Annotated in this window: 91 protein-coding genes, 1 tRNA gene and 1 riboswitch (1 of these 93 running past the window's edge); of the genes, 43 read left to right on the forward strand and 49 right to left on the reverse strand. The window is 33.1% G+C overall.

What is annotated here, in order from left to right; genetic code table 11:
• Nucleotides 1-753: 753 nt before the first annotated feature.
• Nucleotides 754-1986 (reverse strand): ABC transporter permease, encoded by a 1233-nt coding sequence (locus T1L09_RS09810; protein ID WP_322550786.1) that lies wholly within the window; start codon nt 1984-1986, stop codon nt 754-756.
• A 5-nt stretch (nt 1987-1991) separates the two neighbouring features.
• Between T1L09_RS09810 and T1L09_RS09815 the strand changes: the two genes are divergently transcribed.
• Nucleotides 1992-3287 (forward strand): exo-beta-N-acetylmuramidase NamZ family protein, encoded by a 1296-nt coding sequence (locus T1L09_RS09815; RefSeq protein WP_322550787.1) that lies wholly within the window; start codon nt 1992-1994, stop codon nt 3285-3287.
• Between the two features lie 52 nt (nt 3288-3339).
• Here the strand turns inward: T1L09_RS09815 and T1L09_RS09820 are convergent, their stop codons facing one another.
• The gene (locus tag T1L09_RS09820) at nt 3340-3837 is read right to left on the reverse strand and encodes a YkgJ family cysteine cluster protein (RefSeq protein ID WP_322550788.1); all 498 of its coding nucleotides are present in this window, start codon (nt 3835-3837) and stop codon (nt 3340-3342) included.
• 68 nt (nt 3838-3905) lie between these two features.
• Here T1L09_RS09820 and T1L09_RS09825 point away from each other — a divergent pair, with 68 nt between their 5' ends.
• Nucleotides 3906-4613: a class I SAM-dependent methyltransferase gene (locus T1L09_RS09825; RefSeq protein WP_322550789.1), complete on the forward strand. Its 708-nt coding sequence runs from the start codon at nt 3906-3908 to the stop codon at nt 4611-4613.
• Between the two features lie 32 nt (nt 4614-4645).
• Here T1L09_RS09825 and T1L09_RS09830 read toward each other — a convergent pair whose 3' ends face one another.
• Entirely contained in the window at nt 4646-5278 is a 633-nt protein-coding gene (locus T1L09_RS09830) for a 7-carboxy-7-deazaguanine synthase QueE (RefSeq protein WP_322550790.1), read from the reverse strand.
• Between the two features lie 225 nt (nt 5279-5503).
• Here T1L09_RS09830 and T1L09_RS09835 point away from each other — a divergent pair, with 225 nt between their 5' ends.
• The 3 genes from T1L09_RS09835 to T1L09_RS09845 are packed head-to-tail and all read left to right on the forward strand — an operon-like array spanning nt 5504 to nt 7790.
• Nucleotides 5504-7021 (forward strand): helicase HerA-like domain-containing protein, encoded by a 1518-nt coding sequence (locus T1L09_RS09835; protein ID WP_322551553.1) that lies wholly within the window; start codon nt 5504-5506, stop codon nt 7019-7021.
• Nucleotides 7021-7428, forward strand: coding sequence for a hypothetical protein (locus T1L09_RS09840; protein WP_322550791.1), 408 nt, complete (start codon nt 7021-7023; stop codon nt 7426-7428). Before T1L09_RS09835 ends, T1L09_RS09840 begins: the two co-directional genes overlap by 1 nt.
• On the forward strand, nt 7428-7790 hold the full coding sequence (locus T1L09_RS09845; RefSeq protein ID WP_322550792.1) for a cupin domain-containing protein: 363 nt from the start codon (nt 7428-7430) through the stop codon (nt 7788-7790). The genes T1L09_RS09840 and T1L09_RS09845 overlap by 1 nt, the downstream gene beginning before the upstream one ends.
• Before the next feature lie 49 nt (nt 7791-7839).
• Here T1L09_RS09845 and T1L09_RS09850 read toward each other — a convergent pair whose 3' ends face one another.
• The gene (locus tag T1L09_RS09850) at nt 7840-9183 is read right to left on the reverse strand and encodes an FAD-dependent oxidoreductase (RefSeq protein WP_322550793.1); all 1344 of its coding nucleotides are present in this window, start codon (nt 9181-9183) and stop codon (nt 7840-7842) included.
• Nucleotides 9184-9332: 149 nt separating this feature from the next.
• Here T1L09_RS09850 and T1L09_RS09855 point away from each other — a divergent pair, with 149 nt between their 5' ends.
• The 4 genes from T1L09_RS09855 to T1L09_RS09870 are packed head-to-tail and all read left to right on the forward strand — an operon-like array spanning nt 9333 to nt 12937.
• Nucleotides 9333-9968: a flavin reductase family protein gene (locus T1L09_RS09855; protein WP_322550794.1), complete on the forward strand. Its 636-nt coding sequence runs from the start codon at nt 9333-9335 to the stop codon at nt 9966-9968.
• The gene (locus T1L09_RS09860; protein WP_322550795.1) at nt 9969-10109 is read left to right on the forward strand and encodes a DUF2256 domain-containing protein; all 141 of its coding nucleotides are present in this window, start codon (nt 9969-9971) and stop codon (nt 10107-10109) included.
• A gap of 1 nt (nt 10110) precedes the next feature.
• Nucleotides 10111-11403 (forward strand): DASH family cryptochrome, encoded by a 1293-nt coding sequence (locus tag T1L09_RS09865; protein ID WP_322550796.1) that lies wholly within the window; start codon nt 10111-10113, stop codon nt 11401-11403.
• 1 nt (nt 11404) lies between these two features.
• On the forward strand, nt 11405-12937 hold the full coding sequence (locus T1L09_RS09870; RefSeq protein ID WP_322550797.1) for a cryptochrome/photolyase family protein: 1533 nt from the start codon (nt 11405-11407) through the stop codon (nt 12935-12937).
• A 57-nt stretch (nt 12938-12994) separates the two neighbouring features.
• Here the strand turns inward: T1L09_RS09870 and T1L09_RS09875 are convergent, their stop codons facing one another.
• The 8 genes from T1L09_RS09875 to T1L09_RS09910 form a co-directional block, all read right to left on the reverse strand.
• On the reverse strand, nt 12995-13387 hold the full coding sequence (locus tag T1L09_RS09875; RefSeq protein WP_322550798.1) for a YMGG-like glycine zipper-containing protein: 393 nt from the start codon (nt 13385-13387) through the stop codon (nt 12995-12997).
• A gap of 132 nt (nt 13388-13519) precedes the next feature.
• The gene (locus tag T1L09_RS09880; protein WP_322550799.1) at nt 13520-14095 is read right to left on the reverse strand and encodes an NUMOD4 domain-containing protein; all 576 of its coding nucleotides are present in this window, start codon (nt 14093-14095) and stop codon (nt 13520-13522) included.
• A gap of 75 nt (nt 14096-14170) precedes the next feature.
• Nucleotides 14171-15253: an agmatinase family protein gene (locus T1L09_RS09885; protein ID WP_322550800.1), complete on the reverse strand. Its 1083-nt coding sequence runs from the start codon at nt 15251-15253 to the stop codon at nt 14171-14173.
• 101 nt (nt 15254-15354) lie between these two features.
• Entirely contained in the window at nt 15355-16644 is a 1290-nt protein-coding gene (gene kynU / locus T1L09_RS09890) for a kynureninase (RefSeq protein ID WP_322550801.1), read from the reverse strand.
• A 117-nt stretch (nt 16645-16761) separates the two neighbouring features.
• Nucleotides 16762-17811, reverse strand: coding sequence for a tRNA preQ1(34) S-adenosylmethionine ribosyltransferase-isomerase QueA (gene queA / locus T1L09_RS09895; RefSeq protein WP_322550802.1), 1050 nt, complete (start codon nt 17809-17811; stop codon nt 16762-16764).
• 193 nt (nt 17812-18004) lie between these two features.
• Nucleotides 18005-18331 carry a hypothetical protein gene (locus T1L09_RS09900; protein WP_322550803.1) on the reverse strand — a complete coding sequence of 109 codons (327 nt, stop codon included), beginning with the start codon at nt 18329-18331 and terminating at the stop codon, nt 18005-18007.
• Nucleotides 18332-18340: 9 nt separating this feature from the next.
• Nucleotides 18341-19468, reverse strand: a complete 1128-nt coding sequence (locus T1L09_RS09905; protein ID WP_322550804.1) for a T9SS type A sorting domain-containing protein — start codon at nt 19466-19468, stop codon at nt 18341-18343.
• Between the two features lie 344 nt (nt 19469-19812).
• Nucleotides 19813-21462 carry a T9SS type A sorting domain-containing protein gene (locus tag T1L09_RS09910; RefSeq protein ID WP_322550805.1) on the reverse strand — a complete coding sequence of 550 codons (1650 nt, stop codon included), beginning with the start codon at nt 21460-21462 and terminating at the stop codon, nt 19813-19815.
• A gap of 181 nt (nt 21463-21643) precedes the next feature.
• Here T1L09_RS09910 and T1L09_RS09915 point away from each other — a divergent pair, with 181 nt between their 5' ends.
• Together T1L09_RS09915 and T1L09_RS09920 are read left to right on the forward strand one after the other, a co-directional pair.
• Nucleotides 21644-24520, forward strand: coding sequence for a sensor histidine kinase (locus T1L09_RS09915; RefSeq protein ID WP_322550806.1), 2877 nt, complete (start codon nt 21644-21646; stop codon nt 24518-24520).
• 4 nt (nt 24521-24524) lie between these two features.
• Nucleotides 24525-25265: a LytR/AlgR family response regulator transcription factor gene (locus T1L09_RS09920; protein WP_322550807.1), complete on the forward strand. Its 741-nt coding sequence runs from the start codon at nt 24525-24527 to the stop codon at nt 25263-25265.
• Here T1L09_RS09920 and T1L09_RS09925 read toward each other — a convergent pair.
• From T1L09_RS09925 to T1L09_RS09955, 7 genes are all read right to left on the reverse strand, one after another.
• Nucleotides 25262-26506: a 3-phosphoshikimate 1-carboxyvinyltransferase gene (locus tag T1L09_RS09925; protein WP_322550808.1), complete on the reverse strand. Its 1245-nt coding sequence runs from the start codon at nt 26504-26506 to the stop codon at nt 25262-25264. The two genes, T1L09_RS09920 and T1L09_RS09925, sit on opposite strands and share 4 nt — an antisense overlap.
• Entirely contained in the window at nt 26507-26833 is a 327-nt protein-coding gene (locus tag T1L09_RS09930; RefSeq protein ID WP_322550809.1) for a DMT family transporter, read from the reverse strand.
• A gap of 86 nt (nt 26834-26919) precedes the next feature.
• Nucleotides 26920-27246, reverse strand: coding sequence for a nucleotide pyrophosphohydrolase (locus T1L09_RS09935; protein WP_322550810.1), 327 nt, complete (start codon nt 27244-27246; stop codon nt 26920-26922).
• A 1-nt stretch (nt 27247) separates the two neighbouring features.
• Nucleotides 27248-27700 (reverse strand): D-aminoacyl-tRNA deacylase, encoded by a 453-nt coding sequence (dtd, locus tag T1L09_RS09940; RefSeq protein WP_322550811.1) that lies wholly within the window; start codon nt 27698-27700, stop codon nt 27248-27250.
• An 81-nt stretch (nt 27701-27781) separates the two neighbouring features.
• A complete protein-coding gene (gene rsgA, locus T1L09_RS09945) occupies nt 27782-28762 on the reverse strand; it encodes a ribosome small subunit-dependent GTPase A (protein WP_322550812.1) in 981 nt (326 codons plus the stop codon).
• A 126-nt stretch (nt 28763-28888) separates the two neighbouring features.
• On the reverse strand, nt 28889-29410 hold the full coding sequence (locus T1L09_RS09950) for a hypothetical protein (RefSeq protein ID WP_322550813.1): 522 nt from the start codon (nt 29408-29410) through the stop codon (nt 28889-28891).
• A gap of 77 nt (nt 29411-29487) precedes the next feature.
• Nucleotides 29488-30570, reverse strand: a complete 1083-nt coding sequence (locus T1L09_RS09955; protein WP_322550814.1) for a bifunctional 3-deoxy-7-phosphoheptulonate synthase/chorismate mutase type II — start codon at nt 30568-30570, stop codon at nt 29488-29490.
• Between the two features lie 244 nt (nt 30571-30814).
• On the opposite strand from T1L09_RS09955, the gene gldA reads away from it, so the two are divergent.
• A complete protein-coding gene (gene gldA / locus T1L09_RS09960) occupies nt 30815-31717 on the forward strand; it encodes a gliding motility-associated ABC transporter ATP-binding subunit GldA (RefSeq protein ID WP_322550815.1) in 903 nt (300 codons plus the stop codon).
• Between the two features lie 68 nt (nt 31718-31785).
• On the opposite strand, the gene T1L09_RS09965 is transcribed toward gldA, so the two are convergent.
• From T1L09_RS09965 to T1L09_RS10000, 8 genes are all read right to left on the reverse strand, one after another.
• On the reverse strand, nt 31786-32175 hold the full coding sequence (locus tag T1L09_RS09965) for a tetratricopeptide repeat protein (protein ID WP_322550816.1): 390 nt from the start codon (nt 32173-32175) through the stop codon (nt 31786-31788).
• 327 nt (nt 32176-32502) lie between these two features.
• Nucleotides 32503-33459 (reverse strand): methylenetetrahydrofolate reductase [NAD(P)H], encoded by a 957-nt coding sequence (metF, locus tag T1L09_RS09970; RefSeq protein ID WP_322550817.1) that lies wholly within the window; start codon nt 33457-33459, stop codon nt 32503-32505.
• 85 nt (nt 33460-33544) lie between these two features.
• Nucleotides 33545-36613, reverse strand: coding sequence for a vitamin B12 dependent-methionine synthase activation domain-containing protein (locus T1L09_RS09975; RefSeq protein WP_322550818.1), 3069 nt, complete (start codon nt 36611-36613; stop codon nt 33545-33547).
• 120 nt (nt 36614-36733) lie between these two features.
• Nucleotides 36734-37723: a homocysteine S-methyltransferase family protein gene (locus tag T1L09_RS09980; RefSeq protein ID WP_322550819.1), complete on the reverse strand. Its 990-nt coding sequence runs from the start codon at nt 37721-37723 to the stop codon at nt 36734-36736.
• Nucleotides 37724-37772: 49 nt separating this feature from the next.
• Nucleotides 37773-37901: riboswitch (SAM riboswitch) on the reverse strand.
• A gap of 158 nt (nt 37902-38059) precedes the next feature.
• A complete protein-coding gene (locus tag T1L09_RS09985) occupies nt 38060-39160 on the reverse strand; it encodes a homoserine dehydrogenase family protein (protein WP_322550820.1) in 1101 nt (366 codons plus the stop codon).
• Between the two features lie 11 nt (nt 39161-39171).
• On the reverse strand, nt 39172-40140 hold the full coding sequence (locus T1L09_RS09990) for an alpha/beta fold hydrolase (RefSeq protein WP_322550821.1): 969 nt from the start codon (nt 40138-40140) through the stop codon (nt 39172-39174).
• A 65-nt stretch (nt 40141-40205) separates the two neighbouring features.
• On the reverse strand, nt 40206-41498 hold the full coding sequence (locus T1L09_RS09995) for an O-acetylhomoserine aminocarboxypropyltransferase/cysteine synthase family protein (RefSeq protein ID WP_322550822.1): 1293 nt from the start codon (nt 41496-41498) through the stop codon (nt 40206-40208).
• 470 nt (nt 41499-41968) lie between these two features.
• On the reverse strand, nt 41969-42925 hold the full coding sequence (locus T1L09_RS10000; protein ID WP_322550823.1) for a T9SS-dependent choice-of-anchor J family protein: 957 nt from the start codon (nt 42923-42925) through the stop codon (nt 41969-41971).
• 275 nt (nt 42926-43200) lie between these two features.
• On the opposite strand from T1L09_RS10000, the gene metK reads away from it, so the two are divergent.
• Entirely contained in the window at nt 43201-44451 is a 1251-nt protein-coding gene (gene metK, locus T1L09_RS10005) for a methionine adenosyltransferase (RefSeq protein ID WP_322550824.1), read from the forward strand.
• Nucleotides 44452-44502: 51 nt separating this feature from the next.
• Here the strand turns inward: metK and T1L09_RS10010 are convergent, their stop codons facing one another.
• Entirely contained in the window at nt 44503-47235 is a 2733-nt protein-coding gene (locus T1L09_RS10010; protein WP_322551554.1) for a carboxypeptidase regulatory-like domain-containing protein, read from the reverse strand.
• Nucleotides 47236-47249: 14 nt separating this feature from the next.
• Entirely contained in the window at nt 47250-48146 is an 897-nt protein-coding gene (locus T1L09_RS10015) for a GLPGLI family protein (protein WP_322550825.1), read from the reverse strand.
• Between the two features lie 122 nt (nt 48147-48268).
• Between T1L09_RS10015 and T1L09_RS10020 the strand changes: the two genes are divergently transcribed.
• A complete protein-coding gene (locus tag T1L09_RS10020) occupies nt 48269-49066 on the forward strand; it encodes a hypothetical protein (protein WP_322550826.1) in 798 nt (265 codons plus the stop codon).
• The gene (locus tag T1L09_RS10025; protein ID WP_322550827.1) at nt 49066-49680 is read left to right on the forward strand and encodes a deoxynucleoside kinase; all 615 of its coding nucleotides are present in this window, start codon (nt 49066-49068) and stop codon (nt 49678-49680) included. The genes T1L09_RS10020 and T1L09_RS10025 overlap by 1 nt, the downstream gene beginning before the upstream one ends.
• Before the next feature lie 87 nt (nt 49681-49767).
• Here T1L09_RS10025 and T1L09_RS10030 read toward each other — a convergent pair whose 3' ends face one another.
• From T1L09_RS10030 to T1L09_RS10065, 8 genes are all read right to left on the reverse strand, one after another.
• Complete coding sequence (locus tag T1L09_RS10030; RefSeq protein WP_322550828.1) at nt 49768-52230, reverse strand: beta-mannosidase; 2463 nt, start codon at nt 52228-52230, stop codon at nt 49768-49770.
• Nucleotides 52231-52239: 9 nt separating this feature from the next.
• The gene (locus T1L09_RS10035) at nt 52240-52914 is read right to left on the reverse strand and encodes a copper homeostasis protein CutC (RefSeq protein ID WP_322550829.1); all 675 of its coding nucleotides are present in this window, start codon (nt 52912-52914) and stop codon (nt 52240-52242) included.
• Complete coding sequence (locus tag T1L09_RS10040) at nt 52914-53912, reverse strand: isoaspartyl peptidase/L-asparaginase family protein (protein WP_322550830.1); 999 nt, start codon at nt 53910-53912, stop codon at nt 52914-52916. The genes T1L09_RS10035 and T1L09_RS10040 overlap by 1 nt, the downstream gene beginning before the upstream one ends.
• Nucleotides 53912-56176: a glycoside hydrolase family 20 protein gene (locus T1L09_RS10045; protein WP_322550831.1), complete on the reverse strand. Its 2265-nt coding sequence runs from the start codon at nt 56174-56176 to the stop codon at nt 53912-53914. The genes T1L09_RS10040 and T1L09_RS10045 overlap by 1 nt, the downstream gene beginning before the upstream one ends.
• 82 nt (nt 56177-56258) lie before the next feature.
• Nucleotides 56259-58841, reverse strand: a complete 2583-nt coding sequence (locus T1L09_RS10050; protein ID WP_322550832.1) for a sodium-translocating pyrophosphatase — start codon at nt 58839-58841, stop codon at nt 56259-56261.
• A gap of 110 nt (nt 58842-58951) precedes the next feature.
• Nucleotides 58952-59482, reverse strand: coding sequence for an inorganic diphosphatase (locus T1L09_RS10055; protein ID WP_322550833.1), 531 nt, complete (start codon nt 59480-59482; stop codon nt 58952-58954).
• A gap of 85 nt (nt 59483-59567) precedes the next feature.
• Entirely contained in the window at nt 59568-62051 is a 2484-nt protein-coding gene (locus T1L09_RS10060; RefSeq protein ID WP_322550834.1) for a DUF5686 and carboxypeptidase-like regulatory domain-containing protein, read from the reverse strand.
• Between the two features lie 62 nt (nt 62052-62113).
• Nucleotides 62114-63091, reverse strand: coding sequence for a pyruvate dehydrogenase complex E1 component subunit beta (locus T1L09_RS10065; protein ID WP_322550835.1), 978 nt, complete (start codon nt 63089-63091; stop codon nt 62114-62116).
• 271 nt (nt 63092-63362) lie between these two features.
• On the opposite strand from T1L09_RS10065, the gene T1L09_RS10070 reads away from it, so the two are divergent.
• The 8 genes from T1L09_RS10070 (at nt 63363) to porT (ending at nt 70563) form a co-directional block, all read left to right on the forward strand.
• Nucleotides 63363-64109 (forward strand): electron transfer flavoprotein subunit beta/FixA family protein, encoded by a 747-nt coding sequence (locus T1L09_RS10070; RefSeq protein ID WP_322550836.1) that lies wholly within the window; start codon nt 63363-63365, stop codon nt 64107-64109.
• Between the two features lie 90 nt (nt 64110-64199).
• On the forward strand, nt 64200-65168 hold the full coding sequence (locus T1L09_RS10075) for an electron transfer flavoprotein subunit alpha/FixB family protein (protein ID WP_322550837.1): 969 nt from the start codon (nt 64200-64202) through the stop codon (nt 65166-65168).
• Between the two features lie 245 nt (nt 65169-65413).
• Complete coding sequence (locus T1L09_RS10080; RefSeq protein WP_322550838.1) at nt 65414-66049, forward strand: bifunctional nuclease family protein; 636 nt, start codon at nt 65414-65416, stop codon at nt 66047-66049.
• A 20-nt stretch (nt 66050-66069) separates the two neighbouring features.
• Nucleotides 66070-67725 carry a NupC/NupG family nucleoside CNT transporter gene (locus T1L09_RS10085; RefSeq protein ID WP_322550839.1) on the forward strand — a complete coding sequence of 552 codons (1656 nt, stop codon included), beginning with the start codon at nt 66070-66072 and terminating at the stop codon, nt 67723-67725.
• 37 nt (nt 67726-67762) lie between these two features.
• On the forward strand, nt 67763-68587 hold the full coding sequence (locus tag T1L09_RS10090) for a thymidylate synthase (protein WP_322550840.1): 825 nt from the start codon (nt 67763-67765) through the stop codon (nt 68585-68587).
• 11 nt (nt 68588-68598) lie between these two features.
• Nucleotides 68599-69084, forward strand: a complete 486-nt coding sequence (locus tag T1L09_RS10095) for a dihydrofolate reductase (RefSeq protein ID WP_322550841.1) — start codon at nt 68599-68601, stop codon at nt 69082-69084.
• A 53-nt stretch (nt 69085-69137) separates the two neighbouring features.
• Complete coding sequence (ubiE, locus tag T1L09_RS10100; RefSeq protein WP_322550842.1) at nt 69138-69869, forward strand: bifunctional demethylmenaquinone methyltransferase/2-methoxy-6-polyprenyl-1,4-benzoquinol methylase UbiE; 732 nt, start codon at nt 69138-69140, stop codon at nt 69867-69869.
• A 1-nt stretch (nt 69870) separates the two neighbouring features.
• Complete coding sequence (porT, locus tag T1L09_RS10105; protein ID WP_322550843.1) at nt 69871-70563, forward strand: type IX secretion/gliding motility protein PorT/SprT; 693 nt, start codon at nt 69871-69873, stop codon at nt 70561-70563.
• Here porT and T1L09_RS10110 read toward each other — a convergent pair.
• Complete coding sequence (locus tag T1L09_RS10110; protein WP_322550844.1) at nt 70560-71288, reverse strand: TrmH family RNA methyltransferase; 729 nt, start codon at nt 71286-71288, stop codon at nt 70560-70562. The two genes, porT and T1L09_RS10110, sit on opposite strands and share 4 nt — an antisense overlap.
• 37 nt (nt 71289-71325) lie before the next feature.
• Between T1L09_RS10110 and tamL the strand changes: the two genes are divergently transcribed.
• The 3 genes from tamL (at nt 71326) to accD (ending at nt 75957) form a co-directional block, all read left to right on the forward strand.
• A complete protein-coding gene (gene tamL / locus T1L09_RS10115) occupies nt 71326-73887 on the forward strand; it encodes a translocation and assembly module lipoprotein TamL (protein ID WP_322550845.1) in 2562 nt (853 codons plus the stop codon).
• A 47-nt stretch (nt 73888-73934) separates the two neighbouring features.
• On the forward strand, nt 73935-75002 hold the full coding sequence (fbaA, locus tag T1L09_RS10120) for a class II fructose-bisphosphate aldolase (protein WP_322550846.1): 1068 nt from the start codon (nt 73935-73937) through the stop codon (nt 75000-75002).
• A gap of 100 nt (nt 75003-75102) precedes the next feature.
• Nucleotides 75103-75957: an acetyl-CoA carboxylase, carboxyltransferase subunit beta gene (gene accD / locus T1L09_RS10125; protein ID WP_322550847.1), complete on the forward strand. Its 855-nt coding sequence runs from the start codon at nt 75103-75105 to the stop codon at nt 75955-75957.
• A 41-nt stretch (nt 75958-75998) separates the two neighbouring features.
• On the opposite strand, the gene T1L09_RS10130 is transcribed toward accD, so the two are convergent.
• The 3 genes from T1L09_RS10130 to T1L09_RS10140 all read right to left on the reverse strand — a co-directional run bounded on the left by T1L09_RS10130 (nt 75999) and on the right by T1L09_RS10140 (nt 80934).
• A complete protein-coding gene (locus T1L09_RS10130) occupies nt 75999-78197 on the reverse strand; it encodes a TonB-dependent receptor plug domain-containing protein (RefSeq protein ID WP_322550848.1) in 2199 nt (732 codons plus the stop codon).
• 57 nt (nt 78198-78254) lie between these two features.
• Complete coding sequence (locus tag T1L09_RS10135; protein ID WP_322550849.1) at nt 78255-79505, reverse strand: ABC transporter permease; 1251 nt, start codon at nt 79503-79505, stop codon at nt 78255-78257.
• 70 nt (nt 79506-79575) lie between these two features.
• Complete coding sequence (locus tag T1L09_RS10140; protein ID WP_322550850.1) at nt 79576-80934, reverse strand: aldehyde dehydrogenase; 1359 nt, start codon at nt 80932-80934, stop codon at nt 79576-79578.
• Nucleotides 80935-81152: 218 nt separating this feature from the next.
• Here T1L09_RS10140 and purH point away from each other — a divergent pair, with 218 nt between their 5' ends.
• The 6 genes from purH (at nt 81153) to rodA (ending at nt 88384) form a co-directional block, all read left to right on the forward strand.
• A complete protein-coding gene (gene purH, locus T1L09_RS10145; protein WP_322550851.1) occupies nt 81153-82685 on the forward strand; it encodes a bifunctional phosphoribosylaminoimidazolecarboxamide formyltransferase/IMP cyclohydrolase in 1533 nt (510 codons plus the stop codon).
• Nucleotides 82686-82826: 141 nt separating this feature from the next.
• The gene (locus T1L09_RS10150) at nt 82827-83855 is read left to right on the forward strand and encodes a rod shape-determining protein (protein ID WP_322550852.1); all 1029 of its coding nucleotides are present in this window, start codon (nt 82827-82829) and stop codon (nt 83853-83855) included.
• Nucleotides 83856-83865: 10 nt separating this feature from the next.
• Nucleotides 83866-84696, forward strand: a complete 831-nt coding sequence (mreC, locus tag T1L09_RS10155; protein WP_322550853.1) for a rod shape-determining protein MreC — start codon at nt 83866-83868, stop codon at nt 84694-84696.
• On the forward strand, nt 84697-85200 hold the full coding sequence (locus T1L09_RS10160; RefSeq protein ID WP_322550854.1) for a rod shape-determining protein MreD: 504 nt from the start codon (nt 84697-84699) through the stop codon (nt 85198-85200). It begins immediately after the preceding gene.
• The gene (gene mrdA, locus T1L09_RS10165) at nt 85197-87122 is read left to right on the forward strand and encodes a penicillin-binding protein 2 (RefSeq protein WP_322550855.1); all 1926 of its coding nucleotides are present in this window, start codon (nt 85197-85199) and stop codon (nt 87120-87122) included. Before T1L09_RS10160 ends, mrdA begins: the two co-directional genes overlap by 4 nt.
• Before the next feature lie 5 nt (nt 87123-87127).
• Nucleotides 87128-88384, forward strand: a complete 1257-nt coding sequence (gene rodA, locus T1L09_RS10170; protein ID WP_322550856.1) for a rod shape-determining protein RodA — start codon at nt 87128-87130, stop codon at nt 88382-88384.
• A gap of 1 nt (nt 88385) precedes the next feature.
• Here rodA and T1L09_RS10175 read toward each other — a convergent pair whose 3' ends face one another.
• Nucleotides 88386-89177 carry a DNA/RNA non-specific endonuclease gene (locus T1L09_RS10175; protein ID WP_322550857.1) on the reverse strand — a complete coding sequence of 264 codons (792 nt, stop codon included), beginning with the start codon at nt 89175-89177 and terminating at the stop codon, nt 88386-88388.
• Nucleotides 89178-89229: 52 nt separating this feature from the next.
• Here T1L09_RS10175 and T1L09_RS10180 point away from each other — a divergent pair, with 52 nt between their 5' ends.
• Complete coding sequence (locus T1L09_RS10180; RefSeq protein ID WP_322550858.1) at nt 89230-89799, forward strand: hypothetical protein; 570 nt, start codon at nt 89230-89232, stop codon at nt 89797-89799.
• 38 nt (nt 89800-89837) lie between these two features.
• Here T1L09_RS10180 and T1L09_RS10185 read toward each other — a convergent pair whose 3' ends face one another.
• Nucleotides 89838-92009 carry a carboxy terminal-processing peptidase gene (locus tag T1L09_RS10185; protein ID WP_322550859.1) on the reverse strand — a complete coding sequence of 724 codons (2172 nt, stop codon included), beginning with the start codon at nt 92007-92009 and terminating at the stop codon, nt 89838-89840.
• 138 nt (nt 92010-92147) lie between these two features.
• Here T1L09_RS10185 and surE point away from each other — a divergent pair, with 138 nt between their 5' ends.
• The 3 genes from surE to T1L09_RS10200 are packed head-to-tail and all read left to right on the forward strand — an operon-like array spanning nt 92148 to nt 96084.
• Nucleotides 92148-92915 carry a 5'/3'-nucleotidase SurE gene (gene surE, locus T1L09_RS10190; protein WP_322550860.1) on the forward strand — a complete coding sequence of 256 codons (768 nt, stop codon included), beginning with the start codon at nt 92148-92150 and terminating at the stop codon, nt 92913-92915.
• A gap of 34 nt (nt 92916-92949) precedes the next feature.
• Nucleotides 92950-94065, forward strand: a complete 1116-nt coding sequence (gene lpxB / locus T1L09_RS10195; protein ID WP_322550861.1) for a lipid-A-disaccharide synthase — start codon at nt 92950-92952, stop codon at nt 94063-94065.
• 6 nt (nt 94066-94071) lie between these two features.
• A complete protein-coding gene (locus tag T1L09_RS10200; RefSeq protein ID WP_322550862.1) occupies nt 94072-96084 on the forward strand; it encodes a ComEC/Rec2 family competence protein in 2013 nt (670 codons plus the stop codon).
• A gap of 4 nt (nt 96085-96088) precedes the next feature.
• On the opposite strand, the gene T1L09_RS10205 is transcribed toward T1L09_RS10200, so the two are convergent.
• The 4 genes from T1L09_RS10205 to T1L09_RS10220 form a co-directional block, all read right to left on the reverse strand.
• Nucleotides 96089-96553, reverse strand: coding sequence for a thioredoxin family protein (locus T1L09_RS10205; protein WP_322550863.1), 465 nt, complete (start codon nt 96551-96553; stop codon nt 96089-96091).
• A gap of 45 nt (nt 96554-96598) precedes the next feature.
• A complete protein-coding gene (locus tag T1L09_RS10210; protein WP_322550864.1) occupies nt 96599-98344 on the reverse strand; it encodes a peptide MFS transporter in 1746 nt (581 codons plus the stop codon).
• A gap of 15 nt (nt 98345-98359) precedes the next feature.
• Entirely contained in the window at nt 98360-99877 is a 1518-nt protein-coding gene (locus tag T1L09_RS10215; RefSeq protein ID WP_322551555.1) for a peptide MFS transporter, read from the reverse strand.
• 80 nt (nt 99878-99957) lie between these two features.
• On the reverse strand, nt 99958-102129 hold the full coding sequence (locus tag T1L09_RS10220; protein ID WP_322550865.1) for a S9 family peptidase: 2172 nt from the start codon (nt 102127-102129) through the stop codon (nt 99958-99960).
• A gap of 667 nt (nt 102130-102796) precedes the next feature.
• On the opposite strand from T1L09_RS10220, the gene T1L09_RS10225 reads away from it, so the two are divergent.
• The 3 genes from T1L09_RS10225 to T1L09_RS10235 all read left to right on the forward strand — a co-directional run bounded on the left by T1L09_RS10225 (nt 102797) and on the right by T1L09_RS10235 (nt 108989).
• Complete coding sequence (locus tag T1L09_RS10225) at nt 102797-106603, forward strand: PAS domain S-box protein (RefSeq protein ID WP_322550866.1); 3807 nt, start codon at nt 102797-102799, stop codon at nt 106601-106603.
• 43 nt (nt 106604-106646) lie between these two features.
• On the forward strand, nt 106647-107963 hold the full coding sequence (locus T1L09_RS10230; RefSeq protein ID WP_322550867.1) for a hydroxymethylglutaryl-CoA reductase, degradative: 1317 nt from the start codon (nt 106647-106649) through the stop codon (nt 107961-107963).
• 111 nt (nt 107964-108074) lie between these two features.
• Nucleotides 108075-108989 (forward strand): GYDIA family GHMP kinase, encoded by a 915-nt coding sequence (locus T1L09_RS10235; RefSeq protein ID WP_322550868.1) that lies wholly within the window; start codon nt 108075-108077, stop codon nt 108987-108989.
• 21 nt (nt 108990-109010) lie between these two features.
• On the opposite strand, the gene T1L09_RS10240 is transcribed toward T1L09_RS10235, so the two are convergent.
• Both T1L09_RS10240 and T1L09_RS10245 read right to left on the reverse strand, forming a co-directional pair.
• On the reverse strand, nt 109011-111113 hold the full coding sequence (locus T1L09_RS10240) for an outer membrane beta-barrel family protein (RefSeq protein ID WP_322550869.1): 2103 nt from the start codon (nt 111111-111113) through the stop codon (nt 109011-109013).
• Nucleotides 111114-111233: 120 nt separating this feature from the next.
• Nucleotides 111234-111306 (reverse strand) — tRNA-Phe (locus T1L09_RS10245).
• Between the two features lie 120 nt (nt 111307-111426).
• Between T1L09_RS10245 and T1L09_RS10250 the strand changes: the two genes are divergently transcribed.
• The 4 genes in view from T1L09_RS10250 to lptC are tightly spaced (at most 19 nt apart) and all read left to right on the forward strand, a layout consistent with a single transcriptional unit that may run on beyond the window.
• The gene (locus T1L09_RS10250) at nt 111427-112161 is read left to right on the forward strand and encodes a type III pantothenate kinase (RefSeq protein WP_322550870.1); all 735 of its coding nucleotides are present in this window, start codon (nt 111427-111429) and stop codon (nt 112159-112161) included.
• The gene (gene bamG, locus T1L09_RS10255; protein WP_322550871.1) at nt 112148-113407 is read left to right on the forward strand and encodes a BamG family beta-barrel-assembly machinery protein; all 1260 of its coding nucleotides are present in this window, start codon (nt 112148-112150) and stop codon (nt 113405-113407) included. Before T1L09_RS10250 ends, bamG begins: the two co-directional genes overlap by 14 nt.
• 19 nt (nt 113408-113426) lie before the next feature.
• Nucleotides 113427-114794, forward strand: a complete 1368-nt coding sequence (locus T1L09_RS10260; protein ID WP_322550872.1) for a tetratricopeptide repeat protein — start codon at nt 113427-113429, stop codon at nt 114792-114794.
• A protein-coding gene (gene lptC / locus T1L09_RS10265) for an LPS export ABC transporter periplasmic protein LptC (protein WP_322550873.1) crosses the window boundary here: on the forward strand, nt 114794-115343 show its 5' portion. The gene runs 8 nt beyond the window's last position; the window shows 550 of its 558 coding nt (coding positions 1-550); the start codon lies at nt 114794-114796; its stop codon lies beyond the right edge, outside the window. The genes T1L09_RS10260 and lptC overlap by 1 nt, the downstream gene beginning before the upstream one ends.

Raw genomic sequence — 115343 nt, forward strand, 5'->3', positions numbered from 1 at the left:
TCTTTGTGATCTATTGCTCGTAGCACATAAGCCCACTCCTATTCAAATTAGTTGTGTCAATTTAAAAATAAAAGCAATTTTGTTGAAAATCGTCGTTTTTGGTTGCTTTTACACAATTCTAGCCGTGCAGCTTTTTAGCATTTTTATTTTAATGCAGATTTAAATTATGGAATTACACTTGAATTTTGGTTGTTTCGAAAAATCAATCCTTATATATAGGTGTGAATTTTACTATTATATTTAAAACACGCTTTTATTGTTTCTTAAATGGGAAGTAATTTAATTCCCAAGATAGGATTTGAAAGAAGCGCTCCTTATATATAGGTGTATATTTTATTATAATATTTAAAGTACGGTTGTATTGTTTCTTAAATGGAAAGTACTTTAGTTCCTAAGATAGGATTTGAAAGAAGCTCTCCTTACATATAGGTGTTGAAATAATGAGATACTGAAACGATTCCCGAAGGATCGGGATTGCAGGATAAGGATTGGCGAAATGGTTGGGGAAATTTATTCCTTATATATTAGGACTAGCAATTGAGACGCTGAAACGAGTCCCGAAATATCGGGATAGCAGGACAAAGTTTGGAAGGAAAGTGAATTGAAAAAATACTAGTGTATTATAGCCCCGATGGAAGTGGCATCCTTTTTAGAAAAACAGCAGGTTCAAAAACCTGGTGGGTTTGTAAAAAGATAGAACGCACAGCGGGACCAAAAGTCTTATGAAATCCTAAATGTGTGCTGCTGGGAAAATTAATCGAAACGTATTGCTTTAACGGGCGAAATTTTTGTAATGATATAAGAAGGAATCATTAAGACAAATACACAAACGAAAATTGTTCCCCCGTTTAATATCAGTATGTGAAACAGGTTTATACTAACTGGCGCTTGGTTGACGTAATAACTTTCGGGATTAAGTTGAATGACTCCAAAAGTTTTTTGAATGAGCAATAAGGTAATAGCAATTAGGTTGCCGTAAAGTAAACCACGAGCTATCAAATAAAAAGCATTGTAAAGAAATATTTTGCGAATATTCCAGTTGTTTGCACCCATTGCCTTGAGAATTCCGATCATTTGTGTACGCTCTAAAATTAAAACTAACAATGCTACAACCATATTTATGGTAGAAACAACAATCATTACAATTAAGATGACAACGATATTAAAATCAAAAAGCTTTAGCCATTCGAAAATACTGTAATATTTTTCTTCAATGGTTATACTGTTATAAGTGGGCGGAATTTCTTTATAAACTTGCTCGCCTTTCTCCTTAATTTTTGAAAAGTCATCGAGAAAAACTTCGAAAGAACCTACTTCACTAGGTTTCCATTTGTTAATTAATTGCACGTGACGGATGTCTCCAATTACATAAGTAGCATCAAATTCTTGAAAACCTGAATTAAAGATTCCGGTGATTAAGAAGTTTCTCTTATTTGGTAATTTTCCTTTTTCTTTCATGAAAAATGTCAGAAACTTATCGCCTACTTTTAAGTGTAAGCGTTTTGCTAAGTATTCTGATATTAAAACTTCAGTATTGAGCTCGGATTTTAAATTGGGAATTTTACCAGAAACTAAATATTCTTGCATATTGGTGAAATCATAGTCTGTTCCAACACCTTTATATATTATACCTTCAAAGGCACTTTCAGTACGAATTATCCCTGCTTTACTTGCTACTGCTTGAATGTGACTAATACCATCTATATTTTTAAACTTCGGATAGAAATTTTGCTCGATGGAAATAGGTTCGGTAGTCACCTCCGATTGATTATCGTCGAAATTAGAGATGATTATGTGTCCATTAAAAGCAGCTACTTTTTCTCTGATTTTATCTTGCAAACCAACTCCTGTCGCAACCGCCATAATCATCATAACTATTCCAATTGAAATAGCAGTAATCGCAATTTTTATAATTGGCGAAGAAATACTACTTTTATAACTTTTAGCAGTAATTAATCTTTTAGCTATGAAAAATTCTAAATCCAAGTTTTATGACGTCTAAATTATTTATCAAAAGTACATTTTTATTTTTTTCTTTACTAATAGTTTGTTGCGGAAGTAGCAAAAAGGAAAATACGGAACCAAAGGCTGAGAAAAAGACGATTGCCCTAAAAACTAATGTTGAATTTCAGGCGTTTAAAACGGGTGCAGAAAATTATGAAATATATTTACCTTTATTGAAGGATAAAAAAGTTGGAGTAGTGACCAATCAGACGGGAATTATAACGGTTCAAGAGTTTTTCGCAATAAAAAACAACACCAGCACAGGAAGTGATAAAGGCGTTAGAGTAGTTCAAAAATCGATTGTTGACTTTTTTATAGAAAAAAATATTAATGTTCAGAAAATTTATGCTCCAGAACACGGTTTTAGAGGAACAGCTGATGCGGGCGAATTAATCGTTGATGGAAAAGACACGAAAACAGGCTTGCCAATTATTTCGCTTTATGGCAACAACAAAAAACCAAAATCGGAACAATTGAAAGGCATTGATGTTATGGTTTTTGACTTGCAAGATGTGGGCGCTCGTTTCTACACCTATATTTCTTCGTTGCATTATGTGATGGAAGCTTGTGCTGAGAACAATATTCAATTGATAGTGCTAGATCGTCCAAATCCAAATGGTGGACTTGTTGATGGTCCGATTTTAGAGGCAGCACATAAAAGTTTTGTAGGAATGCACGAAATTCCAGTGTTGCACGGAATGACCATTGGTGAATATGCAAAAATGATTAATGGTGAAAAATGGTTGAATAATGGAATACAATGCGATTTAACAGTGATTCCTTGCGTGAATTACACTCACGAAATGAAATACAACTTACCCGTCAAGCCTTCGCCAAACTTACCTAACGATCAATCAATTAATTTATACGCGAGTTTGTGCTTTTTTGAAGGGACTAATGTGAGCTTAGGAAGAGGAACAGAAAAGCAGTTTCAAATTTATGGTTCGCCGTTTTTATCGAAGACGGTATTTAATTTTAGTTTTACACCTAAACCTAATTTTGGAGCGAAAGATCCAGTGCATAACGGCAAATTATGTTTTGGTGAAGATTTGATTCAAGCTAAAAAAGTAAACCGTTTGGAATTGAAATGGTTGTTGAAAGCGTATCAAAATACTTCAGATAAAACGGTTTTCTTCAATGATTTCTTTACGAAATTAGCGGGAACAAAAAAATTACGTCAACAAGTTGAAGCAGGATTAACCGAGAATGCAATCAGAAAAACGTGGGAAAATGGTTTAACAAAATTTAAAAGTGTTCGAGCGAAGTATTTGATTTATGAATAAGTGGATAGATTCTGAAACAAGCTCAGAATGCCAAACTAATATTCAACACTTTTTACAAAGGTAACTTCTCCTTCATTTTCTCCACAATATTATAAGCAGCCGGACAAATGGCAACATTTTGCAACGTTAAATCAGTAATTTGATTGAACTTTTTTCTATCGGTATGTGGGAATTCTCTGCAAGCTTTTGGACGCACATCGTAAATAAAACATTTATTGTCGCTGTCTAAAAACGTACACGGAACACTTTTTAAAACGTAATCGTTGTCTTCATCAATACGCAAATATTGCTCAATGAATTGTTGTGGTTTCTGGCGAAAGCTTTTGGAAATTCGTTCAATATCGGCTGATGTAAATAACGGTCCGGTTGTTTTACAGCAATTGGCACAATCTAAACAATCGGTCTTTTTAAATTCGGCATTGTGCAAATCTTGCATTACATAATCCAAATTTTTAGGCGTCTTCTTTTTTAGCTTATCGAAATACTTTTTGGTTTCGATATGCGTATCTTTGGCAAGTTTCCCGAGTTCGTTTAAATTTGGCTTTAGCATTTTATTTAATTTCTGATGCAAAGTTAAACAACTTGAAACTTCAAATCTTACAATTTAAACAAAAAGTAATGAAAGACCTTTTCGGAAAAGCCATTTTAGATTATCAAACCAATAATTCACCTGAAGATTTGCTTACTGAAACTTCAATTTCGGAAGCAGATGAAATGAGTGTTGCCTATTTGTTTCGGGATTTTAATGAAATGCCAAAATTGGAACAAAAAGCATTACAACTTTCGAAAGGAAAAATTTTAGATGTTGGTTGTGGTGCCGGAAGCCACGCATTGTATTTGCAAGAAAAAGGATTTGATGTAACGGCAATTGATATTTCAGAAAATGCAATTAAAGCTTGTGAATTAAGAGGTTTAAAAAATTGCAAAGTAGTTGACATTTTAGAAATGGATCCTTCTGAAAATTTCGACACGATTCTATTGTTGATGAATGGAACGGGAATCTTTGGAAAACTGGATAAAATCTCCACTTATCTTCAAAAACTGAAATCACTTTTAAATGAAGGCGGACAAATTCTAATTGATTCTTCCGACTTAATTTATATGTATGACCAAGACGAAGATGGTGCTTATGAAGTTCCTGCCGATGGTTATTATGGCGAATTAACCTTTACAGTTCAATACAAAAACGAAACTGAAGATACTTTTGATTGGTTGTATTTAGATTACAACACTTTGCAAAACGCCAGCAATCACAATGGTTTAAACTGTGAATTGATTAAAGAAGGAGCACATTTTGATTATTTGGCAAGAATAACCATTATTTAATCTTGCCGTTCTAATTCAGATTGAATTTTCTCTTACGGAATATTCAAATATTTATGCGTTTGCAACGAAACCCTCCATTTTGGATTATTCATTACATAATCAACAATTAAAGGTGTCATTTCTTCTTTTTTACTCCATTCAGGTTGTAAGAAAAGGATTGCGTTTGGGTTTACTTGTGCTGCTTGTTCTTCCGCAAAAATAAAATCGTGTTTGTTATAAATGATAACTTTTAATTCATTTGCGATGTCATAAGCGCTTTGAACCGGTAATTTATTTTTCTTTGGCGACAAACAAAACCAATCCCAAGAACCTGTAACTTCATAAGCTCCCGAAGTTTCGATATGCACTTTTAGATTTTGATTTTTCAATTTTGAAGTCAAAGCTTGCATATCCCACATTAAGGGTTCGCCACCAGTAACTACAACTGTGTCTGCATATTTTTTGGCGTTGGCAACAATTACATCCGTTTCGGTTGGAGGATGCAACGCTGCATTCCAACTTTCCTTGACATCACACCAGTGGCAACCCACATCACAACCACCAATTCGTATAAAATAAGCAGCAGTTCCGGTATGAAAACCTTCTCCTTGAATGGTGTAAAACTCCTCCATTAAAGGCAACATTTCACCTTTTTCAACCGCTAATTGTGTTTCTTTCTTTAACATTTTTCCTCTAAATAGTTTGCAAAGATACGACTTGGATATTAGAATTCAGAAAATAGCTGTCAGAAATTGGACCTTCAAAGAAAAAAGCTTTTCAAATAACTATCTCGAAAAGCACTAAAGTTTATGAAATTTAATAAATCTATGTTGCTTTTTATTATTGCTTTAGGCTTGCACTTGTCATTAATCTTGAAATTCCATACTTTTGAAATTCATAATCCAAAAAAAATGAGCAAAACAGAAGAATTTAGCAAACATATAAATGAAGGATATTCTTGTAAAGGTGATTATATCACGCTTGGTGGCGGAATATTTGAAGGGGAAGCTGTTCCAAATACACACGTAAAGATTCCGTTGAAAACGTTGAATCGTCACGGATTAATTGCTGGCGCTACAGGAACGGGGAAAACGAAAACGATTCAGGTATTATCTGAACAACTTTCACAAAAAGGAATTCCTGTTTTAATGATGGATATTAAAGGTGATTTTTCTGGAATAGCAATGCCTGGTGAAGAAAAATCTTTTATTTCAGAAAGACATCAGAAGATTTCAATTCCGTATGAAGCCAAAGCTTTTCCAGTAGAATTAATGACAATTTCAGAACAAAACGGTGTGCGATTAAGAGCAACTGTTTCTGAATTTGGACCTGTTTTATTCTCTCGAATTTTAGATTTAAATGATACACAAACGGGTATAGTTTCTGTAATTTTCAAATATTGTGATGACAAAAGTTATCCTTTGTTGGATTTGAAAGATTTTAAAAAAATATTACAATACGCTACGGAAGAAGGAAAGGTCGAATTTGAATCGGAATACGGAAGAATTTCAACTAGTTCTACCGGTTCAATTTTAAGAAAAATTATCGAGTTAGAACAGCAAGGAGCTACCGTTTTCTTTGGTGAAAAATCATTTGAGATTAGCGACCTAATGCGAATTGACGAAAATGGAAATGGCTTTGTCAACATCATTCGTTTAACTGACATACAAGATCGCCCAAAACTATTCTCCACTTTTATGTTGAGCTTACTAGCAGAAATTTATAATACTATGCCCGAACAAGGCGATTCAGGTCAGCCAGAATTAGTGATTTTTATTGACGAGGCACACTTAATTTTTCAAGAAGCGAGTAAAACATTACTAAATCAGATTGAAACCATTGTGAAATTAATTCGTTCGAAAGGAATTGGTGTTTATTTCATCACTCAAAATCCGATGGATGTTCCCACAGGAATTTTGGCACAATTGGGATTAAAAATTCAGCACGCTTTACGAGCTTTTACGGCCAATGACAGAAAAGCAATTAAAATAACCGCAGAAAATTATCCGGAAACTACTTTTTACAAAACAGATGAAGTCTTAACTTCTTTAGGAATTGGTGAAGCTTTTGTTACTGCTTTGAGCGAAAAAGGAACACCTATGCCGCTAGTAGCAACAATGCTTCGTGCGCCAATGAGCCGAATGGATATTTTGTCTGAAAGTGAAATTGACTCGGCTATTTCTAAATCGAAATTGGCTAAAAAATATAACGAAGTTATAGACCGAGAAAGTGCTTACGAATTATTAAATAAAAAAATTGCTCAAGCACAAGAAATAGCTGTTGAACGCAAAGAAGTTAAACCAACGCGAAGAGTAAAAGAAGAACCAAGTACTACCGAAGTTTTAGGAAAATCTATTACTAAAGTGGTTACGAGTGCGAGTTTTATTCGTGGAGCTTTTGGCTTACTGACGAAAATGTTTAAGCGATAATGAAAAGAATACATTTTACAGAATTAGGTTTTAAAAAGAATTTCGACACATTTATAATGATTTTAGGTGTCATTTGCTTAATAATTGGTCTTGTTGCAGTATTTGGTTTCCTAAATAGTAGACTTGCTGGATTAGCCGGTTTTTCTGCGGTGTTAACTACATTTCCGCAAATGAGAACTTATTTTTACAAAAATTATTTCCTTTGGAATAAAAGAGGCGGACAAATTAAAGTCAATTCAAAAAGTAAAAGATTAATTTTCAAAGAAATTGCGTCTTTTCAACTGGAAAACAATAATTTAATACTATTGAAGAAAAACAATTCGCATCTTGACTTTCAGTTAAACGATATCAATCAGGACGATATCAAAAAATTAGAACAGATTTTAGAAACGCTAATTAAGAACTAATGAAAAAATATTTTATACAAAACACACCGTTTATCGTTCCTACAACTGATGGAAAAACAATTGAAGAACATCACGGTTTGGCGACAACTAACAATAAAGACATTTCAATTGCCCACATGATTGCACCTCCGGGTTGGAGTGAACCTTTTCAAACGCCAGAATTTGATGAATATACTTATATCATTAAAGGTAAAAAGAAATTTATTATTGAAGAGGATACCGTAATTTTAGAAACAGGTCAATCCATAAAAATTGAGAAAAACACACGAGTTCAATATTCAAATCCCTTTGACGAACCCTGCGAATATCTTGCGATTTGCACTCCCGCATTTAGTATGGATTTAGTTAACCGAGAAGAATAATTACTATTCATAAAAAAAGCTGAAAAATAAATTCAGCTTTTTTTATGTTTTAGTTTTGTAATAATTCTAAGATCTTATTTTCAACTTCTTTGGAATCCCAAATCTGTTCTATATTCTCCATTTGCAATACTTCTTGCATAATTTCATTTTGGAAATCACCAATAGCCAAGGCTTCCGAATAAGGTTGTAAGCTAAAAGTTACTCTACTATATAAAGGCATCCATTTTTCGGGATGTTTGTCGGAGAACCATTTTTCGATTTTCTTTTGTAATATGAAATTTGCATCGGCTGTTAAATCGCTCATTTCGATGAAATTTCTCAGCGATAATTCGGCAATAGCATCTGCGTTTGGTTTTCTTGAAATTTCGTATTCTTTGAAAATCGTCTTCCAATCGTCGCCATATTTTTGCATCATCTCACTTAAAATCGTGATGTCTTCAAATCCAGCGTTCATTCCTTGTCCATAAAACGGAACAATTGCGTGCGAAGAATCGCCAATCAAAGCAACTTTATCCTCATAAGTCCACGGAAAACATTTCATTATTGCCAAGTAACTCGTAGGATTTTTAAAGAAATCTCGAACTAAATCTGGAATAACTTCTTTCGTATCTGGAAAATATTTATCGAAGAAATTGACTAGAGAATTTACATCTTTTATTTTTGCAAAAGAATTCTCGCCTTCAATTGGCATAAACAAAGTGCACGTAAATGAATTATCTAAATTCGCTAATCCCATCAACATAAAATTACCTCTTGGCCAAATGTGTAAGGAATTGCTATCGATTTTAGCCGAACCATCAGCATTAGCAGGAATATACAATTCCTTATAACCGATTTTCATAAATTCTTGCGAATAATCAAACATTGATTGGCGTTGCATTCTGTGTCTAATTCTTGAAAAAGCACCGTCAGCGCCAAAAACCTTATCGTATTTTAACTCGGTCCAAGCTCCTTGTTCGGTTTCGCCTTCAAACAAAGTTGCCGTGACTAAATTTACATCCCAAATTTTATGTTCAAAAAAGAAGTTTACACCTTCTTTTTCGGCCAAATCAACCATTTTACGATTCAAAATTCCTCTAGACAAGGAAAAAATAGCTTCGCCTTCTCTTCCGTATGCTTGATAATTTAGCTTTCCATCTTGTAAATGAATCGCTCTTTTATCTACTGGAATTCCAATTTTTCTGATTTCATCGGCTAAACCTACATCTTCTAAAGCCTTCCAACCTCTATTTGACATCACCAAATTAATAGAACGACCCGAAAATTCGACCGTTCTAATATCGGGACTTCTGTCGTACACATCAACGGTATGTCCAGCTCTTTTTAAATAGATTGCTAATAATGTTCCAACTAATCCGGAACCTACAACAGCAATTTTTTGTGGCGTTTGCATCAAGTTTGTTTAAAAATTTGAAAGGCAAAAGTACTGAAAATATACGCTGTAACGACTTGTTTTAAAGATATTTTCAATTGTAAATGCATTTTTGTTTAATTTATATAGATTTTAGTTAAACAAAATGTATCTTTGAAATAAAAAAATCGATGCGTAAATTTTCAAAAGACGAATTGTCTTCTATGTCAAAAGTGCCTCGCTTAAATTTGTTAAATTGTATTACTGGTTACAAATCGGCAAATTTAATAGGCACATTATCTGAAAATGGTACTTTAAATGTGGCCATCTTTAGTAGTGTTACACATTTAGGTAGCGAACCACCGTTAATTGGTTTTATTCTTAGGCCCACAACTGTTCCTAGAGATACTTATAAAAACATCAAAGAAACAGGCTATTTCACTGTGAATCACATTACAAGTGATATGATTTCCGACGCACACCATTCTTCTGCTAGTTATGAAGAGCCAATTTCTGAATTTGATAAAACCAATTTAGAGCCTGAATATATCGCCAATCATCAGACACCTTTCGTCAAAGGAAGTCCGGTAAAATTATATTGTAAATTTTTAAACGAATATATAATTAAAGAAAATGGATGCCTTCACATTATAGCTTCAGTGGAAGAATTATATGTAGATGAGAATTTATTACACGATGACAATTGGATTCAATTAGATCGGGGAAATGTTGTAACAATTAATGGTTTAGATGGTTATGCTCTTCCGAAAATCAAAGATCGTTTTCATTACGCAAGACCTGATCAACCCACGAAATCGATGTTATAAATGGCTCATAAAAAAGTAAACCTTCCCGAGAAAATTTGCAAAACTTGCAATCGTCCTTTTGCTTGGCGTAAGAAATGGGAGAAAAACTGGGACGAAGTTTTGTATTGCAGTGATAAATGTAGAATGAATAAAACGAAATAAAATGAACGGATTAGTATGGTTTAGAAACGATTTACGCATAACAGACAACCACTCTTTGTATAATGCTTGTGCCGAGAATGAACGTGTAATTGGTGTTTATTGCCTTGATCCAAGACAGTTTGAAAACACCATTTATGGATTTAAGAAGACGGAAAAATACAGAGCCAAATTTTTGTTAGAAACCTTAACGGAATTGCAAGAGAATCTGGGTAAAAAAAACATTACATTTTTAGTATATTACGGTTATCCTGAAAAAATAATTCCGTCGGTTTGTGCGGAATATCAAATAAGTACGATTTATTCCCAAAAAGAATGGACGAGTGAAGAATTAGCGGTTGCAACCGAAATCCGGCAGTTGATTCCCGTTTTAAATTGGAAAACTTATTACGATCAATTTCTATTTCATCCGGATGATGTTCCGTTTGAAAGTTGGGACAAACTTCCGGAAGTTTTTACAGAATTTAGAAAGCTATTGGAAAAGAAAGTTCGTGTGCGACCAACAGTTTTCATCCATCCGAAACCGACAACTAATACGATTGAAGAATTTACGTCTATTCCCACTTTATACGATTTAGGGTTTGAAGCATTTGAACAGCATTCCAAAACTGCGTTCCCGTTTAAAGGTGGCGAAAATCAAGCTAAAGAAAGAATTGACGACTATTTTTGGAAAACTAAGAAACTTTCGGTGTATAAAAAAACAAGAAATGGTTTACTTGGAAAAAATTACAGTTCAAAATTGTCGGCCTGGTTAGCTAACGGAAGTATTTCTGCTAAAACGATTTATTGGGAAGTGCAACAATATGAGAAAAAAGTGATCAAAAACGAAGATACGTATTGGTTAATTTTCGAATTATTATGGCGTGATTATTTCAAATATATTTCCTTAAAACATGATAGTAAACTCTTTCAATTAGGTGGGATTTTACAAAAAGAATACCATTGGAATCAAACTCCAAAAGCATTTCAGCAATGGAAAAACGGGACTACGCCCGAACATTTTGTAAATGCGAATATGATTGAATTGCAAAAAACAGGTTGGATGAGCAATCGCGGTCGTCAAAATGTGGCGAGTTATTGGGCAAAAGAATGGGAACAAGATTGGCGAATTGGTGCTTCGTACTTTGAAAGTATGCTACTTGATTATGATGTGCATAGTAATTATGGCAATTGGATTTACAATGCCGGCGTTGGAAACGATCCTCGCGATAGAAAATTCAACATCAAACGCCAAGCAGATATGTATGATGCAGATAAAAAATTTCAAAAAACATGGTTAATCCCTGAATTATTTTAAGATGAAAACGTTACGATTAATTCTTGGTGATCAATTAAACAGTCAACATTCTTGGTTTGAAAAAGTGGATGAAAATGTAATTTACTTGATGGCCGAAATGCGTCAGGAAACGGATTATGTGAAACATCATATTCAGAAAGTCGCGGCTTTTTTCTTGGCGATGCGAAATTTTTCTAATGCACTTTCAAAGAACGGACATCATATTGTTTATTTTAAAATTTCAGACCAAGACAATCCGCAAGCACTTCAGCAACTTATTCATCAAACTATTGAAAAATATCAAATAGAATGTTTTGAATATCAATTTCCCGATGAGTATCGGTTAGATGAACAGTTGAAAAATATTTGTTCTATCTTAAATATTCCTTCAAAGGTTTATGAATCGGAACATTTTTATACTTCGCGTTATGAATTGAAAGATTTTTTCGAAGGCAAAAAGCAATTGCTGATGGAAAGTTTTTATCGCATGATGCGTAAAAAACACGATGTATTGATGGTTGGATCGCAACCTTTAGACGGAAAATGGAACTTTGATCAAAATAACCGGAGTAAATATAAAAACGAAGTTCCGATTCCGTTTCCATTAGAATTTCATAAAAATGTGGAGGATTTAGTTTCCGAAATTGAAAATCACGGGATTAAAACTATGGGTTCGATTGCTGCTTCGAATTTTAATTGGCCAACTACCAGAAGTGAAAGTTTGCAATTGATTTCTTACTTCTGCGAAAATTTATTGCCTTATTTTGGTACTTATCAAGATTCATTATTCACCGGACATAAATTTCTATTTCATTCCCGTTTGTCTTTTGCGATGAACTCAAAAATGATTAGTCCGAAAGAAGTAATTGATGCGGTAATTGCATATTATTTCGAGAATAATGACGAGATAGAATTGGCACAAGTGGAAGGTTTTGTGAGACAAATTATAGGTTGGCGTGAATATGTGCGCGGAATTTATTGGAAAGAAATGCCAAATTATGCTAAGATGAACGTTCTAGAAAACTACAACAAACTTCCCGACTTTTATTGGACCGGAAAAACGAAGATGAAGTGTATGCAACATTCAATTACACAAAGTTTAACAGAAGCTTATGCGCATCACATTCAACGTTTAATGGTAATTGGTAATTTTTCTTTGTTGGCCCAATTGCATCCTGACGCAGTTGACGAATGGTATTTAGGAGTTTATATTGATGCGATTGAATGGGTAGAATTACCAAATACTCGCGGAATGAGTCAGTATGCAGACGGCGGAATTGTCGCAACAAAACCTTATGTTTCTTCTGGAAGTTACATCAATAAAATGAGTGATTATTGTGGGAATTGCCACTATAATGTAAAAGAAAAACTGGGCGAAAAAGCTTGTCCGTTTAATAGTTTATATTGGCATTTTTTAGATGAGAAAAAACAACATTTTGCAAAAAATCAAAGAATGAGTATGATGCTTGCTTTACTTAACAAAATGAGATCCGAAGAATTAGTTACAATTAAAGAAAAGGCACAGCATATAATAGACAATTTAAATAGTTATTAAAAAAAAGGAGTTGAATATAATATTCAACTCCTTTTCTACTAAATATAATTAATCCTATTATTTATTTTTTTTATCGTCAATTATTGCTCCAGTTCCAGCGCCTACAGCAGCTCCAGCTAATCCACCGATAATTGCACCCGTTCCTTTTTTCTTACTTACTACTGCACCTGTTGCTGCGCCAACACCAGCACCTATTAAAGCTCCTTTAGCGGTATTACTCATTCCTTTACGTTTTTGCACTACAGGTTGAGCATTGTTATTATTTACATAAACAACTTCTTTTTCTACTTTTGTAACTGTAAGAGCTTGCATAGAATCAATTACTCGTTGCTTTTCTTGAACCACTTGAATCGAATCTATAGTGTTTTGTTTAGCTAATTCCATTTCAGCTGCTTGATCTCTACACGATGCCAACGAGACTAATGTTGCAAAAATTAATACCCTTTTCATAATCAAAATATTTAAAAATTTATAGTGCAAATATACGCTAGTACTTAATAGAATGTCTTATATAATTATATGATTTCATTATATAACTACACGTTTTGGTATTTAAACTTCTAATTATCTCAGAATTATTCACTAGACAACGATATGCCCCCAGTTTTCACCCCATTTAATACGATAAATTTGCATGTCGGTTACATTAAATTCTTTGGCAGTTTTACGCACACTGAATTTATCTCCTTGACGCTTCATTTTTAATTTAATACGTATTACTTGGGTTGATGTGAGTTTTAGACCATCGCGTTTGATATTAAACTCTTGTAATTTTTTGAAAGCTTCTTTCACAGCTGGACTTTTATGTCCGTGCGCGCGCATTTCTGTATATGTTGCCCATTTTAAATTATAAAGTTGATTGTTCAATTTATCATAATCTAAATGCAATACATATTCTTGATCTTCTGCATCTTTTGGGATAAAGAGTTCGGCAATCATTTTATGAACAGAAGCGTGATAATTTTTTGCTACGCCATTTGTAAAGCGTTTGTATCGCAAAAACAAAAAACCTTCGGTTAACGCACCCTTTAAGATGCGGCCTGTTTTGATATCTTCATCAAAACTTTTTAAACGTCCGTGATTTGAAACGGCATAGCGAACTTTACCGGGTATTTCAAGCGGATATTCTCTCCATTCTTCTACACTGAAATGAGTCATTCTTATTTGTCTTAAATTGATATTGGGGTTTATGTCAATAGACTACGGGAACTATTAAAGTATAAAGTTACAAAATTATTTTGGAAATACAATTTTTTTTCCCACTTCTAGTTGTTGTGATTTTGCGTAAATTCCGCACATTTGAAATAACATTCTTGCTCCGACGTTTCCGTCCCAATCATCTTCACCTGGCGCAACTTCTACTAAATCAAATCCAATGATTTCTTTGCCAAATTCTGATAATCGGTTTAATAAATACACGGCTTGCTCATAAGTAAATCCACCAGGTACCGGAGTTCCAGTATTTGGACAATACAACGCGTTCATTCCGTCAATATCAAAAGAAATAGCTACTTTTTTAGGCAATGCCATTACGATGTTGTCGCAGATGTGTTGCCAAGTATTTCCTTCAAATAATTGCTTTTTTAAATCTAAATCGGTATGCACCAAAACACGTCCTTTTTGGGCATTCACAACGTCTACTTCTTGCTCACAAAAATCACGAATTCCAACTTGAACAATTTTAGAAATTTGTGGTAATTGCAAGGCATTATACATAATAGAAGCGTGTGAATACGTGAAGCCTTCATAGGCAATTCGTAAATCCATATGCGCATCTAAATGTAAAATCCCAAAGTCTTCGTACTTGGTTGCTAATGCTTGATAATAACCTAACGGTGTAGAATGATCACCACCAAGAAGTGCTACTAATTTGCCTTTATTCATCCAATCCAACACTCTGTTTTTTACTTCTTCGTTTAGATCTTTACAAGCTTTATTAATTTTATCTAAATCAGATTGCAAAGCTGGAAACGTTGAAACATCTTCACCTGCTTCAAGCGCCTCGATAATTGGCTGTGCTAGACCTTTATATTTTTCTGAATTTTTTGCCCAATGTGCTGGAGCTTCGTCCATATAAATACCTCTTTTCCATAACTCTGGAAATTCCTGATGATGCAGATCAACCTGAAACGATGCGTCTAAAATTGCATCTGGCCCTTCAGAAGCACCTGCGCCATAACTTACCGTAACTTCCCACGGCACAGGAACGATAATAATATCACTTTGTTCTGCTGAAAAAGGCAATCCAAAAATTGTTGCATCTGCCAAACCAGGTTGTGATGGATCGAAATTTTCTATGATTTGTTCTTTAGTCATTGTTTAATGGATTTTCGAATGTTCTTAATTAGATTCTCGGATTTTCTGATTTTTAGATTTTCGGACAGTCTGAAAATCCAAAATCTACAAATCTGAATATCTTATTTCGTTATTCCTTGTTTTAAAATTTGTCCAAAATCATACATATCTTCAAAAGAACAGTAGAATGGCGCGGGTGCCAAACGAATTACATTTGGCTCACGCCAATCTGTAATTACTCCGTTTTGCATTAGATAATCGAATAATTCCCTTCCTTGACCGTGTAAATAAACCGATAATTGACAAGCTCTTTCTTCTGGAACAGAAGGTGTGATAATTTCAAATTCGGTTCCGTCAATTGCTTCATCAATATCGTGTAAAATGAATTCTAAATAAGACGTGATCAAGTCTCTTTTAGCAATTAACTTGTCCATTCCTACTTCGGAAAACATTTCTACTGACGCTAAATACGGTGCTAATGATAAAATAGGTAAGTTACTAATTTGCCATCCAACTGCTCCTCTAACAGGATCAAATTTAGGTTCCATTTTAAAACGACGTTCTTTATTGTGTCCCCACCAACCTGCAAATCTTGGCAATTCGGTATCATTGTGGTGCATTTCATGTACGAAACATCCAGATGCATTTCCGGGTCCAGAATTCATATATTTATAACTACACCATGCGGCGAAATCGACTTTCCATTCGTTTAATTGCAATTTAATATTTCCGGCTGCGTGCGCCAAATCCCATCCTACATAAGCACCTTGTTTGTGTCCTGCTTCAGTGATGGTTTTCATATCAAAAACTTGTCCGGTATAATAATTTACGCCACCAATTAACACCAAAGCTAATTCTTCACCTACTTCTTCAATTTTAGCCAAGACATCTTCTAAACGAATATTGTGTTCCCCTTCTCGGCGTTTGATTTCGACTAAAGCTTCTTTTGGGTCAAATCCAACGGTTTTTGAATGGAAGTCCACTTGCGATTGGAACATATATTGATCACTTGGAAAAGCTTTCTCTTCACAGATGATTTTATATTTTTTTGCTGATGGACGATAAAACGAAACCATTAGCAAATGAAGATTTACTGTAAGTGTATTCATGACCGTAACTTCCGCAGGCTTTGCCCCTACAAGGTCACTCAATGGAACTGCAAAACGTTCGTGATAATCCCACCAAGGTTTGTCGGCATAAAAATGTCCTTCTACTGCTAAGTTCGCCCAGTCGTTCATCACTTCATCTACATAAGACTTAGCTCTTTTAGGCTGTAATCCTAGTGAATTTCCTGTGAAATAAATGACTTGTTTGCCGTTTACTTTCGGGAAAATAAATTCATCTCTATATTTGCTCAGTATATCTTGAGCGTCTAAACTTTGTGCGAATTCGCGCGTATTTTCAAATATCATTCGTGTGCTAATTGTTTGAATTGTAAAAGTAAGGAAAAGTTACTGAGTTGCAAAGTGACAAATAAATAAAAAAATCTCACCATTTCTGATGAGACTTAGTATTTATAACTGCTTTTCTTAAATAATTAACATCGCATCACCGTAAGAATAGAAACGGTATTTTTCTTCAATTGCTATTTTATAAGCTTTCATCATTAAATCGTGACCACAAAATGCAGCTCCCATCATTAATAAAGTTGATTTTGGCATGTGGAAATTAGTTACCATAGCATCGGCTAAACTAAAATCATAAGGAGGGAAAATAAATTTATTTGTCCAACCTTCAAATGGATTTAAAGTTCTTTGAGAAGAAACCGAACTTTCCATTGCACGCATCGATGTTGTACCAATACAACACACTTTTTTCTTGTTCGCTCTGGCGTTGTTGATAATATCACATGTTTCTTGCGTAATTTTCATTTCTTCCGAATCCATTTTATGTTTCGATAAATCTTCTACTTCAACCGGATTAAAAGTTCCTAAACCTACGTGCAAAGTTACTTCTGCAAAATCAATTCCTTTAATTTCTAAACGTTTTAATAAATGTTTCGAAAAGTGTAAACCAGCAGTTGGCGCCGCAACAGCACCTTCTTCTTTTGCATAAATTGTTTGATAACGATCAGCATCCTCTGGAGTTACTTCACGGTTTATGAATTTTGGAATTGGTGTTTCTCCTAATTCTAATAATTTTTCTCTAAATTCTTCATACGATCCATCATATAAAAAGCGTAATGTTCTTCCGCGAGAAGTTGTATTATCAATAACCTCAGCCACTAACGAATCGTCATCGCCAAAGTAAAGTTTATTTCCGATACGGATTTTACGAGCCGGATCTACTAAAACATCCCACAAACGTTGTTCTGCATTTAGTTCTCTTAATAAGAAAACTTCAATACGTGCGCCCGTTTTTTCTTTGTTACCATATAAACGAGCAGGAAATACTTTTGTGTTATTCAACACCATTACATCTCCATCATCGAAATAGTCAATAATATCTTTAAACAATTTGTGCTCGATTGTTCCTGTTTTTCTATTTACGACCATCAAACGAGATTCGTCGCGGTTTTCTGTAGGAAACTCAGCCAATAATTCCTCTGGAAGAGTGAATTGAAAATGAGATAATTTCATTTAAAAATGTTTAAGTGATTAAGAATTTTACTAGCTACACATTGTAGTGTGTAACCCACTGAAATTCCGAGTGCAAATATACGACTATGAAATAGGCGTTGTCAAGTAAAAAGCAGTTTATTTTAAATAATACTACTTTTTATTTAACAACGCCATCTAAAAAAACTAAAAAAACTAAAAAAATTTAACTTATCTACAACTTACTCAATAATTGTACTTTTCCATCCATTTCTTTTAAAGCAGTTAATAGTAATGCTCCTTTTTTCCCTTTTTCATAATAGTGAAGTTTGTCACCTTCTTCCATTTTGATAGTTGTTGTTGCGCCTTTCGATAAAGAATAACTACCGCCACTTCCTGTGTTGATAACTTTTACTTCATTGTCTGTGTCATTTTTGATTTTGATGTCGAATTTATCAGAAACCACTTCTTCTCTAATAATAACATTTATTTTCATTGGAGACACTACGTTCATAGAAAGTAATCCCAAAGACAAAACTGCAATAATGCTAATTTTTTTCATATAACTATATTATTTAATTACTACTTTTTTAGTGGCAATGTTATTATCTGTATCTTGAATACGAACCATGTACATTCCAGCAGCTAAATCAGAAACATTGATTTGTTTTTGATTTGAAGACAATACTTTTTGACCTTGAATATTATAAATTTCTACCGATTGTAACTCTAAAGCAGTTTCAATGTTTAATATATCATGAACAGGGTTTGGATACAATGCAACTTCTAGATTGTTTTGAGAGAAATTAGAAGAAGATAGAGTATTGTTAGTATATAAACTAGTAACATCTGCATCAGTTAAAGCATAGTTATATATTTTTAAATCGTCTATTGCTCCATCAAAATAATCTGAAGTAAAAGCATTAAGTAAGCCTAACTTAAAAATGTCAGAATTATTAGAAGTAGGAATGATTGCAACGTTTAAGGTTGACAACAGAACTCCATCTTTATAAATTTTAGAAGTCGTGCCGTCATAAGAGACTACATAATGATTCCAAACATTTAACGCATTTGTTATGCTCAATGGGGTCAAGTCCACATTGTGACGTTGAGCTAAGCTTGAATAAGGGTTCAAATTAAATGAAGTTTCATATATGGCAAGCTCATAAGTATTTGAAGTTGTGCCATAGGAAAATGGACAAGCTGACGCAACAAACCAGTTATAAGTGTAATTCTTAACCCAAATTGAAATTGTTCTTGGACTTAAATCATAAGGCAAATTAGGTATAGTTGCTGTAGTTCCTATTGAAACTAAATTTAAAGCTGCATTAGCATTTCCGTTTCTATCCGTGGTAAAAGAAGTCCCAGAACTTGAAGCAAAAGGGTAGTTGCCTAATATATTATTGTATGAATTGTTAAAATCATAATCAGCTATTAAACTTGAACTATAAAAAGTTGCAGTAGATGATATTATTTCACCTGAGTTACAAGCATCGCCCACTAAAGCAAAAGCTCTAAAATAATAGGTAGTATTTGGTAAAAGACCGGTTAAAGTATGAGTCTTTACCCCGTTAGTATTACCTGTTAAATATATATTATCTACTGCTCCAGGGAAAAAAGATGGGGTAGTTGCATATTGAATATGATATTGTGAACCTGGACAAAGATCGGCATTCCCAAGAGTAACACTTACTGTCACACTATTATGGCTTGCATTTACTAATAATAAATTAGAAAATTGAATTTGTGAAAATGAAAATACACTTAATAAAAGTGAGTTTAGTAAAAGTAATCTTGTTTTCATATTATTATAGTTTTAAAAGTTTGAAACAAAAATACTTTTACCTAATCACCTTACAAGTGATGAGTTTACCAAACCCTATTTTCAGTTTACGAAAGCTATAAAATAAAAAAAGCACTCCTAAGAGTGCTTCCTTATTATTAAAAAAACAAATTAAAAACGAGTGTAAATAGAGAAGTATATAAAACAAACAATAACAACTCTAATTTGTATTCTTCTAATTTTGATTGCTTCATAATTTATTATTTAATTACTATTTTCTTAGTTGCAATGTTATTGTCTGTATCCTGAATACGAACCATGTACATTCCAGCAGCTAAATCAGAAACATTGATTTGTTTTTGATTAGACGATAGTACTTTTTGACCTTGAATATTATAAATTTCTACAGATTGTAACTCTAAAGCGGTTTCAATGTTTAAAAGATCGTTTACAGGATTAGGATATAAAGCAACTTCTAGATTGTTTTGAGAGAAATCTGATGATGATAAAGTGTTGTTAGTATATAAACTTGTAACCTCTGCTTGAGATAAAGCATAGTTATAAATCTGTAAATCATCAACATATCCAATATATGTAGAACCAGTCTCACCAAAAAGAGAGCCTAAATATAGTATACCATTATTTGCAGTATTCATAGAAAAATAAGGTATAGAAGCGACTGAAATACCATTTATGTAAATACTTACAGTACTTGTTGTTTGTTCGTAAGTACAAACAATGTGCTTCCAAACATTTAAAACAGGAGTCTGTGTAAAAAACACATTGGATTCCCAGTTAAAGTTATAAATCTTATTTGCATCAAATGAAATTCCGTAAGCTAAGTTTGTTGTTGGCATACCATACGAGAGAATCCTATTAGCACCATTAAATTGTGTCGGTTTAATCCATAATGAAAAAGTTCTAGAGCTGTTACCAACAGGAAGATTTGCAAGTGATACTGTAGTTCCTGTACCATTAATGAATAATGCTTTATTTGCGATGTTTAATCTATCGGTACCGTATGTCATTCCTGGTTGTGACGCAAAAGCATTGGTACCATTTACATCGTTTAATGTATTGTCAAACGTATAATTTGCTATAAGCTGTGGAGCAGCTAAAGTTTGAAAACTTCCACTGCCAAAGGTAGTACCTTCAGAATTTGTCGCTTCAATACTAAAAAAATATTGCGTATTTGGTAATAAGCCAGTAATTGGAGTACTTCCTGAAACATTTGTACCTCCTGTAGCAGAATGACCTGTTACTTGTAAATTTAAAGCACTTGCATCAATTCCGTATCTTATTATTGAAGTTGTTGCTGCATTATTAGCATTTAAAGTATAATTAAAAATTGCAGAAGATGTAGTTATCGAACTTACAAAAGGTGTGGAAATAGTTGGCACGGCAGCTGCGAGAGCAGCCTGAGTAATAACTACATTATCAACAAGCATACTCGCCGAACCACTCATTACATAAACTCTTATCGTAACATCAACAAGATTGCCTGCAGGAATTGTACCTACAGGAATTGTATAGGTATTGTTTTGCGGCACCGCTGAGGATGCCCGTGTTTGAAAACCTACGGTAACTGGAGTAGAATTATTAATTTTATAAAGTACCTCATAAGTTACAAATGCAGCACCTTCTTCATTAGAGAAAAAGGAAATGTTTATAGCATTACCTGTTGAAGTATAATCTGCTGTCAATAAATCTTTAACTCCAGTGCCACTGCCAGACGCAGCAAAACGAACTGAATGTGTACCTGATATTGGTGTAGTTGAACTTACAACACCACCCCCAAAAGAAAACCATCCTGAAGGTAAAGCTCCAGATTCAAAGCCCTCGTTAACATTAATTTGTGCATTTCCAAAAGAGAAAATCAGCATCATAAATAGAAGTAATATTGTTTTCATAATAAATAAATTTAAAATTTGAGTCAAAAATACTTTGTGCGCTAACTTATATTTTCATTGAGTTTACCAAACCCCTTTTTCAGTTTACGAAATAAAATTTCGTTAATCCATAACTAGGTTTGGTAAACTCATTTGTAATATTAAAAGTGTATTTCATACATTTGTTTAAAATCATTTCCATTTGCGAATTTTATTACTTTCACTATTTTTGTTATTGTCGAATTTAGGCTTTTGCCAAAATCCGTATCACATAACTATTGACAAAACTTCTGGATTGCCTTCAAATAGCGTGTATGATATTTTTCAAGACAGCAAAGGCTTTATGTGGTTTGCTACAGGAAAAGGATTGTGCAGATATGACGGTAATGATTTCAAATTATTTACAGCAGATTTTCAAACTTCTAAATCGGGTTCTTGTATCGCAGAAGATAAATATGGAAGAATATGGTATGCAAATTTTGATGGTTTTTTGTATTATGTAGAAAAAGGTTGTTTAAAAGCATTACCGCAAGAAACTTCTCTTGGTTACTTTAGATTTGGAATTATAAATAATGAACTTTTTTTAATTCAACCTGGAGCTGTTCTAGTATATGATTTAAAATCTTTAAAAGTAAAAGCAAAACATTTAATTAGAGACAAAGAAATTCGTTTTTGTTATGCAACTAAAGATAAATTCTATGTTTTAGGTAATAACTTATATGAATTAGACCATAAAAATGGAATTAAAAAACATAAATTACCTGAAGATTTTTACGCAGAAATCATCACTCCAATTATTAACACTTGGGAAGAAAAAATAATTATTAATTCAAAATCATCCGCTAACTATTACAGTTTTGAAAAAGGAAGATTTCATAAACACAAACTAAGCAATCCAGCTGAATTTACTCAAAACACATCCATAACAGATGATGCTATATGGATTTGCACACCTAACGGGGTTTATAAAAACGATTTGAAATTAAACCACAATAAAACCTATTTTACTGATCAAAACATATCCTTTGTATTCAAAGACAAACATAAAAACTATTGGGTTTCCACGCTAAATAAAGGGGTTTTATATATTCAAGATTTTTCAAACAATTATATCGATTTATATCCCAGACCCAACTCTTTTGCAATGGGTAAAAACAAAATCTTTATCGGTGCAGAAAAAGATTTGGTATACAAACTCGATTGCAACTCTTTAGCAGTTGAAAAAATATTTGAAACAGAAAGCAATCATTCTATAAGTCAAATATTTGCCGATACTATTAACGAAAATATTTTTTTTAATTCATTTAAATTTCACATTTTAAACAAAAACAACAACCTAACAAATGAATTTTCTATTGCAATAAAAGACATAAAAAAATTAGACGACAAATATTTTTCTTTTGCAGCAAGTGGACTTTTAGGAATTTTTTATATTGACAAAAACTTAAAAAGTAGCTGGGATGTAGTCTTCGAAAAAAACAAAGAGAAAGGTTTTTATGGGTTTAATCAAGCTTTGTTGTTAACAAATACAAACGGAAAATCTACGGAATATAATTCTAAAAACAACACCCTATATTATGCTACCAATAATGGCTTAATTGCAATTACTAACGACGGAAAAAACAAAGAAATAAAATACAAAAACGAAACTTTATTTTTAATTCGAATTCAAAAATATAAAGATGATATTATTGGATTATCGACTGCAGAAAAATTATATTCAATAAATTCAAAAAATGAAGTTTCTCTTTTTAAACTTCCAAATTTTCTTGCAAAAGAAAAGTTTAACCGTTTTTTTATAAGAAGTCATTACATCTATTTATTTACGGCAAATAGTATTTATGAATATGATTTGGAGACTAAAAACACACAAAAAGTAATGTCGTTAAGTAATGACATTGAAGTTACAGATGTTGTTTTAAAAAATAATCAGCTTTTATTTGCTACCTCAAAAGGAATTGTAATTAAAAAAAGACAAGAAATTGGGCGTTTTCCAAAACCTAAACTAATTATTAATGAGATTTTAGTTAACGGAAAACGAAAAGAGCTGAACCAATTAAACGAACTAAATCCGGATGAAAATGACGTAGCAATTCATTTTTCTACTTTATCTTTTGTTCCTAATGAAAACTACAGCGTTTCTTATAAAATAAATGATTCCAAATGGAAAACCTTAGATTATACAGACAAAAACTTAAAGCTTTCTTCTTTATCTTCAGGAAATTACAAAATTCAGTTAATTATAAATTACAATAATGCTAAAATTGATTTACAAACGATTCAATTTGAAATCAAAAAACCATTTTGGCTAAAACCCTTATTTTTAATTGGATTTGGGTTACTGTTTCTAGGCTTAATTTACATGTATTACAAATGGCAAATTCGTAAAATAGAATACAAAAACAAGTTGCAATTAGAAAAAATAAATCTGGAAAAAAACCTAAATCAGTCAAAATTAAAAGCCATAAAATCACAAATGAATCCGCATTTTTTCTACAATGCATTAAATACAATTCAGTCTTTTATTTTATCAAACGACAAAAAACAAGCCGTAAATTATTTATCTAAATTTTCAAATTTAACGCGTACCATTTTAGAAATGACGGAAAAAGAATTTATCTCTGTTGCAGACGAAATAACAACTATGAGTTTGTATTTAGATATTGAAAAAGCGCGTTTTGATAAAGATTTTGAATACGAAATTATAACAGTAAATAGTGCTGATTTAGAGCATGAAAAAATTCCAGCAATGCTCTTGCAACCTTATGTAGAAAATGCTGTTAAACATGGTTTGTTGCATAAATCTGGTTTTAAAAAAGTGACCATATTATTCGAAAAAGTGACTGATAAAATAAAAATTGAAATTGAAGATAACGGTATAGGTCGCACAAAAAGTGTCGAATTAAACGATATTAAAAACAAAAAACATAATTCGTTTGCTACAAAAGCAATGCAAAACCGAATTGATTTATTGAACGAAAATAAAACCCATAAAATAACTATTAATTTCATTGACAAAGAAAACCAAAGCAAGCAAGCAATGGGAACAACTGTCATTATTGAAATTCCTATACAATAAAAACATGAAAGCTATTATAATTGATGACGAAAAAAGAGCTCGCATTGCACTTTCACTTCTCTTGCAAGAATATTGTTCTAATGTAGAAATTGTGGCAGATTGCGAAAATTTGCCCGAAGGAGTAAAAGCTATTAGAAAACATAATCCAGATTTGGTGTTGCTAGACATTGAAATGCCCGGCCATAGCGGCTTGGAATTAGTTGATTTTTTTGATGAAAAGGAAATTACATTTTCAATAATTTTTACAACTGCTTATAATGAATATGCCATTCAAGCCTTTAAATTATCAGCATTAGATTATTTATTAAAACCAATTATTCCCGAAGAATTAATCAATGCCGTTTCCAGATTAGAACGTCAAAAAAGCATTCAGTTCAAAGCATTGGCAGAGAACATTCAGAATGAAACTTTTGAAAAAATAGCGGTACCAAGTGGCAATAGCTTAATTTTAATTCAGCTGTCTGATATCATTTATATAAAAGGTGAAGGCGCCTATTCTGAAATTCAAATGCGAGACAAAACCAAGCATCTGGTCAGTCGCAACTTAAAGAATTTTGAAGAAATCTTACTGAAAGACAGACGATTTATTAGAACTCATAAATCTTACTTCGTAAACTTTGATGAAGTTATGTCTTTCAATAAATCTGATGGTGGTTCGTTACAGATGAAAAACGGAAGTTCTATACCCGTTTCTTCTGAAAAAAGTCATTTAATTATGGAACGAATTCAAATTGTAAAACGTTAACTAAAATAATCCATCATAAACCCAACCGATTTCAAATCTTCCCAAAAGGTAGGATAGGATTTAGAAACCACCTCAGCATTTTCAATTGTGAGCGACGTTTTTAAAGCAAGCGGAGCAAAAGCCATTGCCATTCGGTGGTCTTGATAAGTTGCGATGCTAACATTTTCAATAATCTCAGAAGTCGGTTCTAAATGTAATGCGTCATTTGTAACTGAAATTTTTGCTCCTAACTTAGAAAGTTCTGTTTTCAAAGCTTCTAATCGATCGGTTTCTTTAATTTTTAAGGTATGTAAACCTGATAATTCACAGGCAATTCCTAACCCGAAACAAGTAACTGCAATAGTTTGAGCAATGTCTGGACAGTTATTAAGTTTCAGGTTTAACGTTTCAGGTTTAACGTTTTCAACTTTGTGTAGAAATAGCTGGTAATCCTTAAAAATTGTTTCCACTCCAAAATCCTTGTAAATTTCTACTAAAGCTGAATCGCCTTGTAAACTATTTTGTTTGTAGGATGAAAGTATAATTTGTGTTCCAATTTCTGACAAGGCAATGATCGAATACCAATACGAAGCCGAACTCCAATCGGATTCAATAAGCCCCCTAACCCCCGAGGGGGGAATTTGACTTAAGTATTCTATTTTTATACTATTATCAATAAAAGAAGTTTTAACTCCTATTTCATTCAATAAAGCTAGGGTCATTTTTATATACGGAACAGAAGTAACTTCACCTTCCAATGTCAATTCTAAACCATTTTCAAGTTTTGGTGCTATTAACAACAAAGCAGAAATATATTGACTACTAACATTTGCCGGAAGCGCGACTTTATTATTTGTTAACTTTTTACCTTGAATTCTAATCGGTGGAAAACCTTCTTTTTCTTCGTAAGAAATTTCGGCTCCAAGGCAATTCAAAGCATCGACTAAGATTTTGATTGGACGTTCTTTCATTCGATTTGAACCCGTTAAAACAACTTCTTTTCCTTCTTGAATAGCAAAATAAGCTGTTAAAAATCGCATTGCGGTTCCTGCATGATGAACATCGACAAGATTAGTATGCCCTAATTTTGAAAGTGCTTTTTGCATCACATCAGAATCGTCAGAATTTGAAGCGTTTTCTATTTTAATTTGTGGAAACAAGGCTTGCAACAATAACAATCTGTTGGTTTCCGATTTGGAACCCGTGATTTTGATTGACGATTGACGATTTTTGATTTTTGATTTTTGAAGTTTTATATTCATTTAATTGGCAACAAATTTTAATCCTACGATTGATAAAATTAAGGTGGTTAAGAAAAATACACGCCAAAAAGTAGCAGGCTCTTTGAAGATTAGAATCCCGACAATTACACTTCCTACAGCGCCAATTCCGGTCCACACCGCATAAGCTGTTCCTATTGGTAGTTCTTTGGTGACTTTCACTAACAAAACCATACTAATTGTTAAGCAAATTAAAAATCCGGCATACCACCAAAGGACTGCATTGCCCGTAGCTTCTTTAGCTTTTCCTAAACACGTTGCAAAACCTACTTCAAACAATCCTGCGATAATTAATAAAATCCAATTCATTTTTTTGTTGTAAAATGTATCACTATAAAATGTATACCGATCGCATTTTGTAATTCAATATACAGATTACAATATACAATATACTGTTACTTCAGTTTCTCGTTATTTTGATGACGGTCGTGATCGCGATTGGTTTTTAAATCCAATTTTTTATCAAAAGCTTCTTGCAAATTGATTCCGGTTTGATTTGCTAAACACAAAACCACAAAAACTACGTCTGCCAGTTCTTCGCCTAAGTCTTTATTTTTGTCGCTTTCTTTTTCCGATTGTTCGCCATAACGACGGGCAATGATTCGGGCAACTTCACCTACTTCTTCCGTAAGTTGTGCCATATTTGTTAATTCATTGAAATAACGAACGCCGTGTTCTTTTATCCAAGTATCAACTTCTTGTTGTGCGTTTTTTATGTTCATTTTACTCTTTATTTTTTGTGTCAATTACTAGCGTTACCGGACCATCATTAATCAAAGCTACTTTCATATCGGCACCGAATTGACCCGTTTGTACTTTTTTACCTAATTCTACTTCCATTTGTTTCACGAAACTTTCATATAACGGTATAGCGGTTTCGGGCTTTGATGCTTTTATGTAAGAAGGACGATTGCCCTTTTTTGTGGAGGCATGAAGGGTGAATTGACTAACCACGATTATTTCGCCATCAATGTCTTTTATAGATAAATTCATCACCTCATTTGCGTCTGAAAAAATACGAAGATTACCAATTTTTGATGTTAACCAATTGACATCTTCTTGATTATCAGCATCTTCAATACCAATTAAAATAAGTAGACCTGATTGAATTTGAGCTACAATCTCATTTTCGATCGTAACGGAGGCTTGAGAAACTCTTTGAATAACTGCTTTCATAAACTAATTTAATTGGACGCTTTTTTATGAGATTCCTGCGAAATGACAAACTGTGTGCGACTGAATACTGACAACTAAACACTAATTTTTCCTTGTTTCGTCGCTGGCTTTTCTTTCGGCATCATAAATATCCGCGCGATATTGCTCCTCATCTCCTTCAATCATTTGCGTATAACTTTTATATCTTGACCACGCAATTTCATCATTTTCCAATGCCTCTTTAATGGCACACTTAGGCTCATCAATATGCAAACAATTGTTGAATTTACATTGGTCTTTCAAAGCAAAAAATTCAGGAAAATAATCGCCCATTTCTTGTTTTTCCATATCGACAATTCCGAAACCTCTAATTCCGGGTGTATCGATAATTTGGGCACCAAAAGCTAAATCAAACATTTCGGCAAAAGTTGTTGTATGTTTTCCTTGCGAATGTGACGCCGATATTTGCTTTGTTTTTAAGTTTAAGGAAGGTTCTAAAGTGTTCACTAAAGTTGATTTACCAACACCAGAGTGGCCAGAAAACATAGACACACGATCTTTCATCAAGGCTTTTAGCTCTTCCACTCCAGTTCCGTCTTGCGCAGAGACGCGCAAACATTTATAACCAATAGTCTCATAAATGTGTTGCATGTATAATTGTTCGTCTAAAGTAGCTTCGTCAAACGTGTCAATCTTATTAAAAACAATGACTGCTTCAATGCCATAGGCTTCGGCTGTAACTAAAAATCGGTCAATGAAACTTGTGGTTGTTGGTGGATTATTGATTGTCACTAAGAGAAAAACCACATCAATATTCGATGCAATAATATGCATGTGATGCGATAAATTTACGGATTTTCTAACAATATAATTCTTGCGTTCGTGAATATCTGTAATCACACCTGTTGTTACATCGGTAGTATTTTCAAGATTATAAGTAACCAAATCTCCCACTGCAATTGGATTGGTACTTTTAATACCTTGCATTCTAAATTTACCTTTTATACGGCATTCCAAAAACTCACCATCTTCTGTTTTGATGGTGTACCAACTTCCGGTAGATTTATAAACAATTCCTATCATTCAAAAATAGCATTTAGAAGTTTTTCACTTCAATTAGTAATAAAGCAAAGATAGTCTTTCTTGTTAAAAATTGTAAATAAAAAAGGCTGCTTAAAAAGCAGCCTTTGAAACATATTTATACAAATATTAATATTTGTAAGCTATACCTTTTTTAATTGCTTGAGATCCACCTAAACCATTAGAAGATGCACCAACAGTAGACTTATCCGCAGTTTGCAAAATAAAAGGACATCCCATTGCTGCAGCTGCCATTTTAAGTTTTTTCTCTGCTTTTTTATCTCCTGTATTTCCTGTATGGTAATTGATTAATCCGGTTTTTCCTCTTACTTCACCATCTTTTTTTAATCCAGCGATATAAGCTTTGTCTTCTAAAATTACTACTTTTTCCCAATCAGCTTCACCTGTAACAACGATTTTTTCAGTTACTTCTTCCACACGTTTTGTTTTTCCGTATACAATTTTTTCAATTGCATATTTACCAAATGTGTTTTCAGCATCCTCACCATCATATTTAAATACAACAGTATATTCGTCTAATCTGATTACTTTTCCTTCCACAACTTCTCCGTTGTGTTTGTAAATCATATCAACTTGTGCGTTTGCTGCAAAACCTAAAAAAGCTACAGCTAAAAGTAAAAATTTTTTCATTTTATTGTTTATTTGTTAATTAACGATTGCAAAACTATAATTTTTTTTGACTTATTTTAAAAATATTATAAAATTTTTTACTTATTTATCACTTTTTCTTGATGCGTAATACTCTCTTGATGAATCGCTTTAAACAAATGCATTACAAATTCATTGCTTAATCCCTTTTCTTCGCCTTCTAAAATCATTTTTCCTAAAATTTCATTCCAACGTTGGTTTTGTAATATGGCTACATTTTTTTCTTTCTTTAATACACCTATTTTATCGGCTACTTTCATTCGGTTACCCAAAATCTCTAACAGTTTCCCATCAAATTCATCAATTTGTAAACGGAGTTTTGCCATTTTTTGGTTGTACTCACTTTCGTCATCTGATACTTTTCTAACGCGTAAATTAACAAACATTTGTTTCAATGCTGCGGGTGTTACTTGTTGCGCCGCATCACTCCAAGCGTTGTCTGGATCAATGTGAGTTTCTATAATTAATCCGTCATAATTCAAATCTAAAGCTTGTTGCGACACTTCCTGAATCATAGCGCGCTTCCCTGTGATATGAGAAGGATCGCAAATTAGAGGTAAATCTGGAAAACGATTTTGTAAATCAATCGCAATTTGCCATTCCGGATTATTTCTATATTTTGTTTTTTCGTAAGTTGAAAATCCTCTGTGAATAACACCTAATTTTTTAATATCGGCATTGTATAAACGTTCTAAACCACCAATCCACAAAGATAAATCTGGATTTACTGGATTTTTCAACAAAACTATTTTATCAGTTCCTTGCAAAGCATCAGCAATTTCTTGGACTGCAAATGGGTTGGCCGTAGTTCTGGCACCAATCCACAACACATCAATATCGTGCGCTAATGCTAATTTCACGTGAGCGGCTGTGGCTACTTCCGTGGCAATTAATAATCCGGTTTCCGCTTTTGCTTTTTGCAGCCATTTTAATCCAATTTCACCTACTCCTTCAAATCCACCAGGACGCGTTCTTGGTTTCCAAATACCCGCACGAAAAATCGTTGCATCAGAATCCTTTAATTCGTGTGCGATTTTCAAAACTTGCTCTTCCGTTTCAGCACTACAAGGTCCGGCAATAACTAAAGGATGATTTAATTGAAATTCATCTAACCAAGTACGTAATGTTTTATTGTTTTCCATAACTATTCTACTTTATTACTACAAAAAAAGTCCCGAAAAAATTCGGGACTTGATTATAGGTGTGACTATTATAAACAAAGAATTCCCAACATTAGCTCTGTTGAGTATGCCAGCAATTCGTTGTGCTATTTATTTGAATGTTTTTCATTTTAATGATACAAAATTAGTATATTTTGTCGTTAGTAAAAAAGAAAATGAAGTTAAGTTTATTTTTTTTCTACATTTGTTACTTAAATTTATAGATATGTCTATTGAAGTTCAAAATATTTCTAAAAGTTATGGTGATCAAAAAGCACTGGATAGTATCAGTTTTTCTATTAAAAGAGGAGAAATTGTAGGTTTTTTAGGTCCAAATGGTGCTGGAAAATCGACTTTAATGAAAATATTGACGACTTATCTAGCAGCAGATTCTGGAAATGCAATCGTAAACGAACACAATGTCGTTTCCAACCAAAAAGCAGTGCAACAATCTGTTGGCTATTTACCGGAACACAATCCGTTATATTTGGATTTATATGTTCGTGAATATTTAGCTTTTAATGCTGATTTACACAAAGCACCAAAATCTAGAATTGAAGAAGTGATTGTTTTGACAGGTTTAACTCCAGAAAGTCATAAGAAAATTGGTGCACTTTCTAAAGGATATCGCCAACGTGTAGGATTGGCAACAGCTTTATTACACAACCCCGATGTTTTGATTTTGGATGAACCCACTACAGGATTAGATCCAAATCAGTTGGTTGAAATTCGTGATTTGATTAAAAACATCGGAAAAGACAAAACGGTTTTTCTTTCTACTCACATTATGCAAGAAGTTGAAGCTATTTGTGATCGCATCATTATTATCAACAAAGGGAAAATTGTAACCGATAAGAAATTAAACAATTTAGTTGCAGAAGAAACGGAACAAATTATTGAAGTAGAATTTGATAAAAAAGTAACTGAAGCTGATTTTATCACTTTAGTCGATTTGAAAGCTGCGAAAAATACGCACGATTTTGTTTGGGAACTTACTTTCAACACGGCAACTGATATGCGTCCCGTTTTGTTTGATTTTGCACACGATAACGGATTGAAAACCTTACAAATTGCATTAAAAAGTAAAAATTTAGAACAAATTTTCAGAGAGAAAACAGCTAAAAAGTAACGAAATAAAACATAAAAAATCTCCTTACAAACAAAATTATAAGGAGATTTTTATTTTATGATACGCTATTAGTTTAAAGTCGCTAAATATTGTTTTCTTAATGTGAAATATTCATCATAAACCACTGAAAGTGCGTATTTAGACAATCCTTCGTTTAAAGTTGAACTATATATAAATTCATCCTCATTAAATCCATACTTAGTGATAGCTGTTTTAATATGATTTACAGCTTCCGCTTTATTTCCTTGCAAGAAACAAGCATTTGCCAATTCTACATAAACTTCCTTTAAATCTTCACTACCTGAAATTTTAATATAAGTTTCGTATGATTTTATTGCTTCAGTGTAATTTTTTGCTTTTTGATATGCTCTAGCTTTATCAAGTAAATTTCCTGAATCATTTGCGAAATTCAACTGTGTAATGAATAAAATAACGAATGTGTAAATAATTCTTTTCATCTGTTTTTGTTTTTAAATCGGATTAAACGTACAACTTTTTTTTAAATAAAAAATATTGAAAAGGTTGACATACTGTTATATAGCCACATTAAAAACTTCAAATAAAACATTTTTTTAAACTATTCATAATTACGAGTGTAAATACTGTTACGAAATAAAATTATAATTATAAAAAACAATTAAATGCGTAAATATTCGAAAAAAAGCACTTTTTAAAAAATAATTCGTTTTTAATCGCCTTTATCTGTCATTCACCGATTACTTTGGATAAAAAAACAAAAGTCTCTTAAAAAATTAATTCACACCACTTTAAGATTGCAATACGAACTAAAAAATACTTCGAGCGATAGCTTTTACATTTTCTGCTTTTCCCATCGAATAATAATGCAATAATGGAATTCCTGCTTTTACTAATTCTTTACTTTGTTGGGTACACCATTCGATACCGATTTGCTTGACTGAATCATTGTCCTTTGCTTTTACAACTTCCATAATTAAATCATCGGGTAAATCTACTTTGAAACGGTGTGGAATTAAATTCAACTGTTTTTTCGTTGCAATAGGTTTTAATCCTGGAATAATCGGAACTGTAATTCCCGAAGCTCTGCATTTAGCTACGAAATCAAAGTATTTTTGATTATCAAAAAACATTTGCGTAATAATGTAATCGGCTCCATTTTTAATTTTTTGCTTCAAGAAATGAATATCGCTGTCCATACTTGGTGCTTCCATATGTTTTTCAGGATAACCTGCTACGCCAATACAAAAATTAGTTTTATTCGTGTTTTGTAAATCTTCATCTAAATAAATTCCTTTGTTTAAATTACTGATTTGTGTCACCAATTCGGAAGCATAATTGTGACCTTCTTTTTCGGCCTTAAAATAGGTTTCGCTTTTGACTGCATCACCTCGAAGTGCCACAAGATTATCAATTCCTAAAAAATCCAAATCAATTAGTAAATTCTCAGTATCTTCTTTTGAAAATCCACCACATAAAACGTGCGGAATGGCATCGACTTGGTATTTATTTTGAATTCCAGCACAAATACCAACCGTTCCTGGTCGTTTTTTGACGACTTTCTTCTGAAGTAATCCGTTGGCCAATTCTTTATATTCGTATTCTTCACGATGATAAGTAACATCAATAAATGGTGGATTGAATTCCATTAACGGATCGATTCCATCAAAAATAGATTGAATATTTTGTCCTTTTAACGGTGGTAAAATTTCGAAAGAAAACAAAGGCTTTCCATTTGCTTTTTCGATATGTTGGGTTACTTTCATTTATAAAAATTGTATATTGTATTGTTGTATATTGTATAATCTGATTTTATATTGAATTATCTTTAATATTCAGGATACAAAAAAATTATTCTGATATGTTTGGTGCAAGCCATTTTGTAGCTTCTTCCGTGGTGACATTTCTTCTTTTGGCGTAATCGGCCACTTGGTCTGCTTTTATTTTTCCCAATCCGAAATATTTACTTTCAGGATTTGCAAAATAATAACCCGAAACGGATGAAGCGGGCCACATTGCCATACTTTCAGTTAGTTTTACTCCGATTTTTTCCTCTACTTCTAATAATTTCCAAATGGTCGGTTTTTCTAAATGGTCGGGACAAGCCGGATATCCGGGAGCTGGACGAATTCCTTTGTAACTTTCTTGAATTAAATCGGCATTTGAAAGATCTTCATTTGCATCATAACCCCAAATTTCTTTTCTCACTTTTAAGTGCAAATACTCCGCAAAAGCTTCTGCAAAACGATCGACTAATGCTTTTACTAAAATAGAATTATAATCGTCCAATTGCTGAGCATATTCGTTTGCTTTTTCTTCCACTCCAAAACCTGTCGAAACGCAAAAGCATCCCATATAATCTTGAATATTGGCTTCTTTTGGTGCAATAAAATCTGATAAAGCAATATTTGGAGCTCCAGCTGTTTTAGCACTCTGTTGTCTTAAACTCAAGAACTTCTCGACTCCGCTCGAAGTGACAACTTCAATATCATCATCATTTATGGTGTTTGCTGGAAAAATTCCTAGAATTCCTTTTGCTGTGAACCAATTTTCAGCAATAATTTTTTCCAACATTACTTGTGCATCTTTGAACAAATCTGTTGCTTGTTCGCCTACAACCTCATCTGTTAAAATTGCAGGATATTTTCCAAACAACTGCCAAGATTGAAAAAACGGTGTCCAATCGATAAAAGGCACTAATTCTGAAAATGAGACATCAATCGTTTTCGTTCCAATAAAATTTGGTTTAATTGGTGAATAATTTTCCCAATTGATCTTAAATTTATTTTTACGAGCATCGGCAATTGACAGATATTTTTTCTCTCTACTTCTGCTTAAATATTGTTCACGAAGTGCGGTATATTCTTCTTTAATATTTTTCGAATAACTTTCTTTTGTTTCCTCTTTAAGCAAACTACTCGCCACCGTCACAGCTCGTGAAGCATCATTTACGTGTACAATTGTTGCTTCATATTCTGGTGCAATTTTCACAGCGGTGTGAGCTCTCGAAGTTGTAGCACCACCAATCATTAATGGAATTTTGATGTTTAACTTGTCCATTTCCTTCGCTAAATAAACCATTTCATCTAACGACGGGGTAATTAAACCGCTTAATCCGATTATATCTACATTCTCTTTAATAGCAATTTCAATGATTTTTTCAGGCGGAACCATTACTCCTAAATCAATGATTTCGAAATTATTACAAGCCAAAACAACGGCTACAATATTTTTACCAATATCGTGCACATCACCTTTAACTGTTGCCATTAATACTTTTCCAGCCCCCCCCGCCCCCGAAGGGGGAGCTACCAAGTTTGCGGTTATTGTTTTGATGACACTTTCTAGTTCAAACAAAACTTGTTGATTTGTAAACCGAATAACCCTGTAACCTTCCGCTAAAAGCCATTTTGTTCTTTCTGCATCACTTATTTTGTTTTCTGGCAATTGATGAATTGCACCATCGACTTCAATAATTAAATTTTGTTTCAAACAGATAAAATCTGCGATAAAATCTCCTATAATATGTTGTCTTCTGAATTTATGTCCCTCAATTCCCTTATTACTTAAAACATTCCACAGCATTTTTTCAGCATCTGTTGGTTTGTTTCTCATTTCAAAAGCAAATTTTTTCAACAATCCATAATTATATGGATTTGCAGTTTCCCAATGTTTACTGTCCTTAACTCCCCCTTTGGGGGCTGGGGGGCTTATATAAGGTAAAAGATAAGCAACAGCTTTTTTCATTACACGAGCTGATTTTACTACTTGAGGTAAAAACATCTTTCCGCTTCCGAATAAATCACCCACAACATTCATTCCGGCCATCAGATTAATTTCGATGACTTCTATTGGTTTTTCGGCTAATTGACGAGCTTCTTCTACATCAATTTCAATAAATTCATCAATTCCTTTTACTAATGAATGTGTAATTCGTTCTTGAACAGAACCATTTCGCCATTCTTGAATTCGTTTTTCATTGACTTTGACATCACCTTTAAAACTTTCGGCTAAGTCCAAAAGGCGTTCGGTTGCATCATCACGTCGGTTTAACAAAACATCTTCAACGTGTTCTAGTAAATTTTTATCAATTTCATCGTAAATCTCTAGCATTTCTGGATTTACAATTCCCATTGTCATTCCGTTTTGAATCGCGTGATATAAAAAGGCCGAATGCATTGCTTCTCGCACTTTATCGTTTCCACGAAAAGAAAAAGACACATTACTTACTCCGCCCGAAACCCCAGCATAAGGTAAGTTTTCACGAATCCATTTTGTAGCGCTAAAGAAATCCAAAGCATTCAATTTGTGTTCGTCCATTCCCGTTGCTACTGGAAAAATATTGGGATCGAAAATGATATCTTCGGCTGGAAAACCGACTTCATCCACTAAAATATCATAACTTCTTTTACAAATTTCTATTCGTCGTTCGAAAGAATCGGCCTGACCTTTTTCATCAAAAGCCATTACAATTACAGCACAACCATAGCGTTTTATTAATTTTGCGTGATGCTTAAAAGTAGTTTCGCCTTCTTTCAAAGAAATTGAATTTACGATTCCTTTTCCTTGAATTACTTTTAAACCCGCTTCGATAATTTCCCATTTAGAACTATCAATCATTACAGGAACTCTAGCAATATCGGGCTCTGATGCAATTAGATTTAGGAATTTTGTCATTGCGTAAACGCCGTCTAACATCCCTTCGTCCATATTGATGTCGATGATTTGAGCTCCGCCTTCTACTTGTTCTCTGGCTACAGCAAGTGCTTCGCTGTATTTTTCGTCTTTAATGAGTCGAAGAAATTTACGCGAACCGGTTACATTAGTGCGTTCTCCAACATTAATAAAGTTAGATTCTGGGTTTATGATTAAAGGTTCTAGACCTGATAACTTTAGGTACTTACTGGTTGTATAACTCATCGTTTATTCGCTTATAATGCTTGTTGACTTCATTGCAAAACAGTTTAAAATCTGTTTTTAGATTTAGCCATTTATTTTGTACTCCTATTTTTCTATTTTCGATTATATTTTTCATTGCAATCAGACTTCGAGGACGCTACCTATTGGTTTAAATTCGCGTGCTACTTCGGCTATTAATTTGATGTGTTCTGGCGTTGTACCACAACAACCACCTATAATATTTATGAGATTGTCTTGCAAATATTCTCTAATTAAATCTCGCATTTCTTCTGGCGTTTGATCATATTGCCCGAAAGCATTTGGTAAACCCGCATTTGGATGTGCCGAAATATTTAATTGCGTATTGTGTGCCAAACGCTTTAAATATGGCTTCAATTGATCTGCTCCTAAAGCACAATTAAAACCAACGCTCAACAAGGGAATGTGCGTAATTGAAATCAGAAATGCTTCAACGGTTTGACCAGAAAGTGTTCGTCCAGAAGCATCCGTGATTGTTCCGGAAACCATTACAGGAATATCGATATTGCGTTCTTCTTTTACTTCTTCTATAGCGAACAAAGCTGATTTTGCATTTAGTGTATCGAAAATCGTTTCGACTAAAAGTAAATCGCAACCGCCGTCAATTAATGCTTCAATTTGTTGTTTGTAAGCTGTTTTTAAATCGTCAAAAGTTACGGCACGAAAACCAGGATCATTTACATCTGGACTCATTGATGCTGTTCTGTTCGTTGGACCAATGGAACCTGCAACAAAACGAGGTTTATCACTAAATTCATCCGCAACTTCCCTAGCAATTTTGGCTGATTGAAAATTTAATTCGTAAACCAAATTTTCTAAATGATAATCTGCCATTCCGATGGTTGTACTCGAAAACGTATTGGTTTCAATGATATCTGCACCGGCTTCAAAATACGCACGGTGTACCGCTTTTACGGCTTCGGGTTGTGTTAGGGATAATAAATCGTTGTTTCCTTTTAAAGGATGAGCGAAATCTTTGAAACGTTCTCCTCTGAAATCTTGTTCTTCAAATTTATAGCGTTGCAACATCGTTCCCATAGCACCATCAAGGACAAGAATTCTTTCTTTTATAACTTCTTCAATTTTATACATATATACTTACTTATAAAATTGTCATCAAGAAACTGGAAAGAATTTCATTGAGTTATCTTTTTCTAAATACTGATACAATTTCAGCATTAAGAATAGAATGTAGCACCTTTCTTATTAAAGGAATAAGAGGTTGCCAAGCTTTCATTGAGTCTAATCTCTCCAGCTTTCGTGATAACAATCATTATTTTTATGAACAGGTCAAAATTACTATTAATTCCGTAAAAAAGAAATATTTTCTAAATAAACGTTTATTTTTGAATTAATTAGATTTAAAATCTATAATTTGTAGTTTTTACAGAATTATTAAAACGTATTCTTTGGTTTTAAAATTTTATTTTAAGCCAAAATAAGTTCCTTACTTTTTATTTTATCAGCAATTTTCAAAAGATCACTCAAAATACCTCTTGCAGTAACTTCTATTCCTGCGCCTGCGCCTTGAATTACAATAGGAATTTCTCCATATGATTTTGTGTAAATCTCAATTAAATTATCTGCCCCTTTTAACTGTCCTAAAGCAGTATTTTTTGAAACAGAAACCAATTTAACTTCTAATTTTTTAGACTTCACATCAAATTCACCAACATATCGGAGCACATTATCTTCTGCTTGGGCAATTTTCGCGACTTCAAAAGGCTTGTCAAAAAGTAATTTGTTTATTGAATATTCTTGTCTTGAATGCGTTTCGTTTAAATCTGGCAATAACAAAGAAGAAACTTGAACATCTGAAAACTCAAACTCTTGTTCAATTTCTCGTGCTAATATCAATAATTTTCTTGCCACATCATTTCCTGATAAATCCTCACGAGAATCGGGCTCAGTAAAACCATTTTTTTCTGCATCTATTAAAATAGTTGAAAAAGCAGAATTTTCACTTGAAAATCTATTAAAAATATAACTCAGCGACCCTGAAAAAACACCTCTTATTTTGGTTATTTCTTCGCCTGAAAAATGCAAATCTCTAACCGTTTGAACAACCGGTAATCCGGCTCCAACATTAGTTTCATACAAAAACGTTTTATCAAAAATTTCTAAATTATCTCTTAATTCTGTATAAAAACTGTACTCTAACGTGTTCGCTTTTTTATTGGCAGCAACAATATTAAATCCATTTTGAATTAACGGAATATAATGGGAAATAATTTCAGAGCTTGCAGTAGCATCAATTGCAATTAAATTTTCCAATTCATTATTATGAACATACTCAATAATGTCTTCAATTTTAAACGGAATTGCCAATTGCTCAAAGTTTGTTTCCCATTCATTTCTTACTCCTTCCTTTTCGAAAAAAGCTACTGTGGAATTCGTAATAATTGGAAATCGCACCTCAATATTTCTTTTTTCAAGAAAAAATTTCTGACTTTCTAAAACTTGATTAATTAAAGTGCTCCCGACATTTCCAATCCCGAAGAGCACAATATTTATTTTAATTGTTGCCATATTTTTTGTTTTTATTTGTTAAAAATGGGCTTTAAAAAAGCGTTTAACTGTTCATATTCTATCAGAAAAGCATCGTGTCCGTGAATGGATTTAATTTCGTGATACAACACATTATTCTTCTGTTTTTTGATTTCCTGAAAGGCCGTTTTTATTTCGTTAGCCGTAAAAAAATAATCGCTATCAACACTAACGAGATAAATGTTTGAAGCGATACTTTGTAAAACTTCAGACGGATTTGATGGGTTGAAACAATTCGTAGTTTTCAATAAATGATTCATCAATTTGTAGGCTGAAAGTTGAAAGCGATTTTGCAATTTTTCGCCGTGATGCAACAACCAACTTTCGACTTGAAACATTCCGTTTTCATTTTGTAATTTCGAATTGAATTTTTCTTGAAAAGATTCGGGCGTTCGGTATAAAAGCATTGCGTGAATTCGGGCATCGTGAATTGGGTTTTTGGAATTATTAAGTATTAAATCTTGGATTAAAACATTTCCAATCAACCAATCGGAAGCTTTCCAACTTGTAGTAACCGGAATTAAATTCGCAATTGCTTTTGGTCGAATGAATGCCATTTCCCAAGCGATTGCTCCGCCTAAACTTCCGCCAATAACTGCAAAAACGGCATCAATTTTTAACGAATCGATTCCTTTCCAAAATAAATTTGCGATATCATACGTCGTGAAATCTCCATAATTTTCAATTTGATTTTCTTCGTCTTGATACCCGTTTCCCGGAATATTAAAAGCTAAAATGGTGTATTTATTCGTGTCGATCGTTTTATTTTCTCCGATTAATGATTTCCACCAACCGTTTTCACCTGTTACTTGAGAGTTCCCCGTTAAAGCGTGATTTACCACAACCAAAGGAGCAGTTCCAATCGGTTGACCAAACAACTGATAAGACAACACAATTTTGGATTGAATTACTCCATTTCTTAATGGAAAATCTTCGAGTATTATTTTTTGAATCGCGCTCATACTACTTTTTTAAAAAAGAATGCCTTTAGAAAAATCCAACGACAGTCTTCACAACAAACTAAAATTTAAACTTTATTAGGAACTGAAATTTTCTCAAAAACTGCTTTTAAATCGGCTTTTAAATCTTCAACATCCTCCAAACCAACTGATAAACGAATTAAATCTTTAGAAACACCAGTTGAAATTTGTTGGGCTTCCGATAATTGTTGGTGCGTTGTGCTAGCCGGGTGAATTATTAAAGATTTGGTATCACCAATATTTGCTACAAGAGCGAATAATTTTGTTCCATCGGCTACTTTTTTAGCACCTTCAAAACCACTTTTTAAACCAAATGTTACTACACCACTTTGTCCTTCTGGTAAATAGTGTTGAGCTAAATCATAATATTTCGAAGAAGTTAACCCTGGATAATTTACCCAAGCGACTTCACTTTGCTTCTGCAACCATTTTGCTAATTCCAACGCATTTTCACTGTGTTTTTTAATTCGAATGGCTAAAGTTTCTAACCCTTGGATAATTTGGAAGGCATTAAAAGGACTTAATGACGCACCTAAATCGCGTAAACCTTCGATTCTAACTTTTGCAATAAAGGAAGAAGCTCCTAAAACTTCGTAATATTTTAAACCGTGATATCCTGCTGATGGCTCTGTAAATTCAGGAAATTTTCCGTTACTCCAATCGAAATTTCCAGCATCGATAATGGCACCACCTAATGAAGTTCCATTTCCGCTAATATATTTCGTTAAGGAATGAATCACGATATCTGCTCCGTGTTCAATTGGGTTTAATAAATAAGGCGTTGCGACCGTATTATCTACGATAAAAGGAACTTTGTAGGATTTTGCTATTTTTGAAATTGCTTTTAAATCCAACACATCTAATTTTGGATTTCCTAAACTTTCAGCAAAGAAGACTCTGGTGTTTTCCTGCGATGCTTTTAGGAAATTTTCTGCATCTGACGGATCTACAAATGTTGTTGTAATTCCTAATCTTGGTAAAGTAACGTTTAGTAAATTGTAGGTTCCGCCGTATAAACTATTCGAAGCGACAATGTGATCTCCTGCTTTTAAAAGAGTCAATAAAGTTGTTGCAATTGCTGAAGCTCCTGATGCGGTTACTACTGCTCCGATTCCTCCTTCTAACTTGGCTAATCGTTGTTCAAGAACATCATTTGTTGGGTTATTTAATCGGGTATAAATGTAACCAGCTTCTGCAAGGCTAAAAAGATTTGAAGCGTGATCTGAATTATTAAAAACATACGATGACGTTTGATAGATTGGAACGGCTCTTGTTCCACCATTATTAGTAACATCGTGTCCTGCGTGTAATGCGTTTGTTGCAAATTTATTTGTGCTCATTTTATTTAAATTTTAAGGTTTTTTTTGTTTTTTGTTTTTTTCGAATGTATTCTTACTGGCTACACATTCGACAACATCGTCTTGGATAATAAATTACTGTTTTCATATTTTACATTTTTAGAAATAAAAAACCCCTGCTTTTGGCAGAGGTTAAAGTGTATGTTTATAATTAGAAATTACACAATAGTTTTCCTCTGCGGTTGCTTCCACATCATCATACACATATTGCACATTGTAAATTTCATAATCTCTTTGTTTTTATTTGATGGGACAAAATTAGATTTATTTTCTGCAATAAAAAAATTAATAGATTTATTTTCCGAATTTTGTTATTAAAAATACGATAATAAGATTTAAAAACTATCACATCGTAATTCACATTTAAAATAAACAAGCATTTACGAAAATAGTAGGCAAAAAAAATAAGGACCTGAAGTCCTTATCTTTTTAATCTTAATAAAAGGTATTATTTATTTTTTGATAAACTTAGAAGTTCCTGTTCCTTCATTCGTTTCGATAGTAACAAAATAAACACCTGAAGTTAAATCAGACACATTAACAGCAGTATTGTTCATACCGGCATCGTTAGTGTTTTTAACTGTTCTACCATTCATATCTACAATGTTAATCGCATTAATTGTATTGTTATTTTTCGCAACAATATTTAATTCGTTAGCCACCGGATTTGGATACATTGAAAAATTGTTAGAGAAGAACGAATCTGCACTTGCAACAGCAGTGGTTGTTACTTTAAAATCATCAACCATAAACATGTAATGATCTACAGAATTACACAAAATTCCTACACGTATTGATTGATTTGCATAGGCATCTAAACTGAATGTTTTTTCTTGCCAAGTATTATATGGAGCTATTAAATCTGATGCTCCTGAGATTATCGTAAAGTCACTAGCTCCCGTTGGAACACCAGCACCAACATAGATACCAACTTTATACGTTTCTAATCCATAACTCGATGAAAGAGATTTTACCCAAAACTTAACTTCGTTTTGAGAAGCTCCTAAAGCCACAACCGGACTAACTAGCCAATCATTATTAGGACCCGCTCCTCCTGCTCCAGCACCCGGCATAACTGCCGCCCAACTTGCCATATATTTTTGACCTCCAGGACGAGCATCAAAATTTCTTAATTCTGTTCCAGAATCAGCGTTTGTGGCACCCGCAGCTGTTGGATTAAAAACAATATAGGCCTGTGGTAAAAATGAATTAGTCCATGGATCTGCACCATCTGGAAGCCCTCCAGCATATGTTGTAGAACCATCTATATCAATTGTTAACCAGTTTCCCACACCACTAATTGCAAAATCAGCATACGTTTCAAAAGAATCTTGAAACAATACAGTTTGTGCATAATTGTTTGCAGTAACACTGAAAAAAGCAACAGCTAAAAGTAAAATTTTTCTCATATTATGTAATTAATAAGTTAATAAAGTATGAATTTATGAAATATCAAACAATAAACCAAAAATATTGTGTTAAAAAAGTCTTTTTATAAATAAAAGTTAACAACCAATTGAAATTCAAATTCATTTCATACATTTGCAAAGAATTTAGAGGAAAAATTTGAACTGATTGCAACCTCGTTAAAAAAATGCTAAAGCAGGAACACTTCCTTTTAGTACTTTTTCGCGACTTTTTCTTTTTTTATTTTTCCATATATATAATATTTTAATTTTATACTATGGCATATTTATTTACGTCTGAATCTGTAAGTGAAGGACATCCAGACAAAATAGCGGATCAAATTAGTGACGCTTTAATTGATAACTTTTTAGCATTCGACCCTGAATCAAAAGTAGCTTGTGAAACATTAGTTACAACAGGACAAGTGATTTTAGCAGGAGAAGTAAAATCAAAAACCTATTTAGATGTACAAACCATTGCTCGTGATGTAATCAAGAAAATTGGTTATACTAAGAGTGAATATATGTTTGAAGCGAATTCGTGTGGTGTTTTATCGGCAATTCACGAACAATCTGCAGACATTAACCAAGGTGTTGACAAAGTAAACAAAGAAGATCAAGGAGCGGGTGACCAAGGAATGATGTTTGGTTACGCTACGAATGAAACGGCAGAATTTATGCCGTTGGCTTTGAAACTTTCGCACCAATTATTACAAGATTTAGCAGATTTAAGAAGAGAAAATAAGGAAATCACTTATTTACGTCCGGATGCTAAATCACAAGTTACTTTAGAATACTCTGATGATAACAAACCGGTTCGTATTGATGCTATTGTAGTTTCAACTCAACACGATGATTTCGCTGACGAACCAACGATGTTAGCAAAAATTAAAAAGGATATAATTGAGATTTTAATTCCAAGAGTAATAGCTAAGAATCCTCAATATGCTCATTTATTTAATGATTCTATTAAATATCACATCAATCCAACAGGGAAATTTGTAATTGGAGGACCTCACGGAGATACTGGTTTAACAGGAAGAAAAATTATCGTAGATACTTATGGTGGAAAAGGAGCTCACGGTGGTGGCGCTTTTTCAGGAAAAGACCCATCAAAAGTGGATCGTTCCGCTGCTTATGCAACACGCCATATTGCTAAAAATCTTGTAGCTGCTGGTGTAGCTGAAGAAATTTTAGTACAAGTTTCGTATGCAATTGGAGTTGCTGAACCAACATCAATCAACGTAAACACTTATGGAACTTCAAAAGTAATTATGACCGATGGTGAAATCAGTAAAATTGTACAAAGCATTTTTGATATGCGTCCTTACTTTATTGAACAACGTTTAAAATTAAGAAATCCAATTTATAGCGAAACGGCTGCTTACGGACATATGGGAAGAACTCCTGAAACCGTAACTAAAACGTTTACGGCTCCAGGTGGTTTAACAAAAACTGTTTCTGTTGAATTATTTACTTGGGAAAAATTAGATTTCGTAGATCAAGTAAAAGCTGCTTTTAAAATCTAAATTAATAAAATAAAAAAGGCCTGATTAGTATTTTAATCAGGCCTTTTTTATTTATAAGCTATATTTCAAACCTAGAATTAAATATCGTGGCTGCACTCTATAACTTGAAAAATTACTAGTTCCTCCTAATTGACTGAAACTATTGGTGTCTAAAGATTTGGTGTCTAATAAATTTGTTCCTGATAATTTCCATTCCCATTTACTTCCTTTCTTTTGATACATTAAGTTTGCCGTTAAGAAATCATATTCACTATCAATCGTTTTTGATTTGTTGTAATTGTGAAAAAAATTATATTCCGAAGTAAATGAAAATGCTTCTAGGAAATAATATTCCAAAGTCAACGATGGACTATCGGTATAAATTGTGTCTGAAAAATTATCACTTATCGAATATGTATAAGATAAACCTAAATTTGGTATTGTTTTGTAATTGGTAGAAAATCCAATGGTATAACTTTGGTTAAAAGATTCCGTAGTTTGTATTTGTGTCGGATTATTATTTGGATCTGAATCTCCGTCAGGATAAACACGAATATTGTTGAATTTACTCCAGTTGAAACTTGCTCTTGCATTCGCTTTGTAATATTTTGCAAAAGAACGACCATAATTTCCACTTGCAGAAAACGTTTCATCTGCAAAATTAGAATTCATATTAACGGCTGTCGAAACTTGATTTACACCTGTTAACAAAGATTTATTTTTAATTCCATCCACTTGTTTCGAATACGATATATTTGCGAAAATATTTTCGAAATTAAACATATTATATTTGAAAAAACGCAAGGAATGTACTTGTGAAGTTGAATTTTCTAAATATCGATTTCCACTAAATAAACTATTGTAATTTGAAAACACATAACCTTCCGCTAATTTATTAATATCTGTAAAATTATTAGTAAATGAATAATTATAGGTCAACGTTTGTGATTTTTTAATTTGCCATAACGCATAAACATCGGGCAAAATTCTTGTGAACGATTCTTTGTTTGAACTTCCTAATTGGTTGTCAATCATATTATACTGATGCACACTAAAACCTGGATTGAAGGTGAATTTTCCTTTCAAAAACTTATAATGAACACCAAGAAAAACATCATTAAAAGCGTAATCTACGTTGTTTGAATTTTCAACTGCAGTTAAATCATTTTGTGTTCCGTTATCTAAAATTTGAAAAATAGAAGAATCAAAATTTTGGTACGAATAGGTGTTTCCTAAAGTCAAATTGATGTTGCTTTTTGGAGTTACCATATAATAGTAATCTATTTTTGCGTCTAATTTATTCGTTTTCACGAAACGTTTTTGATTGACATCATCACGCAATTGAGCACCATTATATCCCGACAAAACAAATGGTTGTGTTTCTAAATTAGCATTATAAAACGGATCTTCTTCTTGAAATACGTGTTGAAATTCTGCTGCAAAAACATGCTTATCACTTAAAGTGTAATAGTAATTTAAGTTTTGATTTATCGCAAATGGATTTTGTTTTTTATTTGTATAAATATCAGCCAACAACGTAGAAAAAATGCTTGAGTTTTCTTTTTGATCTGACAACTTTACTAAAGCATCGTAATCAAAATGCATCTTTGCAGAAGGAACATAACTTGAACTCAATTTTAGCAACGCCAATTTGCTGTCTTGTCTAGTGAAATCTTCTCTTTTTTCTGTAATAGTTTGAGAGGTTCCGTCTGGTAAATTATCGGTACGATTGGAGATATTAGTTGTTTCAATCTCGGTTTTATTTCCTAAAACAATTCCAAAACCACTCAAGGTCCAAGCTTTTGACGGATTGAAACTGAAATTTGCCGCTCCAAAATCAGATTCAATATTTGCGGCTTGATTGTTACGAAGACCTAAAATCCCTAAATCATTGGAAGCTACATTAAAAGAGGAACCTCCTTTTTTCATCATATTTTTAAAACCGCCTGTAAATTTGAAATAATCTTGAGCCGTTAAAGGCAATTCGCCAATATTATTTTTATTTGCTATGATATTCAAACTGTATTTCGGACTATAAAAGAATAATTTCGGATTAATAATATAACGTTCTTCTTCGTGTCCAACACCAATTCCTGCTGTAATATCGCCAAACCAAAAGTTCTTTTTACCTTCTTTTAATTTGATGTTGATGGCAATATTTTCCTCGTTATTGTCTAATCCTTTTAAATTCGAAACTTCATTATAATTTCGTAAAATCTGAATTTTATCTAAAGCATCTGCTGGAATATTTTTAGTAGCTAATTTAGTGTCGCCATCAAAAAAGTCTTTCCCTTCAATCATCACTTTTTGAACTCTTTTCCCTTCGATTTCAATTTCACCGTCCTTATTTACCTCGACACCAGGTAGTTTTTTCAGAACGTCTTCTAATTTCCGTTCCGTTCCGTTAGTAAAAGAGTCCGAATTATAAATTATGGTATCTCCTGAAATCGTAACTGGCATTTCGTAAACCACTTCCACATTTTTCAATTGCGTTCCTTCCTTTAAAGTAATCGGAAAGTTCATATTGGAAGCTGTTGTAGTAACCGATTTTTCATACGATTGAAATCCGATGTAACTCGCTTTAATTGTATAAGCTGTATTTGCTTTTAAATTCAGTATAAATTTTCCTGCTTCATTGGTAATCGCATAAGCGTCCATCGCTTTTGTTTGCTGATTCACCGCCATCACGTTTGCCATATCCAATCCAACACCAGTTGAATCTTTAATTGCACCTTCGAAACGAATATTTTGAGAAAAGGCACTCGATGAAAGTGCCATTATCAGTAGTAAAAGTATTTTCTTCATCATCTTGAAACCGATTATCTTGAAATTCTAATGCTTCGTTGTCCATTTGGACCCGAATTCATCTCCATCATCTCTTCCATTTTCTTTTTCACAATTTCATCGTATTCTTTTTGTGTCACTTGTTTTCCTTTTCCAACTGCTTTAATCGCAACTTTTTCTTTTGAATTCATTACGATTTTTGTACACAACATTACCGTTTTACCATCATTAACCTCTAAAATTAAACCCGGTAAACCCCAGTAATTTTCTGGTCCTTGATTAATTGGAATTTCAGGACAATACCAAGCGGTGATTGTATTCTCTTTAGGCATTTCCCAATCGTCAGTAAAATTAGTTTTTGCTGTTTTTGTAGAATCTTTTACTGTTTCTGGTTTTTTATCAGCCTCTTTTTTATCGCGATTTTTTGGTCTAAAATTTCTAAAATCAGATGTACTTACCTTAACTACAGCCGTAGCTTTAAAACAAGTATAACTTCCGATTTGTTTGGATTCTCCTTCTAGTTTCCAGTCATATTTTGGCAAAGAATCTTTAATTACAAATTCTTTTCCGAAAAATTCTTTATCTACTGAAAACTGCTTTTCTTTTACATTTTTATAGTGTGTTCCGCCACCGCCCATCATAGACGACATCATTCTTCCGCCACCTTGTTGGCCCGGAGCATCTAACTTTTCTTCTTCTTTATATATGGAAGCTGTTTTATCAAAATTAAGAATGAACGTTTTTTCAAACATTTTTCTCATTCGTTCTTCGATTTGCTTTTGCATTTCGGGTGTAATATCACGATTACCACTAAAACTTTTCGTAATATCGGCTGTACTGGTTTTTGATTCATAAACCGCCATTCCTTGAAACTCCTGAGCTTGAATAAGTCCAGCAAGCATCAAAATCGAAGCTAAAATTATTTTTTTCATTATCTGTGAATAAATTAGTTACTTATATAGACTCTCAAATGCATTATTTGTTACACAATTTATAACCTAATTTTCTGTTATTGTAGTATATTAGACACTTGATAATCAAAAAGGTTTAAATAATGTTTAGGAAAAGTATTACATTCGTGTTTTTCGTTTTTTTTATGGGGAAAGTCGCCTTTTCACAACAACCTATATTGGCAGAAAAATCCAATAGTATCATTTTACTAAGCGAAACGTTCTTGGGGTTTGACAACCAGCAAAATTATTACAGTTTGAAAGAAAATGTACTTTCGAAAAGCAATTCCAAGCAAAATTTCGAATACAAAAATGTAAGTTTGGGAAAAATTACGAAAGTAGACTTTCAAAATCCATTGCAAATTGTCGTTTTTTATAAGAACTTTAATACAATTGTTTTATTAGACAATCAATTGAATGAAATTAAAAAAATTGATTTCAATTTACAAACAAACACTATAAATCTCGAAGCCGTTGCGTTGTCATCTCAAAATCAATTGTGGTTTTATGACGGAATTACTTCAAAAATTGGACTTTATTCTTTGATAAATGGTTCCACTAAATGGATTTCGACGGCTTTAGAACGTCCGATAAAAAAATATCACTCGACTTATACGCACTTTTATTGGTTGGATAGTTTGAATAATTTTTATTCCATTTCTATTTACGGTACGATTGAAAGCTTAGGCAATTTTCCAAATTTTGAAACGATTCAGTTAATTAATGAGCAAGTCGCTCTCTACAGTTTTGAGAATCAATTGTATTACTACGAAATAAAAACAAAGCACGCTCATAAAATTAAAATTGCTGAAAATTTGGGTGCTAATTTTTTCTTTGCCGATGGAATTTTAGCTATTTTTACACAAAATGAAATCACTAATTACAAAATAATTTTACCATAATGCACATAGCAGTAGCAGGAAATATCGGAGCAGGAAAAACAACATTAACTAAACTATTAGCTAAACATTTTAAATGGGAACCGCATTATGAAGATGTAGTTGACAATCCGTATTTGGATGATTTTTACCATCAAATGGAACGTTGGAGTTTTAATCTTCAGATTTATTTCTTGAACAGTCGTTTTCGTCAAGTTTTGCAAATTCGCGAAAGCGGAAAAAACATCATTCAAGATCGTACGATTTATGAAGATGCCCATATTTTTGCTCCCAATTTACACGCTATGGGATTGATGGCAAATAGAGATTACAACAACTACACTTCATTGTTTGAATTGATGGAAAGTTTAGTTGGTGCTCCAGATCTATTGATTTATTTGAGAAGTTCTATTCCGAATTTAGTAAGTCAAATTCACAAAAGAGGACGCGATTATGAAAACTCGATTTCAATTGATTATTTAAGCCGATTAAATGAACGTTATGAAGCGTGGGTTTCTACTTATGACAAAGGAAATTTATTAATCATTGATGTTGACAATATCGATTTTGTAAACAACCCAGAAGATTTAGGAGATATCATCAACCGAATTGATGCCGAAATAAACGGTTTATTCTAGAATATACAACGTCTCAATTGAGGCGTTTTTTTTTGTATTTAAAATTTGTCCTTCTGTTCCCAAGTTTCGGGATTTTTTAGTTTTTTATTATTTCGTCGTATCAAATAATGATTTTACTTTTATATTCTTAATCGATTTTGATAATTTAATAATTCGTTTTTGATTCGGTAATAAATCAAAATAATTTTCTTCAAAAAATACTTCATTTTCGGAAGTTAGAAAAACATTTTTCGCTAAAACATTTGTAGAAATTTCCAATGTAAATTCATCTATCGTTTTAATTTTAATTTCTGGTTTAGTTAGTTTTAAGTCTTTCGGTTTTACGAAGAAATAGTTTGATGATTCATTTTTAAAATGAACATTTAAAACTGCTTGATGCAAATCGAATTTTGAGAAATCAGTTTTAGGAATTTCAAAAACTATTGAGCTCGAATTTTCTGCAACATCAATATTTCCTGCACTATTCCAAAGTAATTTTCCATCAAAAGAAAGCAATTCTAAAGTCAGCTTATCCGAATACTTTTCGAAATTATCATTTACCAAATACACTTTATAGCTTTCATTTTCTTCATTTACCGAAAGTAAAATATTCTCAAAACTCCGTTTCGCTTGGTAATGAAAAGCCTTCCAATTCCCGAAATAATCCACTGAACTCCACGAAGTCACTGGCCAACAATCATTAAATTGCCAATATAATGTTCCCATATTATAAGGCTTTGCAAGTCGATGTGCTTCCATTGCGGTTTTCATTCCTTCTGCTTGCAACAGTTGAGAAACATAAACATAATCCTTAAATTTATTAGGAATTTGGAAATCGCGTTCCATATATTCTCTAATCGTTTCATTTCCAATTGGGTGCTTTTGATGATTTTTTAGTGCTTCCGAATTGAAGTTTAAGTCGGTTTCATCAACTACTTTTTTCAAAGTTTCGATGTTTGGCATTCCTTGAAAACCGTATTCACTCATAAATCGTGGCACTTTGGTTTTATAAATTTCAAAAGGTTCTTTTCCCCACCAAACGCCCCAATAATGCGAATCGCCTTGCGTCATACTTTCCTTTCTTCCCCAGCCAATTGACGGCGATGAAGACCAATACATATTCTTTTCTTTGGAAACTAAACTATCCAACGTATTCGGAATTACTTCGTGAAATACTTTTTTATAATCCGACCAAATTTGGGTGGAATCGGCTTTTTTATAATTATATTGTTTCTGCCAACCCCAATTGTGCCAACCTTCATCATTTTCATTATTGCCACACCAAATTGCTAAACTTGGATGGTTTTGTAGCCGATTTACTTGATAAATTACTTCTTGTTTTACGTTTTCTACAAATTCCTTATCGCCTGGATACATCGCACAAGCGAACATAAAATCCTGCCAAACTAATATTCCTGCAGAATCACAAGCATCATAAAATGCCTCATCTGGATATACACCGCCGCCCCAAACGCGAAGCATATTCATATTTGCTTTCCTAGCATTTTCGATTAATAAATTGTAAATTGAATCTTTAACTCTTGGTAAAAAACTATTAGGTGGAATATAATTCGCACCTTTCATATAAACCATTTTGCCATTTAATTTGAAAGCAAAACCGGTTCCTTTATCATCTTTCTGCTGAATTAATTCAATCGTGCGTAATCCAATTTTTAATTCTCTTTGCTCCAGCTTTATGTCATTATTTCGCAATTCAAATTGGAAAACATATTGATGCGGAACACCTAAACCATTACTCCACCAAAAAATCGGATTTTTAAATACAACAGGTATTTTAACGGTATTTATTCCTTTTTTTAAGTTGAAATTGTAAGCTTTTTCACCAAAATCAATTTGATATTTATCTGCTTTCTGAACGTCTATCGTGACAATAATATCCAGTAAAGCTTTCTTTTTATTCAACAATTTTTGATCATAACGAACATTATCAATCTTTGCAGCATTCCAAAATTTCAATTGCACGTTCTGCCAAATACCAGCGGTTACGAATCGTGGTCCCCAATCCCAACCAAATTGATATTGTGCTTTTCGAACAAAAACACGTTCTTTTTCGGGTAAAGTATAGGATATTTTTTTCGCTTCATCTTTTCCTTTTTGAACGGCCGAATGAAAAACTATTTTCAAATGATTATTCTCTTTTTTTAAGTTCGATTTGACAGATACTGTCCATTTTCGAAACATATTATTGGCTTCCAAAATTATATTTCCGTTCAAATAAACGGTTGCATAAGTATCCAAACCATCAAATTCTAAATAGATGTTTTGGTTTTTAAATTCGGATGGTGTTAATGAAAAATTCGTTTCATATTCCCAATTTTCGTTTTCAATCCATTGCAATTCTTTTTCATTTGCTCCAAAAAAAGGATCGGGAATTACTTTGTTTTGAAATAAATCGGTATGAACGGTTCCTGGAATTGTGGCTTTGTATTTTTGCGAATCGTTTTGTTTGTTGAACGTCCAATTTTCAGTTGACAAGTTGCGATGGGAAGTCTGAGCTGTTACTAAACAACTGAATAAAAAAGAGCAAATTAAAACTAAATTTCTAAACATATTAATCTATTAAGTATAAGAAAGTCTTTTCTTAAGTTCAATGATTTCTTGTGGATTTGCAATTTCACTTCCATCTGTAATTGCGGAAGAATGGTAGAACTTCGCATTCACTAATTCATCTAATTCTAAAATATTTGTCGAACGTAAACCGCCTCCAGGCATAATAACAATTCTGTTTTCAGCTTGAAGTACTAACGCTTTCAAAACTTCTTTTCCTTCCATTACATTTGAAAAAGTTCCTGATGTTAAAATCGTCGAAAATCCACAAGAAACGACTTCTTCTAAAGCTATTTTATAATTTATTACCTCATCAAAAGCACGATGAAACGTACAAAGAATTGGCTTTGCCAAATTTACTAATTCTGTATTTTGATTGCTATTAATTGTATGGTCTTCATTTAAAATTCCGAAAACAAAACCATTAATTGCTAAAGTTTTTAGTTTTAAAATTGCATCTTTCATCTGCTGAAATTCGGTATCAAAATAAACGAAATTCCCACCTCTTGGCCGAATCATTATATAAATAGGAATAATTAAATTGGCTTTGGCTTTTTGAATAATGTCGATACTTGGCGTAGTGCCACCAAGATGAATATCGGCACAAAGTTCCACTCTGTCCGCTCCATTTTCTTGAGCAATTAAAGCTGATTCCAAATTAAAGCAAGCGATTTCGAGTTTCTTCATTATTTCAGATGATAATTTGCGTCAATTAGTCGGTTTCCAGTGGCATCGTGCACGGCAAAATTAAATCCGCCTTGGACGCAATATGAACCATATTCGCCATTTTTATTCAATGCGATGAAACCCACTTGGATATCTTTTAATTCTTTTCCTCTATTTTTGATTTGCTTTACAATTCGAGTTACAGCTTCTTCACACGCTTTTTGCGGTGATTTTCCTTGACGCATTAATTCCACCACCAAATGACAACCCACAACTCGAATTACTTCTTCGCCGTGACCCGTGGCTGTTGCCGCACCAATTTCATTATCTACAAATAATCCAGCCCCAATAATTGGCGAATCGCCCACTCTTCCGTGCATTTTAAAAGCCATTCCGCTCGTTGTGCAAGCTCCTGATAAATTCCCTTGTGCATCCAATGCAATCATTCCGATGGTATCGTGATTCTCGATGTTAGCTTTTGGTAAATATTCACTGGTTTTCAACCATTCTTTCCATTCTTTTTCGGATTCTTCGGTCAATAAATTTTCTTTTTTGAATCCTTTTTCTAAGGCAAATTGTAAAGCTCCTTCACCCACTAACATCACGTGAGGCGATTTTTCCATTACTAATCTCGCGACAGAAATTGGATGTTTGATGTATTCCAAACAAGCGACCGAACCAATATTCGAAAATTCGTCCATAATGCAAGCGTCTAATGTTACGCGACCATCTCTATCGGGACGACCTCCATAACCAACACTTCTTTCATCTGGATTTCCTTCCGGAATTTTCACTCCTGCTTCTACTGCATCTAAAGCTCTTCCGTTATTTTTCAAAACTTCCCAAGCGGCTTCGTTGGCTTCAATTCCAAATCGCCAAGTGGAAAGCACAATTGGTTTATTTATTTTTTTTGAAATCGATTGCACTTCGCTATTTTCTGATTTACTAGAAAACGCCTGTAAAGCCAAACCCGCCGAAGCTAAAGCTGTTGTTTTTAAAAAATTTCTTCTGTTTGCCATTATTCTACACTTATTTCATCTACAAATAACCAACTTTGTGAACCAGCACCTGGCATTCCTTCCGGAATAATTCCATTTTTGATAGCGATTACTTTTACATATTTTGCATTTGTTTTTGGAAAATTCACTTCAATTTTTCCACCTTTAGCAGCAACTTCTTTTTGACTAACGGTTTGAATTGTTTTAAAGTTTTCACCATCTGAAGAAACTAAAAATTGAATTTCTTTTGGAAAATAAATCCAACTGCCTTCGCCTAATAAAGTGTTGATTTGGATTTTAGAAATCGTCTCAGTTGTTCCTAAATCAATGGTTGCATTCATATCTTTTCCCCAAAAACCCAACCAATCTCTTCCATATTTTGAAGGATTTCCTCTCATCCCGTCTACCAACGTAAAACTTCCGCCAATTGAGTAATTTTCGTGTGGTGGATTTACTAATTTAATATTTTTCCCTGTTGATTTATTGATGAAAAATTCTTGCTCAATAGTTGCACTCTTCGCTTTTCCTTCTTCAAAATAGTTGGCTTTTACCGTTTTATTTTCAGTAATCACAATCGGATTTGTATAAGATGAAGAACTTAAAATAGGTTCAGAACCATCCGTTGTATATCGAATTCCACTAGGGTTTGGTGATTTTAATTCGAAAGCTACGCCTTTATCATTCGGATGAACTGCAGAAGTTACTTCGAAAATTGATTTACTATAATTGATCCCTTTTTTATCGTAAAATTCAAAATGTTTGATGATTCGCTTTTCAAATTCTTTATAATTTTCAGGATTTGAAGTTCCCCATAAGACTTCGGAAAGCGCAGCCATTCTTGGCATAATCATATATTCAACTTGTTGCGTAGTTGGAAGGTATTCCGTCCAAACATTGGCTTGAGCTCCTAAAATATAGTTGGCTTCTTCCCTTGTTAATTCGTCTGGAATTGGATTGAAAGCATATACTTTTTCCAATGGCGTATAACCACCAATTGCGATGGGTTCATTTTTGGGTTCCCCTTGGTAATGATCAAAATAGACGTGAGAACCTGGAGTCATTACTGCAAAATGCTTTTCTTTCGCGGCAGTTATTCCGCCTTCGGTTCCTCTCCAACTCATTACCGCGGCGTTTGGTGCTAATCCACCTTCTAAGATTTCATCCCAACCAATGATTTTTCTGCCTTTTGAATTTAAGAATTTTTCTATTCTTTGGATGAAATAACTTTGCAATTCGTGTTCGTCTTTTAAACCTTTCACTTTCATTAATTTTTGGCAATGGCTGCAGTTTTTCCAACGGGTTTTCGGACATTCATCACCACCAATATGAATGTATTCTGATGGAAAAAGTGCTAGAACTTCGGTTAAAACATCTTCTAAAAAGGCAAATGTTTCCTCTTTCGGACAATATACATCTTCCAAAACACCCCAGATTTTCGCTACTTCAAATGGTCCACCTGTACAAGAAAATTCAGGATAAGCCGCTAATGCTGCTTGAGAATGACCTGGCATTTCTATTTCGGGAACAATAGTTATGTGTCTTTTTTGAGCATAAGCAACGATTTCTTTTACATCTTCCTGCGTATAAAAACCACCGTGACGAATGGTATCGTACTTTTGATCGTTATAATGTTCAATCATTGAACCCGTTCGCCAAGCACCAACTTCTGTTAATTTCGGATATTTTTTAATTTCAATTCGCCAACCTTGATCTTCGGTTAAATGCCAATGAAACGTATTCATTTTATACATTGCGATGTAATCAATATATTTTTTGATGAACTCTTTTGGAAAGAAATGACGGCCCACATCGAGATGCATTCCACGCCATTTGAATTTTGGTTCATCAGTAATTTTTAATGTTGGGATTTTGGCGCTTTTAGCATTTTCGTATGGGATATTTTGCAATAAAGTTTGCACGCCATAAAATAACCCTTGATTTGCGAAGGCAGCAATATTGATTTTATTTGCATCAATTGACAAAGCGTAACGTTCTTTGTTTACCTCTTGCGAATTAGCAGCTTGAATTTCTAATTGGATTGCATTTTTCGATGTCGCTTTAGAAGTTATTTTCAACTCTAATCCCGTTTGTGCTTTGATGTTTTCTTTCAAAAATAAAGCTTCAAAAGAACTTACATCAGCAATCTGAATAACTGTTTTTGAATTCAATATAAAAAATTCAGTTTGATACTCAATGTTTTTTGGCATCGGAATTAAAGGCAGCTTTTGTTGTGCGAATCCTAAGATAGAAAAAGCCAACAATAAAGACAAAATTCTAAATTTCATTGTAGTTGTGTTTGTTTGTTTAAATTTAAATAAAAAAACCGCACATTGCTGTACGGTTTTGAATTATTTGTTTTAAAATGGTTTATTTACCAAGTTCCGCAATTTTAGCTTCCACTTCTAAATCATTCCCTTCAAAAGTTTTTTCTTCTTTTGTCTCTTTACCATTTACTACTGTTGTCAAAGTCACTTTTGCCTTAACGTTCCCGTTAGCATCTTTCACTTTATCTACTCTAAAATCGATGATTTCTGCTTTATCGTGGTTGCAGTTTGGTCCGTGAACGTGCCCTGTTTCTTCACCGATATATTTTCCACTTTCATCGTATTGTGCCATACATATTTCTTTGCACGCATCTGAACATCCGTTTGCTTCACACATTTTCGCACATTCGTCTTTTGTCATTGTTGCACATTTAGACAAATCGCATTTTCCTTCTTTACAAACCATTTCTGTTTTGTTAGCACCTAAATAAGCTGAAGTTTTATCTGTAGCACCGTGACCTCCTAAAATTGGAGCAATCACTAAACCAATTAAACAAGTCAACTTAATTAAGATATTCATTGATGGACCCGAAGTATCTTTGAACGGATCTCCAACGGTATCACCAGTTACCGCTGCTTTATGGGCATCTGAACCTTTGAATGTCATTTCGCCATTGATCATTACACCAGCTTCAAATGATTTTTTTGCATTATCCCAAGCTCCACCTGCATTGTTTTGGAACACAGCCCAAAGCACACCTGAAACGGTAACTCCAGCCATATAACCCCCTAACATTTCGGCTACTAATTGGTTGTTATCTCCATAAACCAATTTACCTAAAAGTACAATTGCTATTGGAAAACCAATCGTTAAAATACCTGGCAACATCATTTCGCGTAAAGCTGCGTTTGTGGAAATTTCAACACATTTACCGTATTCTGGTTTTGCAGTTCCTTCCATAATTCCTGGTATTTCTTTGAACTGACGACGCACTTCATATACCATATCCATTGCGGCTTTTCCAACAGAATTCATTGCTAATGCAGAAAATACTACTGGAATCATTCCACCCACGAATAACATTGCTAATACTGGAGCTTTGAAAATATTAATTCCGTCAATTCCTGTAAATGTTACATAAGCTGCAAATAATGCCAAAGAAGTCAATGCTGCTGACGCGATTGCAAAACCTTTTCCTGTTGCTGCCGTTGTGTTACCTACTGAATCTAAAATATCTGTTCTTGTACGAACTTCTTTTGGTAATTCACTCATTTCAGCTATTCCTCCTGCGTTATCTGCGATAGGTCCGAACGCGTCAATTGCTAATTGCATTGCTGTGGTTGCCATCATTGCAGAAGCCGCAAGTGCAACTCCGTAAAACCCAGCTAAAGCATAAGTTGACCAAATTGCCGCTGCGAATAAAAGAACTGTTGGGAAAGTCGAAATCATTCCAGTTGCTAAACCTGCGATTACATTCGTTCCTGCTCCAGTTGCCGATTTTTGTACGATTGCCAAAACGGGTTTTGTACCTAATCCTGTATAATATTCCGTTACTGATGAAATAGCTCCACCCACAAATAATCCGATTAATGAAGCATAGAAAACTCTTAATGAAGAAATTTCTTGTAATCCTTCTCCGAAGAAGGTCATTTTCATTGTTTCTGGCAACATCCATTTGATTAGAATATAACACGCGATTGCTGTAAGGGCGATTGATACCCAGTTTCCGATATTTAATGCTTTTTGAACTTGTGGTTCTTTTGCATCGTCTGACGAAATTTTAACGATCATAGTTCCAATGATAGAGAATAAAATTCCGAAACCAGCGATTGTCATAGGTAATAAGATTGGACCAATTCCTCCGAAAGCGTCACTGATGTTTCCACCCATATCTTTAATTACATAATTTCCTAAAACCATTGCTGCTAAAACGGTTGCCACGTACGATCCGAATAAATCGGCCCCCATTCCAGCAACGTCTCCAACATTATCTCCAACATTATCTGCAATTGTAGCTGGATTTCTCGGATCATCTTCCGGAATTCCTGCTTCAACTTTACCTACTAAATCGGCACCAACATCTGCTGCTTTTGTGTAAATTCCGCCACCAACTCTCGCGAATAACGCAATTGATTCAGCTCCTAGAGAGAATCCTGCTAAAGTTTCAAGAACGATAGTCATTTGGTCTGTTGAAGTCCAAACGCCGCCCATAAAATAGTGATAAAAGAAAATAAAGAAAGCGGTTAAACCTAGAACGGCTAAACCGGCAACACCTAATCCCATAACTGTTCCACCGCCAAAAGAAACTTTTAATGCTTGTGGTAAACTTGTACGAGCTGCTTGCGTAGTTCTTACGTTTGTTTTTGTTGCAATTTTCATTCCCATATTTCCAGCTAATGCTGAAAAGAAAGCTCCGAAAATAAAGGCAACTACAATTAATATACTTGTTGTTTCTACAAACTGAGAAACGATTGCTAAAACGATACTTGCACCGATAACGAAGAAGGTTAGCAATCTGTATTCTGCTTTTAGGAAAGCTAACGCACCTTCATAGATGTAATCAGAAATTTCTTTCATTTTTCCGTCTCCGGGATCTTGTTTTAAGACCCAAGATCTTTTGGCATACATAAAAAGCAAACCGATAACGGCCATTACAATTGGCACATAAATTATCATTGATTCCATAAATAGTTTATTTAGTTTTGTTTAATAATTTTAATATTCTATTAACAAAAATAAACAAAAAAGGCAATATTCGTATAAAATATTGCCTTTTTTAAATATAAATCAAGAAATTATCTAATGCTAAATAATCCTTCTGGTTTGTTTTCAATTTCGTTGAAGCGATTGGTACATTTTACTAAAATGTCTTTCGCTTCGTTTACATCTCCCCAACCTCCTACATCAACTTTTTTATTTTCTAAATCTTTGTATACTTGGAAAAAGTGTTCAATTTCTTTTACTAAGTGCGGATTTAAATCGCTTAAATCGTTTAACGTATTCCAAATTGGATCTGAAACGGGCACACAAATAATTTTCTCATCTGGACCTTTTTCGTCTGCCATATGGAAAACACCGATAGGCTTCACTTCCATTACACAACCTGGAAAAGTTGGCTCATTTACCAAAACCAAAACATCTAACGGATCACCATCTAATGCTAATGTTTCTGGAATGAATCCATAATCTGCTGGATACATCATTGACGAAAATAACATTCTATCAAAACGCATTCTTTTTAAATCAAAATCGTATTCGTATTTATTTCTGCTTCCTCTTGGAATCTCAATTAACACATCAAATGTAGTAACTTTATCTGCTGTCATTTTTTTCTATTATTTTAAATAAAGGGTTGCAAAGGTACTATTATAAATCACTAGAACAAAAGACTTTTGCGAAAAAAACATCTTATTAAAAATAGAATCCGAATGAAGCTTTTACGGTAAATTTATTAGCCTCTGGAATGTCTAAATAACTTCCGCGCCAAGCGAAATCGATACGCAATACTTTGAAGATATTTCCAATACCTGCATTATATTCCCAATAAACGTCTTCCGGTGCACGATATACTAATCCCGAAGCATTGATTAAGCGATTTTCATCGGAAACCGTTCCGTAAACTCCTTTTATACCGATGATTTCTCTCCAATTTAATTTTCTTAAAAGCGGAATTCTTGAAAATAATCTACCATTAAAATGGTGTTCAAAATGCAACGAAGCATATTCATCAGCTACAAAATCGTAGTAATCTAGCAAATTATAGGTATTATCTATGATGAAATACGATTGGTTTCCGGGAATTACTCCCATCAACCCTAAAGGCACTTGACCGAATGTTTTTCCTAATTCTACCGTTGTAAATAATCTACCGAAACCACCAATTAAAACAGGTTGACGATAATAAAATTGTAATTTTTGATAATCAAAATCACTGTCTAAAACTCCTTTTAATCCTTGACTATAGCTTAAGAACAATCTTGCGTAATTATTATCCACTTCTGTGCGCTCTACGCCATAACCAACTGTTCTTCGATTTGGTGTAAATTCAGCTACTAGGTTAATTTCCGATTGCTTTATCTCACTGTTTGTAGTTGTGTAAGTATTATCTGTGTAATAATCCAAACTAAATTCGTTTGATGCTGATTTCAGCGTTCGATACGATAAATTGGTTTGAAAGGTGAAGTTTTTAACGGGTTCAATTTCGAATCCAAGTGTTGAAAAATTAACAGATGTTAGTTTATTGTTTTTACCACTTGAAAAGAAAGATGATGATGCGAAACTTCTTCCTAAAACATCATTTGAAGACGTTAAACTAACTCCTATTTGTTCCACATCGCGACGATTTCCTGCTGAGAGAATAATTCGATTTTTCTTTTCGACCATCCATTTTCCAGAAAGACCGTATTTAAATTTATTATCTTTAAATCCATAAGCTGTATAGCCTTGAATTCGCCAAGTATCGTTCGGACCGAAGTAAGTTCTACCGCCAATTCGAAGTCGTTGCCCTTCTACATCATTATAGCCAAAACTTGAAAATATGGGACCAAAATCCATTTTTAGTTTCGGAATTTCAATATAACCGCTTCCTAAAATAGAGGCTAAATTATAAATTCGTTTAAAACGAGGCACTACTTTTAAAGTGTCTAACATTTTATAAATTCCTTGTTCGTTTTTGTTGAGCGCTTCAAACCGATTTTCGGCCCAATAATCATTGGATCGATTGAACACCTCGTTGTCATAAAAATTAACTTCTTCTTTATAGAATTTGTCGTCTTTTTTGATGTCGAATTTATGATTTTTAGCTAATGTTGTACGCTTTCCATACATTCCTTTTGATTCTTCTTTTTTCGAAAAACTAAAATCAGACATCATATAATCACGCTTCAACAAGAAAACAGAATCGTTTAAAACCTCATATTCTTGTTCGATATAAATTTCTTTTACCCAGTTGATGTTAGCGCTTTTACTAGCCTCTAAGTTAATTTTCTTTATAGCAAAAGTGGTATCATTTACCCAAAAATCCCCTTTAAAAGTCAGTTCATTTTTACGTCTTGGATAATAAACAATATTATAACACCATTTATTATCGATAAACATACTGTCATTTAAAACATAATTATAGACATTAATTCCGGTGCGCGATAACGGACTTACGAAATCCTTATCAAAGAATTTTAGGTAATTATTATAAATATCATAATCCGCATACAAATCTTTAATGAACGCATTCACACCATCACCAGAGCCAAAACCTGAGTTTTTGTTAGCTTTAGTAATTTCTTTAGTTTTTTTAGTTTCATTATCGCCATACATTTCGCTTAGCGTTTCATTAATGAAGATCGGTAAAAAGGTTTTTCCGGAAATTTTGGAGGTATCAATTTGGTCAAAAACGAACTCCATTCCTTTAAAAACTTTGCTATTCATAAAAGCAGAATCGATTGTATTTAAATCAAATTCGACCTTTTCATATTTATCATATTGATATTGCTTGAACATTTTGAGTCCATTTTTTCTGCGGCGTTCCCATATTTTTCTTAGAATATCAATGGCTGGATTGTTTTTCTTTGAGGTTTTTCCGGTGTAAACGATTACCTCTTTTAGCTCGGTACCATAAACTAATTCAATTCTTAAACCTTTATTTAGGCCTGGCTTTAGTTTGACTTCTTTAGTTTGATAACCCACGAAAGAAATCATAAGAATTGGATAATTTTCTTTCGATTCAAAATAGAAGTTTCCATTTTCATCGGTGATTACACCTTCTTTTGAATTTTTAAAAACCACATTTGCAAAAGCTACAGGATCACCAAAGTCATCCACCACTTTTCCTCCTACTTTAGTTTGACCTATAATAGTTGCCGAAAGGAATAAAAAGAATAATAAAATTTTTGTCTTCATATTGGAAAAAAAAGCTTCATCAGCGAATTACTAATGAAGCTCCAAATATAATAAGTTATTTCTTATTTGTATGTAACTTTCTTTACAGCTTTAATTACATCTTGCGCATTAGGCAACCATTCTTTTAATAAAGTTGGTGAATATGGCGCTGGAGTATCTGCTGTAGTGATTCTTTGAATTGGAGCATCTAAGAAATCAAAAGCTCTTTCTTGAACCATATAAGTAATCTCTGAAGCAACTGACGCAAAAGGCCAAGCTTCTTCCAAAACTACTAAACGATTTGTTTTTTTAACTGAATTGATAATCGCATCATAATCCATCGGGCGAACCGTTCTTAAGTCGATAATTTCACAAGAAATTCCTTCTTTAGCTAATTCGTCTGCTGCAATAAATGCTTCTTTTATTATTTTACCAAAAGAAACGATTGTTACGTCTGTTCCTTCTCTTTTAATATCAGCTACACCTAAAGGAATAATATAATCTCCTTCTGGCACTTCACCTTTATCGCCATACATTTGTTCCGACTCCATAAAAATAACTGGATCGTTGTCACGAATAGCCGCTTTTAATAAACCTTTGGCATCATAAACTGTTGATGGAACTACAACTTTTAGACCTGGAGTATTTGCAAACCAGTTTTCAAAAGCTTGTGAATGTGTTGCTCCTAATTGCCCAGCAGAAGCAGTTGGCCCACGGAAAACCATTGGCATTGGAAACTGACCCGCAGACATTTGACGCATCTTTGCAGCGTTATTGATAATTTGATCAATCCCAACTAATGAAAAGTTGAATGTCATAAATTCTACGATAGGACGACAACCATTCATCGCTGAACCAACAGCAATTCCTGCAAAACCTAACTCTGCAATTGGCGTATCGATAACACGTTTTGGACCGAATTCATCTAGCATTCCCTTTGAAGCCTTATAAGCTCCATTGTATTCTGCTACTTCTTCACCCATTAAATATATTGTTTCATCACGACGCATTTCTTCGCTCATCGCTTCACAAATAGCTTCTCTAAACTGTATAGTTCTCATAAAATTAATTTCTATTGAATTATGATTCGCAAAAATAGTAAAAATAAAATTATTGATCTCTGTAATCGAAAAAAATCATTTTTATTTCCAAACAAGCGAATTAGTTGTAAAACTACTCAAAAAAAGGGAGTTCAACCACCTTAAATTACATTATCATCAAAAAAAAGCTATTTTACGTAGAAATTTCATATTTATTATGCGTGCATAGTTTTTTATTTCATTTTATTTTGTAATTTCGTAGCTGTAAAATACAATTTTAAATACATACAAAATGAAAATATTAGTTTGCATCAGTCACGTACCTGATACTACTTCAAAGATTAATTTCACCAACGGTGATAGTGAATTTGACACTAATGGTGTACAATTTGTAATCAACCCAAATGATGAATTTGGTTTAACTAGAGCGGTTTGGTTTAAAGAGCAACAAGGCGCAAGTGTAACGGTTGTTAATGTAGGCGGCCCAGATGCTGAAGCTACTTTGAGAAAAGCCTTAGCCATTGGTGCTGATGAAGCAATTAGAATCAACGCAAATCCAACAGACGGAATGTTTGTTGCAAAACAGTTAGTTGAAGTTATTAAAAACGGTGGATATGACTTAGTAATTGCCGGAAAAGAATCTTTAGACTATAACGGAGGAATGGTTCCGGGAATGGTTGCTGGTTTATTAGGCTACAACTTTGTAAACGCTTGCGTTGGTATCGACGTAAACGGAAATGAAGCAAAAGTAACAAGAGAAATCGACGGTGGTAAAGAAATCCTTTCAGCAAGTTTACCTTTAATTATTGGAGGACAAAAAGGACTTGTAGAAGAAAAAGATTTACGTATTCCAAATATGAGAGGAATTATGATGGCGCGTTCTAAAGTTTTAACAATAGTAGAACCTACTGGAGACGCTGCTGCTACAAAAGCAGTTAAGTATGAAAAACCAGCTGCAAAATCTGCTGTTAAATTAATTAGTCCTGATAATATTGACGAATTAATCAATTTATTACACAACGAAGCTAAAGTGATTTAAGATTGAAGAACGTAAATTTGAGATTGCAGCTAGCACTCCAAACTTAAACTTCTAAAATCTAAAATCGTTAATCATAAATCTAAAATAATTATGTCAATATTAATATACGCGGAATCCGCAGAAGGAAAAATAAAAAAAGTAGCCTTAGAATTAGCTTCTTATGCAAAAAAAGTAGCCGCTTCAATGGGAACAACTGTTACTGCTGTTACAATTAATAATGCAGACAATAGTGCTTTAGCAGCTTACGGAGTTGATAAAGTATTAACAGTAACTAACGACAAATTAAATAATTTCAGTGCAAAAGCTTATGCCGATGTTATTGTACAAGCAGCTAAAAAAGAAGGAACTCAAATTGTTTTAGTTTCAACTTCTACAAATAGTTTATACTTAGCACCACTTGTGGCTGTAGCTTTAGAAGCTGGTTACGTTTCAAACGTCGTAGCTTTACCAGAAAGTACATCGCCTTTCCAAGTAAAAAGAACAGTATTTTCAAACAAAGCTTTCAATGTTACCGAAATTGCCACTCCAATAAAAGTTTTGGGAATTGCAAAAAACTCTTTCGGATTAAAAGAATCTGCTTCAACTTTAGCGGAAGAAAGTTTTGCGCCCTCATTAAATGATGCCGATTTTGGTATTAAAGTGGAAAGTGTAGAAAAAGTTTCAGGAAAAGTAACTATTGCTGATGCTGAAATCGTTGTTTCTGCAGGTCGTGGAATGAAAGGTCCAGAAAATTGGGGAATGATCGAAGAATTAGCATCCGTTTTAGGAGCAGCAACAGCTTGTTCAAAACCAGTTTCAGATATTGGATGGAGACCTCACAGCGAACACGTTGGGCAAACAGGAAAACCAGTTGCCGCTAACTTATATATTGCTATCGGAATTTCGGGAGCAATCCAACATATTGCAGGAATTAACTCTTCAAAAGTAAAAGTTGTAATCAATACCGATCCAGAAGCACCTTTCTTTAAAGTAGCAGATTATGGAATTGTAGGCGATGCATTTACCGTAGTTCCGCAATTAATTGAAAAATTAAAAGCATTTAAAGCTAGTAACGCTTAGTTATTTAGCGGTTCAAAAAATAAATTATATTAAAATTAGAGTTATCTTTGTTTAGATAGCTCTTTTTTTATTTGTAGGAGCGAAAGGTTTGCGTATTTTTGCCATCCATATTCCTGCTTTTCGCTAAATCTTTTAAAAAAAGTATAACGCTTTAAGCAGCCCCGAAATTTCGGGGTAAGAAATAGTCTTTGGGAATCCTTGGACTATCAAAACAAAACGAACACCTATTACTGAACATTAGAAAAATGAGTCTTGTAAAATTAACCATAAAAGGAATATCATATAGCCAAACACAAAATGGCGCTTATGCCTTGATTTTAAACGAAGTAGATGGCGACAGGAAATTACCTATTGTAATTGGCGCTTTTGAAGCACAATCAATTGCAATAGCACTTGAGAAGGAAATCAAACCGCCTCGCCCTTTAACACACGATTTGTTTAAAAACTTTGCTGACCGGTTTGATATCGTTGTCAAACAAGTTATTATTCATAAATTAGTTGATGGTGTGTTTTACTCCAGCATAATCTGTGAAAGAGACAAAATCGAAGAAATAATTGACGCCAGAACATCCGATGCTATTGCCTTAGCACTTCGTTTTAGTGCACCTATTTTCACATACAAAAACATACTAGACAAAGCCGGAATTTACTTAAACATCAATCCATCAGACTTAGAAAAATCGGATGAGGAATCTGAAGATATTCTTTCTACTCCAGAAACTTTCGGATTGGAAGACGATGATGCTATTATAATTCCAGCCGATAGTTATTCGGGATATTCCCTAAAAGAATTATATGAAAAGCTTGAAGGAGCCGTTCAAAACGAAGATTACGAAAAAGCAGCAAAAATTAGAGACGAAATTTCAAAAAAAGAATCCTAGAAAAATATAATAACTTATTTATGCATAAATATATATTTTACGTAATCGCTATACTTTTTAGCTTTACTATGTCCGCTCAAGAAATTGAAAAAAAATGGCAGCTTTCTTCTTCAGAGAAAGATTATTTAGAATTAAAAGGCGGAAGTTATGAATTACAACTTTCAACAGACAGTTTAAATCAAAAAGGCGATTATTTAGTTCAAGATAAGTATATTTTTCTTTTCGAAAACGGATCGGATTCTCCTACAAAGCGTTTTGCTATTGAGACAAAAACGGATTCTACTTTAACTTTAAAAAATAAAGGAAAGGCATATTCTTTTTTTGCATCAAACAAAAAAATTCAGAAAACGACAGACGTTAAACTAATAAAAAGCCAAGGAATTTCTTTTACCAGTGTTTGGAGAGGACTTTTAGGAATGATATCGCTTTTAGCTATCGCCTATTTATTCAGCAGCAACAGAAAAGCCATCAATTGGAAAACTGTTGGAATCGGAATCGCTGCTCAATTACTTTTAGCGATTGGCGTTTTAAAAGTTCCATTTGTAAAAGCTGGATTTGAATTTGTTGGGAATTTATTCGTCTTAGTTCTTGATTTTACTAGAGCAGGAAGTGAATTCCTTTTAGGCGGAATGATGAACATAGAAAGTTTTGGATTTATTTTCTTATTTCAAGTATTACCAACTATTATATTTTTCTCAGCATTAACTTCATTATTATTCTATTTAGGCGTAATTCAAGTAGTTGTAAAAGGCTTAGCAACAGTTTTAACCAAATTACTATCGATTTCAGGAGCAGAAAGTTTATCTGTTGCCGGAAATATATTTTTAGGTCAAACCGAAGCGCCCTTAATGATTAAAGCTTATTTAGAAAAAATGAATAAGTCTGAAATGTTATTGGTTATGGTTGGTGGAATGGCAACTGTTGCCGGTGGAGTTTTAGCAGCTTATATTGGTTTCCTTGGTGGAAATGATCCGGTTCTACGTTTAGAATTCGCTAAACATTTATTAGCAGCATCAGTAATGGCGGCTCCAGGAGCAATCGTCGTGTCAAAAATGTTATATCCTCAAACAGAATCAATTGTTACTGACGTGGAAGTGTCAAAAGAAAAAATTGGTTCAAATATCTTAGATGCTATATCAACCGGTACAACGGAAGGTTTAAAATTAGCTGCAAATGTAGCAGCAATGTTATTAGTTTTCATCGCTTTTATCGCAATGATTAATTACACTTTAGGTTGGATTGGTGGCTGGACAGGCTTAAATGATGTCATCGCACGCAACACACCTTACAAAGCATTCTCATTAGAAACTATTTTAGGAATCGTCTTTTCGCCATTAATGTGGTTAATTGGTGTAGCCAAAGAAGATATGATGTTAATGGGGCAATTATTAGGTGTAAAATTAGCAGCATCAGAATTTGTAGGATATATTCAATTAGCTGAATTGAAAAATATGGCAAGCAATATCCATTTCACTTATGACAAATCTGTAATTATGGCCACTTATATGTTATGTGGTTTTGCTAACTTTGCTTCTATCGGAATTCAAATTGGTGGCATTGGTTCATTAGCACCAAATCAAAGAAAAACATTATCAGAATTTGGATTAAAAGCCGTAATTGGTGGAAGTTTAGCCTCACTATTATCCGCAACGATTGCCGGAATGATGATTGGCTAATTTCAAAATTCTAAATTCTAAATTCTAAATTTTTGTAATGAAACAATACCACGACTTAGTAAAACACGTTCTAGAAAACGGAACTCAAAAAGGCGACCGTACAGGAACCGGAACTATTAGTGTTTTTGGACATCAAATGCGTTTTAATTTAAGTGAAGGTTTTCCAATGGTAACTACCAAAAAGCTTCATTTAAAATCAATCATTTATGAGCTGTTATGGTTTTTAAATGGCGATACGAATATCAAATACTTACAAGAAAACGGTGTTAAAATTTGGGATGAATGGGCCGATGAAAATGGCGATTTAGGCCCGGTTTATGGCTACCAATGGCGCAATTGGAATGGCGAAGAAATCGATCAAATTACAGAATTAATCGAGACGCTGAAAACCAATCCAAACAGCCGAAGAATGTTAGTTTCCGCTTGGAATCCTAGTGTTTTACCAGATACTTCTGTTTCATTCTCAGAAAATGTAGCGAACGGAAAAGCCGCTTTACCTCCGTGTCACGCCTTTTTTCAGTTTTATGTTGCTGATGGAAAATTAAGTTGTCAATTGTATCAAAGAAGTGCCGATATTTTCTTAGGAGTTCCTTTTAATATTGCTTCATACGCTTTGTTCACTATGATGGTTGCGCAAGTTTGCAATTTAGAAGTGGGTGAATTTATTCATACTTTTGGAGATGCGCATATTTACAACAACCACATCGAACAACTAGAATTACAACTTTCGCGAGACTGTCGTCCTTTACCAAAAATGATCTTAAATCCACAAATAAAGAATATTTTTGATTTTAAATTCGAAGATTTCACTTTGGAAGGTTACGATCCACATCCGCATATTAAAGGAATTGTTGCTATTTAAAATCTAATAAAATGCTAACCATAATTGCTGCCACTTCAGAAAACAATGCTTTAGGAAAAGACAACCAATTGGTTTGGCATTTACCTGATGATTTCAAGCGTTTCAAAGCCTTGACTTCGGGTCATTTTATTATTATGGGACGAAAAACTTTTGAAAGTTTTCCAAAACCATTGCCTAATAGAACCCATATTATTATTACAAGACAAAAAGATTATAAAGCGCCAGAAGGCTGTTTTGTTGTTAATAACCTAACGAATGCTATTGCGCTTTGTCCTAAAAATGAAGAGGTTTTTGTGATTGGCGGTGGCGAAATTTATAAGCAATCCATCAATATCGTTCAAAAGATTGAAATTACTAAAGTACATACTACTGTAGAAGCCGATACTTTCTTTCCAAAAATAGATTTAGAACTCTGGAAATTGGTTTTTGAGGAATTTCATTCTAAAGACGAAAAACACGCTTTTGACTTCACGTTTTTAACGTATGTTAAACGTTGAAATTTTTAGGTTATTGATTATTAATTGTACTTTTGTGATTCAAATTTAAGAAAATGTCTAAGAATATAAAGCCATACAAGGATTCTGAATTAGGTAAAAAAGAGCAAGTCGCTCAAATGTTTGATGCTATTTCAGGGAATTATGACGGATTAAACCGTGTAATTTCTTTTGGAACCGATGCAAAATGGAAGCAAAAGATCTTAAAAATGGTAGCATCAAAAAAACCATCCTCTATTTTAGATATTGCAACTGGAACGGGAGATTTGGCTATTTTATTTGCTACTACTTCGGCAACTGAGATCATTGGTTTAGATATTTCGCAAGGTATGTTAGATATTGGTAAGAAAAAAATTGAAGCTCAAAAGTTGTCTTCAAAAATACAAATGGTTTTAGGTGATGGAGAGAACATTCCCTATGCAGACAATTATTTCGATGTAATTACGGTGGCTTATGGCGTGCGTAATTTTGAAAATCTTGAAAAAGGACTGTCGGAAATTTTAAGAACTTTGAAACCAGACGGACAATTTATTATATTAGAAACTTCGGTTCCTACAAAATTTCCTTTCAAACAAGGTTATGCGTTTCATTCAAAAGTAATTCTTCCCTTAGTTGGAAGACTATTCTCAAAAGACCAATCAGCCTATAAATATTTATCAGATTCCGCAAACGAATTTCCTTTTGGCGAAGTTTTGAACAATATTTTAAGAAAAGTTGGGTTTATAGATGTACAGCATTTACCTCAAACTTTTGGAGTGGCAACCATTTATCAAGCATCTAAAAAATAAAATGAAGAAAATATTCGCGTTTTTACTTTTCTCCCAAATCATTTTCGCTCAAGGCGGTATATTTGACAAAAACCCAATAATCAATCAAGAAAATTGGAACAAACAACGTATACATTGGGGTTATTACCTAGGTTTTAACAACTTAGACTTTAAATTTGATTATTTATCAGTTACAGAAGATATTCAAGTGGGAACGACGACTGGATTTAACGTAGGTTTAATTGGAAATTTAAGACTTGGCGAATACTTCGACTTTCGTTTTGAACCGGGTTTATATATTACTCAAAGAAATTTAACCTATCCAAACATTGTTGACACAAGCGATAGATTAAGAGAAGTAAAATCGACTTATATCTTTTTCCCCTTCCTTATAAAATATTCAGCTTTACGTGCAGGAAATGTAAGGCCATTCTTAATTGGTGGTGTTTCTACTGCCTTAAACTTAGGAAGTAATTCAGACGCACCAGATGATAATTACAACGACCGATTCAGAACAACAAAGTGGACTAATTTCTACGAAGCAGGTTTCGGAATAGACATTTATACGGAATATTTTATTTTCTCGCCATCAATTCGAGGCGTTTTTAGTATGAATGACGAATTAATAAGAGACAACACACCCGGAAGTCCGTGGACAGGGAATGTCGATGCAATGAAAACGAGAGGTTTTTTCGTAAACTTTGCTTTCCATTAAGTTCCTCTTTTAAATTCACTCAAAATTATTGCTGTTGCCGTCGCTACATTTAAACTTTCGGTCGCTTGTAAATCACCAAATCTTGGAATAGCAAGGCGATCTGAAACTAATTTTTCGATGGTTTTGGAAATTCCATTGGCCTCATTACCCATAACAATTATACCTTCATTTGGTAAATTCGCTTTATAAATGTTTTTCCCATCCATAAAGGTTCCGAAAATTGGTAATTTAGTTTCAGCTAATAATTTATCCAAATCGCCATAAACCACATTGACTCTACCAATAGAACCCATCGTTGCTTGCACTACTTTTGGATTATAAATATCTACCGTTTCTTCGGTGCAAAACAAGGTTTTAATTCCAAACCAATCACATAATCGAATGATTGTTCCTAAATTTCCAGGATCACGAATATTGTCTAAAGCAATTAACAAACCTTTCTGCTCAAATGAGACGACGGTTGGAATTTTGAAAATTGCCAAACAACTATTCGGTGTTGTTAGCGCACTAATTTTTTTCAATTCGTCATCCGTTACAGCATTCACTTTGCTTCTATCAATTGATAGAAAATCCTTTTTTGTTGTAAATAATTCATACAGTTCAAAATTAGAATCAAGTAATTCTTGAACACCTTTAACACCTTCCACGAAAAAAAGTTGTTCTTGTTTTCTATATTTTTTTTGCTGTAAACTCGTTATTAGTTTAATTTGGTTTTTACTAACCATAAAAATTGTATTTTTGACTAACTTTTTAAAAAGGACTTTGAAAAATATTTTACCAAAAATAACATTATTATTTGTAATCGGAACATTATTTTATTCGTGTTCACTAGTGAAGCGCGTTCCTGAAAACAAACAATTGCTCGTAAAAAATGAAATATTCGCCAATAATGAGCGAATTAAAGAAGAGCGCGTCAATAATTTACTAACGCAACAACCAAACAATAAGTTCATTGCCTATCCTTTGCGATTGAGTTTATATAATTTAGCGCGAAAAAATCCAGATTCTTCCTATCGTGCTTGGTTAGATAAAAAACCAAATCGAAGAGAAAACCTCACCGCAATTTTATCGAAAAAACAAGTCGAGCGCTTGGCTGAATCATTTTTTGTGTCTGGATTTAATAATTTTTTAAAAAAAACAGGAGAACCGCCGGTAATTATTGACCCCAAGCGAGTTGAAAAATCAGAAAAACGTTTGTCTGGCTTTTACTATGACAAAGGGTTCTTGAAAAATACGGTGGTATCAAAAATTGATTCTATCGGTAATAAAAAAGGTAAAATTACCTACAATATAACCACAGGAGCCGTTTACACAATAGATTCGTTAAGTCGTGAAATTGAAACGCCTAAAATTGATAGTTTATATCTCTCACAAGAACAGAAATCATTCATTAAACCAAATGAACCGTATTCATACAGCAATTTTGACAATGAAAAAAAACGGATCACAAAACAATTTAGAAACAGTGGTGTTTACCATTTTCAAGAAAATTACGTAAAATTTGATGCTATTCAAAACGATAAAGATCATAAATTAGGAGTTGTTCTTAAAATCGAAGACAGAACCGTAAAAATTGAAGATCAATTGGTTAAAACTCCTTTTACGATTTATAAAATTAGTGAAGTCAACATTTTTACCAACAGCAATTCCCGAAAAATAAGAAATCAGGTAAACGATAGCATTAAATATAAAGGTTATAATTTTTACAGTACTGGCAAATTACAATACAAACCAAAAGCACTGCTGAATTCTATTTTTATAGCGAAAGGAAGTTTATTTAGCGATACCGACCGAACTTTAACTTCAAAATCTTTAAACAATCTTAGTGTTTTCAACTATCCAAATATTGAATACATCGAAGATGCCAGTGACTCTACCAAAACTTCTTTGATTACTAATATCTATTTGGTAAACAAAAAAAGATTCCTTTGGCAACCATCAATTGATATCACTACTTCTGATATTCAACAATTTGGAATTAGTGGTAGAATGTCCTTTACTTGGCGAAATGTTTTTAGAAGAGCCGAAAATCTAGAAATTTCAACACGTGGAAACATTGGTTCTTCAAAAGATTTTGCAAACCCAAATAATGTATTTTTTAATATTTTTGAATTTGGAGGTGATATAAAACTGAACATTCCACGGATTTTCTTCCCTCTGAATACGAAAAATATTATTAAGAAAGAAATGTTTCCTTCAACTCAAATTAGTACGGGTCTAACCAATCAAAAAAATATTGGATTAGACAAGTCAAGTCTCTCAGGAGGAATTAATTATAACTGGTCTACGACTGATGGCAAAAATAACTTTCGATTTGATCTTTTAAATATCAATTACGTTAGAAACTTAAATGCTGGAAATTATTTTAATGTCTACAGAACTTCTTACAATCGTTTAAATGAATTGGCTGCTCTATATAATGTTGATGCAACCAATTTAGATTCAGATGATAACTTAACATTAGAAGGTACACTAAAATTTATATCCGATGTCCTTTCTGGAGCCACAAGTTTAACTTTAGGAGATCAAGATTATAAAACCATATTAAGCATTTCCGAGAGGTATGTTCGTTTGGCAGAAGACAACTTAATTGTTTCATCTAGTTTTTCTTTTAGCAGAAGTACAAAAGCTAATATGTATGATAGAGATTTTTACAACTTCAAAGCAAAAATAGAGTCTGCGGGTAATTTATTGTCGCTAGTAGGAAATGGATTCAACCTTACAAAAGAAGAAAGTGCTGCTGGAAACACAAAGCTTTTCGGAATTGAATATGCACAATACATAAAAACAGAGGTTGATTATGTGAAGCAATGGGACTTTGGTAAGAAAAACACCTTAGCGATGCACACATTTGCAGGGATCGCTATTCCGTATGGAAATGCTAAAACAATTCCGTTTTCACGAAGTTATTTTGCTGGCGGATCAAACGACAATAGAGGCTGGCAAGCCTATAGCTTAGGACCAGGAAGAAGTGGGGGAATTAATGATTTCAACGAGGCAAATTTCAAATTAACCTTTAGTACAGAATATCGTTTTAGAGTGAGTGGTAATTTCCATAGTGCGTTTTTTGTAGATGTCGGAAATATATGGAATTTCTTAGACAACGTTGAAGATGAGCGTTATACCTTTAATGGAATTAAGTCGTTAAAAGATTTAGCAGTTGGTTCTGGAGTTGGTTTTAGATATGATTTTGACTTCTTCGTTTTCAGAATTGATTTAGGTTATAAAACATACGATCCTGGACGAGAAACGGAAGATAGATGGTTTAAAGGAATCAACTTTAGTAAAACAGTGCTAAATTTTGGAATTAATTATCCATTCTAATTTTATAAATTCTTATTTTTGCTTACTTATTATTAAAACATACAACCATGAGTCACAATATTAAGCCAGGTGTTGCTACCGGAGATCAAGTACAAGAAATCTTTAACTATGCCAAACAAAAAGGGTTTGCTTTACCAGCTGTAAATGTTACGGGTTCTAGCACTGTTAATGGTGTTTTAGAAACTGCGGCTAAATTAAATGCGCCGGTAATTATTCAATTTTCACATGGTGGTGCTCAATATAATGCAGGTAAAGGATTGTCTAACGAAAATCACCAATCGGCTATTTTAGGAGCAGTTGCTGGTGCGAAACATATTCATACTTTAGCTGAAGCTTATGGTGCAACGGTAATTTTGCACACGGATCATTGCGCAAAAAACTTATTGCCTTGGATAGATGGTTTACTAGATGCTTCTGAAAAACATTTTGCTGAAACAGGAAAACCACTATATAGTTCTCACATGATAGATTTATCAGAAGAACCTATTGAAGAAAACCTTGAAATTTCTAAACGTTATTTAGAAAGAATGAGTAAAATGGGAATGACTTTAGAAATTGAATTAGGAATTACAGGTGGTGAAGAAGATGGTGTAGATAATTCAGATGTAGATAGTTCAAAATTATACACACAACCAGAAGAAGTAGCATATGCGTATGAAGAATTAATGAAAATTAGTCCAAGATTTACCATCGCAGCATCTTTTGGAAACGTTCACGGAGTTTACAAACCTGGAAACGTAAAACTAACTCCTAAAATCCTTAAAAATTCGCAAGAATTCGTGAAAAATAAATTCAATACCGGAGACAATCCAGTTGATTTTGTTTTCCATGGTGGTTCTGGTTCTTCATTAGAAGAAATTAGAGAAGCAATTGGATATGGTGTAATCAAAATGAATATTGATACTGATTTGCAATTTGCTTTCACAGAAGGTGTTCGTGATTATGTAATAGCAAATGTCGATTATTTGAAAACACAAATTGGAAACCCTGAAGGTTCTGAATTGCCAAATAAAAAATATTACGATCCTAGAAAATGGATGCGTGAAGGTGAAGTTACGTTCAACACAAGATTAGAACAAGCTTTTTCCGATTTGAATAACATTAACACTTTGTAAAAACGCGAAGTTTAAAAAGTTAAAACTAGAAAATTAATATAAATAGACTTTAGAACAGGAAGTTACTTCCAACTTCTAACTTCAAACTTCCAACTTAATTATGGCTTGGTTTAAAAGAAAAGAAAAAGGTATTACTACCGCAACTGAAGATAAAAAAGATGTACCAAAAGGTTTATGGTATAAATCGCCAACAGGAAAAGTTATTGACCAAGATGAACTGGCAAGAAACTTATGGGTAAGTCCAGAAGACGATTATCACGTAAGAATTGGTAGTAAAGAATACTTTGAAATTTTGTTTGATGATAATGAATTTACAGAATTAGATGCCAAATTAACTTCAAAAGATCCTTTGAAATTTGAAGACACCAAAAAGTATGCAGAGCGCTTGAAAGATGTTATGGATAAAACCAAACTAAAAGATGCGATTAGAACTGGTGTTGGAAAATCTAAAGGAAAAGAAATAGTTGTTTCTTGTATGGATTTCGCGTTTATTGGTGGTTCAATGGGTGCAGTTGTAGGAGAAAAAATTGCTAGAGGAATTGATTATTCTATCAAACATAAAATTCCATTTGTAATGATTTCAAAATCAGGTGGCGCACGTATGATGGAAGCAGCCTATTCTTTAATGCAAATGGCAAAAACAGCAGCAAAATTAGCACAATTAGCAGAAGAACAAATTCCATACATTTCACTATGTACAGATCCAACAACTGGAGGAACTACAGCTTCTTATGCAATGCTAGGTGATATCAATATCGGAGAACCTGGCGCGTTAATTGCCTTTGCTGGTCCGCGAATTGTTAGAGACACGACTGGAAAAGATTTACCTGAAGGATTTCAAACTTCAGAATTTTTATTGGAGCACGGTTTCTTAGATTTCATTGTGCACAGAAAAGAATTGAAAAACAAAATCAACTTGTATATTGATTTAATTTTAAATCAAGAAATTAGATAAAAATAAAAAATCCCGATAGCACTATCGGGATTTTTTTAAGTTTAAAACTTAGCTCTTAAAGCTAAAATGAAATTTCTTCCCGGTGACACAATTCCAGAACTATAAGGTCTGTAACGCTGATCTGTGATATTTTCTAAACCAGCAGTAATTGTAAAGTTATTAGTTAATTGATACAATGTTTTAAAGTTCAAAGTGTACCAACTTGGCGAATAAGGATTACCGTCTTTATCTTTAGCGTAAATTTCGGTCTTCCCTTTCTCTTCTTCTGCTAAATCGCTAAAATTTACAGCATCACTAAATTGTACATTGACTTGAAAATCGAAGTTTGATGTTTCATAACCAATTCTAGAAATTCCAAAGAAAGGAGCTGCGTGACGCGAGGGACTTTTGTCGCCATTATCCAATTCTTCCTCTCCTTTTTGGAAATTTAAATCAGTTGAAAAATTAAAACCTGATGGGGATTTTACTTCGATACCCGCTTGAAATCCATAAACATTTGCTTTAGCTGCATTTTGAATCGCTTGTACTTGACTCAATTCGCCATCATATATAATTTCAGATGAACCATTAAGTGTGAAATCTCTTCTCACCATAGCATTTTGTAATAATGTATAATAAGCCGAAACATCTACTTTTATATTTTTACCAAATTTTCTAGCTACATTCACATCCAAATTACTTGCATATTCTGCATTTAAATTAGGATTTGGAACGACGACCGAACCGGGTTCAGAATCGAAAATCTTACCAATATCATCTACGTTTGGTGCCCGAAATGCCGATCCCAAATTAGAACTTAGTATCCAATTTTTCGTTGGACTATATACAATACCAGCACTCGCTGTTAAAGAACCTTTGTTAATGTTCGCTTCTGTAAAAGGAAAAGGATAAAAAGTAGTATCGAAATCAGCTTTCAAAATAAATTGATTATACCTTAAACCAGCTTGAAAAACTGTCTTTTCAGAAACTTTAAACTCATTATTTAGATAAATACCAATCGATTGCCAGGTAGCTTGTGGATATCTTGCTGGTCCAACTGAATTAACTCCGGTAATAATATTCGTATCAATTCCCTCAGAATCTACATCATTTAAAATATATTCCAAACCATAAAAAACGATATTCTTTTTGTTGATGGCTTTTGTAAAATCAGCATTAAAGGAATAAGCATTTACTTTTTCAATTCTAGTTTGGCGTTTAGATTTGTTGATGCTTCTGCTAATTCTACTTTCTTCAAAGAACTGATGTGCAAGTCGAATTTCAAGTGCATCATATAAAGTTGTTGCTTTTTTATGAGAAATCATAAAATTGTTCATGATCCATTTTTGTGGACCATAATTAAATTCCCCATAACGAGGCAATCCATCATTGTCGTAGAGAATATGTCGGTCATATCTTGAATAACTTGAAGTTTCCGAAAAATGTAAACCATACTGAATATCCCAATTTTCATTAGGTGCAAATCTAACTTTTTGCATCACATTAATTTGCGAATAAGCGGTTGGTTTTTGAACTAAAGGATCTTCATTAGTTACAACCACATCAACTCCATTTTGACGTTGTACATAAAACGGACGCAAATATTCTTCCGGACCGTGACTTCCCATTCGTAAATCGCCAAAGTTATTGGAAGAAATACTCGTTACCAAAGCCCATTTTTTCCAACCAACATTTACATCAAAATGTGCCGTTTTTTCTTCATTAGCGGAAGAAATTCTAGAAACTGCACTTCCTGAAACACGCGTTTTATCTTCTAAAGAAAATCGAGGTGTTAAAGTTTGAAAACTCATTACGCCGCCGATTGCATCACTTCCATACATCACCGAACCAGGACCAAAAACAATTTCTGTTTTATCTATAGCGAAGCCATCCAATGATATTACATTTTGAATGTTTCCACCACGAAAAATAGCTGTATTCATTCGAACACCATCAATGGAATAAAGTAATCTGTTGGTCGCAAAGCCTCGAATCATAGGACTCCCTCCGCCCTGCTGGCTTTTTTGCATAAACACTTTACCAGAAATCGTTAATAAATCGGCAGCAGTTTGTGGGTTTTGAAGCGCCACTGCAGATGAATTAATAACTGTAACTTTTTGTGGCACTTCATTTGCAGTTTGTTTCCATCGATTTGGTGTCAACACCACTTCTTTTAATACAGTGACACTAGAATCTTTTGGCGTTTGTGACAGACCTAAAAAAGGCAATAACAAAACCAATGAAAAAAAAAATTTTTTCATTTTATATAACAGATTTATTTTTTGAAATAAGAATTTTCCAAAGATAAAGAAATTGAATTACATACCGCTACGAATTGCTTCCACCGGATCTAATTTTGAAGCAGTAATCGCAGGAATTATTCCAGAAATCAAGCCAATTAAAGCTGCTAAGCCTGAACCTAAAAGCATATTTTTAGCACTTAATACAAATTCAAAATCTAGAGCAGCTGAAAGTCCGAAAGCAATTATCCAAACTAAAAACATTCCGAAAATTCCTCCAATTAAAGATAAAATTACGGCTTCAAATAAGAATTGAAACAATATAAATCTATTTTTAGCACCAAGCGCTTTTTGAATTCCAATCAAATTGGTACGTTCTTTCACCGAAACGAACATAATATTAGCGATTCCAAATCCACCTACCAAAAGCGAGAACCCACTAATAATCCAACCAATCATATTCATTTGACCAATAATATTATCAATAAAATCTGTAAAACCTGACAATACATTCAAAAAGAAATTATCTATTTCACCTGTTTTCACACCTCTATAGTTTCTTAATTTTTGTGATAACTCAGCTTTAAATTCATCCATATCGATTCCTTTTTCAGGTTTAATCAAAATGGCTGGACGTAAAGTTTTATTGTTATCTCCGTATAGTCTTCTCAAAAAGTTAACAGGAAAAAACACAGCAACATCACTACTGTCGCCAAACATTCCTTGTCCTTGTTTTTTCAAGACACCAATTACTGTGAATTTTTGTCCGTATAACCGTATTTTTTTTCCAATGGGATCGCTTCCTTCAAATAAACCCGAAGCTACTTCACTACCGATTACAATTACTGGAGTGCCAGAATTTGATTCGGCTGCATTGAATAATCTTCCTGTTTCAACTTTTACTGGAGTGATATCAAAAAGTTCTTCTGTTGCTGGTTTAACACGAATAGAATTTACAGTTTTAGATTCGTATTTAATATTTTCGCTTCTTGCAAATAGGTTGAAAGTCGCTTTATCTACGCCATTTACACTTTTTTTAATGAATTCATATTCATCATAAGTAACAGGTGGAAATTGATCTCGTTTCCAGCGCGGAATTTCAGAAGGACCGAATGAGAAATTCATCAAATAAACGGTATTCATATCCATATCACTAAGATCGGCCTTGATTTTTTTATCCATAGAATCTACTGCTGCTAAAACCGCAATAATGGAAAATATCCCAATGGTGACACCTAATAACGACAAAAGTGTTCGCAATTTATTGTTGCGCAGCGCGTTAATGGCAAAGCTGAAACTTTCTGAAAGTAATCGTAAATATAAAAGCATAGTACTTGTTGTATACTAAATAAGTAGACGAAAGAGGCATAATGTTACAAAAAAATCAACAAAACGCATCTTAACCCAATAACATTTTAATTATTTTTTGCTTCCACTCGGTATAAGGCGAATATTTGAAATCGAATTCTAACCACGTAGGTTTATTTAAAATGCTTTTAAAATGAGAAAATGTATCAAAACCAAATTTCCCATGGTAGTGACCCATTCCACTAGCGCCAACACCACCAAATGGCATTTTATCATTTGAAATATGCATAATTGCATCGTTAATTGCACCACCACCAAAAGAAAGTTCGCTTTCTATTTTATTTTGAATTACCTTAGAACTAGTAAATACATAACAAGATAAAGGTTTTTCTCTTTGCTTCACTTGTGCAATTGCTTCTTCAAGATTTGTATAAGATATAATTGGTAATATAGGTCCGAAAATTTCTTGTTGCATTACTAAATCATCAAAAGTGCAATTATCCAAAATGGTTGGCTCAATAATACGTTCCGACTTATCGTATTTCCCGCCGTAATAAATTTTATCACGATTGATTAATTTCGCTAAACGATTGAAGTTTTTGTCGTTAATAATTTGAACATAATTTTCATTGGCAATAGAATAACTCGTTTTTTCAATTTCTTGAACTACTTCTTTCAAAAAAGCATCTTTAATTGAATCTGCCACCAAAACATAATCTGGCGCTATGCAAGTTTGTCCAGCATTTAAAAATTTTGCCCAAACCATTCGTTTTGCAGCCATTTTTAAATTGGCATCTTTGCATACAAATGTTGGACTTTTCCCACCCAACTCTAAAGTAACTGGCGTAAGATTCTTAGCAGCAGCCTGATATACTATTTTTCCAACTTGCGTACTTCCGGTAAAGAAAATTTTATCAAAAGGTAATTCTAACAGCGCTGTAGTTTCTGAAACGCCACCTTCCTGCACGTAAAAAACAGATGCATCAAAAGATTCGTTTATAATTTTAGCCATAATTTCACTAGAATGGAGTGCAATTTCACTAGGTTTTAGAATTACTGTATTTCCCGCAGTTAAAGCTGCAATCGCGGGAGCAAGCGCTAATTGGTACGGATAATTCCAAGCGCCAATAATCAAAACAGTTCCTAAAGGTTCTGGAATAATATATGATTTTGCGGGAAAGTTTGCAAAATTAGTACTAACTATTTTCTTTTTTGACCAAGAATTCAAATTTGAAAGTGCTGTAGCGATTTCACCATACAATAAACTCAATTCTGTGGTATAGGTTTCGAATTTTGCCTTTTTGAAATCGAGGTAAATTGCATCAAACAGTAAAGGTTCATTTTCTTTTAAAATCTTTTTTAATTTTCGCAACTGCTGTTTTCTAAAGTCTATTGACTTCGTTTCGTTTGAATTAAAAAAAGCCTTTTGATTTTGGAAAACAGTATTCATAGTGTAAAGGTTTAGAATTTTAAAATTAAACAATAAATTAAAGATATATCGAAATCTGACTGATAAAACTTTACTAAAATTTAAAAATCATTACTTCCTATTATTGAAATAATTATACTTGAAAAGATAAAATGACTTCCTATTAAAAATCACTTCCTATTATGTTTGAATGTTTTAAGAAGTATAACTACTTTTGCCCCACAAAACAACACAACATAATGAACTCAACAAAAAAAATTGCTTCGGCATTAATTTCTGTATTTGACAAAACAGGCTTAGAGCCAATAGTTAAAGCACTTCATCAAAATAACGTAACTATTTATTCGACGGGAGGAACTGAAACCTTTATCAAAGATTTAGGTATTCCAGTTGTGGCTGTTGAAGACATTACTTCTTTTCCCGAAATATTAGGTGGAAGAGTAAAAACTTTGCATCCAATGATTTTTGGTGGTATTTTAAACCGTCAAGACAACGAAGGTGATGTAAAACAAATGCAAGAATTTAAAATTCCGCAAATCGATTTAGTAATTGTTGACTTATATCCTTTTGAAAAAACGGTTGCATCTGGTGCTAGTGAAGCTGATATTATCGAGAAAATCGACATTGGTGGTATTTCATTAATTAGAGCTGCAGCTAAAAACTTCAAAGACACAGCAATTGTGCCTTCAGTAGATCAATATGCTCCATTTTTGAATTTTTATACAGAAAACAATGGTGCTACAACTTTAGCAAATAGAAAATTATTAGCAGCGCGAGCATTCAATGTGTCTTCACATTATGACGGAGCTATTTTTAACTATTTCAATCAAGAACAAGAAGAACCAGTATTAAAAATTAGCGAACAAAACGGACAAGTTTTACGCTATGGAGAAAATCCACATCAAAAAGGATTTTTCTATGGCGATTTTGATAAAATATTTACAAAGTTACACGGTAAAGAACTATCATATAACAACCTACTAGACGTTGATGCGGCGGTGAATTTAATGAACGAATTTAAAGGAGAAAATCCTACTTTTGCTATTTTAAAACACAATAATGCTTGCGGTTTAGCAACAAGAAGCACAATGGTTGCCGCCTATTTAGATGCTTTGGCAGGAGATCCAACTTCAGCTTTTGGAGGAGTTTTAATTGCTAATGGAAAAATTGATGTTGCTACGGCAAAGGAAATTAATAATTTATTTTGTGAAGTGGTAATCGCGCCTTCATACGAACCTGAAGCTATTGCTATTTTAGAAGAAAAGAAAAATAGAATTATTTTAGTTTTAAACGATATTGCTTTACCACAAACTACTGTTCGGACTTGTTTAAATGGCGTTTTGGTTCAAGACAAAGACGGTGTAACTGATTCAAAAGCACATTTAACTACAGTAACAAAAACAGCTCCAACAGCGGAAGAAATTGAAGATTTATTGTTTGCTTCAAAGATTTGCAAACACACCAAATCAAATACTATTGTTTTTGCTAAAAACAGACAACTTTTTGCTTCAGGAACAGGACAAACCTCAAGAGTTGACGCTTTGCAACACGCCATTGAAAAAGCAACTTCATTCCAATTTGATTTAAAAGGCGCAGTTATGGCAAGTGATGCGTTTTTCCCATTTCCAGACTGCGTTGAAATTGCAGATAATGCAGGAATAACAGCAGTAATTCAACCCGGTGGATCTATTAAAGATGATTTAAGCATTACCTATTGCGACGCCCATAAGATGGCTATGGTTTTTACTGGAATACGTCATTTTAAGCATTAATATTTAGTTGAAAAAATAAAAATTTTAAGCGCATTAAAATAAATTATTTTAATGCGCTTTTATTTGGAGTTATTCCAGATAATTTTTATAATTTTGTAGTTGAAAACTTTTTTCACAAAACCCTAAACCATTCTTTAACTTATGGGATTTTTTGATTTCATGACCGAGGACATTGCAATTGACCTTGGCACCGCAAATACCTTAATTATTCACAATGATAAAGTTGTGATTGACGCTCCGTCTATTGTCGCTAGAGACCGAATAACGGGAAAAATTATCGCTGTAGGTCAGGAAGCAAATTTGATGCAAGGGAAAACGCATGAAAACATAAAAACAATTCGTCCGTTAAAAGATGGAGTAATTGCTGATTTCGATGCTTCGGAACAGATGATTAAAATGTTTATTAAAAGCATTCCCGCTTTAAAGAAAAAATTATTTACGCCGGCACTTCGTATGATTATTTGTATTCCTTCCGGAATTACGGAGGTAGAAATGCGTGCGGTAAAAGAATCTGCTGAGCGTGTAAACGGTAAGGAAGTGTATTTAATTCACGAACCTATGGCAGCAGCTATCGGTATCGGAGTAGACATTATGCAACCAAAAGGGAATATGATTGTTGATATTGGTGGTGGTACAACAGAAATTGCTGTAATTGCACTTGGTGGAATTGTGTGTGATAAATCCGTTAAAATAGCAGGTGACGTTTTCACCAACGATATTGTATATTACATGCGAACACAACATAATTTATTTGTTGGAGAAACAACCGCAGAGAAAGTTAAAATTCAAATTGGCGCTGCTACAGAAGATTTAGACAATGCGCCGGAAGATATGTCAGTGCAAGGACGAGACTTACTTACAGGAAAACCAAAACAAGTAGATGTATCTTATCGTGAAATTGCAAAAGCGTTAGACAAATCTATCCAAAGAATTGAAGATGCTGTAATGGAAACCTTATCGCAGACTCCGCCAGAATTAGCTGCTGATATTTATAATACAGGGATTTATTTAGCAGGTGGTGGTTCTATGTTGCGTGGATTAGACAAACGAATTTCATTAAAAACAGATTTACCTGTTTATATCGCAGAAGATCCTTTAAGAGCTGTAGTACGAGGAACCGGAATGGCCCTAAAGAACATCAACAAATACAAAGGAATACTGAATAAATAAAAAATAATTCATGCAGCAAATAATTAGTTTTATCATAAAAAACAGCAATCGATTGCTGTTTTTGCTGCTTTTAATTATATCGCTAACGCTAACGATTAAGTCACATTCTTATCACCGAAGTGAATATGTAAATTCTGCAAATGCAGTCACAGGAACTGTATACGAGAAAATTAATGAAGCTAATGAATACTTAAGTTTAAAAGAAAAAAACAAGGAATTAGCTTCAGAAAATGCTTTACTTAAAGAATTACTTTTCAATAAAAAAGATACTTTACTAACTTCAAAAACTGTTTTTAGAAGCGACTTAAACAATTTTAATGTTGTAGTAGCAAAAACCGTTAAGAATTCATTTAACAAAAGGGAAAACTATATTACAATTAATGCTGGAATTAAAGCTGGAATTAAAACAGATATGGGCGTTGTAAATGATAAAGGTATTGTCGGTTTAATTGAAAAAACATCAGACAACTTCTCTACTATCCAGAGTATTTTGAATATTAAGTCAAAAATCAATGCTAAAATTAAACATTCAGAGCATTTTGGTTCTTTGGTTTGGGATGGGAAAAATGTTGGGTTCGCTCAATTAATTGATGTTCCTAGATTAGCTTCCTTAAAAAAAGGCGACTCTATTGTAACTGGAGGAAATTCCGATATTTTTCCGGAAAATGTTCCGATTGGAAAAGTTGATAAAATTTTCATCGATAAGAAAACCAATTACTACACAATCAATGTTCGACTATTCAATGACATGACTTCCATTGGCTACGTTTATATCATCGAAAATAAAAAGAAACAAGAGAAAGAAGCTTTAGAAATTAAAACAGCAGCACCAAAGAAATAAGTGAATAATAATATTTTAAATAGCATCCGATTTATAGTGTTTTTGGCACTACAAATTTTACTATTCAACAATATCAATTTGTTTGGATATTTAAATCCGTATCCTTACATTTTATTCATTTTGTTATATCCTGTCAATAGTAATAAAGCAGTTTTGCTTTTAAGCAGTTTTGCAATGGGAATTTTACTAGATATGTTCGCAAATTCTGGCGGCATTCATACTATGGCATCTATTACTTTAGCTTATTTTAGACCTGCATTATTTAAATTTGCTTTCGGTTTGAGTTATGAATATCAAACCGTGAAAATTGCGGATAAAATTACTCCTGAAAGAATTACGTTACTTGTGCTAGCTATATTTATACATCATTTCATATTGTTCTTTTTTGAATTTTTGAGATTAGACTTAATTTTTGATATATTGATGAGAACCTTATTGAGTACCTTGTTCACTTTCATCATTTCATTACTTATCATCTTCTTAATTAAGCCAAACAAACGATGAGAAAAATTGTTTTACCAACGGTAATCATTATTACTTCTATTATCTTAATTGCTCGTATTTTTTATTTACAAGTGATTGATGAAACCTTGAAATTAAAATCGGAAAATAATGCCATCAAAAAGGTTTTTGATTTTCCAGAGCGCGGTTATATCTATGATAGAAACGGAAAACTACTTGTGGCTAACCAACCTTCCTATGATATTATGGTTGTCCCTAGAGAAATTAAAGAAATTGACACCACTGAATTTTGTAATTTATTGCACATCACCAAAGTTGATTTTGTCCGAAAATTAGAAAAAGCAAAAATATATAGTCCAATATTGCCATCCGTTTTTTTATCGCAATTAAACAAGGCAGAATATGCGGCTTTTCAAGAAAAAGAAAGAAAATTTGAAGGTTTTTATACCCAAAAAAGAGCTTTAAGAGATTACCAAGTTAAAGATGGTGCTAATATTTTTGGTTTTATTACACAAGTAAATGAAGCTATAATAGACCAAAACCCGTATTATAATCCAGGAGATTTAATAGGCAAACAAGGAGTTGAACAAGAATATGAAGAAATACTTCGAGGCGTAAAAGGGATAAAATATCTTCTTCGAGATAAACACAACAAAATAATTGGACCATATAAAAATGGTGAATTTGATACAATTTCTCAACAAGGAAAAGACTTAACGTTAACAATTGACCATGAATTACAAAAATATGGTACAGAATTAATGATTAATAAAAGAGGCGGAATTGTTGCCATAGAACCAAAAACAGGTGAAATATTAGCTTTGGTTTCAGCCCCAACATTTGATCCAGCTATGCTTGTTGGTCGTCAGCGATCAAAAAATTACACAGCACTCTATAATGATTCCATTGCAAAACCACTATATGATAGAGGACTTCAAGCGACATATCCACCAGGTTCACCCTTTAAAATTATTACCGGGTTAATTGGTTTGCAAGAAGAAGTAATTGATGAGAACACCGTTTTTTACTGTAATGGAGGCGCCAACTTTGGTCGCTTTATGAAATGTCACTGTGGTTTACATACGCTTCAACTAAATAATGGAACTTACAAATCTTGTAACAGTTATTTTGGAAACACTTATAAAAGAACAATCGAAAAATACAAAGATTCATATTATAGTGTAGATAATTGGGCCAATCATGTTAGAAGTTTTGGATTAGGACAATACTTAGGAACTGATATGCCTATTGGTGCTAAAGGTTTGGTTCCGACTTCCAAAATGTATAAAAAAATGTACAATGGCGCACCGATTAGAAGTTCTTATATCATTTCCAATTCTATTGGGCAAGGCGAAATATTAACATCACCTATTCAACTAGCAAATATGATGGCAGTTGTCGCTAATCAAGGTTATTTTTACACACCGCACATCGTTAAAAAAATTAAAGGACAAGCGCTAGATAAAAAATTCACAACAAAACATTATTCTACAATTGACAAACAATTTTTCCCCGCAATGATTCAGGGATTAGCAGATGTTTATAATGTTGGTACTGCTTCTAGTTTAAGAGTTGAAGGTTTAGAAATATGTGGTAAAACAGGAACAGCAGAAAACAAAATTAGAGTTGCTGGCAAAACCTATCAATTAAAAGACCACTCCATTTTTGTGGCATTTGCACCAAAAGAAAATCCCACTATTGCAATAGCTGTATTTATTGAGAACGGTTATTGGGGAAGTAGATGGGCAGGACCAATTGCTACCTTAATGGTGGAAAAATATGTAAATGGAAAAATTACCCGTACAGATCTGGAAGAAAAAATGCTAAATGGAAGCTTAGCTTCTGAATATGAAAAAATTGAAAACATCATCCGCCAGCGCATACCAGAACAAACGAAAGAAGAGGAAACAGCTACAGTTATTAAAAAAACAATAGACGAAGCTATAAAAGAAGAGCAAGAGTAATTCAAATGAGAAATCAAAGTGTAAGAAATAGAATCGACTGGATTACCATCTTGCTTTATGTTATTTTAGTAGGATTAGGTTGGATGACTATCTATTCAGCATCGCTTCCTGTGGAAGAAACTCCCATTTTTGATTTATCTCAAACTTATGGTCGTCAAATGCTATTTATTGGCCTTGCGATTCCTCTAATTTTAGTAATATTATTTACAGATGCCAAGATATTCGAACGCCTGTCATTTGTTTTTTATGCAATTGGGATTTTGCTATTACTCGGTCTATTCGTCTTCGGAGTAACCAAAAAAGGACAAACCAACTGGTACCAATTTGGCGGATTTGGGTTTCAACCATCAGAATTTGTTAAGATCGCAACTGCTCTACTATTAGCAAAATTTATCAGTTATTCGCAGATTAACTTCAAATTCACCAAGCATCAAATCATTGGGTTAGCAATTATTTTTGTGCCTATTTTTCTAATCTTGCTACAGCCCGATGCCGGTAGTGCCATGATTTTTCTCTCCTTAATATTTGTTTTAAACAGAGAAGGATTGCCCAGTTGGTATTTTATTTCAGGGATTACAGCCGTTGTGCTTTTTTTCGCATCGCTTGTAATTGAACCAACTTATATCATAGGTGCATTGGCCGTTTTGATGATTATTCACTATATTTTTAATAGAAAAATCACTAGAAATCCTATTGTATATGGGCTGCTTTATATTGCTATGGCTGCTTTTACCTATTCTGTTGACTATGTATATGACTCTGTTTTAGAACCTCATCAGAAAGATCGTATTAATGTATTAATTGGCGATGATGTAGACATGAAACGAGAAGGTTATAATTTAAATCAATCGATGATTGCAATCGGTTCTGGCGGACTAACAGGCAAAGGATATCTAGAAGGAACCCAAACGAAAGGTGGTTTTGTACCTGAACAACATACCGACTATATATTCACAACAGTAGGCGAAGAATGGGGATTTTTAGGAAGTATAACTGTAATCATTTTATTTGTTGCGCTTTTTTTAAGAATAATTTATCTAGCAGAACATCAGAAAACTAAATTTAGTAGAGTTTATGGCTATTGTGTAGCAACTTACTTGTTTACACACTTTTTCGTAAATATCGCAATGTTAATCAAACTTTTCCCCACTATTGGAGTTCCTCTACCTTTTTTCTCCTATGGAGGTTCTAGTTTATGGTCCTTTACTATACTCTTATTTATTTTCATTAAATTGGATGCTAATAAAGTAAATGAATGGTAATTTAAAAACTCCAATTTTTGTATTCAGCATTTTTTTCTAATACCGATTCATTAGAATCGCTTAAATTCGGAAAGAAATCAATTCCAGTCATTTTTTCTATTGCGTCTACAGAAATCACAAATTCATATAATGGTTTGTTTGAGTTTTTGTGAGGTACTAAAAAACCAATCATTCTCTTGCAGTCTTGAGTTAACAATACTTTATAAAAATAATTTGGCACCGCTACTTCTTCTTTACCAATAGTTTTTAAATTATCACTTAAAATACCACCCGTAATTACATAAATTCCATTGTATTTTTCTGCCCAATATCTCGTTTTCTCTTCTAATCGATTCCAAACACCTGAATTAAAATCATGTCGTTGCGGCGAAATGTTAGAAGTGAAAAAAGTTTCTTTGTAGGAAGTAAAACTTGCTTTTCGATCACCAGCAGGGCATAAATGGCCTTTGTCATAGCCTGAATTTTTATAATTTCTCCAATCTGCAGAATTTGTTTTTACTAAGAGGTCTTGCTCAAAAAAGGGTCTTTCATAATTAGCATATTTGAAATCAGAAGACTGTAAAGAATAAGCAACCCATTCGCTTTGTTCAAAATCTTCAGCATAGGAAAAACTATAACCCTCTCTTTTTACAACAGCATTTGTAGTAGATGTAGGCATAAAATCAAATTTTGACGCGATACTTTCCCCTTTGGTAATAGAGTTGCTCACATCCATTTCTACCGCTCTTGAAGGGTTTAAATCATTGCAAGAAACAAATATTAGTAAAATTAGTATTAGGCTTTTTCTTTTCATTATTGGCGTAGTTTTTGTTACCTTTATAAAGATAATTATTAAAATTGAAATCATGAAAATAAAAATTTTTATTCTAATCGGCTTGTTTAGCCTACAAGGTGTTTTAGCTCAAGAAATTATTGTGGACACATTAAAAGTGAAGCAAGAAAAGCTAATGCTAGAACAAAAAGCGGAAAAAGAACGGATGAACGCTGAACAAAAACTCACAAAAGCCAATGAAAAAGCAGAAAATGAGCGGATAAAAGCTGAAAAAGAAAGCATCAAGAGAGAAGAAAAAGCAATCAAAGATCGAGAAAAGGCGGAGAAAGAACAAAAGAAAGCGATTAAAGATGCAGAGAAAGCGCAGAAAAAAGCAGAAAAAGAATTAAAAAAAGCGCAAAAGGAAATTGACCAAAGAGCTAAAGTTCAGAAAAATATTTATAAAGCAAAAGACAAAGTTGCTAAACAGAAAAAGTCTTTAGAAAAGGATCAAGAAAAGTATGGTAATCTAAAGAGAAAAGGCAAACTTTCAGAAAAAGATGATTTGAAATGGAGAGAGAAACTTCTAAAGCATGAAAGTAAATCATTAGAGTTACAAAAAGATTTAGATAAAGCAGAAACTAAACTTAAAAAATTAGATTAAAAAAATCCCGATTCATAATGAATCGGGATTTTTTTGTATTAATTCAAACTTATTTTCTTTACTAAAACCTTTGCATTTCCTATTGGCTTCATTTCGGAAATTACATTTAAAGTTTCTTCGACATAAATATCCTTCTGCAAATCTTCGTGCCAGCGATCGCGCTTCTGCTTCAACAAAGTATCTTTTTCAAACAACACAACTTCATTAGGTAATGATTTAAATTTCAAATTGTTGTTATATTCAGATATAGCTTTGTACTTCTTAATTTTGGCATCAACAATATCATTTTGCTTTTTAAATTCGTTGATATTTAAGCTGTAATTGTTTTCATCTTTACGTTCAAATATCCATTTTGCATTGTCATTAATTAAACCAAAATTAGGGTTAGTTTCAATTCTTCTTTTTGAATTGGCAATAATACTTTCATAATTAACTGCTATTGCATTATACTTTACGGGTGCAATTTTATCCCAAGGTAAAGCACTTTCTTCATCACGCTCACCCATATCTAAATAAGCAAAACGATCTGGAAAAACGATATCGCTTTTTACTCCTTCTCTTTGTGTTGAACCACCATTTATTCTATAAAACTTTTGAATCGTAGTTTTTAAAGCCCCTAAATCGCCATAAGAATTTCCTCTAACAAACTGATTCAAATCAATTACGTTTTGCACCGTTCCTTTTCCGTAAGAGTGTTTACTACCTACAACAATTCCTCTATTATAATCCTGAATAGCAGCAGCAAAAATTTCAGAAGCCGAGGCCGAAAAATTATTAATCATAACTACTAACGGCCCATCATATTGCATTTTAGAGTCTGTTTGTATTTGTTTATCTGGATTAGGCAAAACATCTGCATCTCTTCCTGGTGCTTTTACTTGAACAACTGGTCCTTCTTTGATGAATAAACCAACCATTTGAACGACCGTTTCTAGTGAACCTCCTCCATTATCGCGTAAATCCATTACAATTCCGTCAACATTTTGCTCTTTTAAACGTTCAATTTCAATCGCTACGTCTTTATAAGCATCTCTTTTTAGTTTATTTTCAAAACTAATATAGAATTTTGGCAAATAAATAATTCCAAATTTCTTTCCGTCTTTTTCGACAACGGATGATTTTGCAAACGTTTCTTCCGTTTCAACCTCATCTCTAATAATTGAAATCACTTTTATGGTACCATCTACTTTTTTAACTGTTAATCGAACTTCTGTTCCTTTTGCTCCTTTAATTTTTTTCACCACATCATCTAATCGCATTCCTGCAACATCCATTGGCTCTTCTTTTCCTTGACCTACTTTCATAATCAAGTCGCCCGCTTCTAATTGTTTACCTCTCCAAGCGGGTCCGCCAGAGATTAATTCAGAAACTTCAACACCTGATTCTTTCTTCTGTAATTTTGCACCAATTCCTTGAAAAGTGCCGCTCATACTTACATCAAATTTTTCTTTGTTTTCTGGTGAAAAATAGAATGTGTGTGGATCAAAACGTTCAACAATAGCATTTAGAAAAATAGAAAACCAATCATTTCTATCTAATTCCGTTTGAACAAAATCAAAATATTCATTTAACGATTTCAAAGAATTTTCACGCACTTCTTTTTCGATTAATTCAAAAGATTTCATTTCATAAGACGCATCTTTTTCCTTTTTATCTTGTTCTAGTTTTTGCTTATCTACAATTGAAGAAAGTGCTTGCAATTTCAATTGTTTTCTCCAACGCTCATTTAATTCCTTTTTGTTTTTGGAAAAGGCCATCTTTTCATAATCTACACTGATAGTCTCATTTGCGTTAAAATCAAATGGATTTTTCAAAATAGCACTATAAATATCCCGAGATTCTTCCATTCTTTGCAAGAAACGACTATTTGTTAACTCAAAGAAAGTCAAATCTTTATTTTTGATTAAGTCATCAATTCCTTTTTTGTATTTACTAAATTCATCAAGATCACCTTGCAAAAAGAAACGCTTGGTAGGGTCCATTCCGTCAATATATTTATCATACACTTTGACAGAAAAATCATCATCAATTGCAACCGGACTATAATGACCACGTTCTAACACCATCGTTAGTAGTTCCAAAATAGTTCTATCCTTTTCAGGATCTTGCTTCTTTTCGTTTGGCATAAAGCTCCACAAAACGGCTGAAAGAGCAACTATCAACAAAATAACCTTATAATTTCTTTTCATAAATTCCACAATTCTTTTCATTAAAAAATTTTCAACTAAATTACATAAAAAACCATGCCACAAGTATATAATTTACTATAATTTTTTGTTAAACACATAATTTTCTTCCCAGACGAAAAGGTTTCATATAAATTATTTAATTTAGCCAAAAAGAATAAAATGGCAAAACCACTCATCCTTATTACAAATGACGATAGCATTGTAGCACCAGGAATTAGAGCTTTGATTGAAGTAATGAAAGAAATTGGTGATGTGGTGGTTGTCGCACCAGACAGTCCACAGAGTGCGATGGGTCACGCAATCACCATAAACAACACGCTTAAACTCGAAAAAACTACACTAAATGACTCAGATACTGAAGAATATAGCTGTAGCGGAACACCGGTGGATTGTGTAAAAATTGCTGTAAACCAACTACTAAAAAGAAAACCAGATTTATGTGTTTCGGGAATTAATCACGGATCAAATTCTTCTATAAACGTAATATATTCTGGTACGATGAGTGCCGCGGTCGAAGCCGGAATTGAAGGAATTCCTGCCATCGGCTTTTCATTATTAGATTACAACTGGGATGCCGATTTTGAACCTGTAAAAAATTACGTAAGAAAAATTGCTTTAGGTGTCTTAGAAAAAGGATTGCCTGAGGGAGTAATTTTAAACGTAAATTTTCCTAAATTAAGCGAAGAAGAGATAAAAGGAGTGAAAATTTGCCGTCAAGCAAAAGCGATGTGGCAAGAAGAGTTTGACAAACGTACAAATCCACAAGGAAAAGATTATTATTGGTTAACTGGGAAATTTGTTAACCAAGATAAAGGAACTGATACCGATGAGTGGGCTTTAGAAAACGGCTACATTTCAATTGTTCCGGTTCAATTTGATTTAACGGCACATCACGCAATTCAGCAATTGAATGCTTGGGAATTATAAAATAGTTGTATATTTATTCAAGAATAAAGTTTAAATGAAATATTACATCATAGCTGGAGAAGCTTCAGGCGATTTACACGGCGCCAATTTAATGAAAGCGCTGTATGAAAAAGAACCAAACGCAGAAATTCGTTTTTGGGGTGGCGATTTGATGCAAAACGTTGGCGGAACGATGGTAAAGCATTATCGTGAATTAGCATTTATGGGCTTTTTGGAAGTTATTCTAAATTTAAAAACGATTCTTAGTAACATCAAAATTTGCAAAAGAGATATTGAAACTTTTCAACCTGATGTGCTAATATTTATTGACTATCCAGGATTTAATATGCGAATTGCCACTTGGGCGAAAGCCCGAAATATTCCAACACATTATTATATTTCACCTCAAATTTGGGCGTGGAAAGAAAATCGTATCAAAGCCATTAAACGTGATGTCGATTTTATGTACGTAATTCTTCCGTTTGAAAAAGATTTTTATGAGAAAAAACATCATTTTTCTGTTCATTTTGTAGGTCATCCATTAATTGACGCTATTGCTGATCGAACAGAAATTTCAGATGCTCAATTTAGAAAAGATAACGCTCTGAACGAAAAATCAATCATCGCATTATTGCCGGGAAGTCGTAAGCAAGAAATTGCAAAAATGCTTTCGATTATGCTTTCTGTTGTAAATGATTTTCCTGACTATCAGTTTGTAATTGCCGGTGCACCGAGTCAAGAATATGAATTCTATGAGAACTTTTTAAATAATGAAAATGTAAAATTTATTGCGAATAAAACTTACGATTTATTAAGTCATTCGCACGCAGCATTAGTTACATCAGGAACAGCAACCTTGGAAACGGCTTTGTTTAATGTACCCGAAGTGGTCTGCTACAAAGGTAGTTGGGTTTCTTACCAAATTGCTAAACGTATTCTGACCTTAAAATACATTTCATTAGTCAATTTAATTATGGACAAAGAAGTAGTAAAAGAGCTGATTCAGGAAGAATTGACTACCAAAAATTTAAAAATAGAATTAAATAAAATTTTAAATACTGATGGTCGTGCGAAGCTTTTAAAGGAATATGCACAGCTAAAACAGAATTTAGGAGGTGAAGGCGCAAGTAAAAAAACAGCAGCATTAATTATAAATTCTTTAATGAAATAAAGCTTATTGAAGCCATTAAAATTTCCGTTAATCACAATTGCCAGTAGTTTTTCAATTGGAATAATTGCGGCCTATCATTTGGAATTTTCACTTGCAGCATTACTGATTATCCTTTCGGTTTTGTTGCTACTTCTTTGTGTTTTGTTTTGGAAAAGCAAGAAGGAATTGATTCCAGATACTACTTTTGGATCGGTGACTTATTTACTTTCTTTTACGCTGGGAATGCTCACGTTTTTCGTTCACTCCGATGTAAACAAAGAACTTCATTACACCAAATTAAAAATTAACACTTCGAATTCGATTCGGGGAATTGTGTCAACTTCTATAAAGCCGAATGCCAAATATTATAAATATTTCGTTGAAATCAAGGAGTTTAATGAAGTTGAAGCTTCTGGCAAATTATTACTTTATGTGCCAAAAACCAATCTCAAAAAACTCAAATCGGGTGATGAAATTTGGCTAAAGAATTCGATTTATCCCATTCCAAAAGCTTTTAATCCGTATCAATTTGATTATGCTAACTATTTGAAAAAGCAAAATGTATTTCACCAGATTTATGCCTCAGAAAATCAAATTAAAATCATTCAAACGCATAAAAATTTCAATTACCACATAGAACAACTTCGAAATAAATTGAGCAGTAGTTTCGATATACATCATTTCGACCCAAAAACAAAGGCGATAATTGATGCACTTTTACTAGGTCAGCGCGTAGATTTAGACAAAGATACAGTGGCTGATTATTCAAATTCGGGTGTTATTCATATTTTAGCAATTTCAGGTTTACATATTTCAATCATCTACTTTTTTATTGTGTTTCTTCTAAAACCATTAAAAAGAATCCGTTTTGGAAAGGAATTGCAATTACTAATCGTTTTAATATTGTTATGGATATTCGCATTTTTAACCGGTTTACCAGCTTCGGTGACAAGAGCAGTGACTTTATTTAGTTTCGTTAGTATTGGTGCTTATTTCAATCGACCAAAAGCGACTTTCAATGCCATTGCAATTTCAGCCTTATTGATTTTACTAGTTAAACCAAATGCCATTTTTGATATTGGTTTTCAATTGAGTTATGCAGCCGTAATCTCAATTGTTTTGTTTCAACCTTTTTACAAAAAATTATATTTTACAAAAAATAAAATCGGAAGATACTTTACAGATATTGTGTTAGTTTCTTTAGCAGCACAAATTAGCGTTTTGCCTTTGAGTTTGTATTATTTCAATCAATTGCCTTTATTATTTTTAATGGCGAATTTGGTCATTATTCCGATTGCAACTGCCGTTTTAATTGGTGGAATTGTAATCTTAATTTTAAATTTCACTATTCCAACTTTAGCAATCTTTATTGGCAAAATTCTAGCATTCTTAATTAATTGTATGAATCAGTACATTCATTGGATTGCACAGTTTAAAAGCGGAATCATTACAAATATTTCTTTTTCGGGAATATTAACTTTACTAATGTACTTGGTAATTATCAGTTGTATTTACTGGCTGTATCATACGAAAATGAAAAACTTCAAATACATATTAACTTCAATTTTAATTTTCCAATTGAGTTATTTCGGAATAAAATTGAGTGAATACAAGAATACGGAAGCTTTGGTTTTAAATGCAAAAACAACAACCATTGCTGTAAAACAAAACAATACTATTTTGGCTTATACAGATGAACCTCAGATAAATACGGAAGTTTTAAATCATTACAAAAGAGGTACATTTTCTGATTCATTGCGAATTTTTTCACTTCAAAATACTTTGTCTTTTAACGGAAAAAGAATATTAGTGATTGATAGTTCGGCAGTTTATAAAACATCAATAAAACCCGAAATCATCATCTTGACAAAAAATCCGAAAGTAAATTTATCCCGATTAATACAAGAAATAAAACCACAATTAATCATTGCTGATAAAAATAATTATAAAAACCTTACAAAATTTTGGTCGGAAACTTGTGAAAAAGAAAAAATCCCTTTTCACGCCGTAGCTGAAAAGGGATTTTATATATTGAAGTAAACTATTACTTCTTGACGATCTGATTGGCGGCCGCTAACCATTTTTCTGGTCCGCCCGCTACATAACCAGTGCTTCCTAAAGCATTAAGATTAACTTTAGCATCAGTAGTTTTTGCTGCACTTACAAACCAAACCGTTGGATAACCTCTAACTTGCAATTGTTGTTGCAATTGAGCGTTTTGCATTTTTACTGCATCCGTTTGTTCATTTTTTCGTGGAAAATCTAACTCTACTAAAACTACACTTTCTTTTGCCCATTTAATAAATTCGGGCGTATTGAAAACTTCTTTTTGCAAACGAATACACCATCCGCACCAATCTGAACCTGTAAAAAACAAGAACATTGGTTTGTTTTCTTTAATTGAAATATCAGTTGCTTTTGACATATCAGTATGCCAAGTTAAACCTTCCTGTGCTTGTGTAGAAAAACTAAATAAAGCTATAAAAGCTATAAAGATTATTTTTTTCATTGTATATTTTTTTTCTAATAAATCAAAAGGAGTGCCAAACTAGTTTTATCTGACACCGTGCATTAATTTTTTGATTACTGGTGACATTACAAATGAAATAACAGCGACAATTAAAGAAACTATTGCAAGCATCCAGAAGAAATAGCTCAATCCTTTTTCGTCGGCAATTTTATCAATATTTTCACCAAATTTAGCGGCACCTTTCATCCCTATTGCAACAGCTAAATACCAAATTCCAAACATCATTGCAATCATTCGTGCAGGCACTAATTTACTTACGTAAGATAATCCCACAGGAGAAATACAAAGTTCAGCCATTGTTACAAAAAGATACACCAAAATTAAGTAAATCATACTAACAGAAGCTGTTTTCGCTCCCGGTTCAATTCCTTCGGCACCGATGGCTACAGTAATCATTCCAATTGCTAAAAAAACCATTCCTAATGCATATTTCATATTTGCAGAAGGATTGTATTTACTTTCCCACCATTTTGAAAAAAGTGGTGCTAAAGCGATAATATAAAGTGAATTTAAAGACGAAAACCAGGAAGCCGGAACCTCTAAAGAATCTTCTGCAAATTGATTATATAACATCCAAAATGCAATTCCCCAAATAATTACAAAACTCGAGGCTAATACTAAATTTGCAACGGCATATTTAGAAAAAGTTTGTTTAAATAACAATAATAAAACCCAAGTAATTATACCAAGAGGTACTATTACGATTGCTGCATTTACAAATTTAAAAATCAAACCCGCACTTCCATCTAAGATTCTATTGGTATAATCATCTGCAAAAATAGTTAATGTTCCTGGAGATTGTTCGAAAATGGCCCAAAAGAAAATAGTTAGAAAAGCGAAGAAAGAAACAGCAATCATTTTTTCTTTTGTAATCTGAGAATAACTTGTTATTCTATAAACCAAAAGGAATAAAAAAAGAATGATTGCTAATAGAATTGTAAAATTATTACCTGACAAACCAAAGACCTCAAAATTAAAAATATCTAGTTCACCATTTGTAATAATTTTAGCGGGTTCAAACACAATCCAAACTAAACCTAAAACGGTCATTAATCCAATAAGAGCTATTTGCCAAACTGGAAATGGATTTAATTTATCGTTATTTTCATCTGTAAGCGCTACTTCTTTTTTTACAGGTTTTAAACCAATATCTCCAAAAATATTTTGAGACAACCAGAACTGAATAAGACCGAAAAGCATAAAAATTCCAGCCAAACCGAATCCCCAGTTCCATCCTACTTGCTCACCTAAATAACCACAAAGCACAATTCCAAAGAAAGCACCCGAGTTTACACCCATGTAAAATATAGTGTAAGCTCCGTCTTTTTTCTCAGGTCTATCTTTATACATTTCAGACACTATTGAAGTCATATTTGGTTTAAAGAAACCATTTCCGAACACCAATAGAATTAATCCCGTATAAATGAAGAAGGGTGTTTCTAAAGCCATTGCACCATGGCCAAGCGTCATTAACAAAGCACCAATCAGAACAGCCCAGCGATAGCCTATTTTTTTATCTGCGAAATAGCCCCCCATCATTGTAGAAAGATAAACAAGCCCTACATAAGAACCAAAAAGCGCCATAGCTTGTTCACGTGTCCAATCCCATCCACCATTTAAGGCTGTTGATGTAAAAAACATTACTAAAAGAGCACGCATTCCATAGAAAGAAAAGCGTTCCCACATTTCTGTGAAAAATAACACAAACAAACCACTTGGGTGACCTAAAACGGTACTTTTAAAAAACTGATCAGTTGATTTTTGATTCATAACGCTAGTTGATTTTTATTTGATTCCGTGCATCATTTTTACTAATTTCTTGTTGAATAACAACAACATCACCGCTGCAAACAAGGGAACACCTGCGATGAAAATAAAGAAATATGAAAGTGAATAAGCTGCTGAAATTTTATCGATATAAGCTCCCATATAACTTCCGATAAAGTTAGCGATGGCAGAAGCAGTAAACCATAATCCAAATAATAAACCTACGAATTTCTTAGGCGATAATTTACTTACGTAAGATAATCCTACTGGTGATAAACACAATTCTCCCATTGTATGGAAAAAGTAAGCTAAAATCAACCAAATCATACTAACCGCAGCTGTTTTTGCTCCTGTAGGAATACTTAAACTTCCATAAGATAAAGCGAAGAAACCAACAGCGACAAAGATAAGTCCTAATGCAAATTTAACGGGTCCTGATGGATTCCATACTTTTTCCCACATTTTACTAAATGAAGAGGCTAATGTGATAATGAAGAATGAATTCAAAATTTGAAACCAAGAAACCGTAACTTCTGTAGCTTCTAATGAAAATTCACGATTTACTTTCCAGATTCCTAATCCCCAAATAATAACAAAAGAAATGGCTGTAAATATAATAGTTAATGGATATTTTGCATAAATTTTCTTCGACAAACCAATTAACACATAGGTTACAATCGCAATAGGGAAAATGGTTAAAATAGCATCAATCCATTTAAAGAATGTTGCCGAACTTCCCGTTAAGGCTCTTTGTGTATAGTCTTTTGCAAATAAAGTCATCGAACCTCCTGCTTGTTCAAAAGCAAAAAAGAAAAAGATACTTGCCATCATAAATACACCAACAACAATTAATCGATCTCTGATGATATGTGGCTCAGTTGCTACTTCTTCACTTTCTTCAGCTGTCAATTCTGATTTTTTTACGATGTCCACATCTTGTCCAATCACACCAAATATTTTTTGTGCGAAAAAGAACTGCAACATTCCAAAAAACATAAAAACTCCGGCTAAACCGAAACCATAATGCCAACCGATTTTTTCTCCGATATAACCACACAATAACATTCCTAAGAATGCACCTGCGTTAATTCCCATATAGAAAATTGTATAACCTGCATCTTTTTTAGCACTTGTATCAGGATATAATTGTCCTACCATTGATGAAATATTCGGTTTAAACATACCGTTTCCTAAAATCATAAATAATAATCCAACATAAAAAAAGTTTTGACTAAAACCTTCTAGTGCCATTGAGGCGTGACCTAAGGTCATAATTAAAGCACCAATTAAAATTGCTTTTCTATAACCGGTAAATCGGTCGGCAATCATTCCACCTAATAAAGGAGTCAAATAAACCAATCCTGTATATAAACCATAAAGTTTCAAAGCTTCTTCGTTTGTCCAAGCCCATCCGCCTTTAGAAAGTTCGCTAACCAAAAACACAGTTAACAAAGCACGCATTCCGTAATAAGAGAAACGTTCCCACATTTCTGTAAAAAACAAAACAAACAACGAAGCCGGATGATCCATAACCATCGCACCATCGATACCTCTATTTTGTAAATGTTTTACTAATAATTCATCTTGCTGTTCTATCATCGTTCAATTGGTTTAAATTATAATTTTTCCTTAATAAAGTTGGTCATTTTTGTATATAACTGCAGGCGTGTTTTTCCGCCGTAAATTCCGTGATTTTTATCGGGATAAATTGCCCAATCAAATTGTTTGTTCGCTTGCACTAAAGCTTCCACCATTTTCATAGTGTTTTGAACGTGCACATTATCATCCGCTGTTCCGTGAATTAATAAAAAGTTACCTTTCAATTTACTTACGTGATTGATTGGTGAATTGTTATCATAACCACTTGCGTTTTCTTGAGGCGTTTGCATATAACGTTCGGTATAAATACTATCATAATATCTCCAAGAAGTAACGGGTGCAACTGCGATAGCGGTTTTAAAAACATCAGCTCCTTGAAACAAACAGTTCGAAGCCATAAATCCGCCATAACTCCAGCCAAAAACACCAATTCTTGAAGCATCTACATAATTGTATTTTCCAAATACTTTTGCTGCGTCAATTTGATCTTCTACTTCGTATTTTCCTAATTCTTTTTGAGTACATTTTTTGAAAGCAGCACCTTTAAATCCGGTTCCTCTTCCATCAACACAAGCTATAATATAACCTTGTTGTGCCAGCATCATAAACCAATAATCATTGGCAGAATTCCATTTGTTAGCAACTTCCTGAGAGCCTGGACCCGAATATTGATACATAAAAACAGGATATTTTTTAGTAGCATCAAAATCTTTTGGTTTGATCATCCAAGCGTTTAATTTGTGCCCTTTTTCTGTCGTCAGTTCGAAAAATTCTTTTGGATTTACATCGTATTTGGCTAATTTTTGTTCTACTACTTCATTAGAAACAATTGTTTTTACAACTGTTCCAGTTTTAGACTGATTTAAAGTATAAGTTGGAGCAATTGTAGCACTTGAATATGTATTGATGAAATACTGAAAATTCGGACTGAAAGTTGCCGAGTTTGTTCCTGTTTTTGAAGACAATCTAACTTTTGATTTTCCGTCTATTTTAATAGAATAGACATCACGGTTTATTGAACCGTTTTCAACTGATTGATAATAAATTGTTCCTGAATTTTCATCAAAACCGTAATAATTAGTTACTTCCCATTTTCCTGAAGTAATTTGTTTTTTTAGTTTACCTGATTTATCGTAATGATAAATATGATTAAATCCATCTTTTTCTGACGTCCAAATGAAACTTTTGTCTTTCAAAAAGGTTAAATTGTCCGTTACATCGACATAGGCCTTATCTTTTTCGTTCAAAACAATTTTTGAAACGCCTGAATTGGCATCCACAAAATGAAGATCTAAATTATCTTGATGGCGATTCATCACTTGAACACTTAATATTGTCGCATCATTCGTCCATTTAATCCTCGGAATGTAGAAATCTTTATAGTTTCCTAAATTAATTTTTTTTGTACTTCCCGATTTCAAATCGAAAATATATAACGAAACAATTGCATTCTTCTCACCTGCTTTTGGATATTTAAAAACCTCTTGCGTAGGATATAAACCCTGGTTGTACATATCCATCGAAAACTCGGGAACTTCTGTTTCATCAAATTTGATGTAAGCAATTTTGTTACCAGCACTGTTCCAATCATAAGCTTTTACGAAAGCAAATTCTTCTTCATAAACCCAATCCGTGATACCATTTATAATATGATTTTTCTTTCCGTCTTGTGTAATTTGGATTGATGCTTCCGAGATTTGGTCATATACATATAAATTGTTTTCGAAAACATAAGAAATTTTAGTTCCATCAGCGGAAAATGCGGGTTCTTGAATGGCATTAATCGTAAAACGACTCACTTTTTTTGAAGCAATATCATAAACAAAATAATCAGCTGTAAACGAACGACGGAAGATTGAATTTGTGTTAGTAGCAATTAATATTTGCTTTTCATTTTTATCGAAAGAATAACTGTCAATTGAGGTTACTTCGGGATGGTTTTTAGTATCAAAAAGAGTACTTATTTTTTCTAAAGTAGCAAAATCATATAAGTCGATTTGTGCGCTTTTTGAGCTCCTGTTAAAATTTAGCACTGTATATTGATTGGTGTTTTTCATTGCCATCAATTCGTCCATTCCCTGTGTTCTAAAGGCTCCGCTCCAAATCTCTTCCAAACTTATTTTTTGCTGCGCCACCACTGATAGTGAGGAAACTACAAAAAATAATACTGCTAAACATATTCTTTTCATACTGAGTTATTCTTAAAAACAGTTCAATTTTAGTGAAAAAATATGAAATAACCATAATTTTAACTTCATTTAATAAAGTTTTTGATATCTAGAAAAAAAAATAGTACATTTATAAATGTATTTCTAATGCCATTTTATGATAAAATTGCTACAAATTGAATTTGATTTCTTATTAAATAGTTTTACTGTTTCCAATGGCTATGTTTTTATCTACCTTCTCCTACTACTTGCCACCTTTTTTCTAATTTTTTTCTATCAGATAAAATCCTCGGGCATTCGTTTTTCTACGTTTAAAATTACATCGAATTTTCACTCGAATGTGCAATCTCGTTTTTACTTTCTTTATATTGGACTAATAGCTGTTGTGACTGGAATTTTTTATGCTATTTTAAACAATCTAACTCCAGTTCCAAGTAAACTCGATGCGCTTATAATTTTCGCATGTCTCTTTTTATTTATCATTACCTCAATAAAAAAAATATCAAAACACAGTTACAGCATTTTTGTAGCCTTTTTTTATCTGTTCTTAGGAACAATTTATTTCAGTTTGTGGACGCAAGAAATAACTTTTAAGATTTTTTCTGAATACATATTGCTAATATTATTTGGTTTATCGGTAATAAAAAAGATAAATTATTATTTCACTTTTATCTTCGTTAATTTTGTAGTGCTACTTCTATTATTTAATTTCAAAACCGAGGAAAATCAGGGCGTTATCCGGTTGATGAATTCACTGTTTATAGTAGTTATAATTCATATTGGGCAATTAATTAGAAACGTAAAATTTAATGAAAAATTACTGTTCACACAGAACATTGTAGACAACACCAATTCATTAATTATTGCAACCGATAAATACGGAAATGTAAAATATTGCAACGCCTCTATTACCCAAATTCTTGGTTACACTCCCGAAGAAGTTTTAGGAAATGCTTTTTGGACTTTAACAGAAGATAGCGAGTTTGATCCACAGGATTACACCTATAAATTTGTGCCTAATTCAGTATATCAAAGAAAATTGAAATGTAAAAACGGCGACTATAAATTCATACAATGGACTGATTACAAAGATACTGATGAAACATATATCGCTACAGGACAAGACATTACATCAAAAATTAACTTAGAGATAAAATATGCTAACCTAATTCACAACGCGACAGACATTATCTACGAAAGTGACAAATATGGCAACATACTTTATGTAAATAAGTTCACGCTAAAAGTGTTAGGTTATACGAATGAAGAGCTAAACGGAAAACATTTCAGCGAATTCATTAGATCAGATCATAAAGAACGGATTGTAAGTTATTATAACATTCCGAAATCAAACAATGACGAATTTGAAGTATTAGAATTTCCAATTCACAACAAAAAGGGAGAGGAAATTTGGGTTTCCCAAAAAGTTTCTGTTAAAAAAGACGAAAATAATAAAATTACTGGATACTCTAGTATTTTACGAGATATCACTTTTGCTAAAAGAATTGAACAAGAAAAACAAAAGGCAAGGGCAGAAACTGCGCGTTTAAATGCTATTTCGTATAAACTTTCAACATTAAATCTTTTAAGTTTCGCTTCCCATCATAGTCTCGTTCAATTTATTTGCGAAGAAGCCACTATAGGTTTAAAAATTGATCGTGTTAGTGTCTGGGAATATGAAAACAAGACCATAACATTAAAACATATTTACATTAAAAATGACCAGTCAAATCTGGCTGATTTAAATATAGAAAAAAAGGCAATTGCGTTATACATAAGTGCTCTCGAGCGCAACTCAATTATTATTGCTAATGATGTTTACCAAAACGATTCTTTGATAGAGTTTAGAGATAATTATTTACCAAAACACAATATTAAATCATCATTAGATATTCCGATTTATACGGATGGGGTTTTAGAAGCAATACTCTGTTTAGAAGCAACATTGGAGCAGAAAATTTGGTCAAGTGAAGATATTAATTTCTCAAAAATGATTGCCGAGATTCTAGCCTTGGCGTTTGAAACACATAAACGAAAAATAGCTGAAAATGAGATTATTTATAAAAATAAAATTTTAACTTCTCTTTCCAAAATTACCAGTAATCTGCTGATTCAAAAAGATAAGAATAAAATTTTCGACAGTAATATTGGAAAAATTGGAGAAATCCTAAAGGTCGATCGAATTTATTATTTTGAAAACGAATTGGCTACCAACCTTCTAAGCCAACGTTTTGAATGGACTTCTCAAGAGGACTTAAAAGAAATTGATAATCCGTTAATGCAAAATCTTTCAATGGATTTATTTCCTGAATTTATGGAATGGTTACGCAAGAAAAAATCCTTTAACAAAGTTGTCCGATTATTAGAATCTAGCGAATTAAAAAAAGGTCTAGAAATTCAAAATATACAATCTGTTTTAATTATACCGCTGTATGATAACGATGTTTTTTTAGGCTTTTTAGGTTTTGATGATTGCCACTCTGAACGCATTTGGAATAAAGAAGAGTTTAATATTTTACAAACGCTTGCCGATAATATTTCGTCGGCAATTATTAGAATCAATAACGAAGAAGCTATTGCAGAAAGCGAAGAAAAATTTAGATTATTGGCCAATAACATTCCAGCAGCAGTTTTTTTAGTGAAATACAACGAAGCTAGAACAAAAGTATACCTGAATGACGAAATAGAAAAACTCACAGGTTATAGCAAGGAAGAATTTATGCAAAATAAAATTTCTTTAACAGACTTATATCATCCAGAAGAACAAAAATTAAATATAAAAATAGTAGAAGCTGCAGTAGCAAACAAAAAAGCTTATAAAATTACTTGTAGACTTTTGAACAAGAACGGAAACTACGTTTGGGTCGAAGAATTCGGTGAAGCCGTAATAATTAACAATAAAACTGAATATATCGAAGGTGTTTTAATTGATATTACCGAGCGAAAAATAGCAGAAGAAGCTGTTATCGCTAAGGATTTTGCAGAATCATCAAACAAAGCTAAATCAGAATTTTTGGCAAATATGAGCCACGAAATTCGCACGCCTTTGAATGGAATTATTGGTTTTAGCAATTTGCTGTTAGATTCTGAATTAACCGAAATTCAAAAACAACAGTTAGACACTGTAAATCAATCTGCAGCAACTTTGTTAGATGTTGTGAATGATATCCTAGATATTTCAAAAATTGAAGCAGGTAAATTAATCATAAACAAAGAAAAAACAAGTTTACACGCCATAGTCAATCAATCTGTTGATATGATGAAGTTTATGGCACATCATAAAAATCTGGAACTGATTATCAACATTCATAAAAACGTACATTGTGCTATTTGGACAGACGAAATTCGACTTAAGCAAATCTTACAAAATCTATTAAGTAATGCTATTAAATTCACATTGGAAGGTCAAATTGAATTAGAAGTTTCTTCCATAACGATTAATAAACGCGAATCGAAAATAAAATTCAGCATCAAAGATACCGGAATTGGAATTAAAAAAGAAAACAAGGAAAAAATTCTGGAAGCATTCACACAAGAAGACAATTCCACCACAAGAAATTATGGCGGCACAGGTTTGGGCTTGACTATAACGAACAGTCTTCTTAAATTAATGAATAGCCGCTTAGAAATTGAAAGCAAGCCTGATGTTGGTTCTACTTTTAGTTTTGAATTAGAATTAAAATCAGAACATTGTACGGAACATTCAAAAATAAGTTTTAAAAACTTTAAAAAAGCATTAATTATTGAAGATAACCCATTGGCGGCTTCCGTGCTACAAAATATCCTTGAAACTTTTGAAATTGAATCGGAAGTTTACAAAAACGACATTGAAACCTTTGTAAATTATGCAAAAGAAAATAATTTCAATTTACTTCTTTTAGATTTAGAATACTTAACAGAAACGCACACAAATAAAATAATAAAAGAACTCAATGACACGAAAAGTATTTCGATTTTGGTAATGCAAAATTCAAATTCTAAATATAATATAGTAGAAAGTAAAAAAAATATTCAAAACATAATTAAGCCTGTAAAAAGTCAAACGATTCAAAAATTCATCAATACACTTAATTCTGATATTGAAAAAACGAAACACGTAAAAAAAGAAAGTTTAACTCACGCCATTAGAATCTTAATTGTCGATGACAATAAGATAAATATGTTCCTAACACGTACTTTGCTTTTAAAAAGATTTCCACAAACACTTCTTTTTGAAGCGAAAAATGGTGTGGAAGCAATCGAAATTTGCAACAAAGAACGACCTGAAATCATTTTTATGGACATTCAAATGCCCGTGATGAATGGTTATGAAGCTACAATAGAAATAAGAAAAAACCATCCAAATATCATAATCATCGCATTAACAGCGGGCGTAATCACAGGTGAAAAAGAAAAATGCATCGCTATTGGAATGAATGATTTCATCATAAAACCAATCGATAAAAATTTATTTGAAGAAATAACAATAAAATGGATAAACAGCATTCATAAGTAATTCAATTAGTATCTTTGCAGATTATATGATTATTTAAATTGCTATGAATCAAAACGTAAAAGGATTTTCAAAACTTTCTAAAGAAGAAAAAATAAATTGGATTACAAGTACTTACTTTGCAAATCCGGTCGAAGCTAAAGAAAGTTTATTAAAATACTGGAATTCAGATGAAAATTTACAAAAATTACACGATGAATTTATCGAAAACACTTTAACCAATTTTTATTTGCCTTACGGTGTTGCTCCTAATTTCGTAATCAACGGGAAAAGCTATACTATTCCTATGGCAATCGAAGAAAGTTCAGTAGTTGCAGCAGCCTCAAAAGCTGCTAAATTCTGGGGCGAACGTGGCGGTTTCAAAACAACCATCATCGGAACGGAAAAAATCGGACAAGTACATTTTCTTTTCGAAGGAACTACTGAAAAACTAACTGCATTTTTCAATAAAATTAAATCAGCGTTCTTTGCAGATACGCAACAAATTACCAAAAACATGCAAAAACGTGGTGGCGGAATTTTAGATATCGTATTAAAAGACAAAACTTCTAAACTAGCAAATTATTACCAACTCCACGCTACTTTCAACACGAAAGACAGTATGGGAGCCAATTTCATCAACACCTGTTTGGAGCAATTTGCGAAAACATTAAAAGACCAAGCACAAGAATATTCGGATTTTTCTGAAAACGAAAAAAACCTTCAAGTAATCATGAGTATTTTGAGTAATTTCGTGCCCAATTGTGTCGTAAGAGCCGAAGTATCTTGCCCAGTCGATCAACTTTCAGAAGATAAAAATATAGACCCGAACGAATTTGCACAGAAATTTGCAACCGCCGTTAAAATCGCAGAAATTGAACCTTACAGAGCCGTAACGCACAACAAAGGAATCATGAACGGAATCGACGCAGTAATTCTAGCCACTGGAAATGATTTCAGAGCCGTTGAAGCCGGAATTCACGCTTACGCAAGCAGATCTGGGCAATATTCAAGTTTATCACACGTTAAAATTGAAAACGGAATTTTCACCTTTTGGATGGATATTCCACTCGCAATTGGAACCATAGGTGGTCTTACAAATCTTCATCCTTTAGTAAAATTCTCAATGGAATTATTAGGAAAACCAAATGCCGAAGAACTAATGCAAATCGTAGCAAGTGCCGGTTTAGCCCAAAATTTCGCTGCTTTACGTTCGCTAACAACCACAGGAATTCAACAAGGACACATGAAAATGCACCTAATGAACATCCTAAACCAACATCAGGCTACTAAAGAAGAAAAACAAATCGTGCTGAATTATTTTAAAAACACCACCGTTTCTCACAGTTTAGTAATCGATTATTTAGAAAAAATTAGAAAATAAATTTGGAGCTATTTCCTGCTTTCCATTGCAATCTTTTTTTGCCATTTGTTAAAGCAAAAAAAGGATTTCCATTACAATCAGGGCTAGGCGATTCCATTTCATAAGACATTTATGCAAACTCAAACATTTTACAGCAACGGAAAATTATTGCTAACAGGCGAATATGTAGTGCTTGATGGTGCAAAAGCATTAGCCGTTCCTACTCGTTTTGGCCAAAATTTAATCGTTAGTTCAGGGAATAATCAAGAAATAAAATGGACCAGTTTTGATGCTGATAAAAGCGTTTGGTTTCAAGACACTATTACATTTCAAGAAGTTAAAAACAAAACCTTAAACGAAAACAACAACAAAGTAAAAAACACTTTAATTGAGATTTTACACCAAGCTTTTGTTCAAAATCCAACTTTTTTAGATGCAAACGGATATTCAGTCGAAACCGAATTGACATTCCCAAGAGTTTGGGGATTAGGGACTTCGTCAACATTAATCAACAACATCGGACAATGGTTACAAATTGATGCTTTTGAATTGTTGCAAAAAAGTTTTGGCGGAAGTGGTTATGATATTGCCTGTGCACAAAATTGCTCGCCTATTATTTACCAATTAGAAAACGATATTCCGAACATCACGCCGGTTCATTTTGATCCAGAATTCAAAGAAAATATTCATTTCGTATATTTAAACAAGAAACAAAGTAGCAAATCGGCTATTTCAAACTACTTGTCACATCAGTCAAAAGCGGAAAAAGTGATTCAGAAAATCAGTAATATTACCTACGATGCTATTGAATGTAAAGAAGGAAAAGCCTTTGCGGTATTAATGGAACGTCACGAAATAATTATGAGCGATGTTTTAGAAGCACAAACCGTAAAAGAAATACACTTCGAAGATTTCAGCGGTGTCGTTAAAAGTTTAGGCGCTTGGGGAGGCGATTTTGCAATGGTAATTTCAAGAAACAACCCAAAAGATTATTTCGCTTCAAAAGGATTTGACACAGTTTTGTCTTATGATGAAATGATTTTATAATTCAAATGAGCTTTAATAAAGTTATTTAATTAGTGAATCTTCATCAGACTTCTCTTTATTTAAAATATTACCTTCTTCCTTAGCTAATTTATTTTTAGTAGGAATTTTGTAATTTAATGAAAAACCTATTCTTCTAGAATCGCTTTTAGTTTCAAAAATAACATCCGTTCCAATAGCTCCTAATTCTTGTCTATTTGTGTTAAACAAATCGTTTACATACAAAGAAATGGATAAATTATCAGAAAGGAATTTCTTTGCAAAAGAAACGTCAAATTGCTGACCAAAAGGTTCGCGCATTTCATAATATTGATAATTTCCGCCAGTTGTTGATGTGTTGTAAGTTGCTGTAAACTTAATATTACTTGGCAATTGCACTTGCGACATCAAGTTGAAATTCCAAAAACCTTTATAGTCAACATCATCTAAAATGTGTTTTTGATTGCTTACATAAATGTATAAAAAGTTTATTTCATCCGGATTAAAATTAAAGCTCAAAGTTTCTTTTAAGCCTTTTGTGAACAACATATACGGAACTGGAATACCAAAATTAAAATTATGAACCGTTAATTTTGGGATGTTTAGCGAAATACTAGAAACACCATTTGGCGCATCTACTACTCTACTAACTACTTTATTATTGGCATCACTTTTGGAATAGCCTATAAAAAAGTAATCAAACGCACTGATTTTTACTTCATAGTTATCAAAAATCGTAGGTTCTAAATTCGGATTTCCTTCATAAGAAACATTTGGATTTTGATAATTGGTGTTGTTAGGATTTAAGGCTGACGTATTGGGCAAGCTAATTTTCTTGTTGTAATTCACATTAAAAAACACTTGTGGCATTATATTATATTGAATTGAAGCATTTGGAAAAAAACGCGTTAAATCGAATGGAATTAAAGCAGCACTTTCCGTTTTCCCTTCTATTGTGTAAGATTCGAATCGTCCTCCTACAATAAAATCAAATTTTTTGTACGATGTATTGAATTCGGTATAACCTGAAAAAGTGGTGCGCCAATAGTCTAAATTTCTAACTGAAAAGCTACTTGTTTCAAAATCTAACTTATCGGCCAAAACTCCTACACTAAACTTAGCATCGTCTAAAAATTTAAAATCTTGTGAATAATCCGTTTTAAATTGGTAGAAACTTTGATTGAAATCACTTTGCAATCCAGTTAATCCTGAAGGTATTGCCGTTAAATTAAAGTCGTTTACATTATTGTTGTAGTTCACTCTAAAATCTAATTTCTTTCTGCTGTTATTAAAACGCTTTTGATAGGTTAGCATCAAATTATTGCGATTCGTTTGGGTTTTACTCTTATCAGCACTTACAAATCCCAACCCATTTGCATCAACATATGCCGTATTGCTATTTGTACTAAAATCATAATTCAACAATAAACGATCTTGCTTAAAATCAAAAGTAACTCCAGATTTTATAAAATAGAAGCGATTCTTTCGATCCGAAACACTTTGAGAAAGCAACAGATTTGGCTTATAAAAATTACTTCTTAAATAGCCTTCGTTATAATTTTGACCCGCTTGAATTTGCCAGCCAAACAAATTATTTTTTGCACTAACTAAAATACTATTATTGAAGCGATGACGTGAATTATCGTATTTGGTATAACTATATCCGTTCGAATAAGTCGCTGAAAGATAATTTTTAGCATTTCTTGAGGAAACAATATTAATAATCGCTCCGCCAGAAGTTGCCGGATATTCGGCTCCTGGCTGTGTTATGATTTCAATTTTTTCTACTGCATTCGCTGGTAAACTTTCTAGATAGGAATTCAACTCGTTAGAATAGATATTTAAAGGTCGTCCGTCCATATAAACTTCTAATTGTTTTCCTTGATAAAGCATTCCGGCTACATCAGAAATAATTAAGCCTGGTAATTTTTTCAAACCTTCTAATAACGAACCCGAATTTAAATGCGGTTGATCAGTAAAATCAAAAATAGTACGATCTGCTTTTTGCTCAATTGCTTTTTTCTTAACGCCTACAACAACTTCTTTTAACTCGGTCGTTTTAATAGAATCTTTAGATGAAGTTTCTTGAGCCTTTACACTAATGAAGAGAAGCAAAAATGTTACAAGATAGATAGTAGAAGATTTCATAATTTTAATGGGATTCATTGCTGGTTTTAACTAGATTCTATTGTGCTAATTAAATAAACGTTTCGCGCTAAAAACAAAAAAATCCCTAAAAACTTATAAAGTCGTTAGGGATATTTTTTGTGGTACCTCCAGGGATCGAACCAGGGACACATGGATTTTCAGTCCATTGCTCTACCATCTGAGCTAAGGTACCATTGCGTTAAGAGTATAATTACTTGCTCAATGCGGGTGCAAATATAGAACCATTTTTATATTATCCAAAACATTTTTTAAAAAAAATCAATTTGTATATTTGCTTTTTTAAAATGAAATTATGTTGTTAACAATAGATGTTGGAAATTCGAGAGTCAAAGTAGCTGTTTTTGAACACAATAACCCAATTGAATTTTTTGTGTTTGATTCAGAAAATACAAAAAAAAAATTTGAAAATATTTTTAAAAAATATCCAAAAGCACAAAAAGCCATACTTTCATCGGTAGGCAAGTTGGACGATGCAACCCAAAAAGTGATTCAAACAAATCTGAAAACAGAAATACTGTCTCACAAAACCACTTTCCCGTTTACTAATAGTTATGCAACACCCGCAACTTTAGGCATTGATCGATTGGTTCTAGCAGCAGGGGCCGTTTTAACTTATCCAAACCAAAATAGGTTGGTGATTGACGCTGGTACGTGTATCACATATGATTTTATAGACGCAAATGACAATTATTTAGGAGGTGCCATATCTCCTGGACTTCAAATTAGATATAAAAGCCTAAACAATTTTACAGAAAAACTTCCGTTATTAGAGAAAAAAGAGATCAGCAACTTTATTGGCAATTCCACCGAAAATTCAATACATAGCGGAATTATAAACGGTATCTGCTTTGAAATTGACGGCTTTATTTCTCAATATTTGGGTGAATTTCAAGATTTAACAATAATTTTAACAGGTGGAGACACAGATTTTTTGGCTAAAAGATTAAAAAACACCATATTTGCCAATTCAAATTTTCTACTAGAAAGTTTGAACCTTTTATCAATATATTCAAATGAAAATGATTAAAAAATTTATAGTTGTAGTTACTTTGTTGATTACCGCTTTTTCTTGGGCTCAAGACAATACTTCATCTCCTTACTCCTATTATGGATCTGGAGAAATTAAGTTCAGAGGAACGCAAGACACTAAATCGATGGGCGATTTAAATATTGTAGGCGATAGTATTCACTTAAACCTAATGAATCCAGCTTCCTATTCACGCTTAAAAATCACAACTTTTGCAATTGGCGGAACGGGTAATTTCAACCAATTAGACACTGAAACAGGCACTGAAAAAGCACAAAGAACCACCTTAGATTACTTAGCAATGGGAATCCCTCTAGGGAAATTTGGCGTTTCTTTTGGAATTACTCCCTATTCTGCGGTTGGATACAAAATCCAAAACTACTCAACTACTGCTAACATTGCAAGAGCTAATTTTTATTCGGGTGAAGGAAATGTAAATAGAGTGTTTTTTGGCGCAGGTTATAACTTAACTAAGAAATTAAGTGCAGGATTAAATTTTTCCTATCACTTTGGTCAAATTGAGACGGAAGCAGTTGAATTCATTGTAGATCCTGCAGTTCAATTAGGATCAAGAGAGCGAAACACTTCAAACATCAAAGGAATTTCTACGAGTTTAGGTTTACTTTACAACACCAAAATAAATACGAAATTAGATTTGTTTACTAGTTTCAATTACCGACCTGAATCAAAATTAAATACTGAAAATGATAGAAATATCGCAACAATTCAATATAATATTAATGGTAATGAAATAGTTGGCGACGAAGAAGACATCGCAGTAGCCGATACTAAAATGGTAATTCCATCTCAATTTAGCTTTGGAGCAGGAATTGGAAGAGATAAAAAATGGCTAATTGGAACCGAATTAACATTTACAGAAAACAGCAATCTTACCAATAGATTTGCAGATATTGTAGGATCAACATTTGAAAATTCCACAAAGTTGTCCGTAGGAGGTTTTTTTATTCCAAAGTATGATTCTTTCTCAAGCTACTTAAGCAGAGTGGTTTATAGAGCTGGTTTTAGATATGAAAACACAGGTTTAGTACTAAAAAATAAAAGCATAAACGATTATGGCATGAATTTTGGATTAGGTTTACCAGTTGGGGTGTCTCAAATTAATTTAGGCTTTGAATTTGGTAAAAGAGGAACCATTTATAGCGGATTAATAGAAGAGAATTATTTCAACCTAAGCGTAGGATTATCATTAAATGATATCTGGTTTAAAAAGAGAAAAATTGATTAATAATTATAATAAAAGAAAAATGAAAACGAAATTATCATTATTACTTATTGCAACAGCTAGTCTATTTGTTCAAGCGCAAAGCACTGATGCTTGTACTGAAAACCTAAGTTTTATGGGTCAATTAGTAAAAGAGAAAAACGCGGAAGCTTATGACTACTTAACTTTATTAAGAAAAGATTGTCCATCATATAATAAAGCAATTTATTCTTATGGCGAATTTGCTATAAAACTAAAAATTGACAAAGCAACAACTCCAGCAGAAAAAGAAAAATATGCCCGTGATTTAATTAAACTTTATGACGAACATAATTTAAATTTCCCTAACAATGGCGCTGGAAATAAAATGAAAAAAGGTTTAGTTCTTTTTGATAACAAAATTGGGACTGATAAAGAAATATATGACTTATTAGATGTAGCTTTCAAAACAGATTATGCTAATTTCAAATATGCAAAAGCAATGTATGTATATTTTGAAATTATAGTAAAAGATTACAAAGCTAAAAAAGGAATAGAATTGCAACAAGTTTTTGATAAGTATGATGATCTGTCTCAAAAATTAGATGAAGAACAGGACGAATTAACTACTGAAAAAGATGGCTTATTAAGCAAAGAAGAAGCAGGAGAAGCTTTAAGCGATAGAGAAATTAAGAGAAAAGAAAAAATTGAAAACAATTTAGAGATTTTCGCTGGTGTAAAAAATGATATGGATAACATCATCTTAGAACTTTCAACTTGTGATAAATTAATTCCATTCTATAAAAATGCATTTGAAGCCAACAAAGGAAATGAAGAATGGTTAAAAAGAGCAGCAGATCGTTTAGAAGCGAAAGGTTGCGATACAGATCCTTTATTCTCTAAGTTGTCTGAAGCACTATACAAATTAAACCCAAGTGCAAGTGCAGCAGAAAAATTAGGAATTGTAGAATACCAAAGAAAAAACATCAGCAAAGCAATGGATTATTTCAACCAAGCGGCTGATTTGTATAAAGACAATACCAAAAAAGCGAATGTTTACTTCAAAATGGCAGTTATTTATAGTAAATCTAACAAGATACAAGCGCGTGCATATGCTAGAAAAACTTTAGCAGCTAAGCCTTCTTACGGAAAAGCTTATTTATTAATTGCGCAATTATATGGAAGCAGCATTAATGAATGTGGAACAACACAGTTTGAAAAAAGATCGGTTTACTGGTTAGCAGCTCAATATTGTGACAAAGCTGCAGCAGCAGATTCGTCAATAAAAGCTTCAGCAAGTAAAACCGCCGCACAGTACAGAGCATCAGCTCCTTCTACCGCAGAAATTTTCAGTGAAGGTAAATCTGGTCAAAGAATCGCCTTTAACTGTTGGATTGGTGAAAGTGTAGTTGTACCAAGCATTGGCAAATAATGATTAAATTAAAAAATAATATTTTAAGCATAGTCACGATATTTATCGTGACTATGCTTTTTTCTTGTGAAAGCGACATTCAAAAGGTAAACAAATTAAGTAAAACTTCTTTTGTTCCAACTGGTGAAGCTGATTCGCTGAATTTGAAATATACCGACTCTGGTAAGATTAAATCAATTTTAGTTAGTCCAAAAATGCTTGATTATAGTAGTATAAAAAGCCCGTTTACCGAATTTCCAAAAGGCATTCATCTCACTCTCTATGATGCAAATGGCAAAACAACTACAATTGAATCGAATTACGCTATTTCTTACAAAAAAACGAATATAATTGATTTACAAGGTGATGTAACTATCACTTCGCAAGATGGTAAAAAATTAGAAACATCTCAATTATATTTTGATCAAAAAAACGAATGGTTTTTTACTGAGAATCAATTTAAACTTACCGACACAAACGGTGGTTTTTTTGAAGGCCCTGGTGTAGATTTCAGTAAAGACTTCAAAATCTTTAATATGCAAAAAAGTAGTGGTCTAGTAAATTCTATTG

This window comes from Flavobacterium psychraquaticum (assembly GCF_034497725.1).
GTDB lineage: Bacteria > Bacteroidota > Bacteroidia > Flavobacteriales > Flavobacteriaceae > Flavobacterium > Flavobacterium psychraquaticum.

Bases quoted from the DNA above. Each gene is read 5' to 3' on its own strand.
- T1L09_RS10095 (WP_322550841.1), top strand. From the start codon at position 68,599: ATGCTAACCATAATTGCTGCCACTTCAGAAAACAATGCTTTAGGAAAA.
- T1L09_RS09835 (WP_322551553.1), top strand. From the start codon at position 5,504: ATGAGCAAAACAGAAGAATTTAGCAAACATATAAATGAAGGATATTCT.
- T1L09_RS09860 (WP_322550795.1), top strand. From the start codon at position 9,969: ATGGCTCATAAAAAAGTAAACCTTCCCGAGAAAATTTGCAAAACTTGC.
- gldA (WP_322550815.1), top strand. From the start codon at position 30,815: ATGTCTATTGAAGTTCAAAATATTTCTAAAAGTTATGGTGATCAAAAA.
- T1L09_RS10075 (WP_322550837.1), top strand. From the start codon at position 64,200: ATGTCAATATTAATATACGCGGAATCCGCAGAAGGAAAAATAAAAAAA.
- T1L09_RS10175 (WP_322550857.1), bottom strand. From the start codon at position 89,177: ATGAAAAGAAAAAGCCTAATACTAATTTTACTAATATTTGTTTCTTGC.
- T1L09_RS10240 (WP_322550869.1), bottom strand. From the start codon at position 111,113: ATGAAATCTTCTACTATCTATCTTGTAACATTTTTGCTTCTCTTCATT.
- T1L09_RS10070 (WP_322550836.1), top strand. From the start codon at position 63,363: ATGAAAATATTAGTTTGCATCAGTCACGTACCTGATACTACTTCAAAG.
- T1L09_RS09830 (WP_322550790.1), bottom strand. From the start codon at position 5,278: ATGTTAAAGAAAGAAACACAATTAGCGGTTGAAAAAGGTGAAATGTTG.
- T1L09_RS10210 (WP_322550864.1), bottom strand. From the start codon at position 98,344: ATGAATCAAAAATCAACTGATCAGTTTTTTAAAAGTACCGTTTTAGGT.
- T1L09_RS10085 (WP_322550839.1), top strand. From the start codon at position 66,070: ATGCATAAATATATATTTTACGTAATCGCTATACTTTTTAGCTTTACT.
- T1L09_RS10205 (WP_322550863.1), bottom strand. From the start codon at position 96,553: ATGAAAAAAATAATCTTTATAGCTTTTATAGCTTTATTTAGTTTTTCT.
- T1L09_RS10110 (WP_322550844.1), bottom strand. From the start codon at position 71,288: ATGGTTAGTAAAAACCAAATTAAACTAATAACGAGTTTACAGCAAAAA.
- T1L09_RS10140 (WP_322550850.1), bottom strand. From the start codon at position 80,934: ATGAATACTGTTTTCCAAAATCAAAAGGCTTTTTTTAATTCAAACGAA.
- mrdA (WP_322550855.1), top strand. From the start codon at position 85,197: ATGAGAAAAATTGTTTTACCAACGGTAATCATTATTACTTCTATTATC.
- T1L09_RS10220 (WP_322550865.1), bottom strand. From the start codon at position 102,129: ATGAAAAGAATATGTTTAGCAGTATTATTTTTTGTAGTTTCCTCACTA.
- lpxB (WP_322550861.1), top strand. From the start codon at position 92,950: ATGAAATATTACATCATAGCTGGAGAAGCTTCAGGCGATTTACACGGC.
- T1L09_RS10250 (WP_322550870.1), top strand. From the start codon at position 111,427: ATGTTGTTAACAATAGATGTTGGAAATTCGAGAGTCAAAGTAGCTGTT.
- T1L09_RS09885 (WP_322550800.1), bottom strand. From the start codon at position 15,253: ATGACTAAAGAACAAATCATAGAAAATTTCGATCCATCACAACCTGGT.
- T1L09_RS10020 (WP_322550826.1), top strand. From the start codon at position 48,269: ATGTTTAGGAAAAGTATTACATTCGTGTTTTTCGTTTTTTTTATGGGG.
- T1L09_RS09880 (WP_322550799.1), bottom strand. From the start codon at position 14,095: ATGACTCATTTCAGTGTAGAAGAATGGAGAGAATATCCGCTTGAAATA.
- T1L09_RS10060 (WP_322550834.1), bottom strand. From the start codon at position 62,051: ATGAAGACAAAAATTTTATTATTCTTTTTATTCCTTTCGGCAACTATT.
- T1L09_RS09950 (WP_322550813.1), bottom strand. From the start codon at position 29,410: ATGAAAAAATTTTTACTTTTAGCTGTAGCTTTTTTAGGTTTTGCAGCA.
- T1L09_RS10235 (WP_322550868.1), top strand. From the start codon at position 108,075: ATGCAAACTCAAACATTTTACAGCAACGGAAAATTATTGCTAACAGGC.
- T1L09_RS10010 (WP_322551554.1), bottom strand. From the start codon at position 47,235: ATGAAGAAAATACTTTTACTACTGATAATGGCACTTTCATCGAGTGCC.
- kynU (WP_322550801.1), bottom strand. From the start codon at position 16,644: ATGATATTTGAAAATACGCGCGAATTCGCACAAAGTTTAGACGCTCAA.
- T1L09_RS10045 (WP_322550831.1), bottom strand. From the start codon at position 56,176: ATGAAATTTAGAATTTTGTCTTTATTGTTGGCTTTTTCTATCTTAGGA.
- T1L09_RS10230 (WP_322550867.1), top strand. From the start codon at position 106,647: ATGAATCAAAACGTAAAAGGATTTTCAAAACTTTCTAAAGAAGAAAAA.
- T1L09_RS10135 (WP_322550849.1), bottom strand. From the start codon at position 79,505: ATGCTTTTATATTTACGATTACTTTCAGAAAGTTTCAGCTTTGCCATT.
- T1L09_RS09930 (WP_322550809.1), bottom strand. From the start codon at position 26,833: ATGAATTGGATTTTATTAATTATCGCAGGATTGTTTGAAGTAGGTTTT.
- T1L09_RS09975 (WP_322550818.1), bottom strand. From the start codon at position 36,613: ATGAGTTATACAACCAGTAAGTACCTAAAGTTATCAGGTCTAGAACCT.
- T1L09_RS10180 (WP_322550858.1), top strand. From the start codon at position 89,230: ATGAAAATAAAAATTTTTATTCTAATCGGCTTGTTTAGCCTACAAGGT.
- T1L09_RS10030 (WP_322550828.1), bottom strand. From the start codon at position 52,230: ATGTTTAGAAATTTAGTTTTAATTTGCTCTTTTTTATTCAGTTGTTTA.
- mreC (WP_322550853.1), top strand. From the start codon at position 83,866: ATGCAGCAAATAATTAGTTTTATCATAAAAAACAGCAATCGATTGCTG.
- purH (WP_322550851.1), top strand. From the start codon at position 81,153: ATGAACTCAACAAAAAAAATTGCTTCGGCATTAATTTCTGTATTTGAC.
- T1L09_RS10025 (WP_322550827.1), top strand. From the start codon at position 49,066: ATGCACATAGCAGTAGCAGGAAATATCGGAGCAGGAAAAACAACATTA.
- T1L09_RS09995 (WP_322550822.1), bottom strand. From the start codon at position 41,498: ATGAGCACAAATAAATTTGCAACAAACGCATTACACGCAGGACACGAT.
- T1L09_RS10065 (WP_322550835.1), bottom strand. From the start codon at position 63,091: ATGAGAACTATACAGTTTAGAGAAGCTATTTGTGAAGCGATGAGCGAA.
- ubiE (WP_322550842.1), top strand. From the start codon at position 69,138: ATGTCTAAGAATATAAAGCCATACAAGGATTCTGAATTAGGTAAAAAA.
- T1L09_RS09825 (WP_322550789.1), top strand. From the start codon at position 3,906: ATGAAAGACCTTTTCGGAAAAGCCATTTTAGATTATCAAACCAATAAT.
- T1L09_RS10000 (WP_322550823.1), bottom strand. From the start codon at position 42,925: ATGAGAAAAATTTTACTTTTAGCTGTTGCTTTTTTCAGTGTTACTGCA.
- T1L09_RS10150 (WP_322550852.1), top strand. From the start codon at position 82,827: ATGGGATTTTTTGATTTCATGACCGAGGACATTGCAATTGACCTTGGC.
- T1L09_RS09955 (WP_322550814.1), bottom strand. From the start codon at position 30,570: ATGGAAAACAATAAAACATTACGTACTTGGTTAGATGAATTTCAATTA.
- T1L09_RS10035 (WP_322550829.1), bottom strand. From the start codon at position 52,914: ATGAAGAAACTCGAAATCGCTTGCTTTAATTTGGAATCAGCTTTAATT.
- T1L09_RS09985 (WP_322550820.1), bottom strand. From the start codon at position 39,160: ATGGCAACAATTAAAATAAATATTGTGCTCTTCGGGATTGGAAATGTC.
- T1L09_RS09850 (WP_322550793.1), bottom strand. From the start codon at position 9,183: ATGCAAACGCCACAAAAAATTGCTGTTGTAGGTTCCGGATTAGTTGGA.
- T1L09_RS09865 (WP_322550796.1), top strand. From the start codon at position 10,111: ATGAACGGATTAGTATGGTTTAGAAACGATTTACGCATAACAGACAAC.
- T1L09_RS09980 (WP_322550819.1), bottom strand. From the start codon at position 37,723: ATGTATAAAATTGAAGAAGTTATAAAAGAAAGAATTCTTGTCCTTGAT.
- porT (WP_322550843.1), top strand. From the start codon at position 69,871: ATGAAGAAAATATTCGCGTTTTTACTTTTCTCCCAAATCATTTTCGCT.
- accD (WP_322550847.1), top strand. From the start codon at position 75,103: ATGGCTTGGTTTAAAAGAAAAGAAAAAGGTATTACTACCGCAACTGAA.
- fbaA (WP_322550846.1), top strand. From the start codon at position 73,935: ATGAGTCACAATATTAAGCCAGGTGTTGCTACCGGAGATCAAGTACAA.
- T1L09_RS10185 (WP_322550859.1), bottom strand. From the start codon at position 92,009: ATGAAAAGAATTGTGGAATTTATGAAAAGAAATTATAAGGTTATTTTG.
- T1L09_RS09845 (WP_322550792.1), top strand. From the start codon at position 7,428: ATGAAAAAATATTTTATACAAAACACACCGTTTATCGTTCCTACAACT.
- T1L09_RS10040 (WP_322550830.1), bottom strand. From the start codon at position 53,912: ATGGCAAACAGAAGAAATTTTTTAAAAACAACAGCTTTAGCTTCGGCG.
- T1L09_RS09815 (WP_322550787.1), top strand. From the start codon at position 1,992: ATGACGTCTAAATTATTTATCAAAAGTACATTTTTATTTTTTTCTTTA.
- T1L09_RS10130 (WP_322550848.1), bottom strand. From the start codon at position 78,197: ATGAAAAAATTTTTTTTTTCATTGGTTTTGTTATTGCCTTTTTTAGGT.
- T1L09_RS09870 (WP_322550797.1), top strand. From the start codon at position 11,405: ATGAAAACGTTACGATTAATTCTTGGTGATCAATTAAACAGTCAACAT.
- T1L09_RS09935 (WP_322550810.1), bottom strand. From the start codon at position 27,246: ATGAACATAAAAAACGCACAACAAGAAGTTGATACTTGGATAAAAGAA.
- T1L09_RS09875 (WP_322550798.1), bottom strand. From the start codon at position 13,387: ATGAAAAGGGTATTAATTTTTGCAACATTAGTCTCGTTGGCATCGTGT.
- bamG (WP_322550871.1), top strand. From the start codon at position 112,148: ATGAAAATGATTAAAAAATTTATAGTTGTAGTTACTTTGTTGATTACC.
- queA (WP_322550802.1), bottom strand. From the start codon at position 17,811: ATGAAATTATCTCATTTTCAATTCACTCTTCCAGAGGAATTATTGGCT.
- T1L09_RS10050 (WP_322550832.1), bottom strand. From the start codon at position 58,841: ATGGAATCAATGATAATTTATGTGCCAATTGTAATGGCCGTTATCGGT.
- T1L09_RS09855 (WP_322550794.1), top strand. From the start codon at position 9,333: ATGCGTAAATTTTCAAAAGACGAATTGTCTTCTATGTCAAAAGTGCCT.
- T1L09_RS10080 (WP_322550838.1), top strand. From the start codon at position 65,414: ATGAGTCTTGTAAAATTAACCATAAAAGGAATATCATATAGCCAAACA.
- T1L09_RS10260 (WP_322550872.1), top strand. From the start codon at position 113,427: ATGAAAACGAAATTATCATTATTACTTATTGCAACAGCTAGTCTATTT.
- rodA (WP_322550856.1), top strand. From the start codon at position 87,128: ATGAGAAATCAAAGTGTAAGAAATAGAATCGACTGGATTACCATCTTG.
- surE (WP_322550860.1), top strand. From the start codon at position 92,148: ATGGCAAAACCACTCATCCTTATTACAAATGACGATAGCATTGTAGCA.
- metK (WP_322550824.1), top strand. From the start codon at position 43,201: ATGGCATATTTATTTACGTCTGAATCTGTAAGTGAAGGACATCCAGAC.
- T1L09_RS09840 (WP_322550791.1), top strand. From the start codon at position 7,021: ATGAAAAGAATACATTTTACAGAATTAGGTTTTAAAAAGAATTTCGAC.
- T1L09_RS10090 (WP_322550840.1), top strand. From the start codon at position 67,763: ATGAAACAATACCACGACTTAGTAAAACACGTTCTAGAAAACGGAACT.
- T1L09_RS09925 (WP_322550808.1), bottom strand. From the start codon at position 26,506: ATGAATATAAAACTTCAAAAATCAAAAATCAAAAATCGTCAATCGTCA.
- dtd (WP_322550811.1), bottom strand. From the start codon at position 27,700: ATGAAAGCAGTTATTCAAAGAGTTTCTCAAGCCTCCGTTACGATCGAA.
- T1L09_RS09990 (WP_322550821.1), bottom strand. From the start codon at position 40,140: ATGAGCGCGATTCAAAAAATAATACTCGAAGATTTTCCATTAAGAAAT.
- T1L09_RS10215 (WP_322551555.1), bottom strand. From the start codon at position 99,877: ATGGTTATGGATCATCCGGCTTCGTTGTTTGTTTTGTTTTTTACAGAA.
- T1L09_RS09900 (WP_322550803.1), bottom strand. From the start codon at position 18,331: ATGAAAAAAATTAGCATTATTGCAGTTTTGTCTTTGGGATTACTTTCT.
- T1L09_RS09910 (WP_322550805.1), bottom strand. From the start codon at position 21,462: ATGAAAACAATATTACTTCTATTTATGATGCTGATTTTCTCTTTTGGA.
- T1L09_RS09820 (WP_322550788.1), bottom strand. From the start codon at position 3,837: ATGCTAAAGCCAAATTTAAACGAACTCGGGAAACTTGCCAAAGATACG.
- rsgA (WP_322550812.1), bottom strand. From the start codon at position 28,762: ATGATAGGAATTGTTTATAAATCTACCGGAAGTTGGTACACCATCAAA.
- T1L09_RS10015 (WP_322550825.1), bottom strand. From the start codon at position 48,146: ATGAAAAAAATAATTTTAGCTTCGATTTTGATGCTTGCTGGACTTATT.
- T1L09_RS10055 (WP_322550833.1), bottom strand. From the start codon at position 59,482: ATGACAGCAGATAAAGTTACTACATTTGATGTGTTAATTGAGATTCCA.
- T1L09_RS09965 (WP_322550816.1), bottom strand. From the start codon at position 32,175: ATGAAAAGAATTATTTACACATTCGTTATTTTATTCATTACACAGTTG.
- metF (WP_322550817.1), bottom strand. From the start codon at position 33,459: ATGAAAGTAACCCAACATATCGAAAAAGCAAATGGAAAGCCTTTGTTT.
- T1L09_RS09920 (WP_322550807.1), top strand. From the start codon at position 24,525: ATGAAAGCTATTATAATTGATGACGAAAAAAGAGCTCGCATTGCACTT.